The organism is Mesorhizobium sp. M0185, assembly GCF_040322175.1.
Lineage (GTDB): Bacteria > Pseudomonadota > Alphaproteobacteria > Rhizobiales > Rhizobiaceae > Mesorhizobium.
This window is the reverse complement of record NZ_JAMYSY010000009.1, coordinates 53035-165638: the sequence shown is the minus strand read 5'-3', so window position 1 is coordinate 165638 and position 112604 is coordinate 53035. Positions and strand designations below refer to the sequence as shown.

104 protein-coding genes, 1 tRNA gene and 3 pseudogenes (2 of these 108 only partly in view) are annotated in these 112604 nt (G+C 63.4%); 43 read left to right on the top strand and 65 right to left on the bottom strand.

The features are described 5' to 3' along the window. The 8 genes from clpB to NKJ20_RS10230 form a co-directional block, all read right to left on the bottom strand. A protein-coding gene (gene clpB, locus NKJ20_RS10265) for an ATP-dependent chaperone ClpB (RefSeq protein WP_352453085.1) crosses the window boundary here: on the bottom strand, positions 1-2347 show its 5' portion. The gene continues 260 nt to the left of window position 1, outside the view; 2347 of the gene's 2607 nt are visible here — the first part of the coding sequence; the start codon lies at positions 2345-2347; the stop codon falls past the left edge of the window. 234 nt (positions 2348-2581) lie between these two features. Next, entirely contained in the window at positions 2582-3523 is a 942-nt protein-coding gene (locus tag NKJ20_RS10260) for a DUF4167 domain-containing protein (RefSeq protein WP_352453084.1), read from the bottom strand. Positions 3524-3827: 304 nt separating this feature from the next. Beyond that, complete coding sequence (prmC, locus tag NKJ20_RS10255) at positions 3828-4706, bottom strand: peptide chain release factor N(5)-glutamine methyltransferase (protein WP_352503220.1); 879 nt, start codon at positions 4704-4706, stop codon at positions 3828-3830. Beyond that, positions 4699-5778: a peptide chain release factor 1 gene (gene prfA / locus NKJ20_RS10250; protein WP_352453082.1), complete on the bottom strand. Its 1080-nt coding sequence runs from the start codon at positions 5776-5778 to the stop codon at positions 4699-4701. The genes prmC and prfA overlap by 8 nt, the downstream gene beginning before the upstream one ends. Positions 5779-5786: 8 nt before the next feature. Continuing rightward, on the bottom strand, positions 5787-8057 hold the full coding sequence (gene ptsP, locus NKJ20_RS10245) for a phosphoenolpyruvate--protein phosphotransferase (RefSeq protein ID WP_352453081.1): 2271 nt from the start codon (positions 8055-8057) through the stop codon (positions 5787-5789). A 181-nt stretch (positions 8058-8238) separates the two neighbouring features. After that, positions 8239-9492, bottom strand: coding sequence for an aspartate kinase (locus tag NKJ20_RS10240; RefSeq protein WP_352471486.1), 1254 nt, complete (start codon positions 9490-9492; stop codon positions 8239-8241). Positions 9493-9655: 163 nt separating this feature from the next. Further along, a complete protein-coding gene (locus NKJ20_RS10235) occupies positions 9656-11887 on the bottom strand; it encodes a sensor domain-containing diguanylate cyclase (protein ID WP_352743871.1) in 2232 nt (743 codons plus the stop codon). A 122-nt stretch (positions 11888-12009) separates the two neighbouring features. Then, entirely contained in the window at positions 12010-12579 is a 570-nt protein-coding gene (locus tag NKJ20_RS10230) for a putative glycolipid-binding domain-containing protein (protein WP_352743869.1), read from the bottom strand. 212 nt (positions 12580-12791) lie between these two features. Here NKJ20_RS10230 and ubiG point away from each other — a divergent pair, with 212 nt between their 5' ends. Continuing rightward, positions 12792-13541, top strand: a complete 750-nt coding sequence (gene ubiG / locus NKJ20_RS10225) for a bifunctional 2-polyprenyl-6-hydroxyphenol methylase/3-demethylubiquinol 3-O-methyltransferase UbiG (RefSeq protein ID WP_254816707.1) — start codon at positions 12792-12794, stop codon at positions 13539-13541. A gap of 19 nt (positions 13542-13560) precedes the next feature. Here ubiG and NKJ20_RS10220 read toward each other — a convergent pair whose 3' ends face one another. Next, positions 13561-14451 (bottom strand): DMT family transporter, encoded by an 891-nt coding sequence (locus NKJ20_RS10220; protein WP_352743867.1) that lies wholly within the window; start codon positions 14449-14451, stop codon positions 13561-13563. A gap of 101 nt (positions 14452-14552) precedes the next feature. Between NKJ20_RS10220 and NKJ20_RS10215 the strand changes: the two genes are divergently transcribed. Then, positions 14553-15038, top strand: a complete 486-nt coding sequence (locus tag NKJ20_RS10215; protein WP_352633862.1) for a MarR family winged helix-turn-helix transcriptional regulator — start codon at positions 14553-14555, stop codon at positions 15036-15038. A gap of 40 nt (positions 15039-15078) precedes the next feature. Here NKJ20_RS10215 and NKJ20_RS10210 read toward each other — a convergent pair whose 3' ends face one another. After that, a complete protein-coding gene (locus tag NKJ20_RS10210) occupies positions 15079-15732 on the bottom strand; it encodes a Vgb family protein (protein ID WP_352743865.1) in 654 nt (217 codons plus the stop codon). 9 nt (positions 15733-15741) lie between these two features. After that, a complete protein-coding gene (locus NKJ20_RS10205) occupies positions 15742-16962 on the bottom strand; it encodes a helix-turn-helix domain-containing protein (RefSeq protein ID WP_352743864.1) in 1221 nt (406 codons plus the stop codon). Between the two features lie 152 nt (positions 16963-17114). Between NKJ20_RS10205 and NKJ20_RS10200 the strand changes: the two genes are divergently transcribed. Continuing rightward, on the top strand, positions 17115-17915 hold the full coding sequence (locus NKJ20_RS10200; RefSeq protein WP_352743862.1) for an SDR family NAD(P)-dependent oxidoreductase: 801 nt from the start codon (positions 17115-17117) through the stop codon (positions 17913-17915). 78 nt (positions 17916-17993) lie between these two features. Here the strand turns inward: NKJ20_RS10200 and NKJ20_RS10195 are convergent, their stop codons facing one another. The 5 genes from NKJ20_RS10195 to NKJ20_RS10175 are packed head-to-tail and all read right to left on the bottom strand — an operon-like array spanning position 17994 to position 21095. Beyond that, positions 17994-18689, bottom strand: coding sequence for a hypothetical protein (locus tag NKJ20_RS10195; RefSeq protein WP_352743860.1), 696 nt, complete (start codon positions 18687-18689; stop codon positions 17994-17996). A gap of 8 nt (positions 18690-18697) precedes the next feature. Continuing rightward, positions 18698-19123, bottom strand: a complete 426-nt coding sequence (locus tag NKJ20_RS10190; protein ID WP_352743859.1) for a DUF1178 family protein — start codon at positions 19121-19123, stop codon at positions 18698-18700. Next, complete coding sequence (locus NKJ20_RS10185) at positions 19120-19986, bottom strand: carbon-nitrogen hydrolase family protein (RefSeq protein WP_352743857.1); 867 nt, start codon at positions 19984-19986, stop codon at positions 19120-19122. The genes NKJ20_RS10190 and NKJ20_RS10185 overlap by 4 nt, the downstream gene beginning before the upstream one ends. A 10-nt stretch (positions 19987-19996) precedes the next feature. After that, positions 19997-20266 (bottom strand): glutaredoxin 3, encoded by a 270-nt coding sequence (gene grxC, locus NKJ20_RS10180; RefSeq protein ID WP_352743855.1) that lies wholly within the window; start codon positions 20264-20266, stop codon positions 19997-19999. Positions 20267-20294: 28 nt separating this feature from the next. Then, on the bottom strand, positions 20295-21095 hold the full coding sequence (locus NKJ20_RS10175; protein ID WP_352743853.1) for a ComF family protein: 801 nt from the start codon (positions 21093-21095) through the stop codon (positions 20295-20297). A 54-nt stretch (positions 21096-21149) separates the two neighbouring features. Between NKJ20_RS10175 and NKJ20_RS10170 the strand changes: the two genes are divergently transcribed. Further along, positions 21150-22022 (top strand): methyltransferase domain-containing protein, encoded by an 873-nt coding sequence (locus tag NKJ20_RS10170; RefSeq protein WP_352453067.1) that lies wholly within the window; start codon positions 21150-21152, stop codon positions 22020-22022. Between the two features lie 50 nt (positions 22023-22072). Here the strand turns inward: NKJ20_RS10170 and NKJ20_RS10165 are convergent, their stop codons facing one another. The 5 genes from NKJ20_RS10165 to argJ form a co-directional block, all read right to left on the bottom strand. Then, positions 22073-22252 (bottom strand): Flp family type IVb pilin, encoded by a 180-nt coding sequence (locus tag NKJ20_RS10165; protein ID WP_352453066.1) that lies wholly within the window; start codon positions 22250-22252, stop codon positions 22073-22075. 126 nt (positions 22253-22378) lie between these two features. Continuing rightward, on the bottom strand, positions 22379-22684 hold the full coding sequence (locus NKJ20_RS10160) for a hypothetical protein (protein WP_352743852.1): 306 nt from the start codon (positions 22682-22684) through the stop codon (positions 22379-22381). 127 nt (positions 22685-22811) lie between these two features. After that, positions 22812-23234 (bottom strand): (deoxy)nucleoside triphosphate pyrophosphohydrolase, encoded by a 423-nt coding sequence (locus tag NKJ20_RS10155; protein ID WP_023677979.1) that lies wholly within the window; start codon positions 23232-23234, stop codon positions 22812-22814. Beyond that, positions 23231-24010 carry a GNAT family N-acetyltransferase gene (locus NKJ20_RS10150; protein ID WP_352743850.1) on the bottom strand — a complete coding sequence of 260 codons (780 nt, stop codon included), beginning with the start codon at positions 24008-24010 and terminating at the stop codon, positions 23231-23233. Before NKJ20_RS10150 ends, NKJ20_RS10155 begins: the two co-directional genes overlap by 4 nt. Then, a complete protein-coding gene (gene argJ, locus NKJ20_RS10145) occupies positions 24010-25251 on the bottom strand; it encodes a bifunctional glutamate N-acetyltransferase/amino-acid acetyltransferase ArgJ (protein ID WP_352471333.1) in 1242 nt (413 codons plus the stop codon). Before argJ ends, NKJ20_RS10150 begins: the two co-directional genes overlap by 1 nt. 179 nt (positions 25252-25430) lie before the next feature. Here argJ and NKJ20_RS10140 point away from each other — a divergent pair, with 179 nt between their 5' ends. Continuing rightward, complete coding sequence (locus NKJ20_RS10140; RefSeq protein WP_352743849.1) at positions 25431-26657, top strand: caspase family protein; 1227 nt, start codon at positions 25431-25433, stop codon at positions 26655-26657. A gap of 3 nt (positions 26658-26660) precedes the next feature. Here NKJ20_RS10140 and NKJ20_RS10135 read toward each other — a convergent pair whose 3' ends face one another. Further along, positions 26661-26897, bottom strand: coding sequence for a putative antibiotic biosynthesis monooxygenase (locus NKJ20_RS10135; RefSeq protein ID WP_352621682.1), 237 nt, complete (start codon positions 26895-26897; stop codon positions 26661-26663). A gap of 109 nt (positions 26898-27006) precedes the next feature. Between NKJ20_RS10135 and NKJ20_RS10130 the strand changes: the two genes are divergently transcribed. Then, a complete protein-coding gene (locus NKJ20_RS10130) occupies positions 27007-27663 on the top strand; it encodes a TetR/AcrR family transcriptional regulator (RefSeq protein ID WP_352743888.1) in 657 nt (218 codons plus the stop codon). Between the two features lie 43 nt (positions 27664-27706). On the opposite strand, the gene NKJ20_RS10125 is transcribed toward NKJ20_RS10130, so the two are convergent. Beyond that, on the bottom strand, positions 27707-28624 hold the full coding sequence (locus NKJ20_RS10125; protein ID WP_352456658.1) for a peptidylprolyl isomerase: 918 nt from the start codon (positions 28622-28624) through the stop codon (positions 27707-27709). A 252-nt stretch (positions 28625-28876) separates the two neighbouring features. Between NKJ20_RS10125 and secA the strand changes: the two genes are divergently transcribed. After that, a complete protein-coding gene (secA, locus tag NKJ20_RS10120) occupies positions 28877-31609 on the top strand; it encodes a preprotein translocase subunit SecA (RefSeq protein WP_352503207.1) in 2733 nt (910 codons plus the stop codon). Positions 31610-31761: 152 nt separating this feature from the next. On the opposite strand, the gene NKJ20_RS10115 is transcribed toward secA, so the two are convergent. Continuing rightward, positions 31762-34272: a helix-turn-helix transcriptional regulator gene (locus NKJ20_RS10115; protein ID WP_352743847.1), complete on the bottom strand. Its 2511-nt coding sequence runs from the start codon at positions 34270-34272 to the stop codon at positions 31762-31764. 142 nt (positions 34273-34414) lie between these two features. On the opposite strand from NKJ20_RS10115, the gene NKJ20_RS10110 reads away from it, so the two are divergent. The 3 genes from NKJ20_RS10110 (at position 34415) to NKJ20_RS10100 (ending at position 35639) form a co-directional block, all read left to right on the top strand. Further along, positions 34415-34687: a DUF4242 domain-containing protein gene (locus NKJ20_RS10110; RefSeq protein ID WP_023677971.1), complete on the top strand. Its 273-nt coding sequence runs from the start codon at positions 34415-34417 to the stop codon at positions 34685-34687. A 67-nt stretch (positions 34688-34754) separates the two neighbouring features. Further along, a complete protein-coding gene (locus NKJ20_RS10105) occupies positions 34755-34976 on the top strand; it encodes a hypothetical protein (RefSeq protein WP_352743846.1) in 222 nt (73 codons plus the stop codon). Positions 34977-35138: 162 nt separating this feature from the next. Further along, on the top strand, positions 35139-35639 hold the full coding sequence (locus tag NKJ20_RS10100; protein WP_352619584.1) for a hypothetical protein: 501 nt from the start codon (positions 35139-35141) through the stop codon (positions 35637-35639). A 370-nt stretch (positions 35640-36009) separates the two neighbouring features. On the opposite strand, the gene NKJ20_RS10095 is transcribed toward NKJ20_RS10100, so the two are convergent. The 4 genes from NKJ20_RS10095 to NKJ20_RS10080 are packed head-to-tail and all read right to left on the bottom strand — an operon-like array spanning position 36010 to position 38223. Continuing rightward, positions 36010-37086 (bottom strand): helix-turn-helix domain-containing protein, encoded by a 1077-nt coding sequence (locus NKJ20_RS10095; RefSeq protein ID WP_352743845.1) that lies wholly within the window; start codon positions 37084-37086, stop codon positions 36010-36012. Positions 37087-37091: 5 nt separating this feature from the next. Continuing rightward, the gene (locus tag NKJ20_RS10090; protein WP_352683014.1) at positions 37092-37727 is read right to left on the bottom strand and encodes a hypothetical protein; all 636 of its coding nucleotides are present in this window, start codon (positions 37725-37727) and stop codon (positions 37092-37094) included. A gap of 42 nt (positions 37728-37769) precedes the next feature. Next, complete coding sequence (locus NKJ20_RS10085; RefSeq protein WP_352683016.1) at positions 37770-37985, bottom strand: RNA-binding protein; 216 nt, start codon at positions 37983-37985, stop codon at positions 37770-37772. Between the two features lie 40 nt (positions 37986-38025). Further along, positions 38026-38223 carry a hypothetical protein gene (locus tag NKJ20_RS10080; RefSeq protein WP_023721050.1) on the bottom strand — a complete coding sequence of 66 codons (198 nt, stop codon included), beginning with the start codon at positions 38221-38223 and terminating at the stop codon, positions 38026-38028. A 261-nt stretch (positions 38224-38484) separates the two neighbouring features. On the opposite strand from NKJ20_RS10080, the gene NKJ20_RS10075 reads away from it, so the two are divergent. From NKJ20_RS10075 to NKJ20_RS10055, 5 genes are all read left to right on the top strand, one after another. Further along, entirely contained in the window at positions 38485-39885 is a 1401-nt protein-coding gene (locus tag NKJ20_RS10075) for a lipopolysaccharide biosynthesis protein (protein WP_352743886.1), read from the top strand. Beyond that, complete coding sequence (locus NKJ20_RS10070; protein WP_352743844.1) at positions 39885-41165, top strand: GNAT family N-acetyltransferase; 1281 nt, start codon at positions 39885-39887, stop codon at positions 41163-41165. Before NKJ20_RS10075 ends, NKJ20_RS10070 begins: the two co-directional genes overlap by 1 nt. 219 nt (positions 41166-41384) lie before the next feature. Continuing rightward, a complete protein-coding gene (locus tag NKJ20_RS10065; RefSeq protein ID WP_502896889.1) occupies positions 41385-41990 on the top strand; it encodes a hypothetical protein in 606 nt (201 codons plus the stop codon). 204 nt (positions 41991-42194) lie between these two features. Beyond that, on the top strand, positions 42195-42671 hold the full coding sequence (locus tag NKJ20_RS10060) for a hypothetical protein (protein ID WP_352743843.1): 477 nt from the start codon (positions 42195-42197) through the stop codon (positions 42669-42671). A gap of 182 nt (positions 42672-42853) precedes the next feature. Beyond that, the gene (locus NKJ20_RS10055) at positions 42854-43060 is read left to right on the top strand and encodes a hypothetical protein (protein WP_023677964.1); all 207 of its coding nucleotides are present in this window, start codon (positions 42854-42856) and stop codon (positions 43058-43060) included. Positions 43061-43154: 94 nt separating this feature from the next. On the opposite strand, the gene NKJ20_RS10050 is transcribed toward NKJ20_RS10055, so the two are convergent. Together NKJ20_RS10050 and NKJ20_RS10045 are read right to left on the bottom strand one after the other, a co-directional pair. Beyond that, positions 43155-43886 (bottom strand): SDR family NAD(P)-dependent oxidoreductase, encoded by a 732-nt coding sequence (locus NKJ20_RS10050; protein WP_352743841.1) that lies wholly within the window; start codon positions 43884-43886, stop codon positions 43155-43157. Positions 43887-44034: 148 nt separating this feature from the next. Continuing rightward, entirely contained in the window at positions 44035-44853 is an 819-nt protein-coding gene (locus NKJ20_RS10045) for an antibiotic biosynthesis monooxygenase (protein ID WP_352743840.1), read from the bottom strand. 150 nt (positions 44854-45003) lie between these two features. Here NKJ20_RS10045 and NKJ20_RS10040 point away from each other — a divergent pair, with 150 nt between their 5' ends. Then, complete coding sequence (locus tag NKJ20_RS10040; RefSeq protein WP_352456668.1) at positions 45004-45435, top strand: winged helix-turn-helix transcriptional regulator; 432 nt, start codon at positions 45004-45006, stop codon at positions 45433-45435. A 670-nt stretch (positions 45436-46105) separates the two neighbouring features. On the opposite strand, the gene ssuD is transcribed toward NKJ20_RS10040, so the two are convergent. The 10 genes from ssuD to NKJ20_RS09990 all read right to left on the bottom strand — a co-directional run bounded on the left by ssuD (position 46106) and on the right by NKJ20_RS09990 (position 55920). Beyond that, complete coding sequence (gene ssuD / locus NKJ20_RS10035; RefSeq protein WP_352743838.1) at positions 46106-47248, bottom strand: FMNH2-dependent alkanesulfonate monooxygenase; 1143 nt, start codon at positions 47246-47248, stop codon at positions 46106-46108. Between the two features lie 46 nt (positions 47249-47294). Beyond that, positions 47295-48143, bottom strand: coding sequence for an ABC transporter permease subunit (locus NKJ20_RS10030; protein WP_352743837.1), 849 nt, complete (start codon positions 48141-48143; stop codon positions 47295-47297). Then, positions 48140-48934 carry a taurine ABC transporter ATP-binding protein gene (locus NKJ20_RS10025; protein WP_352471351.1) on the bottom strand — a complete coding sequence of 265 codons (795 nt, stop codon included), beginning with the start codon at positions 48932-48934 and terminating at the stop codon, positions 48140-48142. The genes NKJ20_RS10030 and NKJ20_RS10025 overlap by 4 nt, the downstream gene beginning before the upstream one ends. A gap of 69 nt (positions 48935-49003) precedes the next feature. Beyond that, positions 49004-50011: a taurine ABC transporter substrate-binding protein gene (gene tauA, locus NKJ20_RS10020; protein ID WP_352743836.1), complete on the bottom strand. Its 1008-nt coding sequence runs from the start codon at positions 50009-50011 to the stop codon at positions 49004-49006. Positions 50012-50270: 259 nt separating this feature from the next. After that, positions 50271-50861, bottom strand: a complete 591-nt coding sequence (gene msuE, locus NKJ20_RS10015) for an FMN reductase (protein WP_352449703.1) — start codon at positions 50859-50861, stop codon at positions 50271-50273. A 73-nt stretch (positions 50862-50934) separates the two neighbouring features. Then, positions 50935-51990, bottom strand: a complete 1056-nt coding sequence (locus NKJ20_RS10010; RefSeq protein ID WP_352743834.1) for an aldo/keto reductase — start codon at positions 51988-51990, stop codon at positions 50935-50937. 19 nt (positions 51991-52009) lie between these two features. Then, positions 52010-52957, bottom strand: a complete 948-nt coding sequence (locus NKJ20_RS10005) for an ABC transporter ATP-binding protein (RefSeq protein WP_352743833.1) — start codon at positions 52955-52957, stop codon at positions 52010-52012. Further along, the gene (locus tag NKJ20_RS10000; RefSeq protein ID WP_352743832.1) at positions 52935-53933 is read right to left on the bottom strand and encodes an ABC transporter ATP-binding protein; all 999 of its coding nucleotides are present in this window, start codon (positions 53931-53933) and stop codon (positions 52935-52937) included. Before NKJ20_RS10000 ends, NKJ20_RS10005 begins: the two co-directional genes overlap by 23 nt. 2 nt (positions 53934-53935) lie before the next feature. Next, positions 53936-54934: an ABC transporter permease gene (locus tag NKJ20_RS09995; RefSeq protein ID WP_352471358.1), complete on the bottom strand. Its 999-nt coding sequence runs from the start codon at positions 54932-54934 to the stop codon at positions 53936-53938. Beyond that, complete coding sequence (locus tag NKJ20_RS09990; protein ID WP_352743830.1) at positions 54934-55920, bottom strand: ABC transporter permease; 987 nt, start codon at positions 55918-55920, stop codon at positions 54934-54936. Before NKJ20_RS09990 ends, NKJ20_RS09995 begins: the two co-directional genes overlap by 1 nt. Positions 55921-56234: 314 nt before the next feature. Here NKJ20_RS09990 and NKJ20_RS09985 point away from each other — a divergent pair, with 314 nt between their 5' ends. The 5 genes and pseudogenes from NKJ20_RS09985 (at position 56235) to NKJ20_RS09965 (ending at position 62360) form a co-directional block, all read left to right on the top strand. Then, the gene (locus tag NKJ20_RS09985; RefSeq protein ID WP_352449709.1) at positions 56235-57845 is read left to right on the top strand and encodes an ABC transporter substrate-binding protein; all 1611 of its coding nucleotides are present in this window, start codon (positions 56235-56237) and stop codon (positions 57843-57845) included. A 60-nt stretch (positions 57846-57905) separates the two neighbouring features. After that, a complete protein-coding gene (locus tag NKJ20_RS09980) occupies positions 57906-59090 on the top strand; it encodes an LLM class flavin-dependent oxidoreductase (protein ID WP_352743828.1) in 1185 nt (394 codons plus the stop codon). A 9-nt stretch (positions 59091-59099) separates the two neighbouring features. Then, positions 59100-60136, top strand: a pseudogene (locus tag NKJ20_RS09975) (ABC transporter substrate-binding protein). Between the two features lie 18 nt (positions 60137-60154). Further along, positions 60155-61092, top strand: a pseudogene (locus NKJ20_RS09970) (acyl-CoA dehydrogenase family protein). 5 nt (positions 61093-61097) lie between these two features. Beyond that, positions 61098-62360, top strand: coding sequence for an FAD-dependent oxidoreductase (locus NKJ20_RS09965; protein WP_352743826.1), 1263 nt, complete (start codon positions 61098-61100; stop codon positions 62358-62360). Between the two features lie 36 nt (positions 62361-62396). Here NKJ20_RS09965 and NKJ20_RS09960 read toward each other — a convergent pair whose 3' ends face one another. Next, complete coding sequence (locus tag NKJ20_RS09960; protein ID WP_352743825.1) at positions 62397-63488, bottom strand: rhodanese-like domain-containing protein; 1092 nt, start codon at positions 63486-63488, stop codon at positions 62397-62399. Next, the gene (locus NKJ20_RS09955) at positions 63485-64843 is read right to left on the bottom strand and encodes an LLM class flavin-dependent oxidoreductase (RefSeq protein ID WP_352743823.1); all 1359 of its coding nucleotides are present in this window, start codon (positions 64841-64843) and stop codon (positions 63485-63487) included. Before NKJ20_RS09955 ends, NKJ20_RS09960 begins: the two co-directional genes overlap by 4 nt. A gap of 184 nt (positions 64844-65027) precedes the next feature. Here NKJ20_RS09955 and NKJ20_RS09950 point away from each other — a divergent pair, with 184 nt between their 5' ends. Further along, positions 65028-66464, top strand: coding sequence for an FAD/NAD(P)-binding protein (locus NKJ20_RS09950; RefSeq protein WP_352743821.1), 1437 nt, complete (start codon positions 65028-65030; stop codon positions 66462-66464). 81 nt (positions 66465-66545) lie between these two features. Here the strand turns inward: NKJ20_RS09950 and NKJ20_RS09945 are convergent, their stop codons facing one another. Together NKJ20_RS09945 and NKJ20_RS09940 are read right to left on the bottom strand one after the other, a co-directional pair. Next, positions 66546-68141, bottom strand: coding sequence for an ABC transporter substrate-binding protein (locus NKJ20_RS09945; RefSeq protein ID WP_352743820.1), 1596 nt, complete (start codon positions 68139-68141; stop codon positions 66546-66548). A 93-nt stretch (positions 68142-68234) separates the two neighbouring features. After that, positions 68235-69830, bottom strand: coding sequence for an ABC transporter substrate-binding protein (locus NKJ20_RS09940; protein ID WP_352743818.1), 1596 nt, complete (start codon positions 69828-69830; stop codon positions 68235-68237). Positions 69831-70172: 342 nt separating this feature from the next. Here NKJ20_RS09940 and gcvA point away from each other — a divergent pair, with 342 nt between their 5' ends. Continuing rightward, positions 70173-71183: a transcriptional regulator GcvA gene (gene gcvA / locus NKJ20_RS09935; protein ID WP_352743816.1), complete on the top strand. Its 1011-nt coding sequence runs from the start codon at positions 70173-70175 to the stop codon at positions 71181-71183. A 29-nt stretch (positions 71184-71212) separates the two neighbouring features. Here gcvA and NKJ20_RS09930 read toward each other — a convergent pair whose 3' ends face one another. The 9 genes and pseudogenes from NKJ20_RS09930 to NKJ20_RS09890 form a co-directional block, all read right to left on the bottom strand. After that, on the bottom strand, positions 71213-72073 hold the full coding sequence (locus NKJ20_RS09930; RefSeq protein WP_352743815.1) for an NADPH-dependent oxidoreductase: 861 nt from the start codon (positions 72071-72073) through the stop codon (positions 71213-71215). A 139-nt stretch (positions 72074-72212) separates the two neighbouring features. Then, entirely contained in the window at positions 72213-73325 is a 1113-nt protein-coding gene (locus NKJ20_RS09925; protein ID WP_352743814.1) for an LLM class flavin-dependent oxidoreductase, read from the bottom strand. Between the two features lie 74 nt (positions 73326-73399). Continuing rightward, positions 73400-74755, bottom strand: a complete 1356-nt coding sequence (locus NKJ20_RS09920) for an LLM class flavin-dependent oxidoreductase (protein WP_352743812.1) — start codon at positions 74753-74755, stop codon at positions 73400-73402. Beyond that, complete coding sequence (locus NKJ20_RS09915) at positions 74752-75933, bottom strand: acyl-CoA dehydrogenase family protein (RefSeq protein ID WP_352743810.1); 1182 nt, start codon at positions 75931-75933, stop codon at positions 74752-74754. Before NKJ20_RS09915 ends, NKJ20_RS09920 begins: the two co-directional genes overlap by 4 nt. Positions 75934-75937: 4 nt before the next feature. After that, positions 75938-76279, bottom strand: a complete 342-nt coding sequence (locus tag NKJ20_RS09910) for a DUF3088 domain-containing protein (protein WP_352743808.1) — start codon at positions 76277-76279, stop codon at positions 75938-75940. A gap of 7 nt (positions 76280-76286) precedes the next feature. Next, positions 76287-77644 (bottom strand): annotated as a pseudogene (locus NKJ20_RS09905) (LLM class flavin-dependent oxidoreductase). A gap of 13 nt (positions 77645-77657) precedes the next feature. After that, positions 77658-78833 carry an acyl-CoA dehydrogenase family protein gene (locus tag NKJ20_RS09900; RefSeq protein ID WP_352743807.1) on the bottom strand — a complete coding sequence of 392 codons (1176 nt, stop codon included), beginning with the start codon at positions 78831-78833 and terminating at the stop codon, positions 77658-77660. Between the two features lie 24 nt (positions 78834-78857). Then, on the bottom strand, positions 78858-80297 hold the full coding sequence (locus NKJ20_RS09895) for an NAD(P)-binding domain-containing protein (RefSeq protein ID WP_352743805.1): 1440 nt from the start codon (positions 80295-80297) through the stop codon (positions 78858-78860). Positions 80298-80941: 644 nt separating this feature from the next. Continuing rightward, positions 80942-81026 (bottom strand) — tRNA-Leu (locus NKJ20_RS09890). 455 nt (positions 81027-81481) lie between these two features. On the opposite strand from NKJ20_RS09890, the gene NKJ20_RS09885 reads away from it, so the two are divergent. Both NKJ20_RS09885 and NKJ20_RS09880 read left to right on the top strand, forming a co-directional pair. Then, positions 81482-82069, top strand: coding sequence for a YqaA family protein (locus NKJ20_RS09885; RefSeq protein WP_023677958.1), 588 nt, complete (start codon positions 81482-81484; stop codon positions 82067-82069). Positions 82070-82098: 29 nt separating this feature from the next. Further along, positions 82099-82617 carry a disulfide bond formation protein B gene (locus NKJ20_RS09880; protein WP_352452439.1) on the top strand — a complete coding sequence of 173 codons (519 nt, stop codon included), beginning with the start codon at positions 82099-82101 and terminating at the stop codon, positions 82615-82617. A 151-nt stretch (positions 82618-82768) separates the two neighbouring features. On the opposite strand, the gene NKJ20_RS09875 is transcribed toward NKJ20_RS09880, so the two are convergent. Then, positions 82769-83326: an HNH endonuclease gene (locus NKJ20_RS09875; RefSeq protein ID WP_023677956.1), complete on the bottom strand. Its 558-nt coding sequence runs from the start codon at positions 83324-83326 to the stop codon at positions 82769-82771. 129 nt (positions 83327-83455) lie between these two features. Next, a complete protein-coding gene (locus tag NKJ20_RS09870) occupies positions 83456-84097 on the bottom strand; it encodes a DNA-3-methyladenine glycosylase family protein (protein ID WP_352743804.1) in 642 nt (213 codons plus the stop codon). 122 nt (positions 84098-84219) lie between these two features. On the opposite strand from NKJ20_RS09870, the gene gluQRS reads away from it, so the two are divergent. Continuing rightward, positions 84220-85095, top strand: a complete 876-nt coding sequence (gene gluQRS, locus NKJ20_RS09865) for a tRNA glutamyl-Q(34) synthetase GluQRS (protein ID WP_352743803.1) — start codon at positions 84220-84222, stop codon at positions 85093-85095. A gap of 149 nt (positions 85096-85244) precedes the next feature. Further along, on the top strand, positions 85245-86135 hold the full coding sequence (locus NKJ20_RS09860) for a DMT family transporter (protein ID WP_352456675.1): 891 nt from the start codon (positions 85245-85247) through the stop codon (positions 86133-86135). Here the strand turns inward: NKJ20_RS09860 and NKJ20_RS09855 are convergent. Then, on the bottom strand, positions 86102-86956 hold the full coding sequence (locus NKJ20_RS09855) for a YihY/virulence factor BrkB family protein (protein WP_352743802.1): 855 nt from the start codon (positions 86954-86956) through the stop codon (positions 86102-86104). The two genes, NKJ20_RS09860 and NKJ20_RS09855, sit on opposite strands and share 34 nt — an antisense overlap. Positions 86957-87013: 57 nt before the next feature. Here NKJ20_RS09855 and NKJ20_RS09850 point away from each other — a divergent pair, with 57 nt between their 5' ends. The 7 genes from NKJ20_RS09850 (at position 87014) to NKJ20_RS09820 (ending at position 92460) form a co-directional block, all read left to right on the top strand. Continuing rightward, on the top strand, positions 87014-87880 hold the full coding sequence (locus NKJ20_RS09850; RefSeq protein WP_352743801.1) for an SDR family oxidoreductase: 867 nt from the start codon (positions 87014-87016) through the stop codon (positions 87878-87880). Between the two features lie 23 nt (positions 87881-87903). Next, positions 87904-88095, top strand: a complete 192-nt coding sequence (locus NKJ20_RS09845; protein ID WP_023677950.1) for a twin transmembrane helix small protein — start codon at positions 87904-87906, stop codon at positions 88093-88095. 29 nt (positions 88096-88124) lie between these two features. Further along, positions 88125-88706, top strand: coding sequence for a cob(I)yrinic acid a,c-diamide adenosyltransferase (locus tag NKJ20_RS09840; RefSeq protein WP_023677949.1), 582 nt, complete (start codon positions 88125-88127; stop codon positions 88704-88706). Between the two features lie 50 nt (positions 88707-88756). Further along, positions 88757-89560 (top strand): rhomboid family intramembrane serine protease, encoded by an 804-nt coding sequence (locus tag NKJ20_RS09835; RefSeq protein WP_352743800.1) that lies wholly within the window; start codon positions 88757-88759, stop codon positions 89558-89560. 208 nt (positions 89561-89768) lie between these two features. Further along, positions 89769-90518, top strand: a complete 750-nt coding sequence (locus NKJ20_RS09830; RefSeq protein WP_352743799.1) for an electron transfer flavoprotein subunit beta/FixA family protein — start codon at positions 89769-89771, stop codon at positions 90516-90518. Between the two features lie 19 nt (positions 90519-90537). Further along, a complete protein-coding gene (locus NKJ20_RS09825; RefSeq protein ID WP_352743797.1) occupies positions 90538-91467 on the top strand; it encodes an electron transfer flavoprotein subunit alpha/FixB family protein in 930 nt (309 codons plus the stop codon). Between the two features lie 114 nt (positions 91468-91581). Continuing rightward, positions 91582-92460 carry a 3-hydroxybutyryl-CoA dehydrogenase gene (locus NKJ20_RS09820; RefSeq protein ID WP_023677945.1) on the top strand — a complete coding sequence of 293 codons (879 nt, stop codon included), beginning with the start codon at positions 91582-91584 and terminating at the stop codon, positions 92458-92460. An 8-nt stretch (positions 92461-92468) separates the two neighbouring features. On the opposite strand, the gene NKJ20_RS09815 is transcribed toward NKJ20_RS09820, so the two are convergent. Next, a complete protein-coding gene (locus NKJ20_RS09815) occupies positions 92469-93107 on the bottom strand; it encodes an NrsF family protein (RefSeq protein WP_352743795.1) in 639 nt (212 codons plus the stop codon). A gap of 1 nt (position 93108) precedes the next feature. Beyond that, positions 93109-93651: a sigma-70 family RNA polymerase sigma factor gene (locus NKJ20_RS09810; protein WP_352743793.1), complete on the bottom strand. Its 543-nt coding sequence runs from the start codon at positions 93649-93651 to the stop codon at positions 93109-93111. Positions 93652-93853: 202 nt separating this feature from the next. Here NKJ20_RS09810 and NKJ20_RS09805 point away from each other — a divergent pair, with 202 nt between their 5' ends. The 3 genes from NKJ20_RS09805 (at position 93854) to NKJ20_RS09795 (ending at position 97693) form a co-directional block, all read left to right on the top strand. Beyond that, complete coding sequence (locus NKJ20_RS09805) at positions 93854-94861, top strand: iron ABC transporter substrate-binding protein (protein WP_352452473.1); 1008 nt, start codon at positions 93854-93856, stop codon at positions 94859-94861. 169 nt (positions 94862-95030) lie between these two features. Beyond that, entirely contained in the window at positions 95031-96614 is a 1584-nt protein-coding gene (locus tag NKJ20_RS09800) for an ABC transporter permease (protein ID WP_352577202.1), read from the top strand. Further along, positions 96611-97693, top strand: a complete 1083-nt coding sequence (locus NKJ20_RS09795) for an ABC transporter ATP-binding protein (RefSeq protein WP_352743791.1) — start codon at positions 96611-96613, stop codon at positions 97691-97693. Before NKJ20_RS09800 ends, NKJ20_RS09795 begins: the two co-directional genes overlap by 4 nt. Positions 97694-97715: 22 nt before the next feature. Here the strand turns inward: NKJ20_RS09795 and ugpC are convergent, their stop codons facing one another. The 4 genes from ugpC to ugpB all read right to left on the bottom strand — a co-directional run bounded on the left by ugpC (position 97716) and on the right by ugpB (position 101924). Further along, the gene (gene ugpC / locus NKJ20_RS09790) at positions 97716-98783 is read right to left on the bottom strand and encodes a sn-glycerol-3-phosphate ABC transporter ATP-binding protein UgpC (RefSeq protein WP_352743789.1); all 1068 of its coding nucleotides are present in this window, start codon (positions 98781-98783) and stop codon (positions 97716-97718) included. A 7-nt stretch (positions 98784-98790) separates the two neighbouring features. Next, positions 98791-99639, bottom strand: coding sequence for a sn-glycerol-3-phosphate ABC transporter permease UgpE (gene ugpE, locus NKJ20_RS09785; protein WP_352570555.1), 849 nt, complete (start codon positions 99637-99639; stop codon positions 98791-98793). Positions 99640-99647: 8 nt separating this feature from the next. Beyond that, positions 99648-100532: a sn-glycerol-3-phosphate ABC transporter permease UgpA gene (gene ugpA / locus NKJ20_RS09780; protein WP_352743884.1), complete on the bottom strand. Its 885-nt coding sequence runs from the start codon at positions 100530-100532 to the stop codon at positions 99648-99650. Positions 100533-100613: 81 nt separating this feature from the next. After that, on the bottom strand, positions 100614-101924 hold the full coding sequence (gene ugpB / locus NKJ20_RS09775; RefSeq protein WP_352743787.1) for a sn-glycerol-3-phosphate ABC transporter substrate-binding protein UgpB: 1311 nt from the start codon (positions 101922-101924) through the stop codon (positions 100614-100616). Between the two features lie 298 nt (positions 101925-102222). On the opposite strand from ugpB, the gene NKJ20_RS09770 reads away from it, so the two are divergent. Continuing rightward, positions 102223-104655, top strand: coding sequence for a bifunctional diguanylate cyclase/phosphodiesterase (locus tag NKJ20_RS09770; protein ID WP_352743786.1), 2433 nt, complete (start codon positions 102223-102225; stop codon positions 104653-104655). Between the two features lie 2 nt (positions 104656-104657). Here NKJ20_RS09770 and tlpA read toward each other — a convergent pair whose 3' ends face one another. After that, positions 104658-105341 carry a thiol:disulfide interchange protein TlpA gene (gene tlpA / locus NKJ20_RS09765; RefSeq protein ID WP_023677933.1) on the bottom strand — a complete coding sequence of 228 codons (684 nt, stop codon included), beginning with the start codon at positions 105339-105341 and terminating at the stop codon, positions 104658-104660. 35 nt (positions 105342-105376) lie between these two features. Between tlpA and argH the strand changes: the two genes are divergently transcribed. The 3 genes from argH (at position 105377) to lysA (ending at position 108339) form a co-directional block, all read left to right on the top strand. Then, entirely contained in the window at positions 105377-106777 is a 1401-nt protein-coding gene (gene argH / locus NKJ20_RS09760) for an argininosuccinate lyase (protein ID WP_023677932.1), read from the top strand. 71 nt (positions 106778-106848) lie between these two features. After that, complete coding sequence (locus tag NKJ20_RS09755) at positions 106849-107055, top strand: hypothetical protein (protein ID WP_023677931.1); 207 nt, start codon at positions 106849-106851, stop codon at positions 107053-107055. Positions 107056-107070: 15 nt separating this feature from the next. After that, positions 107071-108339 carry a diaminopimelate decarboxylase gene (gene lysA, locus NKJ20_RS09750; RefSeq protein ID WP_352743783.1) on the top strand — a complete coding sequence of 423 codons (1269 nt, stop codon included), beginning with the start codon at positions 107071-107073 and terminating at the stop codon, positions 108337-108339. Between the two features lie 10 nt (positions 108340-108349). Here lysA and NKJ20_RS09745 read toward each other — a convergent pair whose 3' ends face one another. Further along, positions 108350-108652: an ArsR/SmtB family transcription factor gene (locus NKJ20_RS09745; protein ID WP_352646661.1), complete on the bottom strand. Its 303-nt coding sequence runs from the start codon at positions 108650-108652 to the stop codon at positions 108350-108352. A gap of 63 nt (positions 108653-108715) precedes the next feature. Here NKJ20_RS09745 and NKJ20_RS09740 point away from each other — a divergent pair, with 63 nt between their 5' ends. Both NKJ20_RS09740 and NKJ20_RS09735 read left to right on the top strand, forming a co-directional pair. Next, on the top strand, positions 108716-109657 hold the full coding sequence (locus NKJ20_RS09740; protein ID WP_352743781.1) for a threonine/serine dehydratase: 942 nt from the start codon (positions 108716-108718) through the stop codon (positions 109655-109657). Between the two features lie 212 nt (positions 109658-109869). Then, positions 109870-112485, top strand: a complete 2616-nt coding sequence (locus tag NKJ20_RS09735) for a TIGR02302 family protein (RefSeq protein ID WP_352743779.1) — start codon at positions 109870-109872, stop codon at positions 112483-112485. Between the two features lie 73 nt (positions 112486-112558). Here NKJ20_RS09735 and NKJ20_RS09730 read toward each other — a convergent pair whose 3' ends face one another. Beyond that, positions 112559-112604 carry the 3' portion of a LysR substrate-binding domain-containing protein gene (locus NKJ20_RS09730; RefSeq protein WP_023677927.1) on the bottom strand. Its footprint extends 812 nt past the window's final position, so only the last 46 of its 858 coding nucleotides appear in the window; its start codon lies beyond the right edge, outside the window; the stop codon is at positions 112559-112561.

Genomic DNA, 112604 nt, shown 5'->3' with positions numbered 1-112604 from the left:
CCAGCCGCTTGAGCTGGATTTGGACGATCTGGCCCATATCCTGGCGGCGCAGCCGGTGGAACAGGATCACCTCGTCGATGCGGTTGAGGAATTCCGGCCGGAACGAAGCCCTGACGACATTCATCACCTCGTCGCGCACGACGTCGACATCCTGGTCCTCGCCGAGATTGACCAGATATTCGCCGCCGAGGTTCGACGTCATGATGATCAGCGTATTGCGGAAATCGACCGTGCGGCCCTGCCCATCGGTCAGCCGGCCGTCGTCTAGCACCTGCAGCAGCACGTTGAAGACATCAGGATGCGCCTTCTCGATCTCGTCGAACAGCACGACCTGATAGGGCCGGCGCCGTATCGCTTCGGTCAGCGCGCCGCCTTCCTCGTAGCCGACATAGCCGGGAGGCGCGCCGATCAGCCGGGCGACCGAATGCTTCTCCATGAACTCCGACATGTCGATGCGCACCATCGCGCTCTCGTCGTCGAAGAGGAAGCTGGCCAGCGCCTTCGTCAGTTCGGTCTTGCCGACGCCCGTCGGCCCGAGGAACATGAACGAGCCGAGCGGCCGGTTCGGGTCCTGCAGGCCGGCGCGCGCACGGCGCACCGCTTTTGACACCGCCTGCACCGCCTCGCCCTGGCCGACGACGCGCTTGCCGACCTCGTCTTCCATGCGCAACAGCTTGTCGCGCTCGCCTTCCAGCATCTTGTCGACCGGGATCCCCGTCCAGCGCGACACGATATGGGCGACGTGATCGGGACCGACCACTTCCTCGACCATGCCGGCCTTGCCGTCCCTGGCTTCAGCCTGCTTCAGCTGTTTTTCGAGTTCCGGGATCTTGCCGTAAGCAAGTTCGCCGGCGCGCTGGAATTCGCCCTTGCGCTGGGCAATGGCAAGTTCGTTGCGCGCCTCGTCGAGCTGCTTCTTGAGGTCGGCGGCAAGCCCGAGCTTCTGCTTCTCGGCCTGCCATTTCGAGGTCAGCTCGGTCGATTCCTCCTCCAGGTTCGAGAGTTCCTTCTCAAGCCGGGCGAGCCGGTCCTTCGAGGCATCGTCCTTCTCGACCTTGAGCGCCTCGCGCTCGATCTTGAGCTGCATGATGCGGCGATCGATCTCGTCCAGCGCCTCGGGCTTCGAATCGACCTGCATGCGGAGCCGCGAGGCGGCCTCGTCGACGAGATCGATCGCCTTGTCCGGCAAGAAGCGGTCGGCGATGTAGCGGTTTGACAGTGTAGCGGCCGCGACCAGTGCCGAATCCGAGATGCGCACCTTGTGGTGCTGCTCGTATTTCTCTTTCAGGCCGCGCAGGATCGAGACAGTGTCTTCGACCGTCGGCTCATTGACGAAGACCGGCTGGAAGCGGCGGGCAAGGGCCGCATCCTTCTCGACATGCTTGCGGTATTCGTCGAGCGTGGTTGCGCCGACACAATGCAGTTCGCCGCGGGCGAGCGCCGGCTTCAGCAGGTTCGACGCGTCCATGGCGCCATCCGCCTTGCCGGCACCGACAAGCGTGTGCATCTCGTCGATGAACAGAATGATGCCGCCGGCGGCAGACGTGACTTCGGAAAGCACCGCCTTCAGCCGCTCCTCGAACTCGCCGCGGTACTTGGCGCCGGCGATCAGCGACCCCATGTCGAGCGCCATCAGTTGCTTGTCCTTGAGCGATTCCGGCACATCGCCATTGACGATGCGCAGCGCCAGCCCTTCGGCGATCGCCGTCTTGCCGACGCCGGGTTCGCCGATCAGCACTGGGTTGTTCTTGGTGCGGCGCGACAGCACCTGGATGGTGCGGCGGATTTCGTCGTCGCGGCCGATGACCGGATCGAGCTTGCCCGCGCGGGCGTCCGCCGTCAGGTCGCGCGCGTATTTCTTCAGCGCGTCGTAGCCCTGCTCGGCGCTCGCCGAATCGGCGGTGCGACCTTTGCGTACGTCGTTGATGACCTGGTTCAGCGCCTGCGGCGTGACACCGGCCTTGGACAGGATGTCGGCGGTCTTGGCCGATTTTTCCATGGCCAGCGCCTGCAAAAGCCGTTCGACGGTGACGAAGCTGTCACCGGCCTTCTTGGCCAGTTCCTCGGCGGTCGAGAACACCTTTGCCAGCGGCTGCGCCAAATAGAGCTGGCCATTGCCGCCCTCGACCTTGGGCATTGCTTCCAGTGCCGTTTCGACGCCGAGCTTGACGTCACGGACATTGCCGCCGGCGCGCTCGATCAGCGACGCAGCCAGGCCCTCGTCGTCATCGACAAGGACCTTGAGAATATGCTCGGGGGTGAATTGCTGGTGGCTGCGGGAAAGCGCCATGGTTTGCGCGGACTGGATAAAGCCGCGCACGCGCTCGGAATATTTTTCAAGATTCATGCCTGTCTCCTTCCGTCACCGGCCCGCTTCGCGGCACCGGATCAGATTGCGGTGACGGACCCGCCCGTTCGAGCCGGATCCTGTTCACGCAAGATATGGGACGCAAACCATGGCCCCTCAAGACTCGACACTGGCGAACGCATAATATTCCGAGCGCGCAAACAAAAACGGCGGAGATTTCTCTCCGCCGCCTAGGGTAAACGATGCGCTAAGATCGCCTGAACGTTTCTTCGATCAATTCTCGACGTCGGCAATAATAGGTTGACCGCCTGCGTCTTCAGCCGGCGCTGCATCGACCTTGCCAGTCTCGGCACTGTCAGGGACGGCATTGTCGTTGCCGCCATTTGCCTGTTCGACATCGAGCCGCGGACGGCGCGGACGCCTGGGGCGGCGTGCCGGGCTGTTTTCGGCCGCGGCTTCGTTGAGCTCGGCCTGGGCGGCGAGACCCGCTGGCGAAAGGTTTTCGAATTGCGGTGCGGGCTCGCTCACAAAGACCGGCTCAGCGGCCGGCACGGGCTCCGCCTGCGCCGGCGTCTCGTCGCGCCGTGGCTGTTCGACGCGTTGGCCACCCTGCTGCTCGCCGCGCGCGCCATACTCGCCGCGCTGGCCGTTCTGGCCGTAACCGCCATTGGGGCGACGGTCGCGGTGGCGTCCGCCATTGTTGTCGCGGCCGTCACGGTTGTCGCGGCCGCCCCGATTGTCGCGGCTGTTTTCCTGGTTCAGCGCCAGCTCGGCCGGCGTGCCATCGATGACCGGCTGCGGGCCGGCCCCGTGATTGGCCGAAGCCGATGCCTCGTTGGCATTGTTGTTGCCGGCATTGTCGAACTCGTCGCGATCCTCGTCGCCGTCATCGTCGAAATCGTCGCGATTCTGCTGGGCGTTCTGGATCGGCATCTGCGCCTGAGCGGCTGCGATGATGCGGTTATAGTGCTCTGCATGCTGGAGATAGTTTTCCGCCATCACCCGGTCGCCGGAGCTTTGCGCGTCACGGGCAAGGGTTGCGTACTTCTCGGCAATCTGCTGAGCCGATCCGCGGATCTTCACGTCCGGGCCGTTGCTCTCATAGTTACGCGTCAGGGGATTTGGCCCCTTACGATTGTTGTTGTTATTGTTGTTGCCGCCGCCGCCACTGTTGTTGCGACCGCGCATGCGCCTGTTTTGCTGTTGTGGCCTCATTAGACTCTCTTCACTTTGAAATTTTCGAAAAACTCTTCACGAACGGAGGCGCTCATGCGGCCAGCCGTTTCGTTCCTTCACCGGCGTTCGCCCGCATCAATTGCGTTGGCGCCACGTGCCATCCTGTTCCGGTTACTTCACTTGCCGGACGATTCCCGCACGAAGCTTGGGCGTCGTTTGCGCAAGAAGGCAGCTATTTCCAAGGAAAACCGAATCGCTAAGAGCACTGCCTGCTTCGTCTCATCCGGTTAACGCGACCCTAGCCGCATTCCCCGGTATTGCCAAGCGCTTTTTTCGCACTGCATCACGGCTTCCACCGTTCGAACACAAGAACTCTGTCGTTTCCGCCGAGATCACGAAACACCCCGACCGAACGGTACCCGGCCGCGGAGAATATCTCCGTAACCTGTTGGTGCTGCGTATGGCCGATCTCGACCGCAATCCTGCCTTGGAGTTCCAAATACGCTGCCGCTCCCGCGGCGATCTTCCTGTAGGGGCTCAGACCGTCCACGCCGCCATCGAGGGCCTGGCGTGGATCGAAACCGCGGACCTCGTCCTGCAGATTTCCAATGTCGTCTGAGGGTATATAGGGAGGGTTTGCGACAATTACATGGTACCGGCCAGAAACTTTTTCAAACCAGTCGGATTTGAGTGGCGTGAACCGGCCGGCGAGCCCCAATTCCCCGGCATTACGCATGGCTGTGGCCAGCGCCTCCTGCGAAATGTCAACGCCGGTGGCGGTCGCGGCCGGAACGGCGCTGAGCAGCGCCAGCGCGATGGCACCGGTACCGGTCCCTAGATCGAGGATGCGGCAGTCGCCCTCGCTTGCCGCCATTGCCTTGACGAAGGGCAGTATAGCCTCGACCAGCGTTTCGGTATCCGGCCGCGGCTCCAGCGTTTGCGGCGAAAGCGACAGGCGCAAGCCGTAGAATTCGCGATAACCGAGGATGCGGTGCACCGGTTCGCCGGCGATGCGCCGCCGCAAGGCGGCTTCGATTACCGCCGTCACGTCCGCATCGACAGCGCGCCCGGGATCGGCGATGGCCTGCGTGCGACTGGTGCCGGAAAAATGCTCGACGATCAGCCTGGCATCGAGCGCCGGATCCGCGATCCCGGCTGCGGTGAGCCGGTTTCGCGCCTCCCGCAGCAGCGGCGCCAGCGTGGCGGGCAGGCTGTCAGCCATCGATGCCGATATCGGCGAGCAGCTTCGACTGGTGATCGGCGATCAGCGCGTCGATGATCTCGTCGAGTTCGCCCATCATCACCCGGTCGAGCTTATAGAGCGTCAGGTTGATACGATGATCGGTGACGCGACCCTGCGGAAAATTATAGGTGCGGATGCGTTCCGAGCGGTCGCCCGAGCCGACCTGCGACTTGCGCGATTCGGAACGTTCCTCGTCCGCCTTGCTGCGCTCGAGGTCGTAGAGCCTGGCGCGCAGGATCTGCATGGCCTTCGCCCGGTTCTGGTGCTGCGACTTTTCCGCCTGCACCACCATAATGCCGGTCGGCAGATGGGTGATGCGCACGGCCGAATCGGTGGTGTTGACGTGCTGGCCGCCGGAACCCGAGGCGCGCATCGTGTCAATGCGGATGTCATCGGCCCTGATGTCGATGTCGACCTCTTCGGCTTCCGGCAGCACCGCGACCGTCGCCGCCGAGGTATGAATGCGTCCGCCCGCTTCGGTCGTCGGCACGCGCTGCACCCGGTGCACGCCGGATTCGAACTTCAGATGGGCAAAGACGCCCTTGCCCGAAACGGTGGCGATGATTTCCTTGTAGCCGCCGACCTCACCCTCGCTGGCCGACACCGTCTCGAAACGCCAGCCATGCGCCGCGGCATAGCGCTCGTACATGCGAAACAGGTCGCCGGCGAAAAGGGCCGCCTCGTCGCCGCCGGTGCCGGCGCGGATCTCGAGGATGGCGTTCTTGTCGTCGGCGGCATCCTTGGGCAACAGCAGGATTTGGATGTCCTTCTGCAGCGCCTCGATGTGATGCTTGACCCCTGGCAGGTCGGCCTCGGCCAAGGCCCGCATCTCGGCGTCGGTGCCCTTGTCGGCGAGCATCGCCTCCAGATCGGCCTGTTCGCGCTCGGCGGCGCGCAGCGCCCTGATCTTTGCCACCATCTCCTGGATGTCGGCATATTCGGAGGCCATCCTGACATAGGCGTCCGGCGCTGGCCCGGCCGACATCTGCGCTTCGAGCATGTCGAAACGCTTGACGACTTGATCCATACGGTCGCGGGGCAGGTTGATCATGGCGAAGTCTATAGCGGTATAGAGCGGTCGTCGGCAAAGGCTTGCAGCAGCGCCCGCATCGGCAGGCCATGCGCCGGCGCCATCAGATTGTCGTCGAAGAACGCTTCCAACTCGCTGAGCGGCAGTTCCGTCAGCATCGCCTTGACCGGGCCGATCGATGCCGGCGACATCGAGATCGAGCGGTAGCCAAGGCCGATCAGCGCCATCGCCGAGATCGGCTTGCCGGCAAGTTCGCCGCACAAGGTCACCGGCGTCTGGTTGCGAGCCCCGGCATCGGCAATTTGCTTCAAAACACGCAGGAACGGCGTCGACAGCGGGTCGAAGCGGTCGGACAATTGGGTGTTGCCGCGGTCCACCGCCATGACGAACTGGAACAGGTCGTTCGAGCCGACCGAGACGAAATCGACCGCCTTCATCAACTCGTCGAGCTGGAACAGCAGCGACGGCACCTCCAGCATCGCCCCCACCTTGAGGCTGGTCGGCAAATGATGGGCAAAGCGCGACAAATGCCGGACCTCGCGGTCGATGATCTCGCGCGCCTGCGCGATCTCGCCGAGTTCCGTCACCATTGGCAGCATCAGTTTCAGTTCGCGTCCGCCGCACGCCTTGAGCAGCGCGCGGATCTGGGTGCGCAGCAATCCTGGCCGGTCGAGCGTCAGGCGGATGGCCCGCCAGCCGAGAGCCGGATTTTCCTCCTGGATCGAGCCCTTGAAATAGGGCAGCACCTTGTCGCCGCCAATATCGATGGTGCGGAACGTCACCGGCTTGTCGCGCGCCGCCTCGAGCACGTCACGGTACAAGCGCTCCTGGGCTTCCGCGCGCGGAAAGGTCGAGGCGACCATGAATTGCAGCTCGGTGCGGAACAGGCCGATGCCGGCCGCGCCCGCTTCGGCCAGTTGCGGCAGGTCGACCGCCAGCCCGGCATTCATCAGAAGGTCGACCTGGACACCGTCCTTGGTCACCGACGGCTTCTTGCGCAGCTCGCGGTAGACCTCCTGCCGGCGCGCCCGGAAACGCACTTTCTCGGCATAGGCCGCCTCGAGGTCGGGCTGCGGGCGCAGATGGATCGCGCCTTCCTCGCCGTCGACGATGATGGCATCGCCGTTTTCCGCCATGGAAACGGCGCCCTTCATCTGGCCGGCGACCGGTATGCCCATGGCCCGCGCCACGATGACGACATGGCTGGTCGCGGCGCCGTCCTCCAGTACCAGCCCGCGCAGCTTGTCTCTGGGATAATCGAGCAGCTCCGCAGCACCCATCGAGCGGGCGACGATGATGGCGTCCTTGGGCAGCGAGGCCGCGACGTCCTCCGGTCCGCGCCCCATCAGCTGCCGCAGCAGCCGATTGGCGAGATCGTCGAAATCGCTCATCCGTTCGCGCAGATATGGATCGGTCATGTGCAGCATGCGGGCACGCATGTCGCTCTGCACCTTTTCGACCGCCGCTTCGGCGGTCAGGCCGTTGCGGATCGCCTCCTCGAGCCGGCGCACCCAGCCGCGGTCGTTGGCGAACATGCGATAGGCTTCGAGCACCTGGCGATGCTCGCCCTCGAAGGCGACGTCGCGGCGCTCCAGCATGTCGTCGATGGAGAGCCTGAGCGAGCCGAGCGACGCGTCGAGCCGCCTGACCTCTTCCTCGCTGTCCTCGTTGAAAAGATTGGTGACGACGATGCGCGGCTCGTGCAGCACCACATGGCCGAGACCGACGCCTTCGTTGAAGGATAGGCCGGTAAAGCTTACCGGGCGGCGCAGATCGAGCTCGAGGCCGGGCCTTGTCAGCCGCTCCAGATCACCGGTGGCGATCATCTCGGCGATCACCATCGCCGTTGTTTCCAGCGCCTCGACCTCGTCGTCGCGATAATGGCGCATGGTCTTGTTCTGCACGACCAGGACGCCGAGTGTCCGCCCTGCCCGCAGCACCGGCACGCCGAGGAAGGAATTATAGATTTCTTCCCCTGTCTCCGGCAGGTAGGCGAAGGCAGGATGCTCCTGTGCATTGGAGAGGTTGAGCGGCCGCGCCGAGGCCGCGATCGTGCCGACCAGGCCTTGGCCCAGCCTGAGCTGCGCCAGGTGGACGGCGTTCGGGTTCAGGCCTTCGGTGGCGTAGAGTTCGAGCACCGAATCGGCGCGCAGCACATAGAGCGAGCAGACCTCGGCAACCATGTTGGAGGCGATGTCGCGCACGATTCGGTCAAGCCGCTCCTGCGGCTCCAGCGGCTCTTGCATGAGCTCGCGGAGCCGTTTCAGCAAAACGCGCGGGCCACTGGCCGAATCACGCATCGCGGCTTCTTCTCCAATAGCGTTTCAACCGGTGCAGGTTGCCCTGCACAGCGGCACAAACGCAACAACTCAATTAGAGCGCCATCGTCCAATTGGACGCATAAAGACCGCTCCAAGATTTTCGATCCGCTGCATCCTGCCTTTCGAAAATCGATTCCGATTTTCGGGCCGATGCAGTCCGCTACTGCTTATCCAGACCGTACACGGAATGCAAAGTGCGAACTGCTAGTTCCGTATAGGGACCGTCGATCAGGATCGAAATCTTGATTTCGGACGTCGTGATGGCGCGGATGTTGATCGCGCGGTCGGCCAGCGCCTTGAAGGCGGTGGCGGCGACGCCGGCATGGCTGCGCATGCCGATGCCAATGACCGAGACCTTCGACATGCCGGCTTCCGACTGCACCACGTCGTAGCCGATCGTCGCCTTCAGCCGCTCGAGCACGGCGAGCGCCTTGTCGACGTCGCCGGATGGCACGGTGAAGGTCATGTCAGTGAACTTGCCGTCCTCGGAGATATTCTGGACGATCATGTCGACATTGATGTTGGCCTCGGCCAGCGGCCCGAAAATGCCGGCGGCGACGCCCGGCCGATCGCCGACGCGGCGCAACGAAATCTGCGCCTCGTCCTTGGCGTAGGCAATTCCGGTGACGACCTGCTGTTCCACGATCTCTTCCTCGTCGCAAATAAGCGTTCCCGGCGGATTAAGCAAATCCCCCATTCCTGGTGCGTCGGGATCGTCGAAGGACGACCGCACGAAAGTACGCACCCTGTGCACCATGGCAAGCTCGACCGAGCGCACCTGCAGGACCTTGGCGCCGAGCGAGGCCATTTCGAGCATTTCCTCGAACGAAATCTTGGCCAGCCGCCGCGCCTTCGGCTCGATGCGCGGATCGGTCGTGTAGACCCCGTCGACATCGGTGTAGATATCGCAGCGGTCGGCCTTGACCGCTGCCGCGATGGCGACAGCGCTGGTATCGGAACCGCCGCGGCCGAGCGTTGCGATCCGGTTGTCCGGCCCGATGCCTTGGAAACCGGCGACCACCGCCACCTGGCCTTCGCCGAAGCGCTTGATCAGGAATCCGCCGTCGATATCGAGAATGCGCGCCGCGCCATGCGCGTTGTCGGTCTTGATCGGGATCTGCCAGCCTTGCCAGGAGCGGGCATGCACGCCGATATTCTGCAGCGCGATCGCCAGCAAGCCGGCAGTGACCTGCTCGCCGGACGCGACTACGGCGTCATATTCACGCGCATCGTGCATCGGCGAGGCCTCGCGCGTCCATTGCACGAGCTCGTTGGTCTTGCCGGACATCGCCGAGACCACGACGGCGACCTCATGGCCGGCGTCGACCTCGCGTTTGACATGACGCGCCACATTGCGGATGCGGGCGATGTCGGCGACGGAGGTTCCGCCGAATTTCATCACGATGCGCGCCATAGAAGCGAAATGCCTTTGACTGGATGCCGGACCGGAGGCCGAAAAGCGGAAAAATGCGCCAAGCTGTGGCCGGGCGCTCAATGCGCGGCCTCCTTAGCCAAATGATAGCGGTTTCGCAAGGCGGTGAGGATTCCGTCGCCTTGCCCCGTCCATCAACCAGATTTCAAGCCACGCTCTTGGTGAGTTTTGGCTTTTGCTGCTCGACACGGGCGAGACCCGCTCCGGCGATGACGCGGTCACGGCCCTCAGCCTTTGCCTGATACAAAGCGCGATCCGCGGCATTGACGATCTCCGCCCATGAGGCGCCGAGCTCCGGGAAGGCGGCGACCCCGAACGACGCGGTGATGGTGCCGAGCGTGCGGCCGCGATGCGTGACATGCAGCTGCTTAATCGCCTTGCGCAACGCTTCGGCGCGATCGGCGCCATCGGACAGTGACGTTCCCGGCATCATCAAGGCAAATTCCTCGCCGCCGTAGCGCGAAACCACGTCGCTTTCCCTGACATGGTCGACCAGCGTGGCGGCCACCTGCTTGAGGACGAGATCCCCCGCTTCGTGGCCGAACGTATCGTTGAACTGCTTGAAATGATCGACGTCGAGCATGATCAACGTCAGCGGCTGCTCGGCACGTTCCAGGCGCCTGAGCTCGCGGCTGCTGGTCTCCTCGAGGTAGCGGCGATTGTAGAGCCCGGTGTTGGGATCCCGGATCGACTGCTGCCGCAACGTCTCGCGCAGACGCAGATTGGCAAGCGCCAACGCCAGCGTATCGACGACGCCACGCAGTATCTGCTGCCGTTCGGCAAGCCACTCCGGCTTGTCAACGGCATTCGGCTCGCACAGATGCAGGATGCCAAGTGTCTCTCCCTGCGCTGCTAGAGGCATACAGACATAACCGCGGCCGCCATTTTCGGTGATGTGGTTGCAGCGCGGCGTCAGCATGCCTGGACCGGCGACGTGCTCCTGGCCGCGCCGCAGCGCCCAACAATCTTCCGGTCCGAACTGGCCGACGCTCGACCGGATGGTGCCCCAATGCGCCATCTCCTCCACCAGGTTGCGCGACGCACTGGTCAGATGAACGGTTCCGCTCAATCCGCCGAAGAAATCAGGCATGGCGGAGCCGACGACGGAAAATGCCTCGTGAAAAGTGACGCAGGCCTGAAGCAGTTCGCCGAGCTTGACCAGGCGGGTCGTGGCCTCCGATGTCTCTTTCAGTTCACGATTGAGCCTCGCCAGTTCTTCGGCACGATCGTGCACCGCCCGCTCGGCACTGCGCAGGTCGCTGATGTCGCTGAGCGTCAGCACGATGCCGCCATCGGCGCGGTTGAGCGGATTGCAGCTGACGACCACGGGCAAGGAGGTCCCATCCGGTTTTGCCAGCCTCACCTCATTCTGGTGGCGGCGGCCGGTGGTCATGGCCAGTTCGACCGGAGATGTTCCCGACGCGGGCTTGTCTCCCGACGGCCCCCGGATATCCAGGGCCGACTGCCAGTCCTGCCCCACGACCTTGTCGCTGCGCCGCCCGATGATCTCGGCTGCCGCTGGATTGACGGACACGACCTGACCCTTGCCGTCGATGACGGCGATGCCTTCGGCAACGGTCTGGACGATGTCTTCGATGTAGGCCTTCTGATCGACAAGTTGAGCGCGCGAGGCTTCGATTTCGGAGGCCATAGTGTCGAACCCTTGCGCCAACTGTCCGAACTCGTCATCGGAGGTGCGGCCGATACGGGCCCCAGCGTCGCCGCGCGCCAGCGATTCGATGCCGCGGTTGAGACCAGCAAGGCCTTTACTGAAGCCTCGCAACAACAGGAAGGCGGAGGCCGCCGCGATCAGCACGGCTGCCGCGGTACACAGGCCCACAAGCCACAACATATCGTTCGTGCGCTGCTGTGCGGCACGCAGCAGCGGCGTATACTCGAACAGGACGGCGCCGACGATCTTGCCGGGTGCATCCTCGATCGGCACCGCAACCAGGTCAATCGGGTCGGCCACGTCGGCACTGGCCTCGACGAAGTTGCGCGGCACGCCGTCGTCAATCGTCCGGGCGATTTCATTGCCGGGATCGTAGTCGAACGTCGTGCCGATATTTTGCTCTTCTCCCGGAACGTCGGCGAAAATAACCTTGTTTTTGTCTACGATGACGAGATCGCGTTTCGAGCGGCCGTGCTGCAAAGTCACGAATTCGCGGAGCCCATCGGGTCTCTCGAATAATGAACGCGGCGCGTCCGATGCCCTGAAGGCAATAGTTTCGGCCAACTGCCGTGCGACGCTTGTCGCCTCGGCCAGCGCCACGGATTTGGTCAGCGATATCTGCGAGATGATCGCAACGCCGCCGACCAGGCCGATCAAGGCCACGGCGCTGAACAATGTCGCGACTATCTGGGTTCTTATGCGCACCGGGCTGCCCCTACTCGGACAGCAATCTAAATGCCAAACACTGACCCAACGTTAAGAAACCGCCAATATCGTAAATTTGCCGTTAAGCCACACCGGCCAGCTGCACTCCCAACGTGGGCGGTTCAGCCCGTCCGCACGATGGCCTGCCACAGGCGCGGATAGTCGAGGACGAAACCGAGCGGCGAGACCTCCAGTGTCTCGTGGTAGCCGAACATCGGGGCGGCATAGGCGTAATGTGCAGCATCGACGCGCTGATAGGTTTGCTCGAGGCGAACGAGCCTGAGTTCGGGAAATGTCAGATAGGCTGCCGGCGCGGGCGTCGCCATACCGACATCGAGGGCAAAACGGCGAAGCGCCAAAAGGTTTGTGGCGGGCGTGAAGCCGAGATCGACATCGATGAGACCGTCGACTTCCGCTTGATGCTCGCCGTTCAGCGTCCATTGGCGCTCGGTCAGCCGGTCGATCCTGTAATGCAGCTCTTGCGTGCCGAGAAAGCCGTCGGCGCGCGCCGATCGTGTATGCCAATCGGCGTCGCAGTCCGCCTCGTAGGCGATGCTGCACGGCTCGCCGTCCTCGACGAAAAGCGCGTGTCCCCTGAGGTTCCACCCGGAACTCGCTTCCGACAGAAGGCAAGCGTCGTGGCCTTCCTGGTCAAGCCGGCGCCAAAGAATGGAAGCAACCGCTCGCATCATTGCGCACTCCTCCGAACCCGATGTCTCTGCTTCGTCCGTCAAGCCTAGGCGTTTCCTTCCGGCACACCATCAACTGACACGTGCTGACACAAATGCACCGGCAAAAGGCGGCGCCGGAAGGCATCGCGCGCATCGCACCGCCGGCGGTGAATTTCGCGCCTTGACATTCGCAGCCTCGCGCCCGACTTCCTAGCGTCCGAGGAGACCACGCCATGCCAGAGCCCCGACGATCGACGATCGATGCCGGAGAGGTGGAACGCTTTTCCGCCCTTGCCGCCGAATGGTGGAACCCGAACGGCAAGTTCCGCCCGTTGCACAAGTTCAACCCGATCCGGCTTGCCTATATCCGCGACCAGGTGGCGGCCCGCTTCGGCCGCGATCCGCGTGCGGCACGGCCGTTCGAAGGCCTGCGCTTCCTTGACATCGGCTGCGGCGGCGGGCTTTTGTGCGAGCCGATGGCGCGGCTTGGCGCCGAAGTGGTCGGCGCCGATGCCTCCGCCACCAACATCGAAGTGGCCAAGCTGCATGCGGCGGAAGTCGGCGTGAGCGTGGATTATCGCGCCACGACCGCGGAAGACCTTGCCGATGCCGGCGAAAAATTCGACGTCATCCTCAACATGGAAGTGGTCGAGCATGTCGCCGATGTCGATCTGTTCCTGGCCAAATGCGGCGAGATGGTAAAGCCCGGCGGCATCATGTTCGTCGCCACCATCAACCGCACGCTGAAGGCCCTGGGGCTGGCCATCATCGGCGCCGAATATGTGCTGCGTTGGCTGCCACGCGGCACCCACCAGTTCGGCAAGCTGGTGCGCCCCGAGGAACTGGAAAAGGCGCTTGCCGGCGCCGGCCTGACCGTCATCGACCGCACCGGCGTCACCTACAACCCGCTCGCCGACCGCTGGCAGCGCTCGAAGGACATGGACGTCAACTACATGGTGCTGGCGGAGAAGGCATCCGTCTGAAGCTTACGCCTTCTGGCCCCTATGGCCTCTGGCTTTGCGCCTTGGTGGTGATGAACACGCCGGCGGTGATGATGACGGCACCGGCCCAGGTCAGCAGTTGATAGCGCTCGCCGAGGAAGAGCGTCCCGGCAAACAGCCCGACCGCCGCCGCGACATAGCCGATCTGGCTGAGATAGACCGGGCCGCCGACCGCTTGCGGGCGGAAGAAGAAGGCGAACATCGCCGAGGCTGATGCCACCTGTGCCGCGGCGACCAGCGGCACGCCGCCGAGCGAGCCGAATGCATTGCCGCCAAGCAGGACCAGAATGCCGGCAACCAGCATCAAGGCTGCTGCCAGATGGCTGCCGACGGCGAGCTCGATCGGGCCGGTGCCTTCGGGCCAGTCGACGGTGCGGTAAATGTTGCCGGCGGCGAGGCTGACCGGGATGAGCAGGCCCATCGCAACCCAGAAAAATTCGGCCGGCTGGCCCGCTTCGCCGCGCGTCACCGCCACCATGACTGCGCCGACGAAACCGACGACTATGCCGACGATGCCCAGCATGGTCGGGCGCCTGACGCCGAGCAGCATCGAGAACACCAGCGTGACGACCGGCGACAGCGTGAACATGATGCCGCTGTAGCCGGCGCCCAGATGCGGAATCGCTGAAAACATCAGCAGATTGGGGATTGCATATGAGACGGCCGCGGTGACGAAGAAATAGCGCAGCCTGTGCGGCGTAAGCCGCATGCGCTTCCCGTTGAGCAGCAATGCGCACAAAAGCACGCCGCCGGCACCAAGCGAGATGACGAAGGCCCAGACCATGGCGGCCACGCCGGCCGCCGTCGCGATCTTGCCGAACGGCAGCGTCAGGCCGAGCAGTCCACCGGTGACGACCAGAAGGCCAAGCGCCGAGTCCCAGAGAAATTTCATCGCACCGTCCCGTCGCCCGTTCGCGGCCCTTGGCCTACACCAGAAGCTGAGGTAAGATAAGGTAAAGATTCTTCACGTCAAGATACATAACGGTGAGAGACATGGATCGCGCAGCAAAAGCGATCGGGCAATGGAAAAAGGAACGGCCGGATCTCGATGTCTCGCCGATGGCCGTGCTCGGACGGTTGAACGAGGCCGCCTCGCTGATCGCACGAGAGCGGCTAGCGCCGCTGTTTGCAAGTTACGGGCTGCAATCCGGAGAATTCGATGTGCTGGCGACGCTGCGTCGTTCCGGGCCGCCATACGCGCTGACGCCGACGGCTCTCTACGAGGCGACGATGGTAACGTCGGGCGCGATGACCAACCGCCTCGATCGGCTCGAGAAATCCGGCCTGATCAAGCGCGGGCCGCACCCCGACGATCGCCGCGGCATTGTCGTGCAGCTGACTAAAAAGGGTCTGGCGTTGATCGACGAGGCGGTTACCGCTCACGTCGCCAACGAGCACCAGATACTTTCCGGCCTGATACGCCCGGAGCAGATCATGCTCGCACGCCTGCTCGAAAAACTGATAGCGAGCCTAGGCTAACCCAGGGCGGCCAAGAGGGCCGGCCGAGAGGGTGGAAAGCTTAAATCCTGGTCGCCGAGCCTCGTTTGGGCCGGCGAACAGCTCTGATCTTGCCGCTGTTTCCGCCGCCACAGAAAAACTGGTCGCCGCCATCGGATTCGAGCCCCGACACGCCTGTTCCCGGCGGCATATCGAGCTTCTCAAGGACCTTTCCCGTTTCAGGATCGATCCGCCTGACATCGCTCTCCTCACCCTCCCAGGTGCCATGCCATAGCTCGCCGTCGACCCAGCTGACGCCGGTGACGACGCGGTTGGAAACGATGGTGCGAAGGATTGCCCCTGTCTCGGGATCGACCTGATGAATCTTTCGGCCCCGATGCTGCCCGACCCAGAGCGTTCCTTCGGCCCAGGCGAGCCCGGAATCACCGCCATTGCCGGGCGCCGGGATCGTCGCCAGCACCTGGCCATTCTTCGGATCGATCTTCTGGATACGATCCTCGGCGATCTGATAGAGGTGCTGGCCGTCGAAGGCCGTCCCGGCGTGTGCCGCGACCTCGATCGAGCGCACCACTTTGCCGCTTGCCGGATCGAAGGCGTTCAATCTGTCGCCTGAGGCAAACCAGACATGCTCACCGTCGAAGGTAACGCCGTCCACGTGGTCGACACCCGGAAAGGGTCCATATTCTCGAAGGATTTCGGCTGCGGATCGTTCCATAATTCCATCCTAGTAGCCCGGCAGTGGGCCGGGGAGTAACAAGATTGTCGGGAAACCCGTCAGCGGCGGGGTCATCCAGCGACGCGCCCGTCCGCGGCCGAACGACTGCACCTTGCCGGCCTGGGCGAGCTGCTCGAGCGCTCGCTGCACGGTACGCGAACTGGCTCCAAGCGCAATCGACAGGGCCGAACTCGACCAAGATTCGCCGTCGGCGAGGAAGGCGAGCATGGCGGCATGCTCTTCTTCGACGGGTGGCGCCAGCACGACGACCTCACCTGCGCGGCGCGGGGCCAGCGCAAAGCCCCGCTTCGTCGCGCTCACATCCGCCAAGCTCCGAAGCTCCGCGCGAAGCCGCCCGACTTCGACCCGTAACCGAGCGCGATGTGATTCGTCCGCGTCCTTTCCGCGGAAAGCGCGCGCAATGAGCGTCGCTCTTGCCACGTCCCCCGGCCAGGCTTCGGCCAGCGCGCGGGCCAGCGCGAACAGCACCGGGCGGGTCGCCAGCGAGACGACGGTGTCTGCGACCCGCACCACATTGCGGCATGCATCCACCACGAGCGCCCCCGACGCCAGGAGCGCCTCGACTTCATCGAGCAGGAGGGGCCGTTCCCCGCCACGCGCGACAAGGCGTGCGGCCGGCGTGTCCAGCACCAGCGATGCGCTCTCCACCTCCGCGATCAGCGCGGGGATGCCGGACGCGCGCGCCGCCCGCGCCGCCAGGCCAAGCGCGGCGCGCGCAGGGCCGGTCCGCAAGCGGCGGATGGCGATGCCGGCGACAGCCAGCTCGTGGGCGGCCCGCGATGCCGGCGGCAGCGGCGAGGGATCGAAGCCGTCCAGCCTGCGCTCGGCTTCGTCGAGATGGCCGATCAGCAGCAGGCGCCGAACGTCGAGGTTGCGCGCATGCGCGGCGTTGACGCGGTCGCCATGCTTTTCGAGCGTCGCCCGTGCGGCGTCGAGTGCCTTGGCCGGCCAGGTAAGGTCGCGCGAGACGAGCGCGATCTCGGCCTCGGCGACGATACACCGCGCGCGGGCCACGGCCTCCCTCGGGCTGAATGCGCGCGCCGCCCTCTTGAGAAGAACCTTCGCCCGAACCAGGTCGCCAAGCTGCGCCATCGCGATACCGCGCAACGCCAGTGCCGGCGCATCGTCGCGCAGCGCAACCCGCTTCAAGGCGCCGAGCGGATCGCCCGTCGCCAGCGCATGCGCCGCGGCCGTGATCAGCGAGTCCATCGGAATCCCGTCACACTTGTCACTCCCATGGCTTCGATGCCCGGCGCTAAGTCCATCTCACCAACCAGTCGTATCGACAACGGCGACTGTAGCCAACCTGAGTTGCGGCGCGCCAACGCTCGAACACAACGATAAGCATTAGGAGAGACGCAATGAAGATCGAAGGTACAACCATCCTGGTGACTGGAGCCAACCGGGGCATCGGTCGGGCACTGGTCGAGGAAGCCCTGAGCAGAGGCGTAAAGCGCGTCTATGCCGCAACCCGCCAACCGATGGCTCATCCGGACCGGCGTGTGACGTCCCTGACCATGGATGTGACCAACGCTGCGCAGATCCGGGAAGCCGTCGAGAAGATCGATGCTCTCGATATCCTCATCAACAACGCCGGCGTATCGCCCATCGATGACCTCAGCGACCGTCGTGTGCTCGAACAACAGCTCGCCGTAAACCTCTTCGGCTCGTACGACGTTACCCAGGCTCTGCTGCCGTTGCTCGCCCGGTCGCGGGGAGCCATCGTCAACATTCTGTCGCTGGCCTCGATTGCCGCCGTGCCGTTCAGTCCGGCCTACTCGGTCTCGAAGGCGGCCTCGTTCTCGCTGTCGCAGTCGTTGCGCACCCTTTTGGCCGGACGGGGTGTCAGCGTCCACAGGGTCCTTCCCGGCCCGGTGGACACGGACATGACCCGGGGCCTGGACATCGCGAAAGCCTCTCCGGAGTCTGTCGCGCGCGCGATCCTGGACGGCGTGGAGAACGGCGAAGAGGAAATCTTCCCCGATCCCATGTCGGAATCCCTGGCGGAGGGCTGGCGCAGCAGTGCAGTCAAGGCGCTTGAACGCCAGTTTGCAGCCTATGCGGAAGCAAGCCCGTCAAGTGAAGCAAGCCCGTCAGGCAGTGGGTATGAAAGAAGCAGCGAAACGATTGCCCGCGAGCCCCATCCTTGCTGCTCGGCCTGAAATTGCGGACGCTTGTGCGGGGGGCGGCGGCATCGCCGCTCTGGGCGGAAGCGAATCCCCCACAAGCGAAACGGAGCATCATTTTCGCTTGTCGAAATGCGCTTCAGCTTCTTGTCGCCTGATACGCCTCTGATATCGCCGCCGGGCGAAAAAGACGATCAAGTCTGCCAGCCAACCTGGAGCATTGAGATGGAGCAAGGCATCACGCGCGCTATCAATTTGCCGACCATTCATCGCTACATTGGAAAAATCCGAAGGTTCCGTTTGTCGAGCTTCGACCCATTGACGAATACTCGCCCCGTCCGGCAGTTTCGCCGCAAAAGCCAGTTCACGTCTCATGCAAACCCACTCCACCCGGTGGCGCAATTCCTCCTCATAGCCAATGCCTCGCTGATGGAGACGCGCATGCGTCGCCTCATGCACTATCGCGCTGGCGATCTGGTCGGTCAGCGTGTGCTCGCCTAGAACAAATCGCCGATCAAGCTCGCAAGTCGAAGTCGATTTCACAAATTGCGCAACGGCACCTGGATTGATTGTAATCCAGATCCGTTTGAGATCGCGGACCAGGCGGCTATATCGAACAGGGTCAAATTCTTGAATCAATCGCAGCGCGGCGGCAACCTTATCTGCATCTTTCCCACCGCTCTCGCCATTATAGAAAATTGGCAACCCATCGATCGTTCTCTTGTCGATCGACTTTATAGCCAACCAGCTGAAAACACGGATCACTATCTCTGAACTACGCCGCTTTTCAGTCTTCTCCGGATGGGGCAAGACTTTCCTCAGTTGCGGTCGTCGGGGAAGCTTGGAATAGGCATGAACTCGACGCCGTCTTCGGCCAGGCTCTTGGCCTCGTCTAGCGTCGCCTCGCCATAGATACCGCGCGGATCGCTTTCACCGAAATGGATCTTGCGCGCTTCCTCGGCGAATTTGTCGCCGACATAGTCGGCATTCTCGCGCACCTTGTCGGCCATGGCCTTGAGCTGCACCAGCGCCTGCTTCTGCGCCTCGCCCATGGCCAGCGCGATGCTTTCGCGCTTGCGCCCGGTGGAGACGGCAGGCGCCATCAGCGCCTTGTCGACCTTGTGCGAGCCGCAGGCCGGGCAGTCGACGAAGCCGCGCTTCTTCTGGGTGTCGAAATCGTCGTTGCTGCGGAACCAGGCTTCGAATTCGTGCTCGTGTTCGCAGATCAGGGAAAAGCGGATCAAGAGGCGGCACCCCTGAGACGCGGCGCCTGCGCCGAACCGGCGTTTACGGCAAAATCGCGTGCGTTTTTGAGATTCGGTATCTTTTTGCGCGCAGCGACTGACTGCGCCGGGTCGATCTCGGCGACGATCACCCCCGGCTCGTCATGCGCCGCCTCGGCGATGACGCGGCCCCAGGGATCGACGATCAGCGAATGGCCATAGGTTTCGCGGCCGTCCTCGTGCACGCCGCCTTGCGCGGCGGCAACGACATAGGCGCCGTTCTCGATGGCACGCGCCCTGAGCAGCACGTGCCAATGCGCTTCGCCGGTCTGGCGGGTGAAGGCGGCGGGCACCGAAAGCAGATCGGCGCCGGCCAGCGCCTCGGCACGGAACAGCTGCGGAAAGCGCAGATCGTAGCAGACGGCAAAGCCGAGCTTCGCGCCATTGATTTCGGCGACGACGGCCTCGGTGCCTGGCTCATAGGCGGCGGATTCGCGCCAGCTCTCGCCTTCGTCGAGATCGACGTCGAACATGTGGATCTTGTCGTAGGTGGCAATCGTGGCGCCGTCCGGCCCGAACAGAAGGGCGCGGTTGGCAAGCTTGCCGTCGGCGCGCAGAATGGCGGTCGAGCCGATATGCAGGAAAATGCCGAGCTCGCTGGCCAGCCGCCGCGACGTCGAGACGACGATGTCCTTGTCTTCGGAGGTGAAGGAAGCGGCCCGCGCCTGGCTGTCCCGGATCAGCGCGCCGGTCATTTCCGGCGTCTGGATATAGGTCGCGCCAAGGCCTGCTGCCTCGCGCACCAGCCGTTCCAGATCGACCGCATTGCGCTCCGGGCTGGTTCCCGAACGCATCTGGATCGCCGCCGCCTTGAAACCACCCATCGTCATGTCCTTATCTGGCCGAGCCGTTGGCGAGCAATTTGTCCAGCCGTCCTTCCGCCTCCAATTCGTGGAGATCGTCGGAGCCGCCGACATGCGTGTCGCCGATGAATATCTGCGGAAAGGTGGAACGGCCGTGAGCGCGGGAGATCATCTCCTGGCGCAACTCCGGCGAAAAGGAGGCGTCGTGCTCGGTGTAGGCGACACCCTTCCTGTCGAGCAGCCGCTTGGCCGCGGTGCAATAGCCGCACATCATCCGCGTGTAGATCGTCACATCGACCATCGGTCAGCAATCCTGCCTCGTTCCTAGGCTATATAGGCGCCGATTCGTCGGCCCGAAAGTCCCCCGGCAGCACACGCGCGAAGGTCAGTACGTCGACCGCGCCGGCACCGCCCTTCTTCAACGCCTTGGCGACCGCGCGGACGGTGGCGCCGGTGGTGTAGACATCGTCGATCAGCAGCACCCGGCGGCCGGCGATTTCGATCTCCGCGTCATCAGGCACTTTGAATGCGGCGCGAACATTTTCCTCGCGTTCCCGCCGCTCAAGCCCGACCTGCTGGCGCGTGAGTTTGACGCGCCTGATGGCTGATGGCGCGAAAGGCCGCTCCCCGAGCTGCGCCACCGCCCGCGCCAGTTCCGCCGACTGGTTGAACTGCCGTCGGAAGAAACGCCGCCAGTGCAGCGGCACCGGCACGACCACATCGGCCTCGGCGATGAGTTCGGCACCGGCGCGAAGCATCCAGCGCGCCATCCACGGCGCCAGATCGGTGCGGTCCTGGTATTTCAGCCCTTGCACCATCTGGCGGGCAACGCCGGAATAGGCAACCGCCGCCCGCGCGCGTTCGAACGGCGGCGGGTCGGCTATAGCCTCCGCCGACAGGAAACCCTCACCCATATTGTGGGTGAACGGCGTGCCCATCACCGGGCACCATGGCCGTTCCAGCAACCTGAGTTTCGGCCAGCAGGCGCCGCACAACACGCCGGGCTGCGAGACATGGCGGCGGCAGCCGGCACAGACCGGCGGGAACAAGAGGCGCGCTGGCCAGCCCAATGCCTTGCGGGCAATGCTCTTGATCGCAATACGCTTGATCTCTGGCATGGGATCGGCCACGTGGTTGGTCCTCCGCATCACTATATCAGAGAGCGAAGCACAAGGACCTGCCAATTGCAGCCTGTAATTGACACCTCGCTCTGGCTGGCGCGCAAGCGCCGGGCACTGACCCGTCCCATCGCCGGCGCGGATTTCCTCATGCGGCGGGCGGCCGAGGATCTTGCCGACCGGCTCGGCGCCGTCGAACGCAGGTTCGGCAAGGCGGCCTCATTGTTTTGCCAGACGCCGGCAGCAGCAGAGGTGCTCGCCGAAAGCGGCAAGGTGACGGAAAACGTGCGCGTCGAGGCCGACGCCGCTTTCCTGGGTGGCCAGCCAGGACTGTTGGCGCCGTTGGAAACCGTGCCATTCGAGCCGGAAAGCCTCGACCTCGCAGTCTCGCTGCTGTCGCTGCAGGCGATGAACGACATTCCCGGCATGCTGGTGCAGGTCCGCCGGGCGCTGAAGCCGGACGGGCTTTTCCTCGGCGCCTTCGCCGGCACAGGCACACTCTCCGAACTGCGCGAAAGCCTGCTTGCCGCCGAGACCGAACTCTATGGCGGCGCCAGCCCGCGTGTGATCCCGTTCACCGACGTCCGCGATGCCGGCGCGCTGCTGCAGCGCGCCGGCCTGGCACTGCCGGTTGCCGACGTCGAGACGATCACGGTGCGCTACGATTCGCTATTTGGCCTGGTCGCCGACCTGCGCGCCATGGGCGAGACCAGCGCGCTTGTCGACCGCAGCAGGCGACCGGGCACGCGAGCGCTGTTCGCGCGCGCCGCCGAAATCTATGCGGAGCGGTTTTCGGATGCCGATGGCCGCGTCAGGGCGAGTTTCTCGGTGGTCTGGATGTCAGGCTGGGCGCCCGATGCCTCTCAGCAAAAGCCGCTGAAGCCGGGCTCCGCAAAAATATCGCTGAAGACAATCCTGGAAAACCCCGGCGGCCCCTGAGCGCATCCTTGCGCAAAAGCTAAGCGTATCCCACGCAAAAGCTAAGCGGGTCACTGTGCAAAGGCGTTGGCAAGCTTGCTGCTGTTGTCGCTGAACAACCACTGGATGGCGCCGGCAGCCTGGCCAATACCAGCGACAATGGCAAGCGACAGCACGGCGACGATCAAACCATATTCGATAGCCGTCGCACCCCTCTCGTCTTCTAGAAATCGTTGCAGCAAGATTTTCATGGGCGCCCATCCCTCTTGCCCGAACCTAGCGCCGACCCGTTAAGAAAGGTTAATGCGACAGGCTTAACGCGCGGTGAACCAGCTGCATTCTAGGAAACAGCCGAATCCTAGAGATCTGTTGAGGAGTCAGCAGTCGCCGCTGCTTCTGCCATCGGCCCGTATAACGCAGACCGAACTGGGCAGCGGCTGCAGCACGCTCTTGCGTAGCGTATAGCTGTCGCGCTGGCCGATCGAGCCGGTGCTCATCGTATCAAGCCCGTCGCGGGCAAACTGCGAGCGGGTCCGGCTGTCGAGGTAGGGCGTCGCGATCAAGGCCAGAGCCACCGCGGCCGAGCCGAACAAGAGGGCGATGCGCAATATTCCCATGCCGGCATTGGCGGCGCCAGGAAGGCGGTCCGGCCAAGGCGAGTCCCGGTCCTTTTCAAGGCTCATGCCAATCGCTCCCCAGCGGTGGAATCGGCGTAACCGCCTAGCGTCAATTTTTCACGGTCAGATAAATCTTTCATTAACGCTGCTGCCAGCGCGTTGCGGCGCTGCCCGATTTACGGCAGGTCGGCCGTTACAGCAGATCGATGAGGAACTGGATCAGCGGGGCATCGGCCGGCGGCATTGGAAAATCGCGCATCTGGCGCGGCCGCACCCATTTCAGCACCTGGCCTTCCTTCGGCTGGGCAATGCCGCGGAATCGACGGCAGACGAACAGCGGCATCAGCAGGTGAAAATCATCGTAGGAATGGCTGGCGAAGGTGAGTGGCGCCAGGCAAGGGATGTCGGTTTCGATGCCGATCTCCTCGTACAATTCGCGGATCAGGCATTGTTCCGGCGTCTCACCGGGCTCGACCTTGCCGCCCGGAAACTCCCACAGGCCGGCGAGTTGCTTGCCTTCGGGCCGCTGCGCCAAAAGCACGCGCCCGTCGGCATCGACCAGCGCGCAGGCCGCGACCAGGAGCAGGCGTTTGCCGATCGTATCCAAGCCGCTCATGCGCCGGGTGGCCGGCGATAGCGATAGCGATAGACTTCGTCGAATCCGAGCGAACGGTAGAGCGCCAGCGCCGGCGCGTTGTCCGCCTCGACCTGCAGCCAGGCTTCCCGCGCCCCGCGCAGCCGCGCCCATTTCAGCGCCGACCGGATGAGATGGCGGCCATGGCCCTGGTTGCGCACCGACCTGTCGGTGGCGATCTCGAACAGGCCGGCAAGGTCGCCGTCATGCACGCAGATCAACGTTGCCAGCGGTTCGCTGCCGGCCTCCAGCGCAAACAGCCCGGCCTCCGGCTGGATGGCGCCGATGATCTCCGACAGGCCCGGCCGCAGCGACACATCCGAGCCGCTCACCTTGAGCGCCGCGCCGATGAAACGGCTGATGTCCTTCAACGGAATCTGGTCCATGGCGTCGTCGAGCGTGGCGTCCGCCAGCGGCAGCCGCATGACCAGCGACTCCGCGAATGTGCTCCAGCCTTCGCCGTCGAGGTACTTTGAGAGATCCGGCCCCGACAGCGGCGAGATGCGAAAGGTCAGCGGCCTGCCATAGGCGTCGAAGCGGCGGCTGGCACGGCCGATGCGCTCGGCAATGTGCTGGATGTCGCCCGGATCGAGCGGATTGACCGAGTTCAGCCGCTTGGCCGGGTGGCCGGCCGTCAGCCGAACCACCCAGGTGCCGTCATAATGGACGGCGGCCGCCGGCCAGGCGCGAAAGCCGGCCGCCTCATAGCGGCGCACGATCGCCAACACGCTTGCCGGATGTCTGGAAGCCAACGCCATCAGCTCCGATAATCGCCGTTTATGGCGACATATTCCTTGGTGAGATCGCAGGTCCACACCGTCGCCTTGCCGCGGCCGATGCCGATATCGGCGCGGATGCGGATCTCGTCGCGCTTCATATACGCCGAAGTCGCCTCCTCGGAATAGGCGGCGTCGCGCTCGCCCTGATAGGCCAGGCGGTTGTCGCCGAACCAGATCGACAGAAGGTCGCGGTCGGCCGGTTCGCCGGCCTTGCCGACGGCCATGACGACGCGGCCCCAATTGGCGTCCTCGCCGGCGACTGCCGTCTTGACCAGCGGCGAATTGGCGATCGACAGCGCGATGCGCTTGGCCGAGCGGGCCGATTTGGCCCCGGTGACGGTGACCTCGACCTGCTTGCGGGCGCCCTCGCCGTCGCGCACCACCTGCAGTGCCAGCGATTTCAGCACCTTGCCAAGGGCACGGCGGAAGGCGCCGAGGCGCGCATCCTTGGGGTCGGAAATTGCCGGCGCGCCACGCCTGGCGGCAGCACCCGTGGCGAACATCAGCAGCGTGTCGCTGGTCGAGGTGTCACTGTCGACTGTAACCGCGTTGAAGGTCTTGGCCGTGCCACGCGACAGGAGGTCCTGCAGCACGGGTGCTGCGATCGGCGCATCGGTGGCGATGAAGGAAAGCATCGTCGCCATGTCGGGCGCGATCATCCCGGCCCCCTTGGCGATACCGTTGATGGTGACGTCGGCATCGCCGAGCTTGACCGTCGCGGTCGCCAGTTTGGGATAGGTGTCGGTGGTCATGATCGCCTTGGCGGCTTCGGTCCACAATTCCGGCTTGCCGTCCTTGACGAGACCGGCCAGCAGATGGCTGAACTTGCCGGCGTCGAGCGGTTCGCCGATCACGCCAGTCGAGGCCAGGAACACCTCGCCCGCTGTGCAGTCGGCCGCTTTCGCCGCCACCTCGCCCGTGAGTGCCGTCGAGGCGCGGCCTTTCTGGCCGGTAAAGGCATTGGCATTGCCGGAATTGACGACCAGCACGCGTGCTTTGCCAGCCACGAGGTTCTGCCGGCAGAAATCAACTGGCGCCGACGGGCATTTCGACCTGGTGAACACGCCGGCGACGGTGGTGCCGGCGTCGAACACCATGGCCAGCAAGTCGGTGCGGTTCTTGTATTTTATGCCGGCCTCGGCGGTGGCGATGCGCACGCCCTCGATCACCGGCATCTTGGGATATTTCTTCGGCGCGAGCGGCGAAACCTGTGTGGACATGGAAGACCCCGGGCGGGAAAAATCGCGAAAGGAACGCCGGTTTGCCCGATAGCACGCGCTGGCGCAAGGCGTTTCACAGCCGTTACGGGTGCCGGAAGCCTGACACCGCCTCATGCAGCAAGCAGGCTGTTGCAAATTTGTTGGCGTCGCTGCGACCGATAGCGCTATGATCCTGCCCCATGGGCAGGCTTGTGGTCTTGGCACTGGCGTTTCTGGGCTTTCTGCTGCTGCGCGCCGATGCGCAGACGGCGCGGCGCGTGGCGCTTGTGGTCGGCAACGGCAGCTACGCCGAAGCCGGCACGCTGGCCAATCCCGTCAACGATGCGCTCGACATCGCCGACAAGCTGCGCGCCATCGGTTTCGAGGTGATCGAAGGCAACGATCTCGGCAAGCGCGAGCTCGAACGCAAGATCGGCGAATTCTCCGATGCGCTGCAGGGTGCCGGTGCCGGGCTGTTCTATTATGCCGGCCACGGCCTGCAGGTCGACGGGCGCAACTTCATCGTGCCGGTCGACGCCCGGCTGGACATGCCGGTCAAGCTGCAGCTCGAGGCGGTGCCGATCGACGAGGTTCTCGACATCATGGAGCAGCAGACCAAGGTCAGCCTGGTCTTCCTCGATGCCTGCCGCAACAACCCGTTTGCCCGAAGTCTCAGCCGCAGCACCACGACGCGCTCGGCGACGGCTCTCGCCGGTCTTGCCCAGTTCGAGTCGACACGCGGCTCGTTCATCGCCTTCTCGACGGCGCCCGGCGCCGTCGCAATGGACGGGACGGGGCGCAACTCGCCCTTTGCGGCGGCACTTTTGCGGCATATGGCCGAGCCCGGACAGAGCATCAACGACATGATGATCGCGGTGCGCCGCGACGTCGTTTCCGCAACGCGCGAGGCGCAGCGTCCCTGGGAGCAGGGGTCGCTGCTCGAGCGTTTCGAATTCGTTCCGGGCGCAGACACTGCCCAGCAACCGAAACCGGCCGTCAGCCCGGCTCCCGCGTCGCAGGTGGCTGCGCTCGAACGCTCCGTCGGCGACAAGAGCGCCATCGAGCAGTTTCTGCGCCAGGACTATCTGGCGCCTGATGCCAGGAGAATGCGCGAAACCGTCAAGCGGCTATACGGTTCGTCGGCCATCATCTACGGCACGCGCTACGACAGCGAGGCGATCGTCAAGGTCAAGACCGACTGGTTCGCGCAATGGGCATCGTGGTCGTTCGGTCTCGAGCCCGGCAGCCTTGAGGTGACGCCGCACGGCCAGGACCGTGCCGACGTGGTTTTCGCCATGCGCTACGACTATGTGCCGAAGGACAAATCGGCGCAGCGCCTGACCGGCAAGGCGCGGGTGACGCTGGAACTCGTGCTCGCCGATGGCGCGTGGCGCGTTGCGTCGGAAACGTCGCAAGCGCTGGAATGAACATCAGCGGACCGCTGGGTTGATGAACCCGCGAAACACCCGCTGCACGCCCGGAATCAGCCCCCAGATCATGATCGAGACCATCAGCGGCGCGATGACCAGCGTGCGCTGCCAGATTTGCCATTCCTGCGTCAGCGGAAAAACCACGTACAAAATGGCAGTGATCAGCGGATACACGCCGAGCAGCACCAGCAGGGCGAAGCGCAGGCGCGAAAAGCGGGTCACGGCGGTCGAGTTCATCAAACTCTCCTTATCGTTACGGAACGTTCCGTTACATATAAAACGGATCGTTCCGTTTCGTCAAGAGTTGTATATGATGGCTGCTGAAATCGCGGGTAAGGAAGAAGAGATGGGCGAAATCACCGATCCCGGGCGCAAGTCGGCTGGCGCACGGCGCAGCCCGGAAAGCGCCGATGCCATTCTCGATGCCGCCGAGGCGGTACTGGTCGAAGCCGGCTATTCCGGCTTCTCGATCGAGGCGGTGGCGCGCCGCGCACGCGCCGGAAAACCGACGATCTATCGCTGGTGGCCAAGCAAGGCCGCCTTGCTGCTCGATGTTTACCAGCGGCAAAAGCGCGTCGACAATCCCGATACCGGGAACCTTGCGGAGGATCTCGTCGGCTTCCTGAAGAGCTTGTTCGCGCATTGGCGCGACACATCGTCGGGCAGCGTGTTCAGATCGCTGATTGCCGAGGCGCAGTCGGACGAAAAAGCCGCCGCCGCCCTCGCCGAATACGCAAGAGGGCGTCGTGTCCATACCGGCCAGATGGTCGAACGCGCCAAGGCAAGGGGAGAGATAGCTGCCGACGTCGATGCCACTGTCGTCGCCGACTTGATCGCCTCGTTTGCCTGGGCGCACCTTCTGACAGACCGCCTGGACGAGGACGAGGCGATCTTACGCAGGGCGGTCGGCTATGTCTTGAAAGGCATCGTCGCTGAGGATGCCGGCGACGCCACGGCGGTCCGGCGGCGGCGTCGACGCATCATCGCTCGCCCTACCAAATAGAAGCGACAGGGCGGCAGCGCGCCCTGTCGTAGCCCAATCTGGCCTATTTGGCGCTTTCCAGCGCGTCGACCGTCTTCTTCAGGTTCGCATCGGGGATGTCGACCTTGGCGTTGGCGCGCAGCGACTTGACCAGCGCGAAATACTTGTCGCGGATGACCGCCTGGCGCGCCTGGTCCTTGACCTGGTCGAACGCCGGCGGCTGCTTGGTGCGCTTGTCCTCGACCTTGATGACATGCCAGCCGAACTGCGACTGCACCGGCTGGTCGGTATATTTGCCGACCGCCAGCGCAAACACCGCCTTGTCGAATTCCGGCACCATCTGGCCAGGTCCGAACCAGCCGAGATCGCCGCCGCTGGTCTTGCCGCTCGGATCGCTGGTGTGCTCGTTGGCAAGCTTCTGGAAGTCGGCGCCGCCGTCGAGCTGCTTGATGATGGCGTCTGCCTCCTCCTTCGTCTTCACGAGGATGTGACGGGCGTGCACCTCATTGGTGGGCGGCGTGTTGGCGATTTCCTGGTCGTAGCGGGCGCGGACCTCGGCATCGGTAACCTTGTCGACGACGCCCTTCTCGACCATTTCGCCATGCAGCGCGCGCTGCTGCAGGAAGGCCATGCGGCGCTGGAAGTCGGGATCCTTGTCGAGGCCGGTGGTCACCGCCTGAGCCGCCATCACGCGGATTTCGATCGCCGCCGAAAGCGCCGCGGCGCGGCGCTGCTCGGGCGGAAGCTGCGCGAACTGCTGCGACAGCTCGCCCTCGGCAAGCCCAAGGTCTGCCTCGGTCAGCGTCTGGCCGTTGATGGTGGCGACCACGGCGTTCGGATCGACCGGCTTGGCCGCCGGAGCGGGTGCTGCCGGCTGGGCAGGGGCGGCTTCCTGTGCCATCAGCGGCGACAGCGAGAGGGCCGATAGCCCGAATGCCAGACCAAGGCTGGCGAGCGACGCGCGGCGGAACAATACTGACATTACGATTATCTCCAAAGCGGGGTAGCTAGAGCGGAATGGCTTCCAGACCAGCAAGATTGTGGCGGAATTTGGCGCGGTCGACAGGGCGAGCGCGGCGTTGACATCGAATGAGCCCCCTCTTATCTGTCCAACGACTTTGCGTCCAGAACCGTTTTCCGGGCGCTTTTTGCGTTTGTCCGCGTTCACGTTGAGTTGATGGGGCCAGCCGGCGCCCGTCGCAATGACTTGGAATGCTATCGAAAGGGCCATTGGATGGTCAGTCTCGGCGGTCTCGCCCGTAAGGTTTTCGGCTCCTCCAACGATCGTCGGGTCAAATCGACCCGGCCGCGCGTCGAGGCGATCAATGCCATGGAAAACGAGATGCGGGCGCTTTCCGACGCCGAGCTTCAGGCCCGCACGGACAAATTCCGCCAGGACATCGCCAACGGCGCCAGTCTCGACGACCTCCTGGTGCCGGCCTTCGCCACCGTGCGTGAGGCCGCCCGCCGCGTGCTCGGCATGCGGCCGTTCGACGTGCAGCTGATCGGCGGCATGGTGCTGCACAATGGCGGCATCGCCGAGATGCGCACCGGCGAAGGCAAGACGCTGGTGGCGACGTTGCCGGTCTACCTCAACGCGCTCGCCGGCAACGGCGTGCATGTCGTCACCGTCAACGACTATCTGGCCACGCGCGACTCCGAATGGATGGGCCGCGTCTACAAATTCCTCGGCCTCAAGGTCGGCGTCATCGTCCACGGCCTGTCCGACGAGGAGCGCCGCGTCGCCTACGCCGCCGACGTCACCTACGCCACCAACAACGAGCTCGGCTTCGACTATCTGCGCGACAACATGAAATACGAGCGCGCCCAGATGGTGCAGCGCGGTCACAGCTACGCCATCGTCGACGAGGTCGATTCCATCCTGGTCGACGAAGCGCGCACGCCGCTGATCATTTCCGGTCCGCTCGAGGACCGTTCGGAAATGTACAACACCATCGACACCTTCATCATCCAGCTGCAGCCGCAGGACTACGAGATCGACGAGAAGCAGAAGACGTCGATCTTCACCGAGGAAGGCACCGAGAAGCTGGAGAACATGCTGCGCGATGCCGGCCTGCTCAAGGGCGAGTCGCTCTACGACGTCGAGAACGTCGCCATCGTCCACCACGTCAACAACGCGCTGAAGGCGCACCGGCTGTTCCAGCGGGACAAGGACTACATCGTACGCAACGGCGAGATCGTCATCATCGACGAGTTCACCGGCCGCATGATGCCCGGCCGCCGCTATTCGGAGGGCCTGCACCAGGCGCTCGAAGCCAAGGAGCATGTGGCGATCCAGCCGGAGAACCAGACGCTCGCCTCGGTCACCTTCCAGAACTATTTCCGCCTCTACAAGAAGCTCGCCGGCATGACCGGCACGGCGCTGACCGAGGCCGAGGAGTTCGCCAACATCTACAATCTCGACGTCACCGAGATTCCGACCAACCTGCCGGTCATCCGCATTGACGAAGACGACGAGGTCTACCGGACGGTCGAGGAGAAATACAAGGCGATCGTCAAGGAGATCAAGGAAGCCCGCGCCAAGGGCCAGCCGACGCTGGTCGGCACGACTTCCATCGAGAAGTCCGAGCAACTGGCCGAGCGCCTGCGCAAGGAAGGTTTCAAGGATTTCGAGGTGCTGAACGCCCGCCACCATGAGCGCGAGGCGGCGATCGTCGCCCAGGCCGGCAAGCCCGGCGCCATCACCATCGCCACCAACATGGCCGGCCGCGGCACCGATATCCAGCTCGGCGGCAATGCCGACATGCGCATCGCCGAGGAGCTTGGCGACATGCCGGCCGGCCCCGAGCGCGAGGCCAGGGAAAAGGAAATCCGCGACGACATCGCCCGGCTGAAGGAAAAGGCGCTCGCCGCCGGCGGCCTCTACGTGCTCGCCACCGAACGCCATGAATCGCGCCGCATCGACAACCAGTTGCGCGGCCGCTCGGGCCGCCAGGGCGATCCCGGCCGCTCGAAATTCTTCCTGTCGCTGCAGGACGACCTGATGCGCATCTTCGGCTCCGAGCGCATGGACGGCATGCTGCAGAAGCTCGGCCTCAAGGAAGACGAGGCGATCATCCACCCCTGGATCAACAAGGCGCTGGAAAAGGCGCAGAAGAAGGTCGAGGCGCGCAACTTCGACATCCGCAAGAACCTCTTGAAATATGACGACGTCTCCAACGACCAGCGCAAGGTGGTGTTCGAGCAGCGCATCGAGCTGATGGACGGCGAGGGCCTGTCCGAGACCATCACAGAGATGCGCGAAGGCGTCATCGAGGAGATCGTCGCCAAGAACATTCCCGAAAACGCCTATGCCGAGCAGTGGAACGTTGCCGGCCTCAAGGCCGAGATCGCCGAATTCCTCAATCTCGATCTGCCGGTCGAGAACTGGGTCAAGGAAGAAGGCATCGCCGAGGACGACATCCGCGAGCGCATCAGCCAGGCCGCCGAGGCCGCCGCCAAGGAACGCGCCGAGCGCTTCGGCCCCGACGTGATGACCTATGTCGAGCGCTCGGTGGTGCTGCAGACGCTCGACCATCTGTGGCGCGAGCACATCGTCAATCTCGACCATCTGCGCTCGGTCGTCGGCTTCCGCGGCTATGCGCAGCGCGATCCGCTGCAGGAGTACAAGGGCGAGGCGTTCGAGCTGTTCCAGGCGATGCTGGGCAATCTGCGCCAGGCTGTCACCGCGCAATTGATGCGCGTCGAACTGGTTCGCCAGGCGGCCGATGCGCCGCCGCCCGAGGCGCCCGACATGTTCGGCAGCCATATCGACGGCTTCACCGGCGAGGACGATTTCGAAGGCGGCGAGACGGCCGTTCTGGTCCGCCAGGAGACCAACGCCATCGTCGCCCCCGAAGATCGCGACCCGAAGAACCCGGCGACCTGGGGCAAGGTCGGCCGCAACGAGGCTTGCCCCTGTGGGTCGGGCAAGAAATACAAGCATTGCCATGGGGCGTTTGCGTAAGGCACTGCTTTCCTTCGCCCCGTTCACGGGGAGAAGGTGCCCGAAGGGCGGAGCCAGCGTTTGCGATTAGCCAATCTCCCCACCTGAGGGGGAGATGGCCGGCAGGCCAGAGGGGGGCGCGAAGGATCGCCGGCCTTTGATTTATTCGCTTCTCAAATCAACCCCGAATCGCGCGCCGCGGCGGTGGCTTCGCCGCGCGAAACCGCGTCCAGCTTGCCCAGAACCGCCGAGACGTGGTGATCGACCGTCTTCGGCGAGATGGTCAGGTGCTCGGCAATCCGCTTGTTGGAAAAGCCGCGCTCGATCAGTTGCAGCACCTCCATCTGGCGCTGGGTCAGGCCGGCGCGATTGGCGCGCGTGGTTCGGCGCGGCCCCCTTGCGATGCCGTTGACACCGTTGCGGCGCATGATATCGCGCAGGTGAACGGCGACCGGTCTGGCGCCGAGGCTTTCGAAAATCTCCAGCGCCAGGCGCTGCGCGGTCTCGTCGCCCTCTGCCAACGCCAGCCCGCGTTCGTAGGGCGCGTTCATCTCGGCCCATAGTTCTGCCGCCGCCCGCCAGTCGCCGGCGAGCAACAGCCGGTAAGGCGCAGCCATGCCGACGGTATCGCCTGGATCCATGTCCGGCGCCAGCTTCTGCCGCCACGTCGCCAGCTCGCCGAAAACCGCCCGCGTCGTCGACAAGCTCTCAGCCAGTGCGATCAGGCCGAGCGCCTCATCCTTGTCAGCCTGGCCGAGCCACGCCCGTTCGGCCATCAGCGCCGCATAGGGCGCCAGCCGCTGCAATTCCAATCCCTTGTCCAGGAACTTCGTCATTTCGGCAAAAAGCGGCTCGGCGGACGGGTCGCCGCGCCGTATCCGCAGCTTTGCCAGGGCGACCACGGCGGGATAGCGGACCAGCATCGTCGCCTGGTCGTTGGCGATCACCTCGAGCGCCTCGCCGGCAGCCTCTTCCCATTGCCCCTGGCGCAGCAGCAACTGGGCCAGCACGCCGCGCATATAGTCGCGCCAGGTGACGAGATCGTTTTCGACGCAATAGTTGATGCCGCGATCGAGGAACGACCGCGCCTCAGCGAAGCCGAGCTGGTTCATCTCGCTGCAGGCGCTGTTGGTGAAGGCGCGCGCCGCATGTTCCTGAAAATTCTGCTCCAGCGCGATCTCCAGGCTTCGGGCAAGGTGCAGCCGTCCGTTTGCCAGATCCAGCCACTGCTCGGCGCTGCCGACATTGTTGAGCGCGTGGCAGACGATGTCGGGCCGGTTCAGTTGTTCGGCGAGCGCAATCGCCTTGTTGCCGAGCCGCAGCGTGTCGTCGAGCCTTTCGGCCAGCATCGCCAGTTGCGAGAGGTTGGAATAGGCCATGGCGAGCTCCGGCCCGGCCGGCGCGGTCTCCAGCAGCTGAACCGCCTGCTCGCCAAGGGCATCGGCAGCCATGCGGTCGCCAAGCAGGTAGGCAAAGCGCGACAGCCATCTGAGGCAATCCCCTTCCTTCGCCGTATTCCCCTGGGCCTGATGCAGCCGGCGCGCCTGGTCCTGCGCGGCGATGGCCTCGTCGATCTTGCCGATGAGGTGGCACTCGAAGGCATATTTCTCATGGAGCGCCGTGCGCTCCTCCACCGGCAGGCTGACGGCCTGCCGCAACACGGCTTCGTAGAAGCCGGCCGCATCGCGATGGGCGCCGACGCGGGAGGCCTCGCGCGCCGCAACCGGGGCCAGTTCGCGCACTGCCTGCAGATTGTGCGCCTCCACCGCGTGATGCACGAGGCGGCCGGTGGAGACCTCACTGTTTTCGAGCAGGGCGGCCAGGGCGCGCTGGTTGAACTGCCGCCGGTGGCTCGTCGTCAGCATCGCTTCGATGGCGCGGCGGGCGATCTCGTGCCGGAACGCATAGCCGTCTCCCAGATCCTCCAGCAAGCCGTTGGCGACGCATTCGGCAAGCTGGCCGGCGCTGGCGACGCCGCACAGGCCCTGCAACGCCCAGGCATCGGCCCGCCGTGGAAACACCGACACCGCGTCGAGCATCGCGCGGGCGCCGGCCGACAGGCGCTCGGCGCGCGCCAGAACCGCGTCGCTGAGCAGCGGCACGTCGAGGCGCGCGACGCTGCCTGCCGGTATCTCGCCGAGCGCGCGGCGCACCCGCATCTGTCCCTCGCTGCGATCGGTGCGCGCCGTCAGCAGCAGCAAGAGATGCCTGTTGGCGATGCGCCGACCGAGAAAGCGGACGAAATCGAGCGTCGCATCATCGGCCCAGTGCAGGTCCTCGATCACCAGCAGGGTCGGCTGCGCCTTTGTCTCGAAGATGTCGAGCGCATCCGAAAACAGCGGCAGCCTCTGTCCTTGCCGATAATCGATCGCCTGCGGCAGCGCCCATTGCGCGTCCCGCGCCAGATCGTAAAGCGGCCCGAGCGGATCGGGTACCGACAGATCCTCGCAGGCGCTGCGGAATATGCGCGTGGCTTGCGCAGTCCGGTCGATGAAGGCCTCGACAAGCGCGGTCTTGCCGGCTCCGGCCTCGCCAGCAAGCACCGCGACGCAGCCACGCCCGCGCCCGGCATCGGCCAGCAGCCCGTCGAGTCGATCCAGCTGTGTCTGCCGTTCCAGAAGCATCATTCGCTCACGCAGATCGAGTTCGCCGAAAAGGCGGACCCGCGATGGACCCGCCAACATATCCCCCGTCCATAACGCTGCCAACATAGGGAATCGTCCCGCCAAAAATGGGGAAAGGTTCCGATGTGCGCTCTTGCCGGGCGTGATCAATGTCGAGCCGCGCTCAAACCGGGCGTGACCCACTGGAGAAAGGAAGGCTTCGATGCCTCGCTATCTGATTGAACGCACATTCCCGGACGGCCTCAACGTGCCGATGAACGAAGCCGGCGCCGACGCGCTGGGCGGTGTCGTCATGCGCAATGCCGAAAAGGGCGTTACCTGGCTGCAGTCCTACGTGTCGCCGGACAAGAAGCGCAGCTTCTGCATCTACGACGCGCCCTCGCCCGAGGCGATCCGCAGCACCGCCCAGAAGAATTCGCTGCCTGTCGACAAGATCACGGAGGTGCGGGTTCTTGACCCCTACTTTTACCGTTGATGGCAGGCAAACCCCAAGTGGCGGACAAAAGGATGAGTATCAAACTGCCATTCGCGGCAATTGCGACATGCCTGATAGCATGCCGGTCGGCGAACCGGCGCCTGTCGTGGGAAACCCCGGCGGTTCCCTGCTTGGCCGTCTATGGCGGATCGCCGCGGCGCTGCCTTCGCGTCTGCTGGGCAGGCGGCGCCGGCTGCCCCCGCAAGACGATTATCTGAGGCAGGACATGGGACTGCCGGACCGTGAGCAGCGGCGCGAATACTGGGAATATTATTGGTGGGACCATTAGGCCGCCGCGCCGTTTGGACGGGCTGAAACAAGCCGTGCAACCGGCCGCATCATTGCGGCCGACATAAAAACAGGACGAGCGACCTGTTTCGCAAAATTCCAACGGACGCCGCAGCGTTGAGCAGACCCGATCGGTGCGCGTCCTCAAACAACCGGAGAGAACATGAACATCAATCTTTGCACCGGGCGCCTTGCCGCCCTGGCCATCCTGTCGATCGCCGCCACCGCGGCCCAGGCAAAGGACGGCAATCCGCTGGCCGACATGGTACGCGCGGCCAACAGCCGCTTCGAGAATGTGGCAGCGGCGACCGCCGAGGGCTATGCGCCCATCCCTTGCGCCAGCGGCATCACCGGCGGCGCCATGGGCATCCACTACGTCAATCCCGGCTACCTCAAGGATGACGCGGTCGATGTCGCCAAGCCGGAAGCGGTGATGTACGAGCCGATGGCCGACGGCACGCTAAAACTGATCGCGGTCGAATACATCACCTCGAAAGGCCCGGCCTCGCTCGATGGGCATCTGTTCAACTTCAACAGCGCGCCCAACCGCTATGGCCTCGGCCCGTTCTACGAGCTGCATGTCTGGGCCTGGAAGGGCAACCCGACCGGCGCGTTCGCGGACATGAACCCGAATGTTTCATGTGATGCGATGAAGGGGATGTAAGCGGGGCTCTTCCTTCTCCCCGTTCTACGGGGAGAAGGTGCCCGACGGGCGGATGAGGGGCAGCGGGGACGTCCGCGGTTGGCCAATCTCCCTACCCACCCGAGCGGAGTGAGAAGCGGTCCGCGCAGCGGACAAAAAGCCAATTGCTTGGCTTGTAGGGCTTCGAAGGCCAGGCCAGAGAGGGGGCGCTGTCCCGCAGGCTTGACCCGCCAAAATCCCGCGAAGGCGGCTTCGTCCACAGTCATTTCCTCAACCATCTTCACCTGCACGCCGATCTTCTGGTCCTTCAGCAGGTCGCATAGTCCGTCGCCATCGATCAGGTCGATGGCCGGGAGTTTCGTCGCGCACAGCCTCGCGCCGGGCGCTCACATCATATGATGCGCAGCGGCGCGAGAATATCGTCGCGGTCTGGTCGAACGACCGGTCCTGCCAAACCCCAAATCAATCCCTCTAGTTCGTCTGGCGGCAGATGCAGCAATGCTGCGATCTCATGTTTCGTCATGCGCTCGCTCCAAAGATGAGCGAGAATCTTTCGCCAAACCGCCGACGTTTCGCGCTCGATGCCGTTCGGCTCACCGGTTCGATAGCCACGGCGGCCTAGTTCAATGCAGGCTGATTTGTATTGCCACTCCGTGAGCAGGCTCAATGAATGAAGCCTATACGCCATCGCCATCGCAGATACGCGCCAGCGGGCTTTCGCACGGAGGATAATATCTACGGTAATGAATCGGGGCACACGTGAACGCACGTCGTGTTCCGGCATCAAGAATGCCGAAGCGAATTGGTTTGCCTCGCGTTCGGCAAGACGTGACCGTTGCGCACCAGCGTGCCTGTGCATCACCAGATGACATAGCTCATGGGCAGAATCGAAAATGCTATGCTCTGGCGTCTTGTAATTGTTCAAAAAGATATAAGGCCTCTCGTCGCGCCAGAACGAAAAGGCATCGACAGAGCTAGTTGCTTCCGACAGAGAGAAAACCCTCACGCCGTGGACCTCTAGCAGGCCAAGCATATTGCCGATTGGTTTCTCGCCGAGATTCCAATACCCGCGCAGAGCGCGGGCGGCCACTTCCGGGTCTGTTTCATAGCTTAAGTCGAGAAGGTTGGTGTCGGGCAGGCTGAATTGCTCTTCAAGCCAATCACTAAGTTCCAAACCCAGGCGTCCTGCGTTGATCGCCGCATCCCGTTCCTTCGCGCTCATTTTTGAAAGACTGCGAAAGCTAACGGCTGTCGTATCAAGCTCGTCAGGGTCATCCAGGTGGAAAAAGGTTGCCGGGTAGTCCAGCGCGGTGGCAAGCTTGCCGATGCTCATCTCGTCGGGTTCGTTTTCTCCGTTTTCGATGCGCGAAACGGTAATCGGGGACAACCCCGCAGCTTCAGCGAGTCCTTTACCTGTCATCCGCCGTCGTTTCCGAGCGAGGACGAGCCTTTTCGGATTGAATGCCATGACGATTACTTCTTGCGAGCAACCTTCGGGTCGAAATCATCGGCGACATCATCGCTATCAAACGACAGCTTCGGCTCTGCATCCAGATCACTGCCATCCGAGAGGAAAAGCCGCTCCACAAAATGCGTAAATCGACCGCCCTTCACAACGGGACAACTCAATTCGGCCGCCCCGTCCGGAGCAACCATCAAGTAGTATACAGTCCAGCCTTTCTCGTCGGCTTGATGGACCGGAGCATAGCTAGGCAGGCCACCAAACAGGTCATTGCCCGCGCAAAGGCGCTCCGCGCCAGCTCCCTTGCTGGAACGCGGCTTCGGGTCATGGTGATCGCTGCAGGCGATGTCGACGTTCGCAAAGACGATCTTGATGCGCCTTGCCTCATTCCGGATTGTTTCGACACCATTTGTCCGGTCAAGAACCCAATCGGCTCCGACAAACTCATTCCGAAGCGAGAAGGTGCCATAGTGATAAGAGAACGTCCCGGCTGCATTGGCTGGGAAAAATAGGGTCGCATCAGCCGCCGCGCCGACGGCTATGTTCCGAGCAACGAGAAGCTTGGCCCTTTCAAGCTGCAGGTACTCAAGGCGCGGTAGAACCTCCCATTCTTCCCGGAGAACGCGCGTCGGAATCATTTGGGGCATGTGGATAGCTCCGTGTTAACGAATCTTACCATACAGTATGGTTTAAATTATTAACACGCAAGCGCTATTTCTGATTGCCCAACGCTTTTCCGCAGCCTTTTTGGCGATCTCAGCGCGACGCTCTGGCGTCATATTCTCGGCCGCTTCTTTCCGCTCTGCGCCAAGGGCCTTGGCAGTGGGGTCCTTGCCGTCGTCAATCACATCGTCAGCTTTCTCGCCTGTCGCAATGCGCAGGACGCGGACGGCGTTGCCGATCACGTCGGCGGGGCGCTTCTGGCCTTAGGTCCGGTGGGCACTCCTAGTTCTCCGCATGGCTAAAAACGACAGCGCCGTTGTCCTTACGAACTTCAACGGACACGATTCCATCGTCACCCTTTCGGGTTTGGAACATGGAGGTTGCATGATCTTTCGCGGTCTTCTCGTCGTCGAAGATCACCTTGTCGACGATGCCCTGTCTTCCATACCAGATGACAGTGTAGACCATTGTTGCTGCCATGCTTTCCGCTAAGCATATAGGCGTTTTCGCATATGGGGCAAACGGGATAGGCGCTTCCGCGTATTTCAAACTGAGACACTACCGAGCGGGGTAAAGGGTTGCGCGAATGATGAATATGAGCAGCGCGCCGCCCCTCATCCGCCTGCCGGCACCTTCTCCCCGTATAGAGACGGGGCGAAGGAAAGCTCACCCAACCGTTTCTTAATGTGTCTCCGCTACACCCAACCCCTGTAAATTGGCGGAAAACGGAGTTTGATCGGGGTGCGCTTTTCCGCGGCGACGACAGCCGGGCGGTTCCTGCCGCAGCGCCTTGCGCTGCGCATCAGGCCGCTGCTTGGCCTGATCGATGCCGTCCTGTTCAGCGCCGGCGCGCGCGGCGAGGCCGGCCGCATGTCGCTGATCGCCTTTTCGGTCCGCATCGTCAGCGCCGTCATCGCCTTCGTCAGCCAGGTTTTGATGGCGCGCTGGATGGGCTCGTTCGAATACGGCATTTTCGTGCTCGTATGGGTGACGATGGTCATCGTCGGCAATCTCGCCTGCCTCGGCTTCCACACCTCGATCATCCGCTTCATTCCCGAATATCGCGAGCGCGGCATGATGGCCGAATTGCGCGGCATCGTGCGGGCCAGCCGGCTGTTCGTGCTGGTTGCCTCCACCGTGATCGCCGGCCTCGGCGCGCTCGCCGTCTGGCTACTGTCGCCCTTTATCGAGAACTATTATGTCGTGCCGTTCATTCTCGGCATCATCTGCCTGCCGATGATCGCCATGTCCGACCTGCTGCAAGGGCTGGCGCGGGCCAATTCCTGGGCGCTGTTTGCGCTGTCGCCGACATTCCTGGTGCGGCCGCTGCTGATCCTGGCGTTCATGGCGCTGATGCTGCTGGCGGGCTACGCGCCGGACGCCAGAACGGCGATCTTCGCCGCGATCGCCGCCACCTACGCCACCACGCTCGGTCAGCTCATCGGCGTGACGTCGCGCATGGACAGAAGGATCCCGGCCGGGCCGATGAAATTGCATTTCGGCCAATGGTTCATCGTGTCGCTGCCGATCTTCCTGGTCGAGAGCTTCTTCTTCCTGCTCACCAATGCCGACGTGCTGATGGTCGGCGCCTACCTCGATCCCAACGACGTCGCCGTCTATTTCGCCACCGTCAAGACGCTGGCGCTGGTGCATTTCGTCTATTTCGCCGTCAAGGCCGGCGTCGCCCAGCGCTATGCGCAGTTCACCCATGGCGAGCCGCACAAGCTCGCCGCCTTCGCCCGCGAAACCGTGTCGTGGACCTTCTGGCCGTCGCTGGCGATGGCGCTGCTCGTGCTGGCCCTGGGCGAGCCGATGCTGACCCTGTTCGGCCCGGAATTTTCCGCCGGCTATCCGCTGCTCTTCCTGCTGGTGCTCGGCGTCGTCGCGCGGGCCGCCGTCGGCCCTTGCGAAAGCCTGCTCACCATGAGCGGCAACCAGAATATCTGTGCCGCTGTCTATGCCATGACGCTGGCCTTCAACATCGCGCTTAGCGTCGTGCTGATCCCGCTCTTCGGTCTGTGGGGCGCGGCGATGGCCACCGTCTTCGCCATGATCTTCGAGGCCGGCGCGCTGTCCTTTACGGTCTGGCGCAAGCTCGGCATCGCCATGGTCATTTTCGTGCCCGCCAAAGGAGCCGCCTGATGGCTGCCGTCCCCTTGCTCGAGGAAACCAGCGGCGGCCCGGCCGGCGCCATGGTGTCCGGCCTTGCCGGGCTTGCCCGCGAAGCCGATCCCGCCCATGTCGAGATCCTCGCCAACAACCGGCCCGAGCGCAAGCTTGCCATCTATCCGGCCTCCGCCGGCTTCGACCTGGTCGAGGAGCTCGACTATCTCTGTACCCGCACGATCGAGTCCAACGTCTTCTTCAATCCGCGCTTCCTGGCGCCGGCCATGCCCAGGCTCGAGGACCGCGAGGTGCGGCTGGCCGTCATCCGCGACGGTGACCAGTATCGCAACCGGCTGCGCCTGCTGGTGCCGTTCTCGGTCGAGCGACCGGTGGTGCCGCTCGGGGTTCCCGTCATGCGCACCTGGTCGAGCCCGTTCGGCCCGATCGGCACGCCCCTGGTCGACCGCGACGATCCGATCGGCGTCATCGAGGATTTCTTCGCGATGCTGTCCAGGCCGCATCTCAAGCTGCCAAAGGTCTTCGTGCTGCCCGACATAAGGCTGGATGGCCCGGTGGCGAGCCTGCTCGCCAGCGTCGCCGAAACGCGCGGCCTGACGCTGGTCACCACCGGCAAGGCCGAGCGCCCGGTGCTCGAAAGCGAGCTCGACGGCGAGGAATATCTGAAAGCTTCGCTGCGCGCCCACCATTATCGCGAGTTCCGCCGCCTGAAGCGCCGCCTCGCCGACCTCGGCCGGCTGCAGCATGTCGTGGCGCGCGGGCCTGACGAGATCCGCCACGCCATCGAAAATTTCCTGACGCTGGAGGCTGCCGGCTGGAAAGGCCGCGAGCGCACCGCCATGGCCATCGACCGCTACCGCGCCGCCTTCGCCCGCGAAGCGGTGCACCGGCTGGCCGAGCAGGATCTCTGCCGCATCCATTCGCTGACGCTCGACGGCCGCACCGTCGCCTGCCTGATCGTCTTCGTCGAGGCCGGCGTCGCCTACACCTGGAAGACCGCCTATGACGAGACGCTCGCCGCCTATTCGCCGGGCACGCTGCTGATGATCGAGGTGACCAGGCAGCATCTCGACGACCCCAACATCATGATGACCGATTCCTGCGCAGTGCCCGACCATCCGGTGATGAGCCGGCTGTGGAGCGAACGCAAGCCGATGGGCACGCTGGTGATCGGGCTGACGCCGGACGCCGACCGCCCCGCCCGCCAGGCGGCGTCGCAGCTTCACCTCTACCGCGAAACCCGCAACATGGCGCGCCTGCTGCGCAACCGGATGAGGAGCCTGCTGCGCCGGCGCTAGTGCATGGGGTCCAAAGTGGGACCCGGCCCGGCCGTCCGTCTCCGCACCGTCGGCCCGCTCGGGCCTAGGTCGTCAGGGTTAATTCTCCCGATCAGCGGAAAGGATTAGCATCGACGCAGTCCCAACCGGGATGAGGCGATCAATTACGGCCGCGCGTCCAGCATCACTGCCGCCTCGGTCCTGCACGGCCAGAAGAAAAAAATCTGGGAGGAATGCATGATGAAAACAACTCACCTCAGGCGTGTCGGTATCCTCACCTTGGCAGGTCTCGTTGGCGCGTGTCTGAACGCCGCCACTCCTCGGGCGGCCGAACCCGACAAAGCCGAGATCGATGCCCTGCGTAAATCGCTGTCCAGGTATGAAGACTACAAGGTTGCCATTCGCGAGCTTTATCTATCGACGGTAGGATGCGTCTTCTACAGCGGCGAAAAGGTAGAGGGGGCGATGGACTACCCGAAGGGCGCGATGGGCATCCATTTCGTCAACGTCACGACTGTCGGCCCGACCGCGGATCCGACGCGCCCCAATGTGCTGATCTATGAGCCGGTCGGCGGCGAATTGCGCCTGGTCGGCGCGGAATGGCTCGTGCCCTTGACGCCGGACACAAAGGAGCCGCCGAAGCTCTTCGGCCAGACATTCCAGGGGCCGATGGAGGGGCATTACCCGCTCATCCCGAAGGAGTTCCACCACTACGACCTTCACGCCTGGCTGTTCAAGGACAACCCGCTCGGAATGTTCAGCCCGACGAACCCGGACGTGAAATGCGACAACTATCCGTTTCCGATGCCTGAGCAGCCGACCAAGATGGTGCCGGGGCCGATGTAATAGCGGCCGGGCTACGATCCGAGCCTACCAGGAAATGCAGCCGGACCTCAAAGGCGTTATCCCGGAGGACGCTCCTGGGATAACGTCCAACCAAAAGTCCGTGCTCGGACCTTCGGACTCGTTTTGCCGTTTTGGCAATCACGACACTGCCGCGAATTCACAAAGGCGTTCCAAGGAGCCGACCGCGAAACGACGGAGGACCAAGTGAGAAGTCTGATCCGGACAGGATTGTCCGCAGCCGTTTCGGGTACGATCGTCAGCTTCGCCACGACAGTTGCATTGGCCCTGCTTGCCAGGCGGGAAGGCAAAGGCGCCCTGCAGCCCGCGAATGCGACCAGCCACTGGCTCCATGGCGAGCAAGCCGCGTCGGTGCGGCGCGGCGACGTGGCGCACACGCTCGTCGGCTATGGCACGCATCACGCTTCCTCCATCTTCTGGGCATTCCTTTTCGAATTATGGCTCGCCTCGAGCCCGCCGCGTCCGTCGCTTCTGATATTTCGCGATGCGTTGGCGGCAGCGGCCATTGCCGCGGCAACAGATTATGGCTTCGTGCCGAAGCGGTTGACGCCAGGTTGGGAGACGGTGCTGCCGAAGCGATCTATCGCGGCGACTTTTGCGGTGATGGCGGTCGGTCTAGCGATGGGCGGCATGATCAACAAGGAATTGCGCCGGCAGCATTAGGGACAGGGATTTGAGACAGATGCTTCGCACGGCGCGTTCACATCATCGCGACGGGCGGATCGCCGCGCTCGTCCCATTCTGCGGCATCTCCACCTCATCGGGAACCTTTCTCAAGGGACATGGTTCCGAATGTGCGGCGAAAGCGTGCTGCTCATTCCTGCTATCGCCAAGGAGATTCGACCATGAAGCTTCGCGAGTTGTTGGATCAAGTAAAGGACCTGCCGCCGGACACCTTGGTCTGTGCCGCCGAAATCGATGAAGCCTTTGCAGTCAACGTTGTTGGCGTTGAAGCTGTCGAGAGCGCCAGAATCCAAAGCCGCAAACCGGATGGCACCGAAGCTGTCGAACTCGCCAACGGGACCGACAAAGTCATCGTGATCCGCTGGTGAAAACCGGGGAAGTTGCGTTCAACAGCATGATGTTCCGCTCCACTGTGGGGTGCTGAATTGCGAATGCTGGCAGCGTATCGATGGCGGCGGTCGCCTATGGCTCGGCGGGCATGGCTTGGACAAAAGCCGCCATTTGGCGTTCGAGCGCTTTGAACGCGCTGCCGCGCCAGCTCTCGGCCATGGATGCCGATTTTGGATCAGGGAAGATTTCCTCCTCCCCTCGCGCCATGCCGTCCAGGATACCTTTCGCGACGCTCTCCGCGGAGCTCTTCGGTATATCGGCGTCTCTGCTCATGTCGGTGTCTATGGGACCGGACAGGACTGCATGAACGCTCACGCCACGAGCGCCGGCGAGAGCACGTAGTGTCATGGAAAACGCGGCGGCCTTCGACAGTGAGTAAGACGGAATAATCGGGAAGGGAACGAGAGCCGCTTCCGACAGGATGTTGACCACGGCGCCGCGCGAATGCGTGAGCAGCGGCAGGAATGCGTGGGTTACGCCATGCACGCCGAGCAGGTTGACGGCGAGGTGTCGCTCAAGCGCAGCACGATCGCCAAGATCGTCGTAGAGCCCGATGCCGGCGTTGTTGATGAGGATATCGAGAGACCCGATCCGCTCGACAGCCGCCCCAATCTGCACCGCATCGGTCACGTCCAGGATCAGCGGCGTGACGCGCCGATCCGCGTGGGCGAGCGGTTTGCGCGCGCCGGCATAGACCCGGTTCGCACCCCGTCTCAATATTTCCTCGACCAGCGCCTTGCCGAGGCCGCGGTTGGCTCCGGTCACGAGAACGGCTTTGTTTGTGACTTCCATTGATTTCGGCACGGCGATCTCTCCTCCTCTTGCATGAATGCAAGCCATTCGTTCTTGCATCATGCAAGTAGGCTATGATTTTCTGTTCCCACGCTTGGACGCCGTCTCCCCGTTGCATTGCTCCAGGGCAGCCGGCGCCGTGACCAGGCGAACCTTGCAACTAGGACCCGACTTCCAATGTCGTGTAGGAGATCGGCGAAGGCCGCTCCAGGAAGGCGCCGGTTATGGCCGAAACGAAATTCTTCGCGTCCGCCGAGCGTAGAAAAGCGTCGCGCTCCTGCTTCGATGCCCAGCGCTCGACGCAGATGGTAACGTTGGGCTCGGCCTCCGAGCGAAAGACGCTATAGTCGATGCATCCGCTTTGCTTGCGGGCCGCCCCCGCCACGTCCCGCAGGGCATTCCGCACCTTGCTTTCGATGCCGGGCTTCGCCGCTGCCGTCGTCATGACGATCATCCCGGCGCCATCGCCTGCCGCCTTGCGCTCGACGGTGCGGGTATCCTCGCTTTGCGGCACGACCGTTGGGTTGGCGTTCTCTTCGCCCTTGTTGGGTTGCCCCTTGCCCGTCGAAATCAGCTCGCGGAGACTTGCGACATAGAAGCGCCACGAGTCATGGCAGACATCGTAGCATTCTTCGCTCGGCTTCAGCCCGACATGGGTGAAACGCAGCTCGGTCCCCTTTTCGGTCGGCGCGATTTCGAAGACCACGTCCGTGCCGGTCCACTCGGTCGCATCCCTGACGAAGTTGAAGTAGTTCAGAACGACGTGCCAGACGACCTTCTTGCCGGGCACAAGCTCCGTGACCTTGAACGTGCCGCGGTGGATATCCTTGAAATGATAGTAGAATTTCGCACCGAGCTTGTTGGTATCGCCATCGATATCTTCGGACCACCAGGCGCGCGGATTGATAACCGCCGCAAAAACCTCTTCGGGGCTTTGCTTAACGACGAATGACGTCGTGTAATCTTCTTCCTTTTTCATAACATATCTCCTGTCTGGATCTGATTGGTTGATGGACACCCGAAATCTCGGGCGATGAAGTGGAGCGACGCTCTCTCGACCTCTGTCGCTTGCATCATGCAAGCACAATGCCTACTTGCATGATGCAAGTCAATAGGGTATGTTCACACCATGCTTGGTCGTCTCTATGAAAAACAAAACTGCTCGGCCTCACGCGCCCTGGAACTGGTCGGCGAGCGCTGGAGCCTGTTGATCCTGCGCGACGCGATATTCGGCGGCTGCACGCGCTTTTCGCAATTCCAGAAGAGCCTGGGGATCGCCACCAACATCCTGGCCAAGCGCCTCGAGGATTTCGTCGAGGCCGGCCTGATGGACCGTCGCCCGGGTGCCGCCGGCGAGCAGGCCGACTACGTCCTGACCCGGAAGGGGCTGGAATTCAAAACGGTCATTATCGCGCTGACCGAGTGGGGCGACAAATGGGTGCGGCCCGGACCCATCGTCTACTGCGACCAATCCGACGGCAAGCCGGTCGAGGTGCAATTGCGTCGCGCCGGCAATGGCAAGCGGGCCGACTTCGCCGACGTCGTGGCGGCCCTACGCTAGGCACGGTCCGGCCCGCAGCACGATCCAAGACGAAGCGGTTTCGCATCGTGCCATAATGTTACCGCATATCTCACCTCCCGAGGTTGCTTGCGGCAATAGGCGAGGTGCAACCATTCAGTGGGTTGGACGATCCCACCCACGCCATTGGATTTAACAGGAAGTGGGTGGGAATTTAAAAAGTGGTGCCCCTAGCCGGGATCGAACCAGCACTCCTTGCGGAACTCGATTTTGAGAGGCCGGATATGCCCTATCCTAACTTTATCCGGCGGTAGCCAATTGTACGATAAACGGCTGTAGACACTAGCTTTTTCGGCTCGTCCAATCATCGATACCTAACCGGACATACGCCACGGTTTGATTTCTGGCTGCACCTATTCTGCACCTGAAATCAATGTCGAGGTCTCTCCATTCGTTTGCCCTTCGATCTTCGATCCAAACCTGCCGATGTCAAAGCACACTTATTACCTGGGGTGGAAGCGCATCCTCGAACGGGCGGGCGTGCCACATACCGGCAGCGCCCGGCCCCTCAGACGCGACCCGCGTTAGCTAGGACGCTCGTTGCTCTCGGTCGATTCCCGAAAGCCATGTCATTGGACCTAGCCGCAGCCTCGCTTCGATCGCCGTCGCGAAGCGACATGACATCGCTCTGGCCGACGCCGTCGGCAGGACGTCACGAAGCGGACGCGGCGATTTTGGGGCGTCCGAACTCGACGTCCCAGCTGCGCTCCTGGGGTGCGGCTTCGCCACTCAGGCCGAGTTTGGGGAAAAGCAATTCAGCGACGTTGAACGCCTCTTCCAGATGCGGATAGCCGGACGCGATGATCGTTTCGATGCCGATCTCCTGATACTCGCGAATGCGCGCGGCAACATTGTCGGGATTGCCGACCAGCGCCGTTCCTGCACCTCCGCGCACCAGCCCCGGTCCCGCCCATAGATTCGGGCCGACGACCAGCCGGTCGCGTCGACCTTGATGCAGCGCCGACATGCGCTTTTGGCCGACAGATTCCGAAATGTGGACAAATCCCTTCTGGGCTTCGGCGATCAGGTCGTCGGTGACGTGGCTGATCAGCCGGTCGGCCGCCGCCCACGCCTCATCCTCCGTTTCGCGTACGATCAGGTGAACGCGAAGCCCGAAGCGCATCATGCGGCCTTGCGCCGCTGCGGCTTCCCTGACGCGGGCGATCTTTTCGGCAAGCTGGTCCACCGGTTCACCCCAGCTCAGATAGGTATCCACGTGCTTGGCGGCGATCGCGATGCCGGCATCCGAAGAGCCTCCGAACCAGAGTGGCGGATGCGGCCGCTGAACCGGCGGGAAGGAAATGTCGGTGCCGTGGGCGGAAAGGTACTTGCCCTCGAAATCCGCCGGCTCGCCCGAAAGGATCCGCCGCCAGATCGTCAGGAACTCGTCGGTCTGTGCATAGCGCTCGTCATGACTGAGCTTGTTGCCGTCGCCGGCGAGATCGGCCGGGTCGGCTCCAGTGACGACATTGAGCAGGACACGACCGCCGGAAATGCGGTCCAGAGTGGCTGCATGACGCGCAAACAGCGCCGGTGTACCGCTGCCCGGCCGAAGTGCCACGAGGAACTTCAGCCGTTCGGTGAGCGGGATCAGCCCGGCCGCCACGATCCAGGCGTCTTCACAACGCGTTCCTGTCGGCAGGAGCACGCCCTTGAAGCCAAGCCGGTCCGCAGCCTGGGCGATCTCCCTGAGATAGCCGAAGGTTGCCGGGCGGTGCCGCTCGTCCGTGCCGAGATACGGTCCATCGCCATGCGTCGGCAGGTACCAGTAGAGATCGAGCGGCTTGCTGGTCATTGGATTGTTCCTATCGCGACGGGGAATGTGTGGGCCGGCAAGCGTGTCAGAGCTTGCCCTTCCAGGGGATGAGGCGGTGCTCCAGCCAGCGCATGCCGCTGGTGAAGGCGAAGGCAAGGACAGCGATGACGATGAGGCCAACGAAGACGACGTCGGTGGCGAGGAAATTGGCCGCCGACATGATCATGTAGCCGAGACCCGACTGTGCGGCGATCAGCTCGGCGGCGACCAGCGTGGACAATCCGGCGCCGATGGCAATCTTCAGGCCGGTCATGATTTCCGGCAACGCGGACGGCAGGATGATGCTGGTGAAAAGTTGCAGCCGGCTCGCACCGAGCGACAGCGCGGCATTGATGCGTTCGGCCGGCACCGACCGGACGCCGGCCTGTGCGGCAAAACAGATCGGGGCGAAGGTCGACAGCGACAGGAGCACGATCTTGGACGTTTCGCCGATGCCCAGCCAGATGATCAGCAGCGGCAGATAGGCCAAAGGCGGCAGACCCCAGTAGAGATCGATCGGAACGCTGAAGATGCCCTTGACCCAGCGATTGAGTCCCATCAGCAGGCCGAGCGGAATGCCCAGGAAAATGCCGACACCGAGCGCCGCGGCGATGCGGCCGAGGCTGGCGAGTGTGTGCTCGAGGAGCGTACCGTTGGCATAGCCATCGGCCCAGACGGCGCTGAACTGGGTCAGTACCTCGGCGGGCGACGGCAGGAACAGCGGCGACGCCCAGCCGAAGCGCGTGGCCAAAAACCACAAGGCGATGAGCGACGCCAAGGTGACCAGGCTGATGCCGAGCGTGCTTGTCGAAGCGGACCGGCGCGTCTTGGGAGACGGCGCGCGTTGAGCTATCGAAGACGAAAAAGAGGTTCCGGAATTGGCGGCGAGCGTCATTGCAAGGTTCCTGTGCGGGCGCCTTCCGGCTGGTGGATCAGCGAGCGGATTTCCTGCCGCAGTTCGATGAAACGCGGGTGGGACTGGATCGGCCCGATGTCGCCGCTCTCAGCGAAGTCGCGAACGAAGTCGGCGTCGAACCGGGCAACGATGCGGCCTGGTCGAGGCGACATCACAACGATGGTGGTGCCGAGCGTGAGGGCTTCCTCGATCGAATGGGTAATGAACAGGATCTGCTTGCCGGTCTTGGCCCAGACCGAGGCCAGAAGCTGCTGCATCGTCTCGCGCGTCAGGCTGTCGAGGGCGCCGAACGGCTCGTCCATCAGCAGGATCTTCGGATCGGTGGCCAGCGCCCGCGCGATGCCGACTCGCTGGCGCATGCCGCCGGACAGTTCATAGGGCGGCTTTTCGGCGAAATCGGCGAGCCCGACCAGTTCCAGCAGACGCCTCGATCGCTCATGGCGTTCGCCGCGCCGCACGCCCCGGTATTTCAGGCCGAGAGCGACATTGTCCAGCACATTGGCCCAGGGCAGCAAGGTATCTTTCTGGAAGACGACGCCACGATCGCCGCCGGGCGCGACAATTTCTTTTCCGTCCAGTGTGATCGTGCCTTCGGTGAGCGGCAGGAAGCCGGCGATCGCGTTGAGCAATGTCGACTTGCCGCATCCGGAAGCGCCAACCGCGACAACGATGGAATCTGGAGCGATATCGAGCGAGACGTGATCAAGCGCGTGTACGTCCTGGCCATCCGAGGCCGGAAAGGTCACGCTGGCATCGCGGATCCGAAGCATGGTGGGCCTCCAAGCAGTCTGGCTGGCGAGAATTCCGCCAGCCAGAACCTGAATGTCGTCAGGTGATTTCTAGTTCGAGGCCTTGGCAGCGTCTGCGTATTCCGGATCGGCGAACGCGGCGTAGCTGTCCTTGATGGCGGTGATCTTGTGCTGGTCCTTCAGGAAGCCCGCAGTGTCCTTGAGGATTTTCGCAACGGCGCTCTTGTCGCCACCGCCCAGCCATTTGTCGGACACCTGCTCGTCGAGCGGCGGAACCACAGTCGTCTTCAACTGCTCCGAATTCTCGGCCGCCGTGCCACCCTGCAGGCCGGCGATCAGCTTGGCGCTCTCTGAGTCCGGTCCCCATGCGGCCGGGTTGCTCAAGTAGGCGGTGTTGTAGCCGTCGATCAGCCGGACATACTGGCCGAGGAAGTCGGGATTGGCCTTGGCGAAATCGCCGGTCACGACCAGCGCGCTGAAGGTCGGCGCGCCACGGTCGGCGACCTGGCCGGCTGTGAGCAGAACCTTGCCGTCCTTTTTGAGTTCAGAGAGTGCCGGGTCCCAGACGAAGGCCCCGTCAATGTCGCCGCGCTTCCAGGCAGCGACGATTTCGGGCTGCGGAATGGCGATGACCTGGGTTTCCTTCTCCGAAATGCCTTCCTGCTTGAGGACGGCGAGAAGCTGGTAATGATCCGTCGATACCGGCGCGGCCGCAAGCTTCTTGCCCCGCAGGTCGGCCGGCGACTTGATATCGGGCCGCACCACCAGGGCTTCTCCGTCACGGGAGACCGAGGAGATGTAGAAGGCCTTCACGTCGATGCCCCTGCTGACGGCTGCGGCGAACGGACTCGATCCGACATCGCCGATCTGGACGTCGCCGGATGCGATGGCAGCAAAGATGTCAGCACCGGAATTGAAGCGGCGGTATTCGATGTTCCAGCCGGTTTTCTTGGCAAGATCGCCATTGGCAATGCCGAGATTGTAGGGATTGGCACCGGTCTGGTAGGCGATGACGACTTTCTTGTCGTCGGCATGCGCTGCAGCGGATGCGGCCGCTATGGCAAGCCCGACAAGGGCGGCGGAAATAAGTTTTCGCATGGAGCCTTAATCCTTTTGAACAGAGGGCAAACCCCTCGACTGCCCGCCCTATTCAAAGAGCGTTGGATTAAAGTCCACTGATATTATAGACTTAGATAGCAATGGAATTCTTAAAATCAGCTCGCGCTTAAAAAAGAATTCGGATTTAGACGGCACGCTGTCGCCCGCGGGATTATTCAGGCGCAAAATGCGGAGTGCTTACGGGCCGCGCCTTGGCAATATATCGCCCCATCAGGCACTTGCCTTGGCACTTTATCCGTCAGGCCGAAGCCGCCCGGACCGGTTGGCTCTTCGGCTGGCGCGGTGAAAGCAGGGCAACGAATTGATCCACGGCCTGCCCGGCCCGCGCCAGAACCAGCGAATCTACGAGCTTGCCGTCGGCAAAGTCGCTGTCACTGCCATAGACGGCGCTCGGCACCGTCAGGGCGGAGTAAAAGCCAAACAGCGGGCGAAGCTGATGTTCGACTACCAGCGCGTGGCGCTGGCCACCACCCGTCGCGCCGATCAGGACCGGCCGGTCGACGAGCGCCAGTGGATCGATGAGGTCGAACAGATGCTTGAACAGGCCAGCATAGGAGCCGTTGTAGACCGGCGTCGTGACGATCAGCGCGTCGGCCTGTTCGACCGCGTTTACCACATTCAGCGCCTCCGGCGTCAATTCCTTTCGAGTAAACGCAGCACCCAGACCACGGCCGGCATCGACAAGATCGAGGAAATTTACTGTGACAGACAATCTTTCGCGCAGCGCCTCGCCGAGATGATGCGCCAGCGTCCGCGACTTCGACGGCCTGTGGGTGTTGCCCGAAAGCACGACGATGTTCTGGCGCAGCCGTTCGACGTGGAAATTCATGGGCTCTCTCATCTGTCCAAAGCAATTGGAAACGCGGGCGGGGCCGCCGGCCCCGCCATTTCGTCGGCGACCGTCAGGCGGCGCGCAGAGGCCGTGTCAGCGGGATCGGCGCGGCCGGCTCCGAACGCGGCACGCGGCCTTCGACCGGATGGCTCGGATCATTGAACCCATGCGTTGAGGCATGGCCGGCGGTGACGAGGCAGTCGACAAAGGCCTCGTCCTCGGCGCTCAGCCTGAAGTCCAGCGCCTTCGCATAGCTGTCCCACTGTTCCTCGGTGCGCGGGCCGGCGATCGCCGCCGTGATCAGCCGGTTGTTCAACACCCAGGCCAGCGCGAGATCGGCGGCCGAGACGCCGCGTGACTTTGCGTGCGCCGCGATCTGCCTGGCGATCTCGATCGATTCCGGGCGCCACTCGGTCTCGGCGATGCGCTTGTCGCCACGGCCGGCCCGCGTGTCGGCGGCAGGCGCCTGGTTCGGCTCGTATTTGCCGGTCAGCACGCCGCGCGCCAGCGGGCTGTAGGAGACGATGCCAAGACCGTAATAGGCGGCCGCCGGCAGCTGTTCGGCCTCGGCGGTGCGGTTGACGATGTTATAGAGCGGCTGGCTGGCCACCGGCCGGTCGATGCCGAGTTCATCGGCCAGATGCGCGACTTCGGCGATGCGCCAGCCACGAAAGTTGGAGACGCCGAAATAGCGCAGCTTGCCCTGGCGGATCAGGTCGGCGATCGCCCGCACCGGCTCTTCCAGCGGCGCATCGAAGACGGCGCGGTGGAAGTAGAACAGGTCGATATAGTCTGTTCCCAGGCGCCGCAGGCTGTTCTCGACCGTCTGGATCACCCATTTGCGCGAATGGCCGCCGAGATTAGGCCCCTTGTCATGCGAGTTGACGAATTTGGTCGCCACGACCCAATGATCGCGCGTCGCCTTGATGCCGCGACCGACGACTTCCTCGGACTTGCCGTTGTGGTAGACGTCGGCGGTGTCAATGAAGTTGATGCCTTGCTCGCGCGCCTTGTCGATGATGCGATGCGCGACCGTCTCCTCGGTCGGCCCGCCGAACATCATCGTGCCGAGGCTGAGCGGCGAAACCTTCAGGGCGCTGCGGCCAAGATAGCGGTAGTCGGACATTTTTCTGCTCCGTTGAATTTCAGTTGATGGTTGGTTCGGCGTAGTGGCAGGCGACATGGTGTCCCGGCGCGATCGCCCGGAACGCCGGTTCCTGCGAACGGCACAGATCGGTCGCCAGCGGGCAGCGGGTATGGAAACGGCAGCCGCTGGGGATGTTCTGCGGGCTTGGCAGATCGCCATGGATCGGCGCGGCCTGACGTCGGCGCGCCGGGTCCGGCACGGCATCCATCAGCGCGCGCGTGTAGGGATGCTTCGGCGAGGTCCACAGCGTCGAATTGTCGGCGCTTTCGACGATGCGGCCGAGATACATGACCAGCACCCGGTCGGCGAAATAGCGGACGACTGATAGATCGTGCGAAATGAAGAGATAGGACAGCCCGAGCTGACGTTTCATGTCGACCAACAGGTTGAGGATCTGCGCCTGGATCGAAAGGTCGAGCGCCGAGACCGGCTCGTCGCAGACGACCAGTTCCGGATTGAGGATCAGCGCCCGGGCGATGCCGATGCGCTGGCGTTGCCCGCCGGAAAATTCATGCGGGTAGCGGCCAAGCGAATCCCTCGGCAGACCGACACGCTCGATGATGTCCTCGACGATGGTGCGCCGCTCGGCCGTGTTGCCGATGCCATGGACCTTCAGTGGTGCTGTCAGGATGTCGCCGATCGTGTGGCGCGGATTAAGCGATGCGAACGGATCCTGGAAGATCATCTGGATATTACGGCGCGCCGCCTTCAGCCGGCGCGCGTCGAGAACGGTGATGTCGGTGCCGTTGAACTCGATCCTGCCGCTAGTCGGGTCGACCAGCCGCATGATGGTCTTGCCTAGCGTCGATTTTCCGCAACCGCTTTCGCCGACGAGACCAACCGTCTCGCCGCGTCCGACTTCGAGGGATACGCCATCGACGGCGCGCAGCGTGCCGCCCTGGGCGTGGAAATGAGTGGAAAGGTCAGAGACCGAGAGCAGCGCCATGCGCAACCTCCGGAATGAAGCTGTAGGGGCAGGCGACTAGACGATCCTCGCTCACCTCGACGAGGGCGGGTACGAAATGGGCACAACTGTCGCGCGCCACCGCGCAGCGCGGCCGGAACGGGCAGCCCTTTTCGCCGGCGGCCGAGACGATACTGCCGGGAATCTCCGTCAGCCTGGCGTCGCGGTAGTGGAGATTGGTCTTCAGCCGCGGCGACGCCGCCAACAGGCCGCGCGTATAGGGGTGAAGGGGTGTTCTGAACAGCACGCCGGGCAGCGCCTGTTCAACCTTGCGGCCGGCATACATGACGACGACCTTGTCGGCCCATTGTGCGACGACACCAAGATCGTGGGTGATGAGCACTACAGCCATCGATAGTTCGCGGCGCAGCGTATCGAGCAGGTCGAGCACCTGCGCCTGGATGGTCACGTCGAGCGCCGTCGTCGGTTCGTCGGCAATCAGCAGGCACGGTCGGCAGGCAACGGCGATGGCAATCATGACGCGCTGGCGCATGCCGCCGGAAAGCTGGTGCGGATAGTCGTCGATGCGCCGCTGCGGATCGGGAATGCGCACCAGATTGAGAAGCTCGATGGCACGGCTCCGCGCTGCCTTGCCGCGTATGCCTTCGTGCAGCGTCAGCACCTCGGTGATCTGCCGGCCGATGGTCAGCACCGGATTGAGCGACGTCATCGGCTCCTGGAAGATCATGGCGATCTCGCGTCCGCGCAGGTTCCGCATAGCCCTCTGGTCGAGACCGAGCAGGTCCTTGCCGGCGAATTCGATCCTGCCATTGGGGATTTTCGCCGAGCGCGGCAGAAGCTGCATCAGGGCGAGCGCGGTCAGCGACTTGCCGGAGCCTGATTCACCAACGATCGCCAGCGTCTCGCCCTCACCGACCTCGAAGCTCAGCCGGCTGACCGGCTCGGTGGTCGGGAAGCGAACCGTCAGATTGTCGATCCTGAGCAAAGGAGCCGCCATCTCTATCGCTCCTGTGAGAAACGCGGGTTGAGCGCATCGTTGAGGCCGTCACCGATCAGGTTCAGCGCCAGCACGGTAAAGACGATCGCCAGTCCCGGAAGCGCTGTCAGATACCAAGCGGTGCGGATCAATTCCCTGCCCGCTCCGATCATCGAGCCCCAGCTGACGACGTTGGGATCGCCGAGGCCCATGAAGGACAGCGCCGATTCCATCAGAATCGCGGTCGCCACCATCACCGACGAGGTCACGATCAACGGCGGCAGCGCATTGGGCAGGATCTCGCGGAAGATAATGCGGACATGGCCGTAGCCGAGGCTGCGGGCGGCCATGACGAAATCCTTCTCGCGGATGGCCCGGAACTCGGCGCGGGTCAACCGCGCCACCGTCGGCCAGGTGATGACGGCGATCGCCACTGTCACGACAGGCGCGGTCGGCTGCGCGATCGCCACCATGACGACCAGAAGCACGAAGCTCGGTATGGTCTGAAAGATCTCGATCAGGCGCACCAGCAGGTCGTCGATCCAGCCGCCGAAGTAGCCGGCGGCGGCGCCGACCAGGATGCCGAAGCTGAGGCCGAGCGCGGTCGCCACCAGGCCGACGAACAGCGAAATCCGCGCGCCATGCAGAATGCCGGAAAGCACATCGCGGCCCATGGAGTCCGTGCCCAGCGGGAAGGCTGGGTTCTGGCCCGGCCACAGGAAGGGCCGGGCCACCATCGATAGCGGATCGGCCGGATAGAGGACTGGTGCGAGCAGTGCGGCCAGCACGACCAACGACAGGAACACCACGCCGAACATGGCATTGGGATTGCGCAGGAAGACCTTCAGCGCACGCCCGCCAGCGGCTATCGGCACCGACGCTGCCGAAGCGGAGCGTGCGTCGGGCGCGTGGAGATTGCTCCAGCTCTTTGCCTCGGGCTCAGGCGGTGCCGCAGGCCCGCGAGCATCGGCATGGAGACGGCGGGAACGGGCATCGCCCGCGGCGAAATCGGTGGAAGCCATCAGCGTACTCCGATACGGGGATCGAGCCAGGCGTGCAGAAGATCGACGGTCGCGTTGGCGATGATGACCAGCAGCGACGACAACAGAAGGATGCCGAGCAGCACGGTGAAATCGCGGCCCATGACCGCTTCGAAGGCGAGACGCCCGAGGCCGGGCCAGGAATAGACGGTCTCGACAACCACGGCGCCGCCGAGCATGCCGCCAACATGCATGCCGGCCATGGTGGTAATGGGGATCAGCGCGTTGCGCAGGACATGGCGAATGGTGATGATGGCCGGCGGCAGGCCCTTGGCTGCGGCGGTGCGCACGTAGTCCTGCGACTGGACCTCCAGCATCGCCGCTCGTGTCAGCCGCGCATAGATCGCCACGTAGAACAGCGCCAGCGACAGTGCCGGCAGGATCATGTAGCGCGCCCTGTCCCAGAGCCCGGCAAGGCCGGTCAGGTTGCTGCCGACGGTTCCCGAGCCGCCGCTCGGCAGCCAGCCGAGCTTGACCGAAAACAGCACGATCAGCATCAAGCCGATCCAGAAACCCGGGATTGAATAGAACAGCAGCGAAATAACGGAGAGCACACGATCCGGCAGGCGCCCGGCAAACACCGCCATCACCGATCCAAGGGCGAGGCCGAGCACAATGGCGACGGCCAGAGCCACCGCCATCAGCACCAGCGTGCCGGGCAGCCGCTGGCCGATCAGGTCGGCGACCGGCATGCCGTAGCGCGGCGAAAAGCCGAGGCTGAAATGCGCCAGATTGTAGAGATAGTTGAACAGCTGGACGAGAAGCGGATTGTCGAGCCCGAAGCGCTGGCGAAGCGCCGCCATCGTTTCGACAGTGGCCGAGCCAGCCTCGCCGGCCATGACATCGGCGGCGTCGCCGGGCGCGAGCTGCAGCAGGAAGAAATTCAGGATGACGATGCCCAGAACGGTCGGCACCGCCTGGATGGCGGTGCGCCGGAAGGTTCTGCCAATGCGCGTCAGGGTCGACATCGTTTTCGCTATCCCGGCTGTGGCTGACGATGCGGGTTTGCTGTTTCCCGGAAAGTTCCGCGCTTTTTAGTTGACAAGATTTATAGACATTGTCAAACCTGATTTAAGAAATTTTATCCTGCAATTGGCTTCATTGCAGAATAGAATTTTATTTCATACTACAAACTTAGCTGTTTGAAGCATGAAATCTTAAGCGCGGGAGCAGGTCGGCCAAATCTTTTCGCAAACGGACCCGCTCTTGGAACAACGGATTTTTAACCTGGTGGCCGACGATCGGTCGATCGGGTCCGGCAGCAAAAAAGGACCAGGACGCGATGTCTCATTTCCTCAGTCCGAACCGCCGCAGGTTCCTCGGCATCTCGGCAGCCGCGCTCGGAGCGACCCTGTTGCCTGCATCGCGCAGCGCCTACGCCGCCGAGCCGAAACAGGGTGGAACGGCGACGCTGGTGCTCTCGGCTGAGCCGCCTGTGCTGACGACCATCGCCCACACGGCATTCAATTCGGTCTACGTCTCGGCAAAGACCACCGAAGGCCTGCTGACCTATGATTTCGATCTCACGCCGCGCCCATCCCTGGCCAGACAATGGTCAGTCAGTGACGATGGGCTGCAATACACCTTCAAGCTGCGCGAAGGCGTGAAGTGGCATGATGGCCAGCCGTTCACCGCCGCCGACGTCGCCTATTCGATCACCACGATCAGAGAGGTTCATCCGCGCGGCCGCAACACCTTCCTCAACCTTGTAGACATCCAGACGCCGGATCCGCTGACCGTGACGCTGGTCCTGTCGAGGCCGGCGCCTTACCTGATCACGGCCTTGGCCGCGGCCGAAACGCCGATCGTGCCGAAGCACCTCTATGACGGCACAAAGGCAGCCGAAAATCCGGTCAACGTCGCTCCGGTCGGCACCGGCCCGTTCGTCTTCAAGGAATGGGTGCGCGGCAGCCACATCGTTTACGAACGCAATCCTGACTACTGGGACGCACCGCGCCCCTATCTCGACCGGTTGATCGTGCGCTTCATCGCGGACGCTTCGGCGCGCGCGCTGGCGCTGGAGACAGGCGAGATCGATCTGGCGCCGGCAACGCCGATTCCGTACAGCGATTTGCAGCGTTTTGAGACGCTGCCGCATATCGGCTTCGAGGAACAGGGCTACCAATATTCAAATGGCATCAGCCGGGTCGAGTTCAACCTGGAGAAATCCTATTTCCAGGATGTTCGCGTCCGCCGTGCCTTCGCCCATGTCATCGACCGCAACGTCATCCGCGAGACGATCAACTATGGCTATGGCGAAACCATTCCAGGCCCGATCAACCCCAATCTGAAGAAGTGGTTCATCGCCGACCTGAAGACCTATCCGGTCGACACGGCCGCCGCCGATAAACTGCTCGATGAAGCAGGCTTGCCGCGCGACGCCAACGGTACCCGGCTCAAGCTTGTCCACGACTATGTCCCGAGCGGCGAAACCTACAAGCGCGGCGCCGACTACATCAAGCAGGCATTGGCCGCGGTCGGGATCGAGGTCACCGTGCGCAGCCAGGATTTCGCCACCTACACCAAGCGCATCTACACCGACCGCGACTTCGACTTCACCTTCAACGGCATGAGCAATCTGTTCGACCCGACGGTAGGCGTACAGCGCCTCTACTGGTCTAAGAATTTCAAACCCGGCGTGCCGTTCTCCAACGGTTCGAAATACAGCAATGCCAAGGTCGACGAACTTCTTGAAGCGGCCGCCGTCGAGGTCGACCACGAAAAGCGCTTCGAGCAATGGGCCGCGATCCAGCAGATTGTGGTCGAGGACCTGCCCGATATCGGCATCGTCAGCCAACCGGAAATCACCCTCTACAACAGGCGCATAGCCGGTCACACGGTGGGCGCCGAGGGCAATGCCGGCTCCCTCGCAACCGCCCATATCGTCGCCTGAGCCCTGACCCGTGCGCGGTCCTTCGCGCGGGTTCCCTTCCTCCACCCGAGAAAGTTCGCCATGACGCTCGCCCACAAGCCTGGTTCCATCGTCGGCACGCCCTTCTTCAAGGCGCCGACCGACTATCCGGACAGCCCGCTGTCGAAAGCGCTTCAGCAGCCGGTGCTAATCGGGCTGTTCCTGCCGATCCAGGCAGGTGGCTGGACCAACTCGACGCTGCCGCGCTCGACCGACTGGCGCTTCGACTACAATCGCGATCTGACGTTGAAGGCCGAGGAGCTTGGCTTCGACCTCGTCTTCGCGCTCAGCCAGTGGCTGCCCAAGGGCGGTTATGGCGGTGTCTTCAACGGCCAGGCGCTGGACAGTTTCGTGTCCGTGGCGGCGATGGCCGCGATTACCAAGAAGATCATGCTGATTTCGACCATGCATGTTCTCTACGGTCCCTGGCATCCGCTGCATCTGGCGAAATTCGGCGCCACGCTCGACCACATCTCCGGCGGCCGCTGGGGCATCAACGTGGTCACCGGCCATCGCGCCGTCGAACATGAAATGTTCGGCTGGAACCGTATCGAGCACGACCGCCGCTATGAACTCGCCGCCGAGTTCGTCGAAGTGCTGCAGCGACTGTGGCAGGACGACGAGAATTTCTCATTCTCCGGAGAATCGAGCTGGAAGCTCAATGGCGGCTTCGTCACACCGAAGCCGAATTACGGCCGGCCGATCCTGGTCAACGCCACTGGCTCCGATGCCGGCATTTCCTTTGCCGGCCGCTATTCCGACATCGTCTTCGTCACCAGCCCGGCCGGCTCCGACATCGCCAGCGCGCTGGAAGCGCTGCCGGCGCATACGAAGAAGGTGAAGGACGCAGCCCTCGGCGTCGGCCGCAAGGTGCGCACGCTGCTCAACCCGCTGGTCATCAGCAGGCCGACCGAGAAGGAAGCCTGGGCGGTCGCCGATGAGATCGTCGCCCATGCCGACAGCCGCACGCCGAAAGGCTTCCAGACTTTCAACAGCGATGCCCAGGCCTGGAAAGGACGCGAGGGCCGCGACGATCCCTACGCCAAGGTCGGCGGCAACATCTATCTCATCGGCACGCCCGAACAGATCGTCGACCAGTTCGTCAAGCTCAAGGACGCCGGCATTGACGGCCTGCAACTGTCCTTCTTCGATTTCAAGCCTGACCTCGAATTCTTCGGCGAGAACATCCTGCCGCTGATGAAGCAGGCTGGCCTGCGCAACGCCTAAGGAGCAATCATGACCGCGACTGCGATCTCCGAAATCTGGTACACACGCTGCCCGGTGCCGACGCCTGTCGGGCTCGCCGCACAGCTCGGGCTTCTCGACGAGACCTTTCGCAAGGAGGGGATCGAATTGAAGTCGATCATCGATTCGCCCAATCGCGACATCCGCCAGAGCCATTTCAACCACACGCTCGACTGGTCGTTCCGCCACGGCGGCAACGTGCCGCCGATCCGCGCGCGGTCCGAAGCGCGCAAGACGCGTCTCGTCGGCATCACCTGGACCGACGAATTCCAGGCAATCATCGCCCTGCCCGGTTCCGGCATCAGGACACCCAGGACCTGAAAGGCCGCCGCTTCGGCATCGCCCGGCGCCCCGAGGGAATCGTCGACTTCATGCGAGCGACGGCGTTGAAGGGACTGGTCTCGGCGCTCTCGCTCGAGGGCCTTGGCTATGGCGACGTCGAGATCGTCGACATAGCGCTGGCCGACAGCGTGCTCGACAGCCAGGAAGGACCGTCGCTGTTCGGCCTCAAGCGCAAGCAGGCCTATGGCGAGGAAGCCGCAGCCCTGATCCGGGGCGAGGTCGACGCCATCTATGTCAAAGGCACGGCCGGCATCAATGTCGCCAATCTGATCGGCGCCATCCAGGTCGTGGAATTCGGCTTCCACCCCGACCCGAACATCCGCATCAATTCCGGTTCGCCGCGCGTGCTGACCGTCGATGAACTGCTGGCGGAACAACGCCCCGATCTGGTCGCGCGACTGATCGAGACCATCCTGCGCGCCAGTGCCTGGGCCGAGGCGCATCCGGAAGAGACGCAGCGCTTTGTTGCCCGCGAAGCCGGGGCCACCGAGGAACAGGTGCTGGCCGCCAATGGTCCGGATGTCCATAAGCATCTCGGCCTCGGACTGCAGCCTGAGCTCGTCGCAGCGGTTTCCCACTACAAGAATTTCCTGCGCGACTGGGGCTTCCTCGCCGGCGATTTCGACGTCGAGCACTGGGTCGATCGCCGGCCGCTCGATCTGGTGAACATTCGCGCCGCCGCCTGAGAGAAAGCCAACGTCATGATGTCGACAATTGCCGAGTTTCCGCAACTCCTCGAGAAAGTGGCCGGCCTTGCCGACGAGTTCGCGCTGACCGCCGCGCATCACGACGCGACCGGGGAATTCCCATTCGCCAATTTCGACCGGCTTCGCCAGGCGGGGCTGCTTGGCCTGGTCACGGCGCGCGAACATGGCGGCTTCGGTGGCGGGCTGACGGAAGCACAGGCGGTGATCGCCGAGATTGGCCGTGGCGAGCCGTCGACGGCGCTGGTGCTGGCCACGCATTATAATAGCCAGTATGCGATGCGGAAATCCGGAAAATGGCCGAGCCATCTGGTTCAGCGGATTGTCGAGGCCGGCCGTCTTGGCCCTGCTCTGATCAACGCCGCGCAAGCCGAGCCGCGGATTGGCTCGCCCGCCCACGGCAAGCCGCCCGAAACCATTGCCCGGCGCGTCGGCAATGTCTGGCGGATATCCGGCCACAAGAACTACGTCACTGGCATTCCTATTCTGAAATGGGTGAACTTGCTGGCGCTGACCGACGAGCCGCAGCCGCGTCTCGCTTCATTCCTGGTGCCGACCGACGCGCCCGGATTGCGCGTCGAAAAGACATGGAACGCCGCCGGCATGCAGGCGACGGCCAGCGACGACATCATTCTGGATAATGTTGCGGTTCCTGCCGAAGACACACCGACGGAATGACGGTCAGGCATGTCGTCATCGACAATGCCGTTGCCGTCACCTCGCTGGCGCTGGAGCTTGCCGGCAATCCAGGCCTTAACAGAGATTTCCAGCTTGAGCGCCACCACCGTGATGCGCTGACCGCCCGTTCCCACGCACCGCAGAACCACATGATCCGCACGATCGCCGCCAAGGCGACGCTCAGCCGCCATATCGCCTGGCAGTTGGCCGAGACACCGGCTATTGCCGCGGGCAAGCCCAAGCTCGCGGCGGTCGGTTGAGCGCTATGACAACAGAACATGTCGAAGTCGCCATCATCGGCGGAGGCCCCGGCGGCCTGACACTGGCGCAAGGCCTGAAGAAGAACGGCATCAGTGTCGCGGTCTTCGAGAAGGACCGCGCCCGCACCGACTATGTCCAGGGTTTTCGTCTGCGCATCCGCCAGCGCGGCATCGATTCCCTGATCGCCAATTTGCCGCCGGAACTCTACGACGCTTTTGTCGCCACGCTCGGCCAGGCGCCGGATCGCAACATCCTGCTCGACGAGAATTTCAACATCCTGGGCGAGGATGCCTGGGGCGGCGGCAACGCGCCGGGCGAGGCCGACGACACGCATATCGAAAAATCGGTAAGCCGTATCACGCTGCGCCAGGTGCTGTTGTCCGGCCTCGACGGCATCATGCGCTATGGCAAGGTCTTTTCACGCTACGACGAGCAGCCGGATGGTTCGGTCGTCGCGCATTTCGAGGACGGTTCGGCAATCCATGCCGACGTGCTGGTCGGAGCCGACGGCGCCCGCTCGCGCGTGCGCCAGCAACTGGTGCCGCATGCGCGAAGCTTCGACACCGGCGTCAGGCGCCTGGCCGGCAAGATGACGCTTCATGCCGCAGCCCTTCACCAGATCTCGCCGCTGCTACTCGACTACAATGCCGGCGTCAGGCCAACCGAAGGTCATGGGCTTATGGTCACCAGCCACAGGGTCAATGTCGACGCATTCCGAAAGCATGGACTGATCGGGCTGGACGACGCCACCCACAAGGATTTTTCCGGTTTCCATTTCAACAACACCACCAGCTATGTCTGGTGGAACACCGCCTATGAAAAGAACGAACTTGCCACGGACGACGCGCTGGCAAAGCTCTCCGGTTCAGAACTGATTGACCTGCTGATCTCGAAGATCGCCCACTGGCACCCGGAAATCCTCAACCTCATCCGCTACACCGACCCATCTACGGTGGCGCTGCTTCATGTCCACAGCTCCGAGCCTGTCGATCCCTGGCCGACGAAACCGGTGACGTTGCTTGGCGATGCCATCCTCGCCATGACCTATTTTCGCGCGCTTGGCGGCAACACCGCGATCTACGACGCCGGGCTGCTGGTGCCGGAGTTGGTGGCCGCCAAACGCGGCGACAAGCCGCTTCTCCAGGCGCTGTCGGAGTATGAGGCCAAGATGCTGGAGCACGGCGCCAAAGCCGTGCGGTCTTCGCTGACGGCGATGCAGAAGAACGTGCTGGCGGGCCGTCGCCGCCAATCGGAAGCCGCCGAATAGTGGCCCCGAAAAAAATCGCCTGACAGTGCGCCTGCCCTACGCCGCTTCCACCAGGCTGGCCGACTGGAAGTCATACAAGAGGATCGCGATCTCGAAGCCGCGCCGCTGCAGCCAATGCGCCGTCGTCGCCGCGCGGACACCGAGCAGATCGTCGATCAGCACGACGCGGGCGCCGCGCACGGCGATGGTGCGATAGGCGACACCGAGCAACTGCCCGCCCTCAGACGCGATCGACCCCGGAATATGCGCTTCGGCGAACTCGTCGGGCGTGCGCACGTCAAGCAGGTAGGTCGTCCGCTTTTCGTCCTTCGCCCAGTTCGCGGCCGTGGCCGCATTGATGCGGGGAAAGCTGTCGCCTTCGGCAAGCTTTGCGATGTGCTCCCCGGCGAAACGCTTGGCATCCTCGCTTGCCGGACCATAGATTGCGGTCTTGCCGGTTTCGAGTGCAAGACCGGCCTCGCGCCATGCCTTGGTGCCGTCGTGCAGATAGGCGACCCGGTTGGGCACGCCGGCATCGATCAGTGTCTGCGCCCCGATGATGGCGCGCGGCAGGCCGGCGCAGGAGACGACAACCTGCGTCTCCGGTGACGGCACCAGGTCGGCGAAGCGCAGCACCAGCTCGGCGCCCGGCACGCTGATGGCGCCCGGCACATGGTCCTTTTCGAACTCCGCCACCGTGCGGCTGTCGAGCACCACCACCTCGGCGCCTGGGCCTGTGAGCACCGCGAGCTCTTCAACGCTGACGACCGGGGTCCCCTTCTCGTCGCGGATCGCCAGCGAAAAATCGACGCCCGGCGTATCGAAGGTCGGCAGGTCTTCAACGCCGCTTTGCGTCCATTCCGGAATTCCACCGTTCAGCGAAAACAGCTGGGTACGGCCATACCCCACCAGTCGTTCGACAAGTTGCTCGGCAACGCCGCTGCCGTCGTCCGCCAGCACGGTGCGCACCGATTTGCGCGGGATGAAGCGGTCGATCTCGGCCTCGACCTGAGCCGCGGGCAGGTTGGTGGCGAACAGCGGCGATGCGTATCCGACAGTCGCGCTGTCGCGAATGTCTAGCACCGCCAGTTCTTCGCCATCCGCCAGCCATTGGCGAAACATTTTCGAATCGATCGTCCTGTCGCTCATGATGCTTTCCTCTCTTGCTGTTCAGCGGCGCCACGGATCGGACGCGCAAGGCCGAGGTTCTCGCGCAACGTCCCGCCTTCGTAAGCAGTCCGGAACAGACGCCGCCGCTGCAGCTCCGGAATGACGAGGTCGACAAAATCGGTGAGGCCCGTCGGCAGGATCGGCGGCATGACGTTGAAGCCGTCCGCCGCGCCACCGGCGAACCACTCCTCCATCATGTCGGCCACATCCTTTGGCGTGCCGACGATCTGGAAATGGCCGCGCGCGCCGGCAACGGCGAGATACAATTGCCGGATGGTCAGGTTCCGGTTCGCAGCTAATTCGGAAACGACTTTCAGGCGGCTCTTCACAGAATCGGAACTGCCGAGTTCGGGCAACGGCCCATCGAGTGGGTGGCTGGAAAGATCGATGCCGCCGAGCAGTCCGGAAACCAGGGCGACGCCGACCACCGGATCGACCAGCCGCTGGATCGCATCGAACTTGTCCTCGGCTTCCGCGCGCGTCGGCGCGACGACCGGGAAGACGCCGGGCATGATCTTCAAAGAATCGGCAGAGCGACCAAAGGAGCCCAACCGGCCTTTCAGCTCGCTGTAAAAACCTCGGGCCGATTCGATGGTCGGATGGGCGGTGAAAACCACCTCCGCCGTCCGCGCCGCCAGCTGCTGGCCGGCATCGGAAGAGCCGGCCTGAACGATGACGGGATGGCCCTGCGGCGGGCGGGCGACGTTGAGCGGCCCTTTGACGCGGAAATGCCGGCCGGCATGGTCCGGGGCGTGGATGCCGCGCCGGTCGATGGCGATCCCCGAAGCCTTGTCGGCGACGAAGGCATCGTCGTCCCAGCTGTCCCAAAGCTTCTGCGCGACAGCGACGAATTCCTCGGCGCGGGCGTAACGGTCGGCATGAACGGGATGCTGGTCGAGGCTGAAATTCGCCGCCGCCGGCGCGTCGGCCGAGGTGACGATGTTCCAGCCTGTCCTGCCGCCGCTGAGATGATCGATCGAAGCGAACAGCCGCGCCAAGTGGAACGGCTCCCAATAGGTGGTCGAGGCGGTCGCAACGAGCCCGATCCTCTGCGTGATGGTCGAGAGCGCCGACAACAGCGTCAGCGGCTCGAAATGCACGACATGGCCGGTGCGCTCGAAGGTCTCGATCGGCTGCTCGCCATTGCGCGCGCTCAGGCTGTCGGCCAGAAACACCATGTCGAACAGGCCACGCTCGGCAGTGCGCGCGGCGTCCGCATAGTGCCGAAAGCTCAGGCCCGGATTGGCAGGCACATCGGGATGGCGCCAGGCAGCGACATGATGGCCCGGCCCGCGAACAAAGGCTCCAAGCCTTATCTTTCGATCTTTAGTCATCGGCGGTTCTCGGGCTGGTCGCGAAGGGCGTTCCTATCTAACGCCTGCCAAACCCGCTGAGTGAAAGAATGCCTTTCGCCAGCCGGCAATTATTGTTTTTTGACATCGGGTTACGGGAAAGCACGATGGTCGTTGCCGGGGCGATGGGCTAGAGCCATGACCACCGGCATCGCAAAGGTTCTTGATGCTTCATACCCCTTCCTCCCCGCGTTCGGCCCCGCGTTCAATCATCATCATTGGCGGCGGCTTTGCCGGCGCGGTTACCGCGATCAAGCTGTTCGACCGTTCAACTGAGCCGCTGGCAATCACCATCATCGAGCGCCGGGCCCAGCTTGGTCGCGGCGTTGCCTATAGCACCGTCGATCCACAACACCTCGTCAACGGCGCGGCGCGCATCTTCTCGCTGCATCCGGACGATCCCGATCACCTCGTTCGCTGGCTTATGGCGAATGGGCCGGAGCACGGCTGGACACCGCCCGAGGATGTCCCGGACTCAAGCCCGCCGCGCTGGCTGTTCGGCAGCTATGTCCAGTCGGAACTGACGAGAGCGATCAGAGAAGCAGATCCGCGTTCTTCGCTGCGCCACATCAAGGCATCCGCCGTCGACATGCTGACCGGTCCGTCCGGAGTCTGCGTCGGCACCAGCGACGGCCAGCAATTGCTGGCGGACAAGGCCGTGCTGGCGACAGGGGTTTTTCAGAGCCAGCCGTCCACCACGGAAGCAGCCGTCGTCAGCAATCCCCGTTATGTCGCCAATCCCTGGGATTCGGCGGCGCTCGATCGGCTCGCCGGCAGCAAGGAACTGCTGCTGATCGGCTCCAGCCTCAGCATGGTCGACGTCGTCGCCAGCATGGAGGCGCGCGGCTTCAAGGGCGGTTATCGCGTCGTGTCGCGGCGCGGACAGATCGTCGAACCTCGGCGCAACACCGAGGCTTGGCGCGACTTCCTCGCCGGGCGGCCGCTGCCGAAAACCACCAGGGCGCTTCTCGCACTGGTCAAGGCCGAACGCCGGGCAATCGAAACCACCGGCCTGGACTGGCAAGGGCTGCCGCTGACGATCCGGCCGTGGATCCTGGCCTTGTGGCAAGGCGCCACCGACAGGGAGCGCTTGAAGTTCGCACGCCATCTGCGCGCCTTCTGGGATGTCACCGCGCACCGCGCGGCGCCACCGAGCTTTGAGCGCGTGGCACGGGCGCGAAGCGAACGCCGTTGGACGGGTGGAGCGGGACGAGTGCTGGCACTCCATCCGCAGGCAAATGGCATCGTCGCTGAAATCCGCTGGCGTGATACCGGCGCGGTCGAACGGCTGCGTTTCGACGGCGTCGTCAACTGCCGCGGCCATCAGGAGCATGATTGGCGGCGGATCTCCGATCCATTCGTCCAGAACCTGCTCGAGAACGGCATCGTCAGGCCGCATGCGACCGCCTTCGGCATCGACGCCACACATGACGGCCAGGTGATTTCCCGTGATGGCGAGACCCATGGCAATCTGTTCGCCATCGGCCATCCGCTGCGCGGCGTCGCCTGGGAATCGAGCTCAATCGGCGAACAACTGGCGCAGGCCATAGCCCTTGCCGGCCTTCTGGTCGGCGCCAGCCCAAGGCTGCGTGCTTTGGCCTGAACTTACCAGCTTTGCGAAAATGGAAGAAACGAAAAGGGCCGCAACTCTATGCGGCCCTTCTCTCATGATTGCCCGGCAGATTCAGGCGTTCGGGTCGAGATAGGCGTCGGCGAAATTCGCTGACAGGCCTTCGGCGCCAGGCGCATAGTTCTTGACGGTCTTGCGGGCGATGATGATGGTCGGTGGCGCGATCAGATTGATGATCGGCAACTCGTCGGCGATGATCTCCTGGAACTTGAAGAACAGCTGCTTGCGCTTGGCCTCGTCGAGCTCGACCGATGCGGCTTCCAGCAACCGGTCAACCTCCGGGTTCTCATAGTGCGCGCCGTTGGAGAACGGCAGCCCTTTCTTGATGTTCTTCGACCAGTAGAGCCGCTGCGCGCCGGCGCTCGGATCGAAGATGTTGCCGCAGGACTCCGTCGACAGATCCCAGGCGCGGTCGGTGTAGATGGTTTTGACATAGGTTCCGAAGTCGAACTTTTCGATCTCGGCATCGATGCCTATCTTGGCCAACGCCTGCTTGAGGAAGTCGGCATAGCCCCACGGGTTGTAGGGATTGTTGGTGAGCCTGAGCTTGAAGCGTACGCCGTCAGCCCCACGCTTGAAGCCGGCCTCGTCGAGCAGTTTTTCCGACAATGCCGTATCGACGGTCGCGGCCTTTACGTCGGGATCGAAATACTTCTTATTGACGACGCTGATCGGCGTCGGCGACACCTGGCCATAACCGTAAAACACGATTGCATTGATTGCGTCGAGGTCGATCGCGTGCGCGATTGCCTGACGGACCTTCTTCTCCTTCAGGATCGGGTTTTCGAGGTTGATGATCAGTTGGTGCAGCGGGCCGCTATAGGCGAAGACCGTGCTGTCGACGACGAATTGCGGCAGCGACTTGAAACGCTCCAGGTCGGCGAAGGCCACCGGGTTCGGTCCGATGTCGACCTCGCCCGTTTCGAGCGCCGCGGCGCGCGCGCCCGGATCGGTGATGAAGCGGAAAATGATCCGATCGAGATAGGGTTTGGGCGCATCCCAATAGGTCGGATTCTTTTCAACGATGATGTGGCTGCCCTTCACCCATTCCTTGAGCACGAACGGTCCACTGCCGATGATCTGCTCGAAGGACGGATCGTCGGCCGGCTTCAGCTTCTCGTAGATGTGCTTGGGCACGACAGGTGATTCCGTCGCGGCCAGCCCCGAGATCAGCGCGGCGGACGGTTTCGACAATTTGATCTTCACGACATGCGGGTCCGACGTGTCGATGTCGGTGACGTTCTGGAAGGTGATGCGCCCGCGCGGATGGGCTTCGCGCAGCCGCGAGATCGAAAAGGCCACGTCCTGCGATGTCAGGTCGTGGCCATCGCTGAACTTCACCCCCTCGCGCAGCTTGAAGACATATTCGAGCCCGTTATCGCTGATCGACCATTCGGTGGCCAGTTGCGGCTTTGCATTGAGGTCGTAGTCGTAGGCGAGCAGGCCGTCGAAAATCTTCGGGCCGATGGTGGCCGGTCCGCCGGCGCTGGTGTTGATGGAAACGATCTGGTTGGGCTCCGGATAGTAGACGAAGTTGAGCGTGCCGCCGGCCACCGGCTTTGCGTCTTGCGCGAAGGCCCCGGCGGGAAGCGCGGTACTCGCGCCGGCCAGCAGCAAGAACTGATTGAACAGGCGTCGGTTGATGGTCATGGTCGGTACTCCGCGTTTGCGCGATTTGTCTTCATGGAGAAAAGTCGGGATCGGCCGTTCACGCGCCGATCCCAGCCAAGGCGATCCGAACGCCTATGCGTTTGGCGCGAGCCAGATCTGCGCGAAGCTGTTGTTGATGCCTTGGGCGCCGGGCGCGAAATCCCGGACCTTCTTGTTGGCGACGATCTGAGCGCCGGCCGCGACGAGATCGACCGACACCACGTCGTCATGGATGATGTGCTGGAATTTGTACCAGAGCTCGCGCCGCCTGGTCTCGTCGGGCTCGACCGCCGCGGCTTCGAGGATCCGGTCGACCTCGGGATTTGCATAGTGGCTGGCGTTGGAGAAGACGAGGCCGATCTTGAAGTTCTTCGACCAGTAGGCGCGCTGGACGCCAAGCGTCGGATCGAAGGTGTTCGACAGCGATTCGACGACCAGATCCCAGGCACGGTCGGTGTAGACGGTCTTCAGGAAGGTCGACAGATCGAGCTTCAGGATCTCTGCATCGATGCCGACGGCTGCCAGCGACTGCTTGATGAAGTCGGCATAGGACGCCGGCAGGAATGCGTTGTAGGCGAGCCGGAGCTTGAAGCGCTTGCCGTCGGCGCCGCGCTTGTAGCCGGCATCGTCGAGCAGTTTCTCCGCCAGTTTGGGGTCGGGCTCGCGCGCCTTGATGCTCGGGTCGTACCATTTGGGCAGTGCGGTGCTGATCGGGCTCGGCGACACCTGGGCGTAACCGTAGAGCGCGATGTCGACCAGTTTCTGCAGGTCGATCGCATGGGCGATGGCCAGGCGCACGTCCCGCTTGGTCAGGATTTCGTTCTCGTAATTGAAGAACAATTGCTGCTGTGGGCCGGAATAGGCGTAGGTGTTGGTGTCGACGACCAGAGCGGGGTTTGCCTTCAGCCGTTCGATGTCGGCCAGCGGCACGGGATTGGCGCCGATATCGATCTCGCCGGTTTCAAGCGCCGCCGAGCGTGCGGCCGGGTCGAGGATGACATGCAGCACGACACGGTCGAGATAAGGCCTGGGCGCGTCCCAATAGTCCGGGTTGCGGTCGAAGATCAGATGGCTGCCGGGCACCCATTCCTTGAGCACGAAGGGACCGGTGCCGATCGTCTGCTCCAGCTTGGGCTGCTCCGCCGGCTTGAACGTTTCGTAGACATGCTTCGGCACGATCGGCGATTCCGAACTGCTCAGCGCCGTGATCAGATAGGGCGCCGGCTTCGACAGCACGATGATGGCGGTGTGCGGATCGGGCGTCTCGACCGCCGTCACGTTTTGGTAGGTGATGCGGCCGCGCGGATGCGCCTCCTTCAGCCGGAAGATGGTGAAGGCAACGTCTTCCGACGTGAAGTCCTTGCCGTCATGCCATTTGACGCCCTCGCGCAGCTTGAAGGTATAGCGCAGGCCGTCATCGCTGATCGACCACTCCGTCGCCAGTAGCGGTTTCGGGCTGAGGTCATAGGCGAAATCAAGCAAACCTTCATTCACCTTGGGACCGATCGCCTGGCCGGTGCCCGACGAGGTGTTGATGGCAATCAGCGACGTGGGGTCGGGATAGTAGGCCCAGTTGAGCGTGCCACCCTGGACCGGCGTTCCTTCGGCAGCGAAGGAAACCCCGGGCAATGCGAAGCTCGCACCGCCAAGCAACAGCAGCTGGTTGAAATGACGACGATTGACAGACATGGCCTTGAGCTCCGGAAAACGGCTTCGATGGCATCCGGCGGCCGAACACACTCCGGCGCCTCGACGCGATGATCCCTGCCACGCCGCAAAACCGGAAGAATGATTTTCTATCGTCTGCCGAAAGCACCGCTTCGCACGACCGTTTCATTCCAGGATCTGGCAAAGCTGCTCGACGCCCAAATCAGCGCTCCGATCTTATCTCTACAAGAATTGTAGACATTACGATTTTTTAGATTTCCGTTCCCGCTGCCGCGACGCTGCGGCAAACGAAATTTTCCACCGGGCACTTTGGCGCAAAGCCCGGCCTCGTCGCGCCGGGCCTGAACGTGTTGAATGCGCTCCATGGTCGATCTCATTCGCGCAAAATCAAGGAGGCTGCGGCCGACGCTGGCGAGGCTTCCGCCGCTGACGTCGCTTCGCGCTTTTGTCGCAACCGCCCGCCACCTGAGCTTTACGCGGGCGGCCGAAGAACTCCATGTGACGCCTGCCGCCATCGGCCAGCAGATCCGCCTGCTCGAGGATCACCTCGGTCAACCGCTGTTCCATCGCAACCGCGGCGAGCTTCTGCTGACGTCGGCCGGCCAGGCGCTGATGCCCGGCCTCACCGAGGCTTTCGACGTCGTTGTCGAGTCGGTCGCGCGGATTTCCGGCGACGAGGAGGATGCGCCGATCAAAGTGTCGGTCGCGCCCTCCTTCGCCAGCAAATGGCTGATCCCGCGCCTCGACGCACTGCGCGACGCGGTACCCGGCCTAGAAGTGCTGGTCGACGCATCAACCAGGCTTGCCGACTTTGCCAGCGAAGACGTCGACTGTGTCATCCGCTACGGGTCGGGCGCCTATAGCGGCCTCGTCACGGAACGGCTGTTTTCAGAAGCGGTGCTGCCCGTCTGCAGCCCGGAATTTGCTCGCATGCACGGTCTCTATCGCGGGCCGGAGGGGCTGCGTGACGCACCGATCCTGCATGAGGACGGTCCGGAACGCGATCCAAGCTGCCCTGACTGGAAGGGCTGGCTGAGATCCAACGACCTGTCCGGCCGGCTTGTCGAGGGCGGCATACGGCTTAGCCAGTCCTCGCTGGTTCTCGACGCCGCTGCTGCCGGCAAGGGCATCGGTCTTGGCAAATTTCGGCTGGCCGAACCCGACCTTGCCGCGGGGCGTCTGGTCAGCCCATTCGGCTCGCCGCAGCCGGTCGAGTTTTCCTATTATTTCGCGACGACGCCGCACAAGGCGAAGCTGGCGACGGTCGAGCGCTTTCATGCCTGGCTGAAGGCCGAGGCGCGCCAGCTCGGCGCTCTCGACTTCCCACCGCCGGCGGCGCTTCCGGCGCGCATCGCCATTATCGCGGCCGAATAGCCGCACCGCGGTCTCGCGAGGGCGCGCGCCTATTTGAGCTTGAAGCCCAGCGCTTTGAGCACTTCGCCCAGGTGATTACGGCCTTTCAGCGCCGCTTTGCTGCCGATGCGGTTCGAAACCAACTCTGTCCAGTCCACCACAGGCATCGCCTGCTCCTGCTGGAATGAACGAAGCCTCTGGTTGTAGGCTGCAAGATCGTCCGGATCGGGCTCTGATCGATAGCGCTCGCGGTGCAGCACCACAGCCTGCGGCAGTCTGGGTTTGATGTCAGTCGCAGCCAGGAGATCGGGATAGCCGACGGTCAGGCCGAACACCGCCACGGTTTCCGGCGGCAGACCGAGTTCGCGTGCCACCTCCTGCGGATGATTGCGCATGGCGCCGATGTAGCAGGAGCCGAGCCCGAGCGCATCGATCGCCACCACGGCATTCTGCGCGGCAAGTGCGGCGTCGATCACGGCCAGCAGAAAACTCTCCTGATAGTCGAGCCCCTCGCCCTCCCGGCCGTTTGCCTCGGCAATGGCGCGCAGCCGCGACAGGTCGGCCAGCCAGACCAGCAGCAGCGGCGCCTGCTCGATATGGCGATTGATCGCCGCCAGTCCGGCAAGCCGCGCCTTGCGCGCCGGATCCTCGACTGCGATGACGCTCCACGCCTGGAGATTGGAAGAAGTCGGCGCCGACTGGGCGGCGGCGACGATCAGTTCCAGCGTCCCTTCGGGCAAAGGCTTGGCGAGATAATTGCGGACCGAGCGATGCGAAAGGATCGCCTCGAGGGCTTCGTTCCAGTTTCCGGTGTGCGTATGTTGCGGCGCCCGGTAACGCCGCCGCAGCGCCGCTTCACCACGCAGGTCGGCGTCGGAAGGGCGGATGCTGAAGGCGGCCGGCTGTGACATCGTCTTCCCTGCTTGGTAATCTGGCTTATTCGGTGTTCTGACGACCCCAGGTCATTGATCCCAGGCAGATCGAACTCACATGCGGGCCTTGCGGACCCAAAATCGTTCTCTTCATCCAAACCCTTCCTCGCGCGCTGCTTCACTCGCCGGCTTTTGCCGGTTCAAGAAGCGCGGCTTCGGCCCCATTGCGCAATAGCGGAAGCAACTGATCGCCCTGCCGCTTGATCTCGGAAAAATACGGCGTGTCCGAGAGCACGAAATGCTTAATGCCCAGATCCCGGTATCTGCCGAGCGAGCGGGCGACGTCGGCGGCCGAGCCGACCAGCCAGGTGGTGCCAGCGCCGCCGCCGCCATATTTGCCCGGCGCAGTATAGAGATTGTCGTCCAGCACCTCGCCGCGCGCGTGCAGATCGAGCAGACGCTGCTGGCCCACCGCTACCGCCCGACCGTGATCGTTCCAGCCGGCTCCCTGGCCCTTGGCCATCTCGTCGACCTTCGCTTCTGCGTCCGCCCAGGCCTGCCCAGCGGTGTCGCGGACCAGCGTGGTGACCCGCAACCCGAACTCCAGAGGCGGGAGGTCTCGGTCGAGTTCCCTGCTCAAGGCTTTGAGCCGTTCGATCCGCTCCCTGACGCCGTCGAGCGGCTCGCCCCAGAAGAGCTGGACATCCGCCTCGCTGGCCGACACCCGCTCTGCCGCCTCCGACGCGCCGCCGAAGTAGAGCTTGGGATGGCGACGATCGCCACGGACATGGATGCGGGGCATCACGGTAGAGCCAGTGACCTGGAAGTGCTCGCCCGCAAAGGTCACGTTCTCTTCAGTCCAAAGTCTGCGAACCAGGCGCATGAACTCTCTGGTACGGGCATAGCGATGTATCTGGTCACCTTCGCTGTCGCCATACGCAGCGAGGTTGTCCTTGCCTGACACTATGTTGATACGCACGCGACCGGCGGTCAGCTGGTCGAGCGTGGCTACGGCGGATGCGAAGTGCGCCGGCCGCCAGTAACCCGGGCGGATCGCGATGAGCGGCTCGAAGGAGGTGGTCCGCGCGGCGAGGGAGGCCGCGACAGTAAAAGTGTCGGGCCGACCCCAGCCGGTACCGATCAGCGCGCCCTTCCAGCCATGCTCCTCAAGCGCCTTCGCGTGGCTGGTCAGCGTCTCCAGGCTGTTGTGGTCCTCGACGGCCGGCTCGCCGCGGTGACCGGGATCGACCTGGTTCGGGATGTACCAAAGAAATTCGGTATCAGCGCTCATTGTCGGGCCTGTATTTTGGCCGGGCATGGAGGTCAGTGGCAGGACCTTCCGCTCCGTTGTATTTTGATGATCATTCAAAGGGCTGCCCCTAGCAGCCCTGGCGCCTTGCTCGGCTGCGGTGCAAAGCGGCTTTCGGGCCGGGCAAGGCCGAGATGGTCGCGCAGCGTGCCCCCTTCATATTCCGTTCGGAACAGCCCTCGCCGGCGCAGGATCGGCACCACCGTATCGACAAAGACCTCCAGTCCGGTCGGCAGCACGTCCGGCATCAGGTTGAGGCCGTCGGCGGCGCCGGCGACAAACCATCTTTCGATATCATCGGCGATCTGCTCCGGCGTGCCGACGATGGTGCGGTGGCCGGTGCTGCCGTTCAGCGCCCGGATCAATTCCCGCACGGTGAAATCATTGCTGCGCGCGAGCGCGAGCGTGGCCTTGAAGAAGGTGTGGCCGCCATTGGGGGGCAGTTGAATCCCTTCTGGCAGCTTCTCGTCGAGCTTCAGCCGCTCGCGATCGATGCCGAGCACGCCGGACAGCCGCCCAAGGCTGTAGTCGAGCGGAATGCGATCCCACAGCTCTTCTTGCCGCCGCTCCGCTTCCGCCTCTGTGCTGCCGATGATGGTGGCTAGGCCGGCGAGGTTGAGCGGCACGCCGCCGGTGCGGCCATAGGCGACGGCACGCGCCTTAAGTTCCCGCGCATAGCCGTGCGCTTCCTCGAAAGATTGCGATGCGGAAAACACGGCTTCGGCGTGGCGGGCGGCGAGGTCCTTGCCGTCATCGGACCCGCCGGCCTGGACGACTACCGGATGCCCTTGCGGAGAGCGCGGCACATTGTGCGGCCCATACACCGAAAAATGCGCGCCCTTGTGCTCGATGGCATGAACCTTGGCGGCATCGACGAAGCGCCCGCTGGCGACGTCGCCGATAAAGGCATCGTCCTCCCAGCTGTCCCACAATGCCTTGACGATGTCAGCGAATTCCGCCGCCCGCTCGTAACGCCGGCCATGATCGATCGCACCCGTCAGGCCGAAATTGCGGGCCGAGGCCGGGTCGGCCGTGGTCACGATGTTCCAGCCGATACGCCCGCCGCTGACATGGTCGAGCGTCGCGAAACGACGGGCGATGTTGTAGGGTTCGTTGAAGCTGGTCGATACCGTGGCGATCAGGCCGATGCGCTCGGTCGCGGCGGCTACCGTTGCCAGCACAATCGTCGGCTCCAGAGATGTGATCGGCCGATAGTCAATGCGGTCCGAGATTGCTGCCTGGTCGGCAAGGAATACGGCGTCGAGCGTTGCGCGCTCTGCGATCTTCGCCACCTGCACATAGTGGTCGACGGTGAAGGCGGCATAGGGGTCGACGCCGTCCATCCGCCATGCCGCCGGCGAGAAGCCGGCATGCAGGATGTTGACGTTGAGATGGAGCTGCCGGCCGCTCATCGAAAGACGCCGGGCTCGGGATAAGCGCCGGTCAGATACCAGGTGCCGACGGTGCGGGTCTTATATTCGGCAGGGTTGTGCAAGGTGTGAATGCGTGCGTTGCGCCAGAAGCGGTCGAAGCCGTATTTGCGCACTGCGGAGCGGGCACCCATCACCTCGAATATCTCGGTCGTGACTTCGAGCGCGACATCGCCTGCCAGCACATTGGCCGCGGCGACGGCAACCGCCGCCTCACCCCGTTCTTGCTCGGTCAGCGCCTTGCCGCGCGCGATCGCATGATCGATCGCCGTCGCCGCGCGATCGGCCAGCGCCGTCGCCGCCCGCGTCTTGACCCAGAGCTCGCCATACTGCCGCTTGATCCATGGATCGTCGATATGGCGCTCGACGCCGGAATACATCCACGGCCGCGAACTGTTGAGCGTATAATCTCGCGCCGCCAGCAGCGCGCCCTGGGCCGTGCCGACAAAGACATTGAGCAACACGCTCTGCTGCTGCAGCGGGCCGATGGTGCGGATTGGCAACGACGCGTCGACCCAACCGCGCACCAACTCGCTGTCGTGGATCCTGACGTCCTTGTAGGCGACCTTGCCGCTGCCGGTCTGCGTCTGGCCGATGCCGTCCCAGTCGTCGAGAGCGGTGATGCCTTCGCGGTTCGCGGGGATCGCCGCGAATTTCCTCTCGCCGCTGACCTCGTCTTCCCACGAGGTCGAAAGATAGTCGGCGACATGAGAGCCGGAGGCGAAGGGTTTGAAGCCGTTGACGATCGTCCACTCGCCATCTTTGCGGCCGAACAGCGTTTTGGAAAAACTGTTGCGGGTGTTGCCCCAGAACCAGTCGCCGGCAGCCGAACGCCGTAGCAGATCGGCTGAGCGCGGTTCGTCCGAATTGAGCCTGGCGGCGATCAGTGCGCTGAAATGGTAACCGTAAATATGGCCGATCGAGCCGTCGACCTTGGCGAACTCGCGGCCGATCTTCAGCGCTGTCGAATAGGGTTCGCCGGCGCCGCCGAACTCCTTGGGAATAAGGATGGTGAGCAGGCCGCTTTGCTTGAGCAGACGGATCTGTTCGACGGGCCTGCCGCCAAGCTGGTCGCGCTCGACCGCATCGCGGGCAAAGATGTCGCGCAGCTCGACCGCCCTGGCGATCCATGGATTGGAGATGTCGGGATCGAAGGTCATCGTCTCACTCATGCAGATGCGGGAAGCCGTGGCGCTCGGCAAGCAGTGCAAGAATGCGCCTGGTGTCATCGGCGAAGATCTTGCCCTTGGCCGTCGGCAAGTCGACGAGCGGATCGCTGCCGATGATCAGCACAGGCAGCGACTGGTGCCGTTCGCCGAGCGCGTCGATCACCTTGCCTCTCGGCCTCGAAAACGGCACGCGCTCAACGTCGAGTCTGGCGGCGAGATCGGGAAAGGCTGCGAGCAATCCCTCAACCTGGTTGCAATAGGGGCAGACGAACGTCTGGCCCGGCTGCTTTGGGTCGGCGAAACCCGGCTGGATGAGAAAGAGCGTGTCGCGCGCCATTGCCGGCCTACTCCGCAGCCGCCGCGGCATGCCGCGAAAAGCGGTTTGCCGGCCGCTTCAGGCCGAGATTGTCGCGCAAGGTGCTGCCCTCATACTCATCGCGGAACAGGCCACGGCGGCGCAGTTCCGGCACCACCAGTTCGATGAAATCCTTCAGGCCGCCAGGCATGATCGGCGCCATGATGTTGAAGCCGTCGGCGCCGTAATTCTCGAACCGCTCTTCCATGGTGTCAGCGATCTGTTGCGGCGTGCCGACCACCTGCCAGTGGCCGCGGGCGCCTGCGATGCGCAGATAGAGCTGCCGGATCGTCAGGTTCTCGCGCCGCGCCAGATCGATCACCAGCGCTTGCCGGCTCTTGCCGGCATTGGTCTCCGGCAATTCAGGCACCGGCCCGTCGAGCGGATAGGCGCTGAGGTCGAAGCCGCCGGCCAGCGCCGAGACCAGACCGAGGCCGACTTCCGGCTGGATGAGATCCTGCAGCTGTTCGAACTTCTCCCGCGCCTCGGCTTCGGTGCGGCCGACGACCGGGAAGATGCCAGGCAGGACCTTCAGATCATCCTCCGAGCGGCCGTATTTGCCGAGCCTGCCCTTGACGTCTGCGTAGAAGGCGGTTGCTTCGTCGAGCGTGATCTGCGCGGCGAAGATCGCTTCCGCCGTGCGCGCCGCCAGCTCTTTGCCCGGATCCGACACGCCCCGGCCTGGACCACGACCGGATGACCTTGCGGCGTTCGCGGCGTGTTCAGCGGACCACGCACCTTGAAGTGCTGGCCCTTGTGGTTCAGCACGTGAAGCTTGTCCTTGTCGAAATAGCGCCCGATTGCTCTGTCGCGCGGGAAGGCGTCATCTTCCCAGCTGTCCCACAGACCGAGCACGACATCGGCGAATTCCTCGGCGCGGTCGTAGCGCTCGCCATGCTGGATATGCGTCTCGTGACCGAAATTGAACGCTGCCTCCGGATCGGACGAAGTGACCAGATTCCAGCCGGCCCGCCCGCCGCTCAGATGGTCGAGCGACGCGAACTGGCGGGCCAGATTGTAGGGATCGGAAAAACTGGTCGACGCCGTGGCGATGAGGCCGATGTTCCTGGTCACAGCCGACAGTGCCGACAGCAGCGTGATCGGCTCGAACGGATAGACGCCGCTATGCGCCTTGCGGCTGGCGGCCTCCATATCCTTCAGCCGCGCCGCGACGCCGTCGGCGAAGAAGATCGTGTCGAACTTGGCTGCTTCCGCCAGCCGGGCCAGCTCGACATAGTCGTTGAGGCTGGCCCCTTCTCCTGCCTCCGGGTGGCGCCAGGCTGCGACATGGTGGCCGGTGAAGAGAAGAAAGGCTCCAAGCTTGAGCTTGTCCTTGCGCCTGGCCATGTTCCGTGCCTCCTCAGCGATACAATCCGCCGACCGGCAATTCCCCGGTGAGCAACCAGGTGCCGATCGTGCGCTTCTTGTATTCGGCCGGATTGTGCAGCGTGTGCGTGCGCACGTTGCGCCAGAACCTGTCGTAGCCGTTGGCCTTGGTGGCTGAGCGGGCGCCCATCACCTCGAAAACCTCGCTCGACGCATCGAGGCCGATTTGTCCGGCGTAGACATTGGCGGTGGCGAGATCGATCGCCGTCTGCCCGCGCTGCTCCAGGGTCAACGCCTCGCCCTGGCCATAGGCGGCATCGAGGCTGCATGCTGCTATATCGGCCAGTTCGGCCGCGGCGAGCGTGCGGATATAGAGGTCGCCATATTTGCGTTGCACGAACGGATCGTCGGTATGTTTCTCATAGCCGGAATAGACCCAGGGGCGCGATTGCGAGACCGTATAGTCGCGGCCTTCGCTCAGCGCTCCTTGCGCGCTGCCGACGAACAGGTTGAGCAGGACCGCCTGCTGGAACAGTGACGTCAGCGTCTGGAACGGCGTCAGCGGCACCGCTGGCGAGCCGATCAGTTCGTCGTCGCCGACATGCACGTCCTTGAATGTCACCTTGCCGCTGCCGGTCTGCCGCTGGCCGACACCATCCCAGTCATCCTCGACGACGATGCCCTCACGATCGGCCGGGATCGCTGCCACCAGCCGGTCCTGACCGTCTTCCCAGGCGACCTGGATGTAGTCGGCAATGTGCGACCCGGAAGAGAACGGCCGAAAGCCACTCAGAATCCAGCCCCTGCCGTTGCGCCTGGCCGTCGACGTCTTCGACATGGCGTTGCCGGAATTGCCCCAGACCCAGTTCTCGCGGGCCGAGCACGTCAGCAGCCGGTCCTTCTGCGCGTCCGTGCCACGAAACAGCACGCCGTTGAGCGGCAGATGATGATAGCCGTAGAGATGGGCGAGCGAGCCGTCGGTGCGGGCGAATTCGCGCACGACGCGAAGCACCGACAGCCACGACGCGCCCTTGCCGCCATAGTGCTTGGGAATCTGCGCCGACGGCAGGCCGCTTTCCTTCAAAAGGCGGATTTGCTCGAGCGGCCGCCCGCCGGCCTTGTCGCGCGCCACGGCATCCCGATCGAAGATATCGCGCAGTTCGACCGCCGTGGCGACGAACGGGTCGGAAAGGTCAGGGCTGAAGGTCATCGGCGTTTGTCCATGGAAACGCGTCTATTCCGCCGCGATGGTCTGCGCCGGCCGCCAGACGGAAGCGGCATAGGTGTCTTCGCCGAACTCGGCCGGATGGCTCCCGGTTATGCGGCTCTCATGGCTGTCGAGATCGGCGAGGAAGAGATCGCGGCTAATGCGCGCCACCACGGCCGGTACATCGCGCCTGATCGACGGAACATCGCCGATCGGCAGGCCGAAACTGACGAAGCCGCCGGGATTGAAGACATGGATATTCTTCAGGAACGGTGCTTCGCCCGGCGCCTTCTCGAGGAATTCATGGCCGAGGCCGAGATAGGGATGGGCGCCGAAAAATTCATCCAGCTCTGCTTCCGGCGGCGCGTACTGGTCGCGCCATAGCCGGATGGTGGCGGCGAAATCGGCGAACTCAGGCTTGCGCGTCGGGTCGGCGAAATAGCCGGTGCCGGCGACGACGAAGTCGAACGCAAACGTCTCGCCTGCGATATCGGTGACGACCTTGCCGTCTTCGACATCCGCATTTGTCCAGGGGGCACCGAGATGGAGATGAAAATTCTGGTGCCGCACCGCCCGCTCCACCGCATCGAGCGGCGGCGTTGAACCGGCCTCGCGGAAGCGCAATGCCTGGCGCCAGCGCACCGCATCGGGCAGCCGAGGATAATTGTCATAGGCGCCGGGATAGCCGCGCACGCGGTTGATCGGCACACTGGCAATGCTGTTGCGGCGGGCAAAGAGACGCACCGATTTCGCGCCGGCCTCAAGGGCAGCTCCGGCCGCATCGAATGCCGAAGCCGCCGACCCGACGACAGCCATTGCCTTGCCCTTGAGCGAGGCAAAATCGATTGCCGCCGAACTGTGTGCGACAAGGCCCCGCGGCAAGGCGGCAAGTACCGCCGGTATCACTGGACCGCCGCTGCCGCCAAAGCCATTGGCCAGAATGATCTTGCGCGCCGTTTCGACCGATGGCGTGCCGTCGGCTTCGAGGTGGAGGCGAAAATGCCCGCCGGCCGGCTCGATGCGAATGAGACGCGTGCCGTAACGGATGCCGATACCGAGGAACGCGCGATACCATTTCAGGTAGTTCGCCCAATCCGTCCGTGCGATGCGGTCGAATCCGGCATAGGCTTCCGCACCGTGGCGGGCTTCGTACCAGGACTGAAAGCTCAAGCCCGGCAAGCCGAGTTCCGGCCCCGGCAAGCCCTTTGGCGTTCGCAGCCGGTTCATCCGTGCATGAGTGAACCAGATGCCGGCCTTGCTTTCATCCGGTGCCGCGTCGACGACAGTAACCTTGCCGATGCCGGCACGCCTCAACGCGAAGGCAAAGGTCGCCCCCGTCTGCCCACCGCCAACGATGAAGACATTGTGGTCGATGCCTTCCCGGTCCGGCACCCAGTTCTGCGGATCGGGGCCGATCAGCCGGAGCGTTTCCCGGGCGTGGTGATCTGGATCGGTCGGTAAGGCCATTTCGGTCCCGGCTGAAGTTGAGCCTCATCAGACTCCGCCTCGGCCGGCAAACAGTCCAGTAATGTTCGCTTTGAGTGGCCGGTAGTTTTTTTCACTTGCATTGCAACGACGCGCTTTCACAGCCGACGAATGGGCGGTGCGTGTGGCCTCCCTGAAGCCGGAGCATCTTTTTTGATATTGCAGCGGGCGCAAGCGCACTGGTCATTTTTATTTCTTACGGCTCACGCGCAATACGCCGATGCAGTCGGGCATTGGTGTCGAGCACATCGGCGGCGTCGCGTGGTCAGCGGGATCAAGCTTGATCTTGGTCGCCCGACATGTGTGGCGTCCGCCATCTGACAGACGGCAGATCGCGGATACATCAGCAACGGTCCTCGCAGGATAGGACAGCGCAGCTATTCAACAGGCGTCCCAAGAGGCCCGTCGGCTACTCCATCGCAGGAATGAAAACAGAAGAGTAGCGGAACCTTCCTGTGCAGTTTTTGCACACGATCTCTCATAACATATTGGTTTTATTTATTGATCTGTCCCATCCATCACCGGACATTGCGGAGTATCTTGGTACAGGTGGGGCGGCAGACACGATTCGAACTATGGTGCGACAGTGAAATGATCGCCGTTCTCAAAGTTCGTTGGCCGATAGTTGGTGCGGGTGGTCGGGCTCGAACCGACACTCCTTTCGGAACTGGATTTTGAATCCAGCGCGTCTACCAGTTTCACCACACCCGCAAGGCGCTAACTCATTTACCTCTCAACGCTCTCATGCTGCACCTAGGTAGCGGGTGGCAGTTCGAGAATTAAGCGGCCCTTAACTCCTAACCTATTGACCTCCAATCCTATTACCCTGCGGGCTGACGGTAGACGCATCCTGATTTTGAGTCGAGCGCGTCTACCAATTCCGCCATAGGGGCTCAGGCCGGGCGGCCTGGATGGGCGCGGACTATACGGCTGGAGGCCTGTTCGTCAACTGGCCAAATCCTGAGAAGCGGTCTCGCTCGACGCGAGCCTTTCGATTTCGTGAAGCAGCTGCCATTGTGCAGCGCGGAAAATCTTTCTAGACAGGCGGCGCATGTCATTGAAGCGCACCTTGTCCGACGAGGTTGATGCGGGGCGCTTCCAAGTCTTGTTTGTACATGTCGTGATCCCAAGACCGCTTCTGGTTTGGGCGTGCATTAGGAGTGCCGATGCTTCGCGGACTTTACGACTGGACCTTGTCGCTGGCGGCGAGCAAATCCGCCGAATGGTGGCTGGCCTTCATCGCCTTCGTCGAGAGCTCGGTGTTCCTGGTGCCGGCCGACGTCCTCTATCTGCCGATGGCGCTGTCGCGGCCGGATCGCGCCTATCGTTACGCGCTGGTCGCCACCGTCGCCTCGGTGCTGGGCGGCATCGCCGGCTGGTTCATCGGCCATTATGCCTATGATGCGGTGGCGCGGCCGATCCTCGAATTTTATGGCAAATATGACGAGTTCGAAGCGATGCGCGTCTCATCGGGTGTCGGCTTCATCATCCTGATGCTGGTCACCTCCGGCCTCGCCCATCTGCCGCCGATCAAGGTTGTGACGATCCTGTCGGGCGTCATCGGTGTTCCTTTGCTGCTGTTCATCGTGCTGGCAATCGTGGCGCGCGGTGCTCGCTTCCTGTTTCTCGCGTGGCTGTTGCGCCGCTATGGCGAGCCGATCCGCCACTTCATCGAAAAGCGCCTTGGCCAGATTGCAGGCGCCGCCGCCGCTGCCCTGATTTTGCTCTATATTGTCGTCAAATACGCCGTCTGAACGGCATCGAACCGAATGGACTGAGTCCGATGACAGCGACCGTGAATGCCGATACCGGACGCCAGCGGCTGCGCACCGCCCTGTTTCTCGCTGTCGCCATGGCCGCCACGGTCGGCTCGGCGCTGGCCTTCCAGTATCTCGGCGGCTACATCCCCTGCAAGCTCTGCCTCGAGCAGCGCACGCCTTACTACGTCGGCGTGCCCTTGATGCTGCTGGCGGTGCTTGCGTCGGCTCTTCACGCGCCAGCCTGGGTAAGCCGTGGCCTGCTGGCTATTGGCGGCCTGCTGATGCTCTACGGCGTCTATCTCGGCGTTTATCACTCCGGCGTCGAATGGGCGTGGTGGCCAGGCCCGACCGATTGCACCGCAGCCGCCGGGCCGGTGGACACCGGCGGCAAGGGCGTGCTCGATGCGCTCGACAAATTCGTCCCGCCCTCCTGCGACAAGGCGGCGCTCCGCATTCTCGGCCTGTCGCTGGCCGGCTGGAACGCCATCGCCAGCTTTGTCCTGACGGTCGTAGCCTTCCGCAGCGCCTTCGCCCGCGACTGAGCGGCACAACGCAGAGTTCGTCCAGAAATTCGTCAGGCCGGAGTGCATGACGTGGCTTTCGAGAACCGGAGCGGAGCGTACTAAAGTACGTGAGCACCGGAAGCGCAGAAAGCTGCGTCAGGCGACCGGCATGGCGGATTTCTGCCGAACTCTATGGTTCGAGTTCGACATCCCAGTACAGATAATCCATCCAGCTTTCGTGTAGATGGTTGGGCGGGAACAGCCGGCCGTTATTATGCAAATCATGCACCGTCGGCTGGTAGGGCTTCTGCAGCGGCCACATCTTGGCGTGGGCCGGCATCATGCCGCCCTTCCTCAGATTGCAGGGCGAGCAGGCAGCGACGACATTCTCCCAGGTCGTGGCGCCGCCGCGATGGCGAGGAATGACATGGTCGAACGTCAGATCGTCCGGCGTGCCGCAATATTGGCATTGGAAACGGTCACGCAGGAAGACGTTGAAACGGGTAAACGCCGGATGCCTCGACGGCTTCACGTAAGCCTTCAGGCTGACGACGCTCGGCAGCTTCATCGAAAAGGTCGGTGAAGAGACGGCGTGTTCGTATTCGGCGACGATGTTCACCCTCTCGAGGAACACCGCCTTGATGGCATCCTGCCAGGACCAGAGCGACAGGGGGTAATAGCTGAGCGGACGGTAATCCGCATTCAGCACCAGCGCTGGAAGCCCATCCGGAGATACGGCAACCGTCACGTCGTTGACCTCCTTCACCCTAGAACCGGTCGACGCGGATACTGTAAGCCCGACATGACAGGGATGTGAAGCGGATTGTCGATCATGCCGGGTCTCAAAAACGCATGATTTCAATGCTTTTTTGCGGATTCAGGCCGGAGGCGCGGCATCCCTGCCCTTCAATTCGCGATAATAAGCCCAGAAAAGCCGCGATGCGACACCGCGCCACGGGCTCCATGATTCGGCAAGCCGGATCAGCATTTTCTCCGGCGGACGCGGGTCGATGCCGAGTGCATGGCCGACCGCGCTCTGCAATGCAACGTCGCGCGCCGGAAAGATATCTGGGTGTCCGGCGGCAAACAAAAGGTAGACTTCAGCCGTCCACGAGCCGATGCCCGGCACCTTGGTCATGGCCGCGATCGCCTCGCTTGCATCGAGCCGGCACAGGTGATCGAGGTCGAGTCCCTCGGCCACCGCCCGGGCGACGGCAACCAGGCCGCGCTGCTTGGGCCGCGACAGCCCGGCCTCGCGGAAGATCGCCTCGTCGGCGGCAAGTATCGCCTGCGGCGTCAGCGGATCGAGCAGTCTCGTCAGCCGGCCGAAGATGGCGTCGGCGCTCGCGCGGGACACTTGTTGCGAAACGACGATGGAAGCAAGGCTCCTGAACCCCGGCTCCGACAGCCTGAGCGGCACCTCGCCGGCCATGCCGCGCACTTTTTCCAGGCGTGGGTCGAGCAAGCATAGCCTATCCAGCCCTTGCGCAATGTCGTCGAGATTGGCGATGCGTTGCATGTCTGCTTGTTCCAAAATCAAAAGTGCCGCACGCTTCGTCACGTGTCCCTCTGGACGCACGACGCCACCGGCGCAAAGTAGCAATTGGCGATAGCGCCACACAACCCGATTGCCGCCGGACAATGACACTGCTGACATTCCGCTTCGCGCCGAGCCCGAACGGCGAACTGCATCTCGGCCATGCCTATTCGGCGCTGCTCAATCAGAAATTGGCAAAGGCGGCGGGCGGACGCCTGCTGCTGCGCATCGAGGATATCGACACGACGCGCTGCACGCCGGAATTCGAGGCAGGCATTTTTCGCGACCTGAAATGGCTGGGGCTTGGCTGGGAGGAACCGGTGCGCCGCCAGTCCGAGCATTTTGCCGAATATCGGGCGATGCTCGAGCGGCTGATCAAGGAAGAACTTGTCTACCCGGCCTTCATGAGCAGAAGTGAGATCCGCGCCTTTATCGCCGACAGCGAGAAGCGTGGCCGCGACTGGCCGCGCGACCCGGACGGCGTGCCGCTCTATCCCGCCGCCGACAAGGCGTTGACGGCGAGCGAACGCAAGCGGCGCGCCGCCGAAAATGTGCCATTTGCCTGGCGGCTGGACGTCGATGCTGCAATAGCGCGCGCCGGCAAGGACCTGTCATGGGCCGAATACACGGACGAGACGCTCTCCGCGACGTGTCGTGTCGAAGCCCATCCGCAGGATTGGGGCGACGTGGTCGTGGCGCGCCGCGAAATCCCGACCAGTTATCACCTCGCCGTCACCATGGACGACGCGCTGCAGGGCGTCAGCCATGTCGTGCGCGGCCAGGACCTTTATTCCGCGACCAGCGTGCAGCGGCTGCTTCAGCAACTGCTTGGCCTGCCGCAGCCGGCCTATTTTCACCATCGCCTGATCCTCGGCCCGGACGGACGAAAACTGTCGAAGAGCCTTGGCGATACCGGCCTTGCCGCCCAGCGTAAGGCGGGCGCATCGCCCGCCGATCTCAAGCGGCTGGTCGGTCTCTAGACTAGACCGGTGAGCTCGCGGCCATCAACGGCGCTCCTTCAATTCAAATGACTCTATGGATCAACCGTTTGGTTTTGCTTGCCGGCCCGAACGGCATTAAGCAGTCGCCGCAGTCGATCCCTCACCCGAATTCATCGCGGCCTCCGGAAATGCACAGCCTCAAGCGGTTTATCCCCGCCTCTTTCGTCGTCCTGTGGGCGACCGGCTTCATCGGCGCGCGCTATGCCATGCCGTGGGCGGAGCCCTTTACGTTCCTGGCCGCGCGCTTTGTCCTGGCAGCAATCCTGCTTGTCGCTTTGATGGCCGCACTTGGTTCGAGCCGCGCCACCCGCGATGAGGCGCTGCACGCAACCGGTGCCGGCATCCTGATGCATGGCATCTATCTCGGCGGCGTGTTCTGGGCAATCCACCGGGGCATGCCCGCCGGACTTTCAGCCCTGATCGTCGGCCTGCAGCCGCTGATCACGGCAGTGCTCGCCGGCCGGCTTCTCGGCGAGGCCATCCTGCCGCGCCACTGGGCCGGTCTCGGCCTCGGGTTGATCGGCGTGGTGATTGTGCTCTGGCCGAAGCTCGGCGCGCTCGGCGGCGGCGTGACGGCCGAGACACTGGGCGCCTCGCTGGTCTCGGTACTCGGCATGAGCGCCGGCACCATCTGGCAGAAGCGCTTTGCTTCCGGCGGCGATCTGGTGGCTGCCACGTTCTGGCAATATGTCGGCGGCGCATCGGTGATGGCTCTGGCCTCGCTCGCCTTCGAGACCCGAACGGTCATCGTCAACGGCGAACTGATCTTCGCCATGACCTGGCTCGTGCTGGTGCTGTCGATCGGCGCCATCTTCCTGTTGATGGTGATGATCCGCGACGGCGAAATGTCAAAGGTCGCCTCGCTGTTTTACCTCGTGCCGGCTGTCACCGCGGTCATCGCCTGGGCATTGTTCGGTGAGCACTTGAGCCCGCTCCAGATCGCCGGCATGGCGATCGCGACGCTCGGCGTCGGGCTGGCGACGGCTCAGCCGCCGACGCGGGCACGCGCCTCTAAATAGCGGCTGATCGCGGCGTTGAGCTCGCCACCGAGGATGAAGATCGCTGAGACGATATAGAGGAACACGACGGCGATCATGATCGAGGCGAGGCCGGCATAGGTCGTCACATAGGACGAGAAATGATCGAGATAGGCGGCGAAGATGGTCGACCCGATGAGCCAGCCGACCAGCGTGAAGATGATGCCAGGCACGATCGAAACGAGGCGGCGCTTGCCGGCCGGCAACCAGAAATGCACGGCGAACAGGCCGCCGACGATGACTACAGAGGCGATGACGTAACGCCACAGCGTGATCGTGCCCATATAGGGTTTTATCCATTCGAAATGCGACTCGGCCAGCCGTGCCAGCAATGGCGCGAAGACCAGCAGCACGCTGATGGCCAAAAACCCGGCCGTCGCGATCAGCACGAAGATGATGCTCTGCACCCGCCGATAGATGATGCCGCGCGTTTCCGAGACACGATAGGCCCGGTTGAGCGAGGTGCGCAGCGCCTCGATGCCGTTCGAGGCGAAATATCCGGCAAGCACGATACCGTAGGTCAACAGGTCACTGCGCCGGACGGTAAGCACGTTGAGCACCTCGCGCGCGATCGGTTTGGCGATCTGCTCGGGCCATGTGTCGAACACAAGGTGCACGGCGGTGTCGGCGAAAGCCTGCGCGCCGAAAAAACTCGCCAGCGTCGTGGCGAAGATCAGGAAAGGAAAAAGCGCCATCAGCGCGGTGATCGCCAGATGGCTGGCCATTGCCCAGCCGTCGTCGGTGTTGAAATGGCCGAGCGCGTCGTAGAGGACGCGTTTGAGGGCTACGATCTTCCGCAACAAGAACCGCGTTCCCTTCGATTGTCCCGACGCCGCGAATATGGGAAGGGTTTGCGGTAAATGACAACCCTAGGCCAAACCACCATTCCTCCCGGAGAAGAGTTGCGCACCATCATTGTCACAGGTGCCTCTTCCGGTATAGGCGCCTATTGCGCCCATGCTCTTAAGAAGGAAGGCTGGCGGGTGTTCGCAACGGCCCGAAAGCCCGAAGATATCGCTGCGCTCGAGGCCGACGGCATCGAGGCCTTTTATCTGGACTACACCGAGTCCGGATCGATCGAGGCGCTGGTGGCGTCGGTGCTGGAACGGACCGACGGCCGGCTCGATGCGCTCTTCAACAATGGCGCCTACGGACAGCCCGGCGCCGTCGAGGACCTGCCGGTCGAGGCTTTACGGCAGCAGTTCGAGGCCAATGTCTTTGGCTGGCATGACCTCACTCGCCGTGTCGTACCGGTGATGCGCCGCCAAGGCCATGGTCGTCTCGTTCATTGCTCGTCGATCCTCGGCCTGGCGCCGGTGCCTTTTCGCGGCGCCTACTCGGCATCGAAGCACGCTATCGAAGGGCTGATGCTGTCCCTCTACCAAGAACTCCTCGGCAGCGGCATCCATGTTTCGCTGATCGAGCCGGGGCCGGTGAAATCGAAGATCGCCAGCAACAGCCTTGCGTGGTTCCTGGCAAATATCGATCACGAGAAGTCCGTTCATCGCCTCGCCTATGCGGCGCAACTCAAACGGCTGCGGGCCGGCGGCAGCACATCGCGGCTGAAGCCCGGGCCGGAGGTGGTTTATGCCGCCTTGCACCATGCGCTTCTGTCGCGGCGCCCGCGCCCGCATTATGTGGTAACTGTGCCGGCCAGGATCGGCGCGATCCTTAAGCGCATCCTGCCGTCATCGGTACTCTACCGTCTGCTCGCCAAACGCGCCTGAACGCAATCCAACTGGAACACACCATGGCAACCGTCTTCAACATCCTCGCCGTTCTCGTTATGGTCGCCGTGGTGATCGTACTGATCCGCGGCCTCATCAACATGATGCGCGGCGGCTCCAGCATGACCTCCAACAAACTGATGCAGACGCGCGTGCTCTTGCAGTTCGTGGCCTTGGTGCTGATCATGCTGGCGGTGTATTTCACCCGTAAGTGACGCAGCAGCCACCAGCCGGGAGGTAACCCGTGGTCAAGCTCAACAAGATCTACACCCGCACTGGCGACGATGGCACCACAGGCCTCGGCTCTGGCGAGCGGCGGCTGAAATCCGACCTTCGCATCGACGCCTACGGCACGGTCGACGAGGCCAATGCCTGCATCGGCATGGCCCGCATTCATACCGCGGCAGTAAATCCGGCGATCGATGCGATGCTCGGCCGCATCCAGAACGACCTTTTCGACCTCGGCGCCGATCTGGCAGTCCCCGATAATGGCAAGCCGCTCGACTACGAGCCGTTGCGCATCATCGCCTCGCAGACCGACCGCATCGAACAGGATATCGATCTCCTCAACAAGGACCTTGAGCCGCTCAAATCCTTCGTGCTCAACGGCGGTACGCCGGCAGCGGCTGCCCTTCACCTCGCCCGCACGGTGGCCCGCCGCGCCGAGCGCATCATGGTGGCGCTGTCGCAAGACCCGGACGAGCACGTCAACCGCGAGGCGATAAGATACATCAACCGTGTCTCGGACTTTCTGTTCGTCGCCGCACGCGCGGTCAATGACAACGGAAATGCCGACGTGCTATGGGTTCCCGGCAAGAACCGCTGAATCTGCCGGGTCATCCACGATCTTCAGGTTTTGGAAGCGGGAGAGGCCTGATGTTTATCCCGCTTTACGACACCAACCGGCTGCGGCACATCAAGCTGCAATATGTGACGATCAGCCTGATCGCGCTCAACGTGCTGATCTACTTTGTCACCACACTGGGCGGCGAGGATTTCGCCAACGCCGCGGTGCTGGGCCTCGGTTTCATCCCGTCGGTTGTGCATGACAGCGTCGAGCTCGCTCCGCAATTTGTCGTCATTCCGGAGAGCCTGAGCTATCTGACCTATTCCTTCCTGCACGCGGATATCTTCCACCTCGGCGGCAACATGCTGTTCCTGTGGGTGTTCGGCGATAATGTCGAGGATGCACTCGGCCATGTCCGCTACCTCGTCTTCTACCTGCTTTGCGCCATCGCCGGCGCTTTCTTCCAGGGTCTGGTTGCCTGGGATTCGCCGGTGCCGCTGATTGGCGCGTCGGGCGCCATCGCCGGTGTGGTCGCCGCCTATCTGATCCTTTATCCGCGGGTGAAGGTATGGGTGCTGGCCTTCGCGCGCATCCCGTTGCGCATCCCGGCCTTCATCCCGCTGATCCTGTGGATCCTGTTCCAGATCTTCATGTTCGCGCAGGGGGGCGAGGATCAGGTTTCCTGGGCCTGCCATATCGGCGGCATCATCGCTGGAGCCGTGCTGGTGCTTGTCTTGCGCAGCCGCGGCGTACCGCTACTCGCCGGCGCAGACGAGGAGCCGGCCGTGGTCGCCGGTCCGGTGCCCGTAGCCGTGGAGCCGGCGCCAAGCGACCCACAACCTGCGCAGCCGGCGCCGCGCTGGGGCCGGGGGACAGTTTCCGGTCCGGACTGAACCGATTTGAGTGCTTCGCCGAGCATCCGAGTGCGCCCCGGATATTGACGCGCGGGGTCGCCGCAACTACGGAAGCGCCACCCTACTGGCGTGGCGAAGACCAGAATTCCGTCCGGAATGTCGGCTTTCGACAACTCTGAAGAGGTGCACGCTGCTATAGCGCGCCCGACGAGCGTGAAGAGACTATCGTGAAAGAGGTGACAGGCAAATGAAGATCCTTGTGCCCGTGAAGCGGGTTGTGGATGCGAACGTCAAGGTCCGGGTGAAGGCGGACGGTTCGGCGGTGGAACTCGCCAACGTCAAGATGGCGATGAACCCGTTCGACGAGATCGCGGTCGAAGAGGCGATCCGGCTGAAGGAAGCTGGCAAGGCCGAAGAGATCATCGTCGTGTCGATCGGGCCGCAGCAGGCGCAGGAAACGCTGCGCACTGCTCTCGCCATGGGCGCCGACCGCGCCATCCTGGTCAAGACCGACGAGCAGACTGAGCCGCTGGGCGTCGCCAAGGTGCTGAAGGGCGTCGTCGAGGCAGAACAGCCCGGCCTTGTCATTCTCGGCAAGCAGGCGATCGACGACGATTCCAACCAGACCGGCCAGATGCTGGCCGCGCTTCTCGGCTGGGCGCAGGGCACCTTCGCCTCCAAGATCGTGCTCGACGGTGACAAGGCCAGGGTGACGCGCGAGGTCGATGGCGGCCTGCAGACGCTGGAACTGAAGATGCCGGCGATCGTCACGGCCGATTTGCGGCTGAACCAGCCACGCTACGCGTCTCTGCCCAACATCATGAAGGCCAAGAAGAAGCCGCTCGACGAGAAGAGCCCTGCCGATTACGGCGCCGACGTCAAGCCGCGGCTTAAAGTGATCAAGACCGAGGAGCCGGGCGGCCGCAAGGCGGGCGTCAAGGTCAAGAGCGTCGCCGAACTGGTAGACAAGCTGAAAAACGAAGCCGGCGTGCTGTAAGGCCAGGAAGGGATAAAAAATGACAATTCTTCTGATTGCCGAACACGACAACGCTGCGCTTTCCGACCAGACCGCCAAGGCGCTTTCGGCGGCGCTGCAGATCGGTTCGGACGTGCATGTGCTGGTTGCCGGCAAAGGTGCCAAGCCGGCAGCGGACGCCGCCGCCAAGCTCCAGGGCGTCACCAAGGTGCTGCTCGCCGACGCCGACGAACTGACCGAGCGTCTCGCCGAACCGCTGGCGGCACTCGTCGTTTCGCTTGCTGAGCCATACGAGACGATCATCGCGCCGGCGACCTCGTCGGGCAAGAACGTCGCGCCCCGCGTGGCGGCGCTGCTCGATGTCGCCCAGATATCTGAAATCATCGAAGTCGTGTCGCCCGACACCTTCAAGCGGCCGATCTATGCCGGCAACGCCATCCAGACGGTGCAGTCCAGTGACGCCAAGAAGGTCATCACGGTGCGTACCGCTTCCTTCCAGGCAGCGCCCGAGGGCGGTTCCGCGCCGGTCGAGACGGTCCAGGCGGCGGCCAATCCCGGCCTGTCGAGCTTTGTCGAGAACAAGCTCTCCGAGACCGACCGTCCAGAGCTGACCTCGGCCAAGATCATCATCTCGGGCGGCCGTGCGCTGGGCTCCTCCGAGAAGTTCCAGGAGGTCATCCTGCCGGTCGCCGACAAGCTCGGTGCGGCGGTTGGCGCATCTCGCGCCGCCGTCGATGCCGGCTATGCGCCGAACGACTGGCAGGTCGGCCAGACCGGCAAGGTGGTAGCGCCCGACCTTTATATTGCCGTCGGCATCTCCGGTGCCATCCAGCACCTTGCCGGCATGAAGGATTCGAAGGTGATCGTTGCCATCAACAAGGACGAGGAAGCGCCGATCTTCCAGGTCGCCGACTACGGTCTCGTCGGCGATCTCTTCGTCATTCTGCCGGAACTGCAAAAGGCGCTTTGACGCCTTCTGCCAAAGCGTATTAAATTCTGAGGGGTGGGGTAGACGAAGTCGCCCCGCCCTTTTAGTTTGCACTGCACAAAAAACGGGCCGCAAAGGCCTCGACGGGATCGGGTAATGAGCAAGATCGAGACGATCGGCATCATCGGAGCGGGCCAGATGGGTGGCGGCATCGCCCATGTGTCGGCGCTGGCGGGCTATAAGGTGCTGGTTTACGATATTTCGCCCGACCGCATCGAAAAGGGCATCGCTACGATCAGCGGCAACATGGCCCGTCAGGTCGGCTCCGGCAAACTCGAGGAAAAGCTGCGCAATGAGGCGATGGCGCGCATTTCGGCGGCACCGGCCATGGCCGACCTTGCGGGCGCCGATCTGGTGATCGAAGCAGCGACCGAGGACGAGACGGTCAAGCGCAAGATCTATGCCCAGCTCTGCCCGCAGCTCAACCCCGAGGCCATCCTGGCGACGAACACGTCATCGATCTCGATCACACGGCTGGCTTCGCAGACCGACCGGCCGGAACGCTTCATCGGCATACATTTCATGAATCCGGTTCCGGTGATGAAGCTGGTCGAACTGGTGCGCGGCATCGCCACCGAGGACCAGACCTTCGAGGCGGCAAAAACCTATGTGAAGCAGCTCGACAAGACGATCACCGTCTCGGAGGATTTCCCGGCCTTCATCGTCAACCGCATCCTGCTGCCGATGATCAACGAGGCGATCTACACGCTCTATGAAGGTGTCGGCTCGGTCGACGCCATCGATACCGCCATGAAGCTCGGCGCCAACCATCCGATGGGGCCGCTGCAGCTTGCCGATTTCATCGGGCTCGATACCTGCCTGTCGATCATGCAGGTGCTGCATGACGGGCTGTCGGATTCGAAATACCGCCCCTGCCCGCTGCTGGTCAAATATGTCGAGGCCGGCTGGCTCGGCCGCAAGACCGGGCGCGGCTTCTACGACTATCGCGGCGAGCATCCCGTTCCGACACGCTGATCGCCTCGCTACCAGCGCACAAAAAGTCGTCCGCCGAGCGCCCCGAGCACGGCAAGGATGGCGACCGCGATCGTATACCAGGTGCCGACGAAAAGCGGCGAATCGTCGAAGCAATGCGCCGCATAGAAGGTCGCCGCCAGCCCGCCGGCAAGCAGGCCCGCGGCCGCACCGGCAAGCACCGGCCTTGTCGGCGCGCCATGGCGCAGCACCGCGAGAAAGACGGCAAGCGGGCCGATCCCGATCAACGGAATGAAGGTCAGGCAGATGACCATGTTCGTGCCGACCAGCCGCGTGCCCCAGTCCGACGCAGGCACGGCGAAGAGTTCGAGAATCACAGCCACAATCACCAGCAGCGGCGCGGCGACCATCCAGCTCACCGCCCGGCTGGTCGATGAACCGGGCGTCGACAGCCCACGGACCAGGACAAAGGCGCTGGCGGCAAGAGCAATCGTGAAGACGAATTTGGACAGGAACCGCATCGTGTGCATGGCGATCGCAATGTCGGGGCGCGGGCCGATCGTCAGCCAGAAAACCGCGGCCGCGATCACGATGGCCGCGCCGGCGGCAAGCCACCAGGCGGTGCCTAGCGGCAGCGCCTTGCTGCGGGCATCGGCGTCGAGCGCCTTGATGAAATCTTCGGTCCTCATGTTATTCCCGCCCCGCCCTGAACCGTTTGGCAATGGCGGCAAGCCCGCGGTGCAGTGACACCCGCACAGCCGTCTCGCTGATGCCGAATTTGGCCGCGGTCTCACCGATTGACCGGCCTTCGACCGATACGGCCGAGACGACGGAACGCTGTGCCGGCGGCAGGCTGTCGAGCGCCCGGTTGACGTCGCGCTCGCTCACCGTCTCCGATTCCGGCTCGGCAAAGGTCTCGGCGATTTCGTCGATCTCGATCTCGATCCGCCGACCGCGCCGCCGGAACGCATCGATCAGCTTGAAGCGGGCTATTGCATAGACCCAAGGCAGCACCGGCGCATCATGGCGCCAGGTGTGTCGTTTCACATGAATGGCCAGCAAGGCTTCCTGCACGACATCCTCGGGATCCACCCCGCCCTGCACGATCTTGCGCCGGGCAAAGCCACGAACGAGCGCGGCGATCCGGTGCAGAAAGTCGGCATAGGCCCTTTCGTCTCCGGCGATCGCGGCCCGCAGCAGCCGTGAAAGCTCGGCTTCGTCCTTGCCGCTCACAAGAGTTCACTCCCCGATATTCGCGTCTCGGCGCTGATTTGTTACGGGGCCGGCGAAATAATGTCCAAGGCAAATTAGCTGAGCATCACGAAAGTTTGCTCCTTTTGAGCGATTGAGTGGGCCAGCAATGTTGACTGCACCAGTCAGGTATTGGTAGGTGCAGCGTGCCAAGCCAAAGACCATCGAAATCGAGGACGACGCCATGAAATATGCTCTTTCCGCCCTTGCCGGTGCGACAGCACTTGCAATCAGCCTGATCGCCGGCCCGGCAATAGCAGAGGACGAGGGCATCGTCGTCTACAACGCCCAGCACGAAAACCTGACCAAGGCCTGGGCGGAGGGATTCACCAAGGAAACCGGCATCAAGGTTACCGTCCGCAATGGCGGCGACAGCGATTTCTCCAATCAGATCGTTGCAGAAGGCACCGCTTCGCCCGCCGATGTATTCCTGACGGAGAATTCGCCGGCCATGGCATTAGTCGAGGCGGCCGGCCTGTTCGCACCGGTCGACACCGAGACGCTGGCCCAGGTTCCGCAGGAGTACCAGCCGGCGAGCGGCAAATGGGTCGGCGTCGCCGCGCGCAGCACCGTCTTTGCCTACAACAAGACCAAGCTGAGCGCCGACCAGCTGCCCAAATCGCTGCTCGATCTCGCCGATCCGAGCTGGAAGGGCCGCTGGGCCGCTTCGCCCTCCGGCGCCGATTTCCAGGCGATCGTCAGCGCGCTTCTGCAGCTCAAGGGTGAGGCGGCGACGGCCGAATGGCTGAAGGCGATGAAGGAGAATTTTACCGCCTATAAGGGCAACAGCACGGTGATGAAGGCGGTCAATGCCGGCGAGGTCGAAGGCGGCGTGATCTATCACTATTACTACTACGGCGATCAGGCCAAGACCGGCGAGAACAGCAAGAACGTCGAGTTGCACTATTTCAAGCATCAGGATCCCGGTGCTTTCGTCTCGATTTCCGGCGGCGGCGTGCTGGCCTCGAGCAAGCACCCGAAGGAAGCGCAGGCTTTCCTGAAATGGGTCACCGGCAATGGCGGCCAGGACGTGCTGAAAACAGGCGATTCGTTCGAATACGCAGTCGGCAAGGGCGCCGAGTCCAATCCGAAGCTGGTGCCGCTGGCCGATCTGCAGGCGCCGAAAGTCGACCCGACGACGCTGAACTCGAAAAAGGTGACCGACCTGATGACGGCGGCCGGCTTGCTTTAGCCGGCGTTCGTCCTAAAAGGGCAACCGACTGCGCTCCTGTGGGAATTCGCTTTCCACAGGAGCGCTCTGTTTTCAAGATGGCATTTGCCTATGACCACAAGCTACCCGCGAGATTATCCGCCGCCGATCGTTTCCGCCTCCGGGCGGAGCTGGCGCAACGTCTGATCTGATGCAATCCGCGATCGATCTCGCACGCCCAGGCTTGCCGGCCGACGCCACGGCCGTGCGGGCACGTCGTTGGTCGGTCTCATGGATTGCGTTGGCTGCCGTCTTTGTCTCGCTTTTCGCGCTGCTGCCGCTTGCCTTCATCGTCTGGGTGGCGGTGCAGACCGGCTGGGAAACGGTGGCGGCGCTGGTGTTCAGGCCGCGCGTCGGCGAACTTCTGGTCAACACCAGCCTGCTGGTGGTGTTGGCGGTGCCGATCTCGATCGTGCTGTCGGTCATGCTGGCCTGGCTGACCGAGCGCAGCGATCTGCCGGGTGCCCGCCTATGGGCCTGGCTGTCGGTGGCGCCGCTCGCCATTCCGGCCTTCGTCCACAGTTACGCCTGGGTCACCATGGTGCCCAGACTGCACGGCCTGTGGGCCGGCGTGCTTGTGTCGGTCATCGCCTATTTCCCCTTCCTTTATCTGCCGGTGGCGGCGGCATTGCGCCGGCTCGATCCCGCTCTCGAGGATGCAGCGGCAGCCCTTGGTCTCGGCCCGTGGCGTGTGTTCAGGCGCGTCGTGCTGCCGCAGCTCCGGCTCGCCATTTGCGGCGGCTCCCTGCTGGTCGGCCTGCATCTCCTGGCCGAATATGGGCTCTATGTCTTCATCCGCTTCGACACCTTCACCACCGCGATCGTCGACCAGTTCCAGTCGACCTTCAACGGTCCCGCCGCCAACATGCTGGCCGGCGTGCTGGTGACCTGCTGCCTTGTGCTGCTCGGGCTGGAGGTGCTGGTGCGCGGCGAGGAGCGCTATGCCCGCGTCGGTTCGGGTGCTGCGCGCCAGCAGCAGCGCACGGGCCTTGGGCGCGCCACCATTCCTTGCCTGCTGCTGCCTGCCATTACCACGCTGCTGGCGCTCGGCGTGCCGTTCGCCACTATCGGCCGCTGGCTCATGGCCGGCGGCGCCGATGTCTGGCGGCTCGACGAGATCGGCCTGGCGCTTGGCCAAACGCTGTTCCTAGCAATTGCCGGCGCGCTGCTCGCCACCGTCGCGGCAATGCCGATGGCGTGGATTTCGATCCGCGCGCCGGGGCGGCTGCAACGCGTCCTGGAGGGCTGCAACTATATCGTCGGCGCGTTGCCCGGCGTTGTCATCGCCCTGGCGCTGGTCACCATCGCCGTGCGTATCGCCATGCCGCTCTACCAGACCCTGTTCACCATCCTGGTCGCCTATGCGCTGATGTTCCTGCCGCGCGCTCTGATTAGCCTCAGGGCGTCGATCGCACAGGCGCCGGTCGAGCTCGAACGCGCCGCCTCCAGCCTCGGCCGGTCGCCGCTCAAGGCGCTGTGGTCGACGACCATCCGCCTGTCGGCGCCGGGCGCCGCAGCCGGCATGGCGTTGGTCGCGCTGGGTATCATGAACGAATTGACCGCAACCCAGATGCTGGCGCCCAACGGCACCCGCACGCTGGCCATGGCGTTCTGGTCCTATAGCGGCGAGATCGACTATGCGTCGGCGGCGCCTTATGCCCTGATCATGGTGGCGATGTCGCTGCCTTTGACCTGGTTGCTCTACGTCCAGTCGAAGCGGATGGCCGGGCGATGAGCTTTCTCGAGCTGAGCGGCATCCACAAGCACTACGGGCCCGTCGCAGCACTTGCCGGCGTCGACCTCAGCGTGGCCAGCGGCAGCCGTACGGCAATCGTCGGGCCGTCCGGTTGTGGCAAGACCACCTTGCTGCGGCTGATCGCCGGCTTCGAGGCGCCGGACCAGGGCCGCATCGTGCTCGATGGCGAGGTGCTGGCCGATGGCGACACGGCCGTGCCGGCGCATCGCCGCGGCATCGGGCTGGTGGCGCAGGACGGCGCTCTATTCCCGCATCTGAGCATCGCCGCCAATATCGGCTTCGGCATGGGGCGTCACGAGGAAAAGCGCAGTGAGCGCATCGCCGAGCTCGCCTATGTCGTCGGGCTGGACAAAGGTATCCTGAAGCGCCGTCCGCACGAACTCTCCGGTGGCCAGCAGCAGCGCGTCGCGCTCGCCCGCGCCATGGCCATGAAGCCGCGGCTGATGCTGCTCGACGAGCCGTTCTCGGCGCTCGACACCGGCCTGCGCGCCTCGATGCGCAAGGCCGTGGCCGAGCTCCTTGAAACCGCCGGCATCACCACCATCCTGGTCACCCACGACCAGGCCGAGGCGCTGTCATTCGCCAGCCAGGTCGCGGTGATGCGCGACGGCAAATTCTCGCAGGTCGGCACGCCGCGCGAGCTCTATTTCAAGCCGAAGGACAGGATGGTCGCCGAGTTCCTTGGCGACGCCATCGTCCTGCCGGCAAGGATCGCCGATGGCTTCGCCATCTCGCCGCTCGGCCGCATCGCTGTCGACAGCTCGGAGCGGCGCGACGTCGCCCGCATCATGCTGCGGCCGGAGCAGGTGTTGCTGAAACGCACATCGCGTGAAGGCATGTCCGGCACGCCGGACATGCTGTTCGGCGAGGTGACGGATTCGGAGTTCGCCGGCTCGATGTGCACCATCGCGGTGCGTCTGTTGAACAGCCCCGATCCGCCCGACGCCGCCGCCATCGGCAATACGCCGTTGATCCTGCGCAAGCCGGGCATGGACGCGCCGGCGATCGGCGAGATCGTCCGGCTGACCGTGTCGGGCAAGGCGCATGTGTTTGCATGAACGGTTTTGCGCAAGGCCGACTTCAATCGACCCGTTTGCCCGCCTGATCGAACCAATGCAGCTTTTCGGACCTGGCCACGACGCGCAATTGGTCGCCTGGCTTGGCGCTGGCGCGGCCTGAGACGCGCACCACGATGCGGCTGCCGGCTGCCACGCAATGGAGAAAGCTTTCGGCACCGACCGGTTCGACCGCTTCCACTGTTGCCGGCAGCGCGAGCGCGCCGGCCGGCGCCTCTGCCGCGAAGGTGATGTCGGCGTCCTCCGGACGAAAGCCTAGTGTCACTGCCTTGCCCTGTCGAGGCGCCAAGCCAATCACAGTACCGTCCGCCAATACCGAGCTTGGGGAGGCCCCTGTGAGCGCCAGCAGATTCATCGGCGGTGCGCCTATGAACGAAGCGACGAAGGTCGAGGCCGGTTTCTCGTACACATCAAGCGGCGCGCCGGTCTGCTCGACCAGGCCGGCGTTCATGACGACGAGGATGTCGGCCAGCGTCATCGCCTCAAGTTGGTCGTGCGTGACATAAACCGAGGTGACGCCAAGCGAGCGCTGCAAATTCTTGATCTCGACGCGCATCTGCCCGCGCAATTTCGCATCGAGGTTGGACAAGGGCTCGTCGAACAGGAAGACTTTCGGGTCGCGCACGATGGCACGGCCCATGGCGACACGCTGGCGCTGGCCGCCGGAAAGCTCGCGCGGGCGCCGGTCGAGAAGCGCCGAAAGCTCCAGCACCTTGGCGGTCGAACGCACCCTGCTGTCGATCTCGTCCTTCGGCGTGCCGCGGTTGCGCAGGCCATAGGCCATGTTGTCATAGACCTTCATATGTGGGTAGAGCGCGTAATTCTGGAACACCATGGCGATGTCGCGCTCGGTCGGGCCAATGGCGTTGACCACCTTGCCGTCGATGGCGACTATCCCGGCCGAAATGGTCTCCAACCCGGCGATCATCCTCAGCAGCGTGGACTTGCCGCAGCCAGAGGGGCCGACCAGCACGCAAAGCTCCTTGTCGGGAATGGCGATGGAAACGCCCTTCACGGCTTCGATGCCGCCGGGATAGACCTTCTTCACATCCTTCAGATCCACGGTCGCCATCAGCTTCTCACTTTTCGGATTCGACCAGACCGCGCACGAACCAGCGTTGCATCAGCACGACCACCAGGATCGGCGGCACGATGGCCAGCATTGCCGTGACCATCACGAGGTGCCATTGGGTGTCGGCATCGGCGAAGGAAACCATCTTTCTCAGCGCGATGACGATGGTGTTCATGTCGTTGCTGTTGGTGACGAGCAGCGGCCAAAGATACTGCGTCCAGCCATAGATGAAGAGGATCACGAACAGCGCGGCGATGTTTGTCCGCGACAGCGGCACCAGAATATCGAAAAAGAAGCGCCATGGCCCGGCACCGTCGACACGCGCCGCCTCGACCAATTCGCCCGGTATGGTCATGAAGAACTGGCGAAACAGCAGCGTTGCGGTGGCCGAGGCGATCAGCGGGACGATCAGGCCGGCATAGGTGTCGATCATGCCGAGATCGACCATCACCTTGTAGGTCGGCAGGATGCGCACCTCGACTGGAAGCATCAAGGTGATGAAGATCAGCCAGAAGAAGGTCATGCGCAGCGGAAAGCGAAAGAACACGATCGCGTAGGCCGACAGGATCGAGATGAAGATCTTTCCCACCGCAACGCCGAGCGCCATGATCGTGGTGTTGAGGAGCAGCCTGCCGACGCTGACCCCGCCGATACGACCGATGCCGCCGAACAGCGCCTCGCTGTAATTGTTCCATAGCTGGCCGCCGGGCAAGAGCGGCAGGGGCGGCCTGAGGATCGTTTGCAGCGTGTGCGTCGAGGCAACGAAGGTGTAGTAGATCGGAAAAGCCACGATCAATATGCCGAGGATGAGCACGGCATGGGCGATGAAGGTGCGGAGCGGGGACTGGCCGATCATCGCTGCCCTCAGCCGTAATGGACTTTGCGTTCCACATAGCGGAACTGGATCGCTGTGAGCGCAATGACGATGGCCATCAGGATGACCGACTGCGCCGCCGAATCGCCCAGGATCAGATTGACGAAGCCGTCATTGTAGACCTTGTAGACCAGCGTCTCGGTCGTCTTGCCCGGCCCGCCGCCGGTGACGGCATGAACGATGCCGAACGTGTCGAACAGGGCATAGACGGTGTTGACGACCAGCAGGAAAAAGGTTGTCGGCGCAAGCAGCGGGAAGACGATGGTCCAGAAGCGCTTGGTTTCGCCGGCGCCGTCCATGGCCGCCGCTTCGATCAGCGTTTTCGGCACCGCCTGCAGGCCGGCGACGAAGAACAGGAAGTTGTAGCTGATCTGCTTCCAGGCAGCAGCCGACACCAGCAGGATCATGGCGTGGGTGCCGTTGAGCAGCGGGTCCCATACGATGCCGAGGCTTCTCAGCAAATAGGCCAACGAGCCGATCGAGGGATTGAACAGGAAAAGCCAAAGCATGCCGGCAATCGCCGGCGCCACGGCGTAAGGCCATATCAACAGTGTGCGGTAGAGGCCTTTGCCGCGCACGGCCTTCTCGGCCATGACCGCGAGCACCAGGGCCACAACCATGGCAACGATCGCGGTCGCAAGAGAGAACACTACTGTGACCTTGATCGAGTTGAGGTAGGCCGGATCGGCCAGCACCTTCCGGAAATTGGCAAACCAGACAAACCGGCTCCTCAGCCCGAACGCGTCTTGCCTGAGCATCGACTGGTAAAGCGCCTGACCGGCCGGCCAGTAAAAGAAAACCAGGGTGATGGCGAGTTGTGGCGCCACCAGCAGGTAGGGCAGGATCTTGTTGGGAAAGACGACGCGTGGAGACAGGCTGATTTCCCTCGCTATCCAGGTATCGCCCACGCGAGCTCGCGCGGGCGATATTCCAACCGACTAACCGAGATAATCCCGTCAGTTCTCCAGCGCTTCCTTGATCGCGGCGTTGCCGCGCGTGACCGCATTGTCGAGCGCCTGCTGAGCGGTTTGTTGGCCGGCCAGCATCTTCTCCAGCTCCTCGTTCTGGATATCGCGCACCTGCGGCAGATTCGGCAGGCGCACGCCCTTCGAGTTGTCGGTCGGCGCCTTGCCCGTCATCTGCAGGATGGGTGTCTCGCGGCCGGGGTTTTTGTCATAGAAGCCTGATTTCTTAGTCGCCTCGTATGCCGCAAGCGTCACTGGCAGGTATCCCGACTTCTGGTGCAGATATTCCTGCACATCGGTCTTGGACAGATAGGCAAAGAAGGCCGCGACGCCCTTGTATTCCTCGTCCGACTTGTTGCCGAACACCCACAGGCTGGCACCACCCGGCGTCGTGTTCTGTGGTGCGCCCTTGGCGTCGGTATCATACGGAAGCTGGCCGATGCCATAGTTCATGCCGGACTTGACGATATCGCCGAGGCCGCCCGACGATTCGGTGAAGATGCCGCATTCGCCGGCGAGGAATATCTGCTTGGCTTCGGAGGTGCGTCCGCCATATTTGAACGTGCCGTCCTTGGCCAGGTCAGCTAGCGCCTGGAAGTGGTTGACGAAAATCGGCGCATTGATCTTGAGTTCGACATCACCGCCGGCCAGTCCATTCTGCTGGGTGGCCCAAGGCACGTCATTCCACGCCGCGAAATTCTCCAGGTGGATCCAGGTCAGCCAGGTCGAGGTATAGCCGCAAGGGGCGGCGCCGCTCGTCTTGATCTTCTTGGCAGCTTCCCACACCTCGTTCCACGTCTTGGGCGGATTGTTCACGTCGAGGCCTGCCTTCTGGAAGATGTCCTTGTTGTAATAGAGGATGGGCGAGGAAGAGTTGTAGGGGAACGATAGCATGGTGCCGTCCGGCTTCGAATAATAGCCTACGATGCCGGGCAGATACTGGCTCTTGTCGAAAGTCATCCCGGCGCCGGTCATCACATCGGCCACCGGCTTTATCGCACCCTCGGCCGCCATCATCACGCCGGTGCCGACGTCGAACACCTGGAGGATATCGGGCGCCTGGCCGGCGCGGAAAGCGGCGATGCCGGCATTCAGCGTCTCCGGATAGGTGCCCTTGAACACCGGAACGAGCTCATAGTCGCTCTGGCTGGCGTTGAAATCCTTGGAGATCTTGGCGACGACCTCGGCGTTGGCGCCGGTCATGGCGTGCCACCAGCTGATCTGCGTGACGGCGAAGGCGGAGGTGGTGGAAAGCAGGGTCAAGGTGGCGGCGATACCGGCCGCAAAGCCGAAGAACTTCATGTTTCATCTCCCGTTTGTCATTGGCGAAAGGGGGCACCTCCGCAAAGCCAATATGTGGCGCTGATGACAATCGGACAACGGTTTTGTTGCGGATCAATGAACACCATTTCTTCCTAAAGTGCACTCGCTACCGAAAGCGCGGCGTCAGAAACGACATCACCGCCTTGTCGGCGCAGCGGCATCGGTTTTCCCCCGAAAAGACCCGCCTCATGGCCCGCGGGTTAACCATTCGTTAAAATCTCCAAGAGCTAATCCGTCACATCTCTCCTGTTAGTTTTGGCAGACCGAGTGAACCAGGATGCTGACGGTCTATAATTGTATCGTAAATCAGCACGACCTGAGACTGGTTGCGCTCGCCGCGCTCGTCTGTGGAATTTCTTGTTTCTCAGCAGTTAATCTCCTTAGGCATGTCGGCCGATCGACCGAGCGAAACCGGCTTGTCTGGCTGATGATCGCCGCGGCCTCGACCGGGTTCGGCATATGGGCGACGCATTTCATCGCCATGACCGCGTTTACGCCGGGAATACCGAACGCATACAATCCGGGATTATCCGCCTTTTCGCTTGCCGCCGCCGTTATCATGACCGCGCTTGGGATGTGGGTCGCCACCTTGCGCCGCGGCATCGACCATTTCCTCGTCGGTGGCGCCATTCTGGGCGGCGCCATCGCGACGATGCACTACATCGGCATGGCAGCTTTCGAGGTCGAAGGCCGGGTCGTATGGAACCTGCTCCTTGTCGCGATATCGCTTCTGGCCGGCGTGACCCTCGCGGCACTGGCGCTCCTTGTCGTCTTGCGCCGTCCGTCAGCGCTCGCGACTTTCGGCGGCGCCGCGCTTTTGACGCTGGCGATTTGCAGCTTGCATTTCATCGCGATGGCCGCGGTGTCGATCATTCCGGATTCCTCGATTGAAATATCCGAACATTCCATCGAGCCCATTTCCCAGGCCTTTGCCGCAGCGGTCGCCAGCCTGATAATCCTTGTGCTATCGGGTGCCGCGCTGTGGATCGACCTGCGCTTTCGCCGCCAGAAGCTCGAGGCCGATCGCATGCACGATCTCGCCAATGCGGCGGTGGAAGGTCTGATCGTTTGCGATGGCACCCGCATCGTCAGCGCCAATGACAGTATGGCGAAGCTGACCGGAACAGCGACAGCCACCCTGAACACGATGCAATTCGGCGAGCTTTTCGACGGACAGAGCGCAGCCGATATGTCCGGCTTCGGCGAACAGGCGCAGGAAGCGAAGTTAAGGGGCAGCGACGGGGCGAGAATTCCTGTCGAGCTGATCGCCAGGAAAATCACCTACTGCGGCAGGCCTCATACGGTGCTTGCCGTTCGCGACATCCGTGAGCGCAAGAAGGCAGAACAAGAGATCCTCCGCCTCGCGCATTTCGATCCGCTTACCGGGCTTGCCAATCGGCGGAGCTTTTCTTCCCGGCTGGAAGCAGAATTCGCCTCGATGGATCGTGGCGGCAAGGATGGACATCTGGCGCTCCTGCTGCTTGACCTTGACCGGTTCAAGCAAGTCAACGACCTCTATGGCCACGGGGCCGGCGATGCTATGCTGCAGAAGCTGGCGCACTGCATTTCCGGCATCCCGCGCCACGGACAGATGCTCGCGCGTCTCGGCGGCGATGAATTTGCCATCATAGCTCCGAACCTCCCCGACCCCCTGGCCGCAGGCCGGATAGCCGAGGACTTGCTGGCGGCGATCCGGGAGGAAAACAGGGTTTCGGTCGGCTCCGGCCTCGTCTCGGCCAGCATCGGCATCGCCTTCTTTCCGCTGGATGCCGAAGACCAGGCCGGCCTGATCAGCCATGCCGACACGGCACTCCATCGCGCCAAAACCGAAGGCAGGGACACTTATCGGTTTTTCGAGATGGCCATGGGCACCGCGGCCCGCGACAAGCGCGTGATGGAGCATGAATTGCGCCAGGCGATCGCCCGCAAGGAGTTCCACCTCGTCTATCAGCCGCAGAAGGAGATCCGCGGCGGCAGGATGATCGGCTTCGAAGCCCTGGTCCGTTGGCAGCACCCTGAGCGGGGTGACATTTCTCCGGCCGTTTTCATCCCCGTGGCCGAGGACAGTGGCGCTATCGCGCAGATCGGCGACTGGGTGCTGACGACGGCTTGTAACGATGCTGTTCGCTGGACAAACCCGCTGATGGTCGCCGTCAACGTCTCCGCCGTGCAACTTCACAATCCGAACTTCAGCCGCAAGGTGCACGACGCATTGACGAGATCCGGCCTGGCCCCCGGCAGGCTCGAACTGGAGATCACCGAAACGGCCCTGGTGAAGGACATGCCGCGCGCGCTGGCAACCTTGAGGCAGGTCAAGGCGCTTGGCGTGCATGTGGCGATGGACGATTTTGGCACCGGCTATTCTTCGCTGTCCAACCTCAGCGCCTTTCCCTTCGACAAGATCAAGATCGACGGGTCGTTCATCAAATCGGTCGACAAGAACGCCCAGTTCGCGGCGATCGTTCGCGCCGTGCTGGGGCTTGGACGCGGTCTCGGCTTACCGGTTCTGGCAGAAGGCATCGAGACGCCGGGTGAATTGCAGTTCCTGGACGCCGAGGCTTGCGAGATCGGGCAAGGCTACTACCTCGGCAAACCGGCTCCGATCGAGACATTCGGGGAACTGACGGGCGTGGCCGCTCCGGCAATCCGCACCGCCAGCCGACGCGGCGCAAGCATTGCCGTGCTCAAGCCGCGCCTGCGCACGGTCTGAGCCTATCCCGGCTGAAGCGCCGCCTCGACCAGACGCTTGGCATCCGGCCCCGACCATTCGGCCGGGCCATTCATATGGGCGATCAGGCAGCCTTGCCCATCGATCAGCATGGTGACCGGCAGACCGAGCGCCAGGCCGCGCGTCTTGACGTCGTTGAACAGCGCCATCGTGGCATCGCGATAGTAGCCGAGCGACTTGACGCCGGTGTCCTCCAGGAACTTCTTCGGTTTGGCATCGTCGCCGGCATCGACGTTGACGGCAACAACCTGAAACGCATCGCTGCCCATCTCCTTCTGCAGCGCATCGAGCGCCGGCATTTCGGCGCGGCAAGGTGCGCACCATGTCGCCCACAGATTGAGCAGCACCGTCTTGCCGGCATGATCGGCGATCGTCGTCGGCTTGCCGTCGGGGCCGTTGAAGGCAAGGCTTTTCAGCGATTGCGGCGGATCCGCCGGCAAAAGCGCGGCAACCTGGCCGGTGGCAGCGGCGGCGATCTTCTTGGCACGGTCGGTCTTGGCGGCGCAGGCGACGTCGTCCTTGCCGCCGCCGGCGGCCACTTGCGCGGGCGCCTTGTTGCCAGAACTGCTTTCCCTGACATATACCGCGACCGCGCCGGCCAGCACGCCCGCAACCAAAGCGGCGAGGATGAGACGCAAAGCCGGGAAAAATCTATTGCCGTCTGCCATTTTTGAAAAACTGCTCCGGAGCACGGGTTATAGCGATGAACGACAAGAAGGCCAGCAACCAGATGTGGGGCGGACGTTTTGCCTCGGGTCCGGCCGCAATCATGGAAGCGATCAACGCGTCGATCTCGTTCGACCGCAAACTCTATGCGCAGGATATTCGCGGCTCGATCGCCCATAGCCAGATGCTGGCGCAAACGGGCATTATTTCGGCGGCCGATCAAGAAAAAATCGCTCACGGGCTGAACACGATCCTCGCAGAGATCGAGGCCGGCACCTTCGAGTTCTCGACCAGGCTGGAAGACATCCACATGAATGTCGAGGCCCGTCTGGCCGATTTGATCGGCCCCGCCGCCGGCCGCCTGCATACCGCCCGCTCGCGCAACGACCAGGTGGCGGTCGACCTCAGGCTGTGGGTCAAGGACGAATGCTTTCGTGTCGCCGAGGCGCTGAAGGGCCTGATCACGGCGTTCCTGGATCGGGCCGAGGAGCATGCGGCAACGGTGATGCCGGGCTTCACCCACATGCAGGCGGCGCAGCCGGTGACCTTCGGCCACCACTGCATGGCTTATGTCGAGATGTTTGCACGCGACCTGTCGCGCGTCCGCGATGCGATTGAGCGGATGGATGAAAGCCCGCTCGGCGCCGCCGCCCTTGCCGGCACCAGCTTTTCCATCGACCGGCACCAGACGGCGAAGGCGCTTGGCTTCCGCGAGCCGATGCGCAATTCGCTCGACAGTGTTTCGGACCGCGATTTCGCGCTCGAGTTCCTGGGCTTGGCGGCGATCTGCGCGACGCATCTGTCGCGGCTGGCCGAAGAGATCATCATCTGGTCGACGCCGCAATTCGGCTTCGTCAGGCTATCGGATAGTTTCTCGACGGGTTCGTCGATCATGCCGCAGAAGAAGAACCCGGACGCTGCCGAACTGGTGCGCGGCAAGACCGGCCGCGTCACCGGCCATCTCGTCGGCCTGCTGACGGTGATGAAGGGCATGCCGCTGACCTATGGCAAGGACATGCAGGAAGACAAGGAATCCGTCTTCGACGCGGCCGAGACGCTCGACCTGATGCTGGCGGCAATGACCGGCATGGTGCGCGACATGACGGTGAACACTGCTGCGATGAAAAAGGCGGCCGGCGCCGGCTATTCGACTGCGACCGACCTCGCCGACTGGCTGGTGCGCACGCTCGGCCTGCCGTTCCGCGAGGCGCACCATATCACTGGCCGGGCGGTGGCGCTGGCCGAGGACAGGAAGATCGGGCTCGACAGGCTTTCGCTGGAGGATCTGCAGTCCATTCACCCCGGTATCAGCGCCGACGTGTTTTCGGTTCTTGCCGTGCAGAATTCTGTAAAGAGCCGCACGAGCTTCGGCGGCACCGCGCCGTCCGAGGTGCGCAAGCAGATCCGCTACTGGAAAAAGCGGCTCGCCAAGGCGTAAGACGCGGGGTGCAATGGCCGCAAAACTCGGCTAGAAGCGGCTGCGGGCAACAGTTTCGGACGGATGGCACGATGACCGGAAGCAGGATTTTGGTGACGCTGACGCTGCTGGCGGCAATGGCCACCGTTGCGGCCTGCGGCAGGAAGGCTGCGCTCGACACGCCGTACGCGGCAGCCGTGCAGGCCCGCAAGGACGCCGAGAAGGCCAAGCAACCTTTGCCGCCGGAGCCGGAAAAACCTGTCGAGGACAAGAAATTCATCCTCGACCCGCTGCTCTGATTTCGGACCAATCTCGTGAACCATTTCGACTACCGCGACGGCGCGCTGCATGCCGAGGACGTGGCGATATCAGACATCGCCGCCAGCGTCGGCACGCCGTTCTACTGTTATTCAACGGCGACGCTGACCAGGCATTTTCGCGTCTTCACCGAGGCCTTTGCCGGGCTCGATGCTCTCGTCTGCTATGCCATGAAGGCGAATTCCAACCAGGCCGTGCTGAGGGTGCTGGCAAGGCTCGGCGCCGGCGCCGACGTGGTCTCGGAGGGCGAATTGCGCCGCGCTTTGACGGCCGGCATCCCGGCAAGCAAGATCCTGTTTTCGGGCGTCGGCAAGACCGCTCGCGAAATGGATTTTGCGCTCTCGGCCGGCATTCTCTGTTTCAACGTCGAATCCGAACCGGAGCTGGAGCTGCTGTCGGCCCGCGCCACCGCGCTGGGCAAGATCGCGCCGATCTCGCTGCGCATCAATCCGGATGTCGACGCCAGGACGCACAAGAAGATTTCGACTGGGAAGGCCGAGAACAAGTTCGGCATTCCGTGGCAGCATGCGCGGAAGGTCTATGCGCGCGCGGCTGAGCTGCCGGGCATCAAGGTCACCGGCATAGACACCCATATCGGCAGCCAGATCACCGAATTGCAGCCCTTCGACGACGCCTTTGCGCTGCTGGTGGAGCTGGTCGGCGCCTTGCGCTCCGACGGTCATGCCATCGAGCACATCGATGTCGGCGGCGGCCTTGGCATTCCCTACCGCGTCGACAACAACCCGCCGCCTTTGCCCGATGCCTATGCCCAGATCGTCAGGAAGCATGTTGCCAAACTTGGGCTGAAAGTGACGTTCGAGCCAGGCCGGCTGATCGTCGGCAATGCCGGCATCCTGGTCTCGCAGGTGATCTTCGTGAAGGAGGGCGACGCCAAGAACTTCCTCGTCGTAGACGCCGCGATGAACGACCTGATCCGGCCGACGCTTTACGACGCTTTCCACGACATCAGGCCGGTGGCGCAGCAGCCGGCCGCTGCACCACGCATGAAGGTCGACGTCGTTGGCCCGGTTTGTGAGACCGGCGACTATCTCGGGCTCGACCGTGACCTGCCCCGGCTGAAATCCGGCGACCTGATCGCTGTCTCCACCGCCGGCGCCTATGGCGCCGTTCAGGCCGGCACCTACAATACCAGGCTGCTGGTACCGGAAGTGCTGGTCGACGGCGACCGCTTCCACGTTGTGCGCCCGCGCCAGACCTATGACGAGCTGATCGGACTGGACTCGGTGCCGGACTGGTTGGAGTAGAACTCTGCAGCTACAGCCGGTGCTGAATGAGCGCCCTGGTCTCGGCGATTCTGTCCTCATTCCGGCGATAGAATATCCACTGCTTGATGCGCTTGCTGCGCAAAAGCCCTGCCTGGGTGAGCACGCGCATATGCTCGCTGAGCGTTGCCTGGGTGATCCCCAGCTTTTCCGCGATCAGCAGCGCGCAGACGCCGTCCTCGACCAGATCGCCGTCCGTCTGCGACGGAAAATGCGCTCGCGGGTCCTTCAGCCAATCGAGGATCTGCAGCCTGCGCTCGTTGGCGATTGCTTTGAAGACATCGATCTCTTGCATTTAGGCACTTTGCCAAGTTACTAAGTTATGTCAACTCTGAATGTCAACTCTGGGAGTGAAAGCATGCTGCACGGCCACACGATCACACGCGAGCGCATTGCGGCGATAGAACCCCGCATCCGGCCCTTCGTGCGCCACACGCCGGTGCTGCGCGTCGACATGGCAGATTTCGGCCGCCCGCCTCTGCCTGTCGACCTGAAGCTTGAGTGCTTGCAGCATTCCGGCTCGTTCAAGGTACGTGGTGCGTTCACCAACCTCCTCGAACGGCCGGTTCCTGCGGCCGGCGTCGTCGCCGCATCGGGCGGCAACCACGGTGCGGCCGTCGCCTATGCCGCCATGCGGCTCGGCCACAAGGCGACCATCTTTGTTCCCGAAGTGAGCCCGCAGGCCAAGCTGGACCGCATCCGCGGCTACGGCGCCGAGCTGATCGTCGGCGGCGCCCGTTATGCCGAGGCGCTGGGTGCCAGCGAGAGCTTCGCCGAAAAATCCGGCGCGCTGCAGATCCACGCCTTCAACCAGGAGGAGACGCTGGTCGGGCAAGGCACGCTCGGCCTCGAGATCGAGGCCGACCTGCCGAAGCTCGACACCCTGCTGGTCGCCGTCGGCGGCGGCGGGCTGATCGGCGGCATCGCTGCCTGGTTTTCCGGCCGCATCAGGATCATCGCGGTCGAGCCGGAGGGTGCGCCGACGCTTCATCGCGCCTTCGAGGCGGGCCGACCCGTCGACGCGCCGGCTGAGGGCATCGCCGCCGATTCGCTCGCGCCAAAGCGTGTCGGCGAAATGATGTTTCCTATCGCCGAGGCATTCGTCGAGCGCTCGATCCTGGTCGGCGACGACGACATTATCGCCGCCCAGGCGGCGCTGTGGGACCGCGTGCGAATCATCTCCGAGCCGGGCGGTGCGGCCGCCTTCGCGGCGCTCCTGTCCGGCCGCTACGCACCGGCTGCAGGCGAGCGCGTTGCCGTACTGGTCTGCGGCGCAAACGCCAATCCGGCGAAATTCTGACAATATCCGGGGCATTATTGTTCACGTTTTGGGGAACCGCCTCGCCTTCGCCGTGTTTGTTGGTATCCTTAGGGCGATGTGCATCCGCTTGGACGCACGAAGTACGCGCTAAGATTTTAGGTCTTCGCATCGTGCTTCCCGAAAATCGACTTTTCGGGCCCATGCGATAGACTCGTGAGGCCTGGGCTATCCCGCCCGGCCAGGAAGGGCCGATGACACAACGACCCATTTTCACCAGCGATCGCAGTCTGGCCAGGCGCCTTGCCTTGAGCCGGCTGGGGACGCAGGTCTCGATAATCGTCGAACGCGGCTGGCCATTGCTGCTGCCACTGATCATCGTCGCCAGCCTGTTCCTCAGCATTTCGTGGCTCGGCCTGTTCCCATTTTTGCCCGATCTGGCGCGGATCGGTCTTATCACGGCATTCGGCGTCGCAGCGCTTGCCGCACTCTATCCACTGCGTTTCTTCCGCACGCCATCCAGTGCCGAGGTCGACCGCCGCATCGAGGCGGCCAACCGATTGCTGCACAGCCCGGTGCAGGTCCAGACCGATCGCCCGAGCGGCAAGGAAAGCATTTTTTCGCAAGCCCTGTGGCGCGAGCATCAGCGGCGCATGGCGGACCGGCTGGGCGAGCTTGGCGGCGACGTGCCGCGCACACGCGTGCCGGAACGCGACCCGTGGGCGCTGCGCGCCGTTGCCGCGCTTTTGTTGGTCACTGCCTTTGCCTTCTCCTTCGGGCCATCGGGCGGCAGGCTGAGCGACGGTTTTGTTGCCCGTGCCGCCCGCGACGTCGTGCCGCCGCGCATTGATGCCTGGGTGACGCCGCCGGCCTATACCGGCAGGCCGCCGGTATTCCTGAACGCCCCGGTCCTGGCCAACAACGCCACTCAAGCGCCGCCGGCCTTCACGGTTCCGGAGGGCAGCGATGTGTCGCTGCGCGTCACCGGCGGTTCGGGCGAGGAAACGCTGAGCTACGCCGACACCGACGGCAACACCCGCGCCATCGATCCGACCGGGCCGCAAGCCGCCAAGACTGAGGCAAGTCCGACAACGCCTTCCACCGTGCGCCAGTTCAGCGGCAAGTTAACGGCCGACGGCACGCTGACGCTGCAGTCCAGCGACGGCGAGCTCGGCCGCTGGGCCTTCGCCATAATTCCCGACAAGCCGCCGCAGATCCGCTTTGTCGGCGAGCCGAAGCGCGCCGTCAACGGCGCCTTCGAACTCAACTACCAGATCGACGACGACTATGGCGCGGCCTCCGCCAAGGCGGTTTTCGCATTGGCCGATCCGCAAGTGCCCAACGCGCATCCGCTCTATGGCCCGCCGGAAATGCCGCTGACGTTGCCGCGCCGCGGCGGCAAGGCCAATGCCGCTAAGACGACGAAGGATCTGACCGACCATGTCTGGGCAGGTGGCAACGTCAAGCTGTCGCTTGTCGCCACCGACGGTGCCGGACACACGGCGACCAGCGAAACCAAGACGCTGGTGATGCCGGAGCGGCCATTCTCCAACCCGTTGGCGCGGGCTGTGGTCGAGCAGCGCCGCATACTGGCGCTCGACGCCTATGCCAAGGACCGCGTGCTCGACCTGATGGATGCAATCACGCTCAGGCCGGAAGACACGTTCGACAACATGGCGCACTACCTCGCCATCATGAGCGCCCGCACCCGGCTGAAGATGGCAGACAGCGACGACCAGTTGCGCGACGAGGTCGCTTACCTCTGGGAGATCGCGCTCGGCATCGAGGAAGGCAATCTGTCGGCGGCCGAGAAGCGGCTGCGCCAGGCGCAGCAGGCGCTGCAGGACGCGATCAAGAACGGCGCCAGCGACCAAGAGATCGAGAAGGCGATGAAGGAACTGCGCGAGGCGATGAATCAGTTCCTGCAGGAATTCGCGGCGCGGGCGCAGCAGAATCCGAATGCGCCACAGATGCAGCAGAACGGCCAGGAACTGCGCCAGAGCGACATCGACCGCATGATGGACCAGATCGAGAACCTGGCGAAATCCGGCAATCGCGACCAGGCGCAGCAATTGCTGTCCGAGTTGCAGGACATGATGAACAATCTGCAGGCAGGCCGCCAGCAGCAAGGCGGCCAGCAAGACAGCGAGATGCGCCAGCAGATGGACAAGCTGGGCGAGATCATGCGGCGCCAGCAGGAGATGATGAACGACACTTTCCGTATGGACCAGATGCAGCGCGGCCAGCAACAGCGCGGGCAGAACCGCGACGAGCAGCTCGGCGAGAACGGTGAGCCAGGCCCGATGGGCGAAGAGGGCAAGCCCGGCCCGGGTGACGACCGCGATCCGCTCGGCCGGCCGAACCCGATGACGCCGCAGGAATTTGCTGACGCGCTGAAGCAATTGCAGGAAGGCCAGGGCAAGCTGCAGAGCGAGCTCGATCAATTGAGGAAGAGCCTCGAAGGCATGGGCCTCGACCCCAATGAGGGGTTTGGCGAGGCCGGCAAATCCATGGGCAATGCCGAACAGGCGCTCGGCGAGGGCGAAGGCGACCAGGCCGTCGGTCACCAGGGCCGCGCATTGGAGGCCTTGCGCAGGGGCGCCAAGGACATGATGAAGCAACTGCAGGCGATGCAAGGCGACCAGGGCGGCAACGGCCAGGGCGGACGCCAGCAGAATGCCGACCGTGACCCGCTCGGGCGGCCCCGCACCAGCGAGGGTCCCGACGACGGAAGTTCGGTGAGAGTGCCCGACGAGATCGACATGCAGCGTGCCCGCCAGATCCTCGAAGCGATCCGCAAGCGGCTCGGCAACGCGCTCAGCCCCGATATCGAGCGCAGCTATCTGGAGCGGTTGCTGGAGCTGAAGTAAGGCTGCCCCCCAATATTCGGAAGATCGCCGTGCGGTCCGTGGAGGCCGCCACCGCCGGACTGAGCGGCACGTTTTAACGGTTGGTGAACGCCTCGCGGATCGCCTCTTCCATGCCGTCG

Excerpts from the sequence above, each read along its gene's own strand:
- NKJ20_RS10260 (WP_352453084.1), bottom strand. The coding sequence starts at position 3,523 with ATGAGGCCACAACAGCAAAACAGGCGCATGCGCGGTCGCAACAACAGT.
- prmC (WP_352503220.1), bottom strand. The coding sequence starts at position 4,706 with ATGGCTGACAGCCTGCCCGCCACGCTGGCGCCGCTGCTGCGGGAGGCG.
- prfA (WP_352453082.1), bottom strand. The coding sequence starts at position 5,778 with ATGATCAACCTGCCCCGCGACCGTATGGATCAAGTCGTCAAGCGTTTC.
- ptsP (WP_352453081.1), bottom strand. The coding sequence starts at position 8,057 with ATGCGTGATTCGGCCAGTGGCCCGCGCGTTTTGCTGAAACGGCTCCGC.
- NKJ20_RS10240 (WP_352471486.1), bottom strand. The coding sequence starts at position 9,492 with ATGGCGCGCATCGTGATGAAATTCGGCGGAACCTCCGTCGCCGACATC.
- NKJ20_RS10230 (WP_352743869.1), bottom strand. The coding sequence starts at position 12,579 with ATGATGCGAGCGGTTGCTTCCATTCTTTGGCGCCGGCTTGACCAGGAA.
- ubiG (WP_254816707.1), top strand. The coding sequence starts at position 12,792 with ATGCCAGAGCCCCGACGATCGACGATCGATGCCGGAGAGGTGGAACGC.
- NKJ20_RS10220 (WP_352743867.1), bottom strand. The coding sequence starts at position 14,451 with ATGAAATTTCTCTGGGACTCGGCGCTTGGCCTTCTGGTCGTCACCGGT.
- NKJ20_RS10215 (WP_352633862.1), top strand. The coding sequence starts at position 14,553 with ATGGATCGCGCAGCAAAAGCGATCGGGCAATGGAAAAAGGAACGGCCG.
- NKJ20_RS10210 (WP_352743865.1), bottom strand. The coding sequence starts at position 15,732 with ATGGAACGATCCGCAGCCGAAATCCTTCGAGAATATGGACCCTTTCCG.
- NKJ20_RS10205 (WP_352743864.1), bottom strand. The coding sequence starts at position 16,962 with ATGGACTCGCTGATCACGGCCGCGGCGCATGCGCTGGCGACGGGCGAT.
- NKJ20_RS10200 (WP_352743862.1), top strand. The coding sequence starts at position 17,115 with ATGAAGATCGAAGGTACAACCATCCTGGTGACTGGAGCCAACCGGGGC.
- NKJ20_RS10185 (WP_352743857.1), bottom strand. The coding sequence starts at position 19,986 with ATGGGTGGTTTCAAGGCGGCGGCGATCCAGATGCGTTCGGGAACCAGC.
- grxC (WP_352743855.1), bottom strand. The coding sequence starts at position 20,266 with ATGGTCGATGTGACGATCTACACGCGGATGATGTGCGGCTATTGCACC.
- NKJ20_RS10165 (WP_352453066.1), bottom strand. The coding sequence starts at position 22,252 with ATGAAAATCTTGCTGCAACGATTTCTAGAAGACGAGAGGGGTGCGACG.
- NKJ20_RS10160 (WP_352743852.1), bottom strand. The coding sequence starts at position 22,684 with ATGAGCCTTGAAAAGGACCGGGACTCGCCTTGGCCGGACCGCCTTCCT.
- NKJ20_RS10155 (WP_023677979.1), bottom strand. The coding sequence starts at position 23,234 with ATGAGCGGCTTGGATACGATCGGCAAACGCCTGCTCCTGGTCGCGGCC.
- NKJ20_RS10150 (WP_352743850.1), bottom strand. The coding sequence starts at position 24,010 with ATGGCGTTGGCTTCCAGACATCCGGCAAGCGTGTTGGCGATCGTGCGC.
- argJ (WP_352471333.1), bottom strand. The coding sequence starts at position 25,251 with ATGTCCACACAGGTTTCGCCGCTCGCGCCGAAGAAATATCCCAAGATG.
- NKJ20_RS10140 (WP_352743849.1), top strand. The coding sequence starts at position 25,431 with ATGGGCAGGCTTGTGGTCTTGGCACTGGCGTTTCTGGGCTTTCTGCTG.
- NKJ20_RS10135 (WP_352621682.1), bottom strand. The coding sequence starts at position 26,897 with ATGAACTCGACCGCCGTGACCCGCTTTTCGCGCCTGCGCTTCGCCCTG.
- NKJ20_RS10130 (WP_352743888.1), top strand. The coding sequence starts at position 27,007 with ATGGGCGAAATCACCGATCCCGGGCGCAAGTCGGCTGGCGCACGGCGC.
- NKJ20_RS10125 (WP_352456658.1), bottom strand. The coding sequence starts at position 28,624 with ATGTCAGTATTGTTCCGCCGCGCGTCGCTCGCCAGCCTTGGTCTGGCA.
- secA (WP_352503207.1), top strand. The coding sequence starts at position 28,877 with ATGGTCAGTCTCGGCGGTCTCGCCCGTAAGGTTTTCGGCTCCTCCAAC.
- NKJ20_RS10115 (WP_352743847.1), bottom strand. The coding sequence starts at position 34,272 with ATGTTGGCGGGTCCATCGCGGGTCCGCCTTTTCGGCGAACTCGATCTG.
- NKJ20_RS10110 (WP_023677971.1), top strand. The coding sequence starts at position 34,415 with ATGCCTCGCTATCTGATTGAACGCACATTCCCGGACGGCCTCAACGTG.
- NKJ20_RS10105 (WP_352743846.1), top strand. The coding sequence starts at position 34,755 with ATGCCTGATAGCATGCCGGTCGGCGAACCGGCGCCTGTCGTGGGAAAC.
- NKJ20_RS10100 (WP_352619584.1), top strand. The coding sequence starts at position 35,139 with ATGAACATCAATCTTTGCACCGGGCGCCTTGCCGCCCTGGCCATCCTG.
- NKJ20_RS10095 (WP_352743845.1), bottom strand. The coding sequence starts at position 37,086 with ATGGCATTCAATCCGAAAAGGCTCGTCCTCGCTCGGAAACGACGGCGG.
- NKJ20_RS10090 (WP_352683014.1), bottom strand. The coding sequence starts at position 37,727 with ATGCCCCAAATGATTCCGACGCGCGTTCTCCGGGAAGAATGGGAGGTT.
- NKJ20_RS10080 (WP_023721050.1), bottom strand. The coding sequence starts at position 38,223 with ATGGCAGCAACAATGGTCTACACTGTCATCTGGTATGGAAGACAGGGC.
- NKJ20_RS10070 (WP_352743844.1), top strand. The coding sequence starts at position 39,885 with ATGGCTGCCGTCCCCTTGCTCGAGGAAACCAGCGGCGGCCCGGCCGGC.
- NKJ20_RS10065 (WP_502896889.1), top strand. The coding sequence starts at position 41,385 with ATGAAAACAACTCACCTCAGGCGTGTCGGTATCCTCACCTTGGCAGGT.
- NKJ20_RS10055 (WP_023677964.1), top strand. The coding sequence starts at position 42,854 with ATGAAGCTTCGCGAGTTGTTGGATCAAGTAAAGGACCTGCCGCCGGAC.
- NKJ20_RS10045 (WP_352743840.1), bottom strand. The coding sequence starts at position 44,853 with ATGAAAAAGGAAGAAGATTACACGACGTCATTCGTCGTTAAGCAAAGC.
- NKJ20_RS10040 (WP_352456668.1), top strand. The coding sequence starts at position 45,004 with ATGCTTGGTCGTCTCTATGAAAAACAAAACTGCTCGGCCTCACGCGCC.
- ssuD (WP_352743838.1), bottom strand. The coding sequence starts at position 47,248 with ATGACCAGCAAGCCGCTCGATCTCTACTGGTACCTGCCGACGCATGGC.
- NKJ20_RS10030 (WP_352743837.1), bottom strand. The coding sequence starts at position 48,143 with ATGACGCTCGCCGCCAATTCCGGAACCTCTTTTTCGTCTTCGATAGCT.
- NKJ20_RS10025 (WP_352471351.1), bottom strand. The coding sequence starts at position 48,934 with ATGCTTCGGATCCGCGATGCCAGCGTGACCTTTCCGGCCTCGGATGGC.
- tauA (WP_352743836.1), bottom strand. The coding sequence starts at position 50,011 with ATGCGAAAACTTATTTCCGCCGCCCTTGTCGGGCTTGCCATAGCGGCC.
- msuE (WP_352449703.1), bottom strand. The coding sequence starts at position 50,861 with ATGAATTTCCACGTCGAACGGCTGCGCCAGAACATCGTCGTGCTTTCG.
- NKJ20_RS10010 (WP_352743834.1), bottom strand. The coding sequence starts at position 51,990 with ATGTCCGACTACCGCTATCTTGGCCGCAGCGCCCTGAAGGTTTCGCCG.
- NKJ20_RS10005 (WP_352743833.1), bottom strand. The coding sequence starts at position 52,957 with ATGGCGCTGCTCTCGGTCTCTGACCTTTCCACTCATTTCCACGCCCAG.
- NKJ20_RS10000 (WP_352743832.1), bottom strand. The coding sequence starts at position 53,933 with ATGGCGGCTCCTTTGCTCAGGATCGACAATCTGACGGTTCGCTTCCCG.
- NKJ20_RS09995 (WP_352471358.1), bottom strand. The coding sequence starts at position 54,934 with ATGGCTTCCACCGATTTCGCCGCGGGCGATGCCCGTTCCCGCCGTCTC.
- NKJ20_RS09990 (WP_352743830.1), bottom strand. The coding sequence starts at position 55,920 with ATGTCGACCCTGACGCGCATTGGCAGAACCTTCCGGCGCACCGCCATC.
- NKJ20_RS09985 (WP_352449709.1), top strand. The coding sequence starts at position 56,235 with ATGTCTCATTTCCTCAGTCCGAACCGCCGCAGGTTCCTCGGCATCTCG.
- NKJ20_RS09980 (WP_352743828.1), top strand. The coding sequence starts at position 57,906 with ATGACGCTCGCCCACAAGCCTGGTTCCATCGTCGGCACGCCCTTCTTC.
- NKJ20_RS09965 (WP_352743826.1), top strand. The coding sequence starts at position 61,098 with ATGACAACAGAACATGTCGAAGTCGCCATCATCGGCGGAGGCCCCGGC.
- NKJ20_RS09960 (WP_352743825.1), bottom strand. The coding sequence starts at position 63,488 with ATGAGCGACAGGACGATCGATTCGAAAATGTTTCGCCAATGGCTGGCG.
- NKJ20_RS09955 (WP_352743823.1), bottom strand. The coding sequence starts at position 64,843 with ATGACTAAAGATCGAAAGATAAGGCTTGGAGCCTTTGTTCGCGGGCCG.
- NKJ20_RS09950 (WP_352743821.1), top strand. The coding sequence starts at position 65,028 with ATGCTTCATACCCCTTCCTCCCCGCGTTCGGCCCCGCGTTCAATCATC.
- NKJ20_RS09945 (WP_352743820.1), bottom strand. The coding sequence starts at position 68,141 with ATGACCATCAACCGACGCCTGTTCAATCAGTTCTTGCTGCTGGCCGGC.
- NKJ20_RS09940 (WP_352743818.1), bottom strand. The coding sequence starts at position 69,830 with ATGTCTGTCAATCGTCGTCATTTCAACCAGCTGCTGTTGCTTGGCGGT.
- gcvA (WP_352743816.1), top strand. The coding sequence starts at position 70,173 with ATGGTCGATCTCATTCGCGCAAAATCAAGGAGGCTGCGGCCGACGCTG.
- NKJ20_RS09930 (WP_352743815.1), bottom strand. The coding sequence starts at position 72,073 with ATGTCACAGCCGGCCGCCTTCAGCATCCGCCCTTCCGACGCCGACCTG.
- NKJ20_RS09925 (WP_352743814.1), bottom strand. The coding sequence starts at position 73,325 with ATGAGCGCTGATACCGAATTTCTTTGGTACATCCCGAACCAGGTCGAT.
- NKJ20_RS09920 (WP_352743812.1), bottom strand. The coding sequence starts at position 74,755 with ATGAGCGGCCGGCAGCTCCATCTCAACGTCAACATCCTGCATGCCGGC.
- NKJ20_RS09915 (WP_352743810.1), bottom strand. The coding sequence starts at position 75,933 with ATGACCTTCGATCCCGACATCTCCAATCCATGGATCGCCAGGGCGGTC.
- NKJ20_RS09910 (WP_352743808.1), bottom strand. The coding sequence starts at position 76,279 with ATGGCGCGCGACACGCTCTTTCTCATCCAGCCGGGTTTCGCCGACCCA.
- NKJ20_RS09900 (WP_352743807.1), bottom strand. The coding sequence starts at position 78,833 with ATGACCTTCAGCCCTGACCTTTCCGACCCGTTCGTCGCCACGGCGGTC.
- NKJ20_RS09895 (WP_352743805.1), bottom strand. The coding sequence starts at position 80,297 with ATGGCCTTACCGACCGATCCAGATCACCACGCCCGGGAAACGCTCCGG.
- NKJ20_RS09885 (WP_023677958.1), top strand. The coding sequence starts at position 81,482 with ATGCTTCGCGGACTTTACGACTGGACCTTGTCGCTGGCGGCGAGCAAA.
- NKJ20_RS09880 (WP_352452439.1), top strand. The coding sequence starts at position 82,099 with ATGACAGCGACCGTGAATGCCGATACCGGACGCCAGCGGCTGCGCACC.
- NKJ20_RS09870 (WP_352743804.1), bottom strand. The coding sequence starts at position 84,097 with ATGCAACGCATCGCCAATCTCGACGACATTGCGCAAGGGCTGGATAGG.
- gluQRS (WP_352743803.1), top strand. The coding sequence starts at position 84,220 with ATGACACTGCTGACATTCCGCTTCGCGCCGAGCCCGAACGGCGAACTG.
- NKJ20_RS09860 (WP_352456675.1), top strand. The coding sequence starts at position 85,245 with ATGCACAGCCTCAAGCGGTTTATCCCCGCCTCTTTCGTCGTCCTGTGG.
- NKJ20_RS09850 (WP_352743801.1), top strand. The coding sequence starts at position 87,014 with ATGACAACCCTAGGCCAAACCACCATTCCTCCCGGAGAAGAGTTGCGC.
- NKJ20_RS09845 (WP_023677950.1), top strand. The coding sequence starts at position 87,904 with ATGGCAACCGTCTTCAACATCCTCGCCGTTCTCGTTATGGTCGCCGTG.
- NKJ20_RS09835 (WP_352743800.1), top strand. The coding sequence starts at position 88,757 with ATGTTTATCCCGCTTTACGACACCAACCGGCTGCGGCACATCAAGCTG.
- NKJ20_RS09830 (WP_352743799.1), top strand. The coding sequence starts at position 89,769 with ATGAAGATCCTTGTGCCCGTGAAGCGGGTTGTGGATGCGAACGTCAAG.
- NKJ20_RS09825 (WP_352743797.1), top strand. The coding sequence starts at position 90,538 with ATGACAATTCTTCTGATTGCCGAACACGACAACGCTGCGCTTTCCGAC.
- NKJ20_RS09820 (WP_023677945.1), top strand. The coding sequence starts at position 91,582 with ATGAGCAAGATCGAGACGATCGGCATCATCGGAGCGGGCCAGATGGGT.
- NKJ20_RS09815 (WP_352743795.1), bottom strand. The coding sequence starts at position 93,107 with ATGAGGACCGAAGATTTCATCAAGGCGCTCGACGCCGATGCCCGCAGC.
- NKJ20_RS09805 (WP_352452473.1), top strand. The coding sequence starts at position 93,854 with ATGAAATATGCTCTTTCCGCCCTTGCCGGTGCGACAGCACTTGCAATC.
- NKJ20_RS09800 (WP_352577202.1), top strand. The coding sequence starts at position 95,031 with ATGCAATCCGCGATCGATCTCGCACGCCCAGGCTTGCCGGCCGACGCC.
- NKJ20_RS09795 (WP_352743791.1), top strand. The coding sequence starts at position 96,611 with ATGAGCTTTCTCGAGCTGAGCGGCATCCACAAGCACTACGGGCCCGTC.
- ugpC (WP_352743789.1), bottom strand. The coding sequence starts at position 98,783 with ATGGCGACCGTGGATCTGAAGGATGTGAAGAAGGTCTATCCCGGCGGC.
- ugpE (WP_352570555.1), bottom strand. The coding sequence starts at position 99,639 with ATGATCGGCCAGTCCCCGCTCCGCACCTTCATCGCCCATGCCGTGCTC.
- ugpB (WP_352743787.1), bottom strand. The coding sequence starts at position 101,924 with ATGAAGTTCTTCGGCTTTGCGGCCGGTATCGCCGCCACCTTGACCCTG.
- NKJ20_RS09770 (WP_352743786.1), top strand. The coding sequence starts at position 102,223 with ATGCTGACGGTCTATAATTGTATCGTAAATCAGCACGACCTGAGACTG.
- tlpA (WP_023677933.1), bottom strand. The coding sequence starts at position 105,341 with ATGGCAGACGGCAATAGATTTTTCCCGGCTTTGCGTCTCATCCTCGCC.
- argH (WP_023677932.1), top strand. The coding sequence starts at position 105,377 with ATGAACGACAAGAAGGCCAGCAACCAGATGTGGGGCGGACGTTTTGCC.
- NKJ20_RS09755 (WP_023677931.1), top strand. The coding sequence starts at position 106,849 with ATGACCGGAAGCAGGATTTTGGTGACGCTGACGCTGCTGGCGGCAATG.
- NKJ20_RS09745 (WP_352646661.1), bottom strand. The coding sequence starts at position 108,652 with ATGCAAGAGATCGATGTCTTCAAAGCAATCGCCAACGAGCGCAGGCTG.
- NKJ20_RS09740 (WP_352743781.1), top strand. The coding sequence starts at position 108,716 with ATGCTGCACGGCCACACGATCACACGCGAGCGCATTGCGGCGATAGAA.
- NKJ20_RS09735 (WP_352743779.1), top strand. The coding sequence starts at position 109,870 with ATGACACAACGACCCATTTTCACCAGCGATCGCAGTCTGGCCAGGCGC.